The sequence below is a fragment of the Autumnicola tepida genome, assembly GCF_031846485.1.
Classification (GTDB): domain Bacteria; phylum Bacteroidota; class Bacteroidia; order Flavobacteriales; family Flavobacteriaceae; genus Autumnicola; species Autumnicola tepida.
In genome coordinates, this window is the sequence record NZ_JAVRHQ010000007.1 from 1 (window position 1) to 115,343 (window position 115,343).

A 115,343-nucleotide genomic window follows, 5' to 3' on the forward strand; every position below is an offset into this window, starting at 1 on the left:
TTTTGTTTTTAATTTATTTTGGCGGATTGTAAAATCGCATCCAACTCGAACATATTGTCTCTTTTTGACATGGAAGGATAAAACAGAAACCCTTCCAGGATTACATACCTGTTGTTTTCTTCATCCCTTACCGCGTAATTAACAAAAGGACCGGCCATAAAAGCATTTTTTACATCCCAGGTTCCGCGGGTTTCGTAGGCAAAGTGCCCGTCAATTTCTGTCTCAAACAGGTATGGCGCATAAGCCTCTTCTGTTTGCATATAGCTGCCTTCCACAGGGCCGGGAATATATTTTTCTCCTATGGAATCACGCATTTTAATAATATTGCCAATCACATTGGTATCTTTTTCTATGGCCGAAAGCGGAACTTCATACACAAGAATTTCCATCAGGCCTTTAGGGATTTCTTTTCTTATCCAGATAAAATCGTCCTCATCCATAGCATAACGATAAGCCGAAGGAAATTTAAGCGAAACATCCAATTTCTCTTCCAGTTTTTCGTCGTTTTTCAGCGATTTGCCAATTCTTCTCTGTTTTTCCCTAAGTTCAGTTATCTTCAGGATTTTTATAATACTATCTGAATGCTCCCTAACTACTTCCTTTATTTCTTCATTATCCTCCCCACGCACCACAACACCGGTTTGCGGTTTGGCATATTCCTCCCTAATTACCTGGAAATCCTTTTGCTTTCCTTTTTCAACCAGAAGAAATAAGCGGTTTTTACGAACAAATCCTGAAAACGTCTGCGGAGGAATCTGGCTTAAGGAAAATAAAGGCTCCTCCTGCGGAAGGCCGTCTACAGGAGCAGCAAGCTCGTCCCTTACCACTTCTCCAACTTCACCTTCCCAAAGGCTGTTCTCCATTACTACGGTGACCTGATTAATATTCCCGGAAGAATCTGCTAATACCCGTACATTTTCTTCAGAATCATTTTTGCAGGAAATAAAAAAGATGAGGCTAAAAAGAAGAATTAAATTACTTTTCATTTTTTTGGTTTTGGTTTAGAAGCTATCCCTTGGAAACCTTTAGTTTCATCCCAGGGCGAAGGTTGTTACCACTCACTTCATTCCAAACCCTCAAATTCTGTACCGTAACTCCCGGAAACTTTTTTGAAATGCTCCAAAGGGAATCTCCATTCTTAACTGTATAGGTTTTAGGATTGTTACCTCCAGAGCTTTTCTCCCTCTCATTATTGACCACTGCGGGCTTTCTGGGATAAACCGTAAGATACTGCCCAATGCGTAAATTGTTGCTTCTTAAATTATTCCACCTTTTAATTTCACTCACGCCCACGCCATATCTTTCGGCAATTCTACCCAAATAATCCCCGCTACGAACCCTGTACCTTACCTTATCTTCTGCTTCAACATAGCGCGGGAGTTCCTCTTTTTTTTCTGCCAGTTCCTTTTCCACGTATTGATAAATAGCGGCTTCATTAGCCACAAACACACCAGTGGCAGGCCTTGGAAGCCTTAGCGTATAATTTTCTCCCTTTACAAACGGAATAATGTCTAGTTTATAGCTGGGGTTCAGGAACTGCAGCATTTCTTTATCTGTGCCCGTTATTTTGGAAATATGGTCAAAATCGAGCATTTTCTTAACCCTTATCGTATCTGTTTCAAAATAGGCAACATCAGGGCGATTGGGTTGAAAATTGTGCTCATCGGCATATTCAAAAATGTAAAGCGTGGCAAGAAAAGCCGGCACATACCCCGCAGTCTCCCTTGGCAAATATCTTCTTAGATCCCAGTAATCCACAGATCCGCCGCTTCTTCTAATTGCTTTGGAAACATTTCCGGGACCGGAATTATAAGAGGCCAGGACAAGGTCCCAGTCACCAAATGTCTTATAAAGTGCGGCAAGATATTTTGCCGCCGCTTCTGTAGACTTTACAGGATCCATACGCTCGTCTACATAGGAACTTACATTAAGATCATGCATTTTTCCGGTAGCGAACATAAACTGCCATAAGCCGGTTGCGCCTACACGGGAGCGGGCTCTTGGGTTTAAGGCCGATTCTACTATCGCCAGGTATTTTATTTCCAGTGGAATGTCGTACTTATCCAGTTCCTGTTCAAAAAGCGGAAAATAATAATCGCTTAAAGCCATTAATCGCTCCATGGCTTTTTTATTCCGCTTAAGATAAGATTTGATTACACTTTCCAGGATTGGATTGTATTCAATATTGAAAGGGGTGCGGGAATTAAGGTCTTTAAGCCTCGCCTTAAGAGTATCTGTAGGTAAATCTTTATACACCACTTCTGAATAATCCTGCTCCAGGATTCCCTGATGAATGGTTTCAAAAAGATCGGAATTCAGCAATTCTGATTTCCATACAGAATCTATAGCTTTGGCCCGCGGCAAATCTTCTAAAGCTACAACTGAAGAATCCCGAACTACGGCCGAGATCGGGATTCTGTTTTTATATTCGGGGTCAGGTTCAGCAAGTTCTATTTCAGTATCGCTAGATTTTTGAAATATCTGCACCCTGAAATTGGCCTTCTCTACCTGTTTTTTGGATTTCTTCTCCTGCGAATATCCGGAGAATGCCAAAAGAGAAAAAACCACTAAAATTCCCCTTCTTATCATAATTTTGTATTCAATGTTGACCTTAATCAACGCAAAATTCATTCCTTTATTTTCCTATTGCTTCAATCCCGGGAAGAGATTTTCCTTCCAGCATCTCCAGCATGGCACCACCTCCGGTAGAAACGTAGCTCACCTTATCTTCAAGGCCAAACTTTTTAACAGCAGCAACAGAATCACCACCGCCTACAAGGGAAAACGCGCCTTTAGCTGTTGCATCTGCAATAGCTTCCCCAAGTTGAATGGTACCTTTTGCAAAAGTATCCATTTCAAAAACACCAAGAGGGCCGTTCCACAGGATAATTTTTGATTCTGAAATCACTTTTGAGAAGTTGCGCAAGGTCTCTGGCCCAACGTCTAATCCCATCCATCCGGCAGGAATACTGTCTACTTTTTCTATTTGCGTGCTGGCCTGTTCAGAAAAACTATCCGCAATAACCGAATCTACCGGTAAGTGCACCTGAACACCTTTTTGTTTTGCCTTTTCAAGAATTTCCAAAGCTAATTTCTGCTTATCATCTTCAACAAGGGAAGCCCCAATGTTGCCACCCTGCGCTTTAATGAAGGTGTACGTCATTCCGCCACCAATTATCAAATTATCGATCTTATCCAGAATATTTTCGATAACGGTAATTTTTGAAGACACTTTAGCCCCTCCAAGTACTGCGGTTACAGGTTTCTCTTTACTATGAAGCACCTTATCCAGGCTTTTTATTTCTTTAGCAAGAAGATAACCAAAACATTTTTCTTTGAAATATTTAGCAACGATTGTTGTAGATGCATGTGCACGGTGCGCTGTTCCAAATGCATCATTTACATAAATATCCCCAAGTTGAGAAAGCTTTTTAGCAAAATCCTTATCTCCCTCCTGCTCTTCTTCATGATAACGCAGGTTTTCCAATAAGAGAATTTCACCAGGTTTTAGATCATCAGCGGCTTTTTGAACTTCAGGCCCCACACAATCTTCAACAAATTTTGGCTCCACACCAACTATTTCAGTAACCTTGTCAACAATATTGCGAAGGGAAAATTTTTCCTCTTTCCCTTTAGGCCTTCCCAGGTGAGACATTAAAACGACACTCCCGCCATCATCAAGAATTTTCTGAATAGTGGGTTTTGCAGCTTCAATCCTGGTGGCATCGGTAACTTCAAGATCTTCATTAAGAGGAACATTAAAATCTACCCTGATTAATGCCTGCTTATCTTTAAAATTGTAATCGTCTAATGTTTTCATCAAAAATATTTTTTTCGGCCTTAAACTATAGAAAAGGCTTTAAAAGGCCTGTTAGTTAATGGTCCCTAAGGGACTGGTTCATTACAAATATAATTTTTTCCTAAGATATAAAAGTGCATATAAATTATATATTTGCTTATGCTTTTTTCAGATATCATAGGATTACCGCACCTTAAAAACCACCTTACCACCACTGCCGACAGGAACAGGATTCCGCATGCCCAACTTTTTGTAGGAAAAAGCGGCAGCGGCACTTTACCCATGGCTATTGCATACGCCCAATATATTCTTTGTAAAAATGCAAATGCTGAAAATGATAGTGGCAATACTTCCTGCAATCTTAAATTCAGAAATCTTTCTCATCCCGATTTACATTTTGCCTTTCCTGTGGCAACCAATGATAAAATTAAAAGCCACCCGGTCTCTTCTAATTTTCTTACAGAATGGAGAAAATTTGTTTCAACAAATCCCTACGGAGATCTAATGGACTGGTACCAGGAAATAGGTATTGAAAAGAAACAGGGCCAGATAGGTGTAGATGAAGCCCAGGATATTGTAAAATCCCTTTCTTTAAAATCTTATGAAGGCGGGTTTAAAGTGATGTTGATATGGATGGCGGAAAAGATAAATACTACGGCGGCAAACAAGCTGCTGAAGCTTATTGAAGAACCGCCAAATAAGACTCTTTTTATTTTAATAACTGAAGACGAGGAACAAATTATCCAGACTATTCGTTCCAGGTGCCAAACCTTACATTTTCCGCCTCTTGCAGAAACTGACATTGCTGAAGCATTGGTAAAAGATGAAAACTGCGACAGGAACGAAGCCATGCAACTCGCTCACCAGGCTAATGGCAGTTACACCCAAGCGCTGCATCTTTTACAAAAAAGTTCTGGCGATGAGCAGTTTGAACAATGGTTCATACAATGGGTAAGAACGGCCTTTAAAGCGAAAGGAAATAAAGCCACTGTTTTAGAATTGATTGCATGGAGTGAGGAAGTTGCCGGAATGGGAAGGGAAGTGCAAAAAAGTTTCCTTCAGTATTGCATAGATTTTTTCCGCCAGGCTTTAATGATGAATTACAGGGCTAATAAACTGGTTTATCTTTCTCCCGGTACGCCAGGATTTAAACTGGAAAAATTTGCTCCCTTTATACATGGCGGCAATATTGTTCAAATTACCAATGCGCTTGAAGAAGCTATCTATCATATTGAAAGGAACGGGAATGCTAAAATAATTTTTACCGACCTTTCTATTAGATTAACCAGGTTTTTACACAAAAAAGCAGCCTAAGCATGGAAAATTTTCTCGTTTATCCTACTGAAATCCTGATTCTGATATTTATTCTGATAACATTCCTCCAGTCCGGATTGGATAAAGCCACAGACTGGAATGGGAACAATGCCTGGTTAAATGAACATTTTTCCAAAACCTTTCTTGCAGGGCTGGTTCCTGTAATGCTTGGAATTATTCTTATTCTGGAAGTAATTACAGGACTTTTAGCTATAGGAGGTATTATTGGCCTGCTTGTAAATGACAATAAAATATTTGCGCTCTATACCTGCATTCTGGCAGCCATAGTATTGCTTATGTTACTTTTTGGACAAAGAATAGCTAAAGATTATGCCGGTGCATTTACACTTACAGGCTATTTTATTGTAGTTATTTTTGGCGTATATCTCCTGTCATAATTCGCCATGTATAATTCCTTAATGGGTCTTGTAAATAACTATCTGGTAATAAAGATTAGCGAAACAAGGAAGATAAAGAATAATGCAACCATTAAATTATCATACTTCCTATCCTTTTCATTACGTTTTAATTTTGGTTTCTTTCTTTCTAACAGGTGGTTCTTATAAGTACTCATCTCCAGTAAGTCTTTAAATTAGTAATTAAATTATTCTAATTTTTCACCAGCAATTTTTATCAAATTAATAAATTTAATTGTTTAACACAAATTTAGGAACAAAAAGGGCCGCCAATTTTGGCAGCCCTTTAAATAGATACAAATTATAATTTATTCTCCGCTATACTCAGCGTTTAATTTCTCAAGAATTTCTTCTGTAAGATCTTTGCCATCTTTGGCGTACATAATGTTTGCAGATTCATTAGAACCGAAGATATAGGTGTAATTATTTTCTTCACCATAGTCCTTCACGTAATTCTTAACTTTGGTAACTATAGAATCAATAACAGCATCACTCTGCTCACGTAACTGCCCTCCCTGCATTTGCTGTTGTTGCTGAAGCATTTGCTGCTTTCTCATAAGCTCCTGCTCTTTTTCCTGGCGCTGGCTCTGGCTTAAAGAATTCATTTCAGACTGATAAGCCTGTACTTCCTGCTGAAACGCCCTTGCTGCAGAATCTAATTGCGCTCTTACAGAATCTGATTTAGAAGTAAAATCTGCCTGAACTTCCTCCATTTCCTTATACTCCTTAATCAATTTAGTAGTATCAACATACGCTGTTTTTTCTTCGTTACAGGAAGTAAACAATACCCCAAGAACTAAAACCGCTAATAATCTTTTCATGATATTAAAATTAAATTTTGAGCAAATGTAATAAAGTTAAATTAGAAAAGGTCTTTTGGTTATTAATTATGAAAAGCCTTTCGTATAGCAATATTTTATAGATAAAATTTTTCCAATAAGCCATTTCTATAAAAAACCAGTTCAAATAAGCCAATCTGCGGGCTTTTTTCGGAAGATTCATACAAGAACCTGTCTTTATTAAAGAGGAGCTGCTATTAGAGCTAAAACTGGCTTGTTTACCTTTTTTGAAAGAAATAGGTAATAGAGGAATATTCCGTAGAAGATTTTGCCTTTAGATTAGATTTTAAGCCATTTATAATAGCTTTGAAATAATTTGAAGATCCTGTACTGTTTTTTTCAGATAGCAGGCTTACATAAAACGAATCGAAGACTAAAGGCTTTTTCGTTATTAATTTAAAACCCTGTTTCGAAAAAAGGGACTGTATTCCATTTTGAGAAAAATGAAATAAATGCCTTGGTACATCATAAGCCGCCCAATGTTCTTTGTAATGCTCCGCATCAAAACTTTTAAAATTTGGAACCGCAACCACAAGCAAGCCATCTTTTTCCAATAAGCCTGCCAGTTTATCTAATTCTGCTTTAGGATCCTTAACATGTTCCAAAACATGCCAAAGGCAGATAACATCAAATTTTTTAATATTTAGCTCCTCGTATTTTTTTGCAAGCGAAATGTTCTTTCTCATAGCCATTCCCCGTGCAGAGTCACTTGGTTCCACCCCATGGATTTCAAAATGATTTTTACGGGCACAATTCAAAAAATCACCTGTTCCTGCTCCTACATCCAAAAGCTTTCCGGAGGTTTTGTAGTGTCTTATCCAGGAAATTTTTTTACCCAACATATATTCTTTAACCTTCTGATAGATTTTTTCAGTTATCGTTTCTTTGGAATCTGTATGGGAAATATATTGGTCACTGGAATAATAAAAATCAAGAGCCGGAGGAACGGGTTTGGTTTCCAAAATTTCAAATTCAGGATGCCAAAAAAGATCAAATTCTTCTCCGGAAACAAGATAATCTTTACAGGAAATAAAATGTTTTTGATCAGCCATTAAAAAAATTATGATCTGGACTTTCTTCTGAAAATGCTTCAAATTCCTTTTCCATTTCCAGAAGATACTGATATACCTTTTCTTTAAAAATAGAATTGTTACTCAAGTGATCTTCACCCAAAGCGTCGGTTACCCATATAGAAACAAAAAATTTAATTGGGCCCTCATGCGTTTCCGCCTCCTGGTCTGCATCAAAAACCTCATGGAGATAAATGCTCTTTTCCCGATCGTGGGACAGATTTACACTAATCCAAAATGTATAATCTATGTCTGGAAAAAGTTTAACTTCTGAAAGCACAAGATCGTCTTTAGCCGGTAAGCCTAAATAATTCCTGAGCCATTGTCTTGTTTTTTCCTTCCTTAATTTACTTTGAAATTTAAACTCGCTCTGGCCATTTTCAGATTCAGGAAGCACTAATTTTGAATGCTCCATATCCTCCACTCTATGAGTAACAATACAGCTCCACTGAAGTAGAATCACAAGAATTAATAAAAGTCTTTTTATCATTTAAAAGCTTTTGTTCCACGTGGAACAACATAAACCTATCTTCCCATATAAACCAAAAGCACCGAAATATCATTTGGGCTTACCCCGCTAATCCGGGAGGCCTGGGATACAGTTGTAGGCTGAATTTTATTAAGTTTTTCACGCGCTTCAAAGGACATGGATTTAATACCGGAATAGTCAAAATTCTTAGGAATTCTGACTTCTTCAAGCCGGTTTAGCTTATCAGCATTATTCTTTTCCTTTTCAATATAACCGGAATATTTTACCTGAATTTCCGTTTGCTCCAGCATTTCTTCATCAAGACCATTTTCCTGAATATAATCATCTACTCCAGGAAATTGTCGAATGTCATTCATAGTAATATTAGGCCGTGAAAATATTTTAAAAATTTTATCGCTTTGCTTCACCAATGCCGAATTGTTATCTTCCAAAACCGGGTTAGAATACTCCGGGACCACACTTGTGTTTTTCAGAAAATCCACGAAATTAAGAGATTTTTCCCTCTTCTCTTCCATTTTACGCATTCGGCTTTCTGAAGCCAATCCAAGTTTAAAAGATTTTTCAGTCAACCTAAAATCGGCATTATCCTGTCGCAACAAGGTCCGGTACTCTGCCCGTGAAGTGAACATGCGGTATGGCTCTTCAGTTCCTTTAGTTATAAGATCATCAATCAAAACTCCTATATAAGCTTCGTTCCTTTTCAGAATAAACTCTTCCTTCTCCTTAACTTTAAGCGCGGCATTAATACCAGCCATTAACCCCTGACAGGCCGCCTCTTCATATCCGGTTGTACCATTAATCTGCCCCGCAAAATAAAGACCTTCCACGAGTTTTGTTTCGAGGGTATGCTTTAGCTGCGTTGGCGGGAAGTAATCATACTCTATAGCGTATCCGGGGCGGAAAAATTTCACATTTTCAAATCCGGCCACAGATCGCAAGGCTTTAAACTGCACATCTTCGGGCAGGGAAGTTGAAAAACCATTCACATAAACCTCTACAGTATTCCATCCTTCTGGCTCCACAAAAAGCTGATGCCTGTCCTTATCAGCAAATCTATTAATTTTATCTTCTATAGAGGGGCAGTACCTTGGCCCGATACTCTTAATCCTTCCATTAAACATCGGAGATCTGTCAAAGCCTTCCTTTAAAATCTCGTGCACCTCATTAGAAGTATATGTCATGTAGCAGGATCTTTGCTTTTTCAACGGACGTGTTTCATCCGAATAAGAAAATTTTCCAGGGATTTCGTCCCCGGGTTGTTCTGTCATTTTAGAATAGTCCAAAGATCTTCCATCCACCCGAGGAGGCGTTCCTGTTTTCATTCTACCGGCTTCAAAACCGGTATCTATAAGATCTTTTGTAATTCCGGTAGCGGCTCGTTCTCCTGCCCTACCCCCGCCAAAATTTTTATCGCCAATATGGATAAGCCCGTTAAGAAAAGTGCCATTAGTGCAAACAACACTTTCCGCTTTTATTTTCAAGCCAAGGGAGGTTTTAACTCCGGTAATCCTGCCGCCTTCAATAATTAATCCGGCCACCATCTCCTGATAGAAATCCAGATTAGGAGTCTGCTCCAATCTTAATCTCCAATCTTCAGAAAAACGCATCCTGTCGCTTTGCACCCTGGGACTCCACATTGCAGGTCCTTTAGATTTGTTAAGCATTTTAAACTGAATAGCACTGGTATCACTAACCAGCCCGCTATATCCTCCCATAGCATCAATCTCCCTAAGAATTTGCCCTTTTGCAATACCTCCCATAGCAGGATTACAACTCATTTGAGCAATATTTTGCAAATTCATGGTTACCAAAAGTGTTTTGCAGCCCATATTGGCAGCTGCAGCTGCAGCTTCGCTACCGGCATGCCCGGCTCCAACTACTATAACATCATACACCTTTTCAAACATCCAAAAAATCTTTTTTTTGTTATTGTTCCACGTGGAACAATTTTATTTTCTCGTTTTCCTTCTGTCGCATTAAAGCGCTTTGGCTTTCAGTTTTATCCTTATATCCACAAAAGTGCAAAATCCCATGGGCCATCACCCTCTTCAGCTCTTCTTCAAAAGTTACATTGTATTCCCTGGCATTCTCTTCCACGCGTTCTGTACTTATAAAAATATCACCCTGAAGCATGTTTCCCATGGAGTCATCGAAACTTATAATATCGGTATAAGTATCATGCTTTAAATATTCAAGATTTATTTTGTGCAGGTATTCGTCATCACAGAAGATATAACTAACCTCACCCAGCTTTTTTTCTTCGGAAAAAATTATTTCCCTGATCCACGCTTCATAGGAATCCTCTCCTTTAAGTGTGAAATCATTTTCAGCATAAAAATTAATCTTCTGCTCCATTAAAATATTCCTTTACTTTTGCTTTATAAATTTGGCGCAAAGGTAATGTTTGTCTATTTAAAATTTCGGTAGCATTAAAATATTCTTTAGCACGCAAAATATCATCAATTCTATCCTTTTGAAACGCTGCTTCATTTGTTTCTGAAGACCTTTTATTATCATCCCCCTGCTGAAGTTTAGCATCCTGAAATTTCATTAATTCATGCCGCAGGTTAATCATTTTTTCAACATTTTTGGGATCAAATTTTTTGTCCAGTAACTGCTCCTCCAACTCTTCCATTTTTTCCTTTATGGCTTCTCCATTTTTCCCTGCACCTTCCTGTTCCAGGAGGCTTTCCAGCTGTTGTCGCAATTTCTGCTGCTCCTTATAGATTTCATACAGCTCCCCGTTGAGCCCTTCTTCAGATCCCTTTTCTTTTCCTTCCCCTCTACCCTCACTCTTTCGCATTCCTTGCTGCATTTGCTCTCCCAGCTCGCCCTGCTTTTTAATAATATCCATAAGCTGCATTTCTTCCCCAGAAGAACCCTTCCCCATGTGTGGATTAGCCATTTGCTGCATAGCTTCCAAAATCCTGTTTAAAAGATAGGCCAGATTATTGGATCGCGTCACCACATACTGCTGGCTGGCGATACCTTGCGGTATTTCACTTTCAGATAATCTTTCCAGAGCCTTATCAATATCAAATTCTATATTGGTAAGATTTTGGGTAATTTCTTCATTTATCATCTCGTTCTTTAAAGCTAAAGTATAGAGACTGTCATCTATATGCTCAAAATGTTCCTTTAATAAGTTCTGCTTTTTTAATTTAGCTGCATAAACAGGATTTCCCTCTTCTATTTCCCTGAATTCCTTTAAAAGGTCCTCCTGTTCATAGGAGAAATTCATTAAATTATCCAGAATTTGTCTCAGGGTTTCAATATCTGCGTCTAATTGTTCCCCTTCCTGCTGCGCACTTTGTGCCTGCATACGCCGACTCATTTCTTCCATTTTTTCTGAAGCATCCTTCTGTTTCTCTCCTGCTTTCTTCTTATTGTTATTCTCAAGGTTCTCTTCAGCATCCTTCAGGTCTTTTTTTATAGCCTCTTCATCCACCTCTTCTCTTCCCAAATCTTTAGGCGCCTTTAAACCCTGATTATCTTTTTCTAGTTCGTTCATTTTTTCACGAAACCTCTCAAATTCCGCAGTTAGTTCTTTTTGCTTTTCCAGGTCATTATTTTCCTGCTCCATTAACTCCTCCTGGTCCCGGGAAAGTTTTTCTAAATCCCGCGCAAGCTTTTGTTTTTTTTCCTCCACATAATAACGCTTTGTAAGTTCCAGCATTTGCTCAAGGCTTCGTTTGTTTATCTTATTGTTTTTGGACATTTGCTCCAGCTTTTCCCCAAGCTCTTCCCTGCTAATTTTTTCAGCAAGTTTTTGCAATTCTTCAAGCATAGCCTCACTCTCTTTCAGGCGCTCCTCGTTCGATTCAATCCTTCTCTGTAACTCTTCAGAAGAACTTTCCTCCTCACTTTCAATATCTTCAAAACTGTTTTTTAATTTCTCAGAATAATTCTGCATCAGCTGATTTTGCCTTTTCTGACGCTCTATAAAATCCCGGAGCTTTTTACGCTGATTGTAATCGAGCGTTTTATTTTCCTTCTGAATTCTTTCAATCTCCTCCAATTCCTGCTCATCCTCTTCCATCTCCTCGAGGCTATTGTTTATACCGTTAATGGATTCATTCTGCCTTTCAAGATTTTCATCTTCAATTTCCTCTAAAGATTTCTTTCTGTAAGAAAATACTTCAGATTTTGACGATTTAGACCCATTAATTCTATCATTATCAAAAACCTGAAAGAAATATTTATAATTTGTATCCCTTTCAAGTTCAATATTTCCGGGAAAAATGAAAAGAAATTGGTCAACAGCTCCAGTAAAATTTTCTACCTCAACTTCTTTAAGATTGTCTTCATTACCTTCAGCATAATATACCATTTCCACCCTACTAACTCCGTAATCATCACTTATACGCCCTTTAATGTACCTGGTGGTTTCATCCAGACTATCTATTCTTTGCTCCACCTCTATTATGGGATATTCATCTTTTTTAACCTGAAGCCTGTATGATAGTTGTTCATAATTGGAAACCTCACTATTGGATGTGGAAACCTGATAATCCATGCTGGAATATACAGGCATATCATAAAGGAAATCAGTACCGGAAGGATTTAATTTTACAACGGTATCCTCACTCTTAAAATTGATGCTTTCTGTTTGCCTTGCTGAAAATTTCCAGCTAACAATCGTGCCTTCAGGTATCTGCGCATTGCCTGTGCCTGTAAGTATTTCATCCTTTTTGCTGGTATATTCCGGGTAATCCAAAGACATTTCAAAATTCACCAATTTGGGTACTTTAGCAACCTTTAAATGATAAGATCCGGAGTTAACCTCATTACTACTTAAATGAAAAGCCACATCCCGTTTAAGCTTACGGAATTGGTATTGAAATTTGCCAGGCTCAATATTCCTCATTAAATAAGTGTTTCCATCAAAAGAAACAGAGACTTCGGCAGGAGTAACCTGCCCAATAGTTGAAACCGATAATGTGAAATCTTCATTCTCATTAAGCTCAAGGGAATCATTCAGGATATTAAAAGAAAAAGGAGCCGGTGGCTCATAAGCCCGGTTATAATGGCTTACACGCTCATAACTATCAGAAAAAAATGAGGAATTTCCGGTAAAAAGTAAAGCGGCAATAATTACAACAGGAAAAGCGGCGAATTTTAAATACTTAACATTTCCGCGGAAATTAACCGCAGCAGAAAATGGAACAGGCTGCAACTCTTTGGCCTTTTGATCGATGCTCGCCAAAAGCAAATCAGACTGATTTTTATTTTCTTTTAGCTGAAGTACATTCAACAGCTTATCATTTACTTCAGGGAATTGCCTACCTATTAACTTAGAAGCCTCCACCCCGTCCAATCCCTTGGAGAGCTTAAACAGTTTTACCAGTGGAATTGCGATGAGCCTTACAAGAAGCATTACTTCCACGGCAACAAACATCCAAAATAAAAGTGTTCTTCCGCTAGTGCTTAGCCAAAAGAAATATTCAATCGCCAGCGTAAGCAGAAAATATAAAAGCCCAACTGCCAGGAACAAAATGATCCCGCGTAACAACTGGTTTATATAATATTTTTGGATAAACCTTTCCAGTTTATCCTGTATCTTTCTAAAGCTATTCATCTCCTCCCTCATATTGGCCTTAAAAATACAATAATTTTAGATCAATATCTTCTGCGTGAATAATGTAAGAGGCAGCATTAAATGCTGATACAATAGATTTAGGATTGCTTCAATAAGGTTGTATCTTTGCCTTAAAACTCAAAATTTATGTCAGCTAAAGTGCGCGTACGTTTTGCCCCCAGCCCAACAGGGCCTTTACATATTGGTGGCGTAAGAACGGCTTTGTTCAACTATCTTTTTGCAAAAAAACATGATGGCGATTTTATCCTTAGAATTGAGGACACAGATCAGAATCGTTATGTAGATGGTGCTGAGGCTTATATTGTGGAATCTTTGAACTGGTGCGGAATTCCTTTTGATGAAGGTCCCGGGAAAGAAGGAAATTTTGGCCCATACCGCCAAAGCGAAAGAAAAGAAATCTATAAAGAATATGCTGAAAAACTGATTTCTTCAGGGCAGGCCTATTATGCATTTGACAGTGCTGAAGATTTGGACCGTCACCGGAAAGATCATGAAGCAAAAGGAAAAACTTTTATCTACAACTGGCATAACAGGGAAAAATTAAGTAATTCCCTTTCACTTTCAGAAGAAGAAGTAAAAAATAAAATAGACGCTGGCGAGCCTTACGTGGTTCGGTTTAAATCTCCCGAAAAGGAAATTCTTCATATTAAAGATGAGATTCGTGGAGAGATGGAAATCGATACCAGCATTCTGGATGATAAGGTATTGTACAAAAGTGACGGAATGCCCACCTATCATCTGGCCAATATCGTAGATGACCACTTAATGCAGATAACCCACGTTATTAGAGGGGAAGAATGGCTGCCCTCCCTTGCCCTGCACGTAATGTTATACAGAGCTTTTGATTGGAAGGCTCCGGAATTTGCGCATTTACCACTAATTTTAAAACCACAGGGAAAAGGAAAATTAAGCAAACGCGATGGAGATAAAATGGGATTTCCTGTTTTTCCGCTGGAATGGAAAGATCCAAAAACAGGAGAAATTTCCAGTGGTTACCGCGAAGAGGGATATTTTCCCGAAGCCGTTACCAACATGCTTGCATTTTTAGGATGGAATCCCGGAACGGAGCAGGAATTCTTTAGGTTAGAAGAACTAATTGAAGCATTTGAGCTTTCCCGTGTGCATAAAGGCGGAGCTAAATTTGATCCTGAAAAAACAAAATGGTTTCAACAACATTATTTCCAGAAAGCCGATAATGCTATCCTTACTTCAGAATTTGAAAAATTACTTCAAGACAAAGGCTTCACTCCGCAAAAAGAATATGTAAGCGAGATTGTGGGCCTTGTAAAGGAGCGTGCTGTTTTTGTAGAAGATTTGTGGGAGCAGGCTTATTTCTTTTTCATGTCCCCTACCTCATACGATCCAAAAAATGCCAAAAAAGCATGGAAGAATGATACTTCAGCTTTAATGGATGAATTAAAAACAGAGCTTGGGAAAGTGGAAAACTGGACTGCTGATAATCTTCAAACCGAGGTTAAAACGTGGATAGGAAAAAAAGAGGTCGGTTTTGGAAAAGTGATGCAACCTCTCCGACTTGCCCTGGTGGGTGCGCTGCAGGGACCAGATTTGTATAAAATAGCTGAACTTATTGGAAAAGAAGAAACGTTGTCAAGAGTTGAAAAAGCTATAGAAACCTTATAAGGAATTATGGCCTGAAGTCACGGAGGCTTCAGGCCATAATTTATTTCTACTTAATCCGGTGGGATTTTAATTTTAAGCACTTCTGCCGCCTTATCTTTTCTAAAAAGAAATAACATACCTCTTTTCTGAAATATCCCTGCAGCAGTTTTTATTTCAAGCTGATTTTTATAAGATAAAATTATGCATTGATATGTTATAATAAAAAAAGCCTTTGAAGATTCAAAGGCCAGTAATTTAATGATAAACTGAGATAATTTATTTGGAAGAGACGAGCTTTTTAAGACCAAATATTTTTGAAGCTGCCTTCATAACCAAAGCGCGTTGCACCACACTTCCAAAGAGGCTACTTACTAAAGATGCAGGTGACATATTAGCTTTAACCTGGTCTATACTTAGCTTTACTTCTTCCTTATCTATTTCCGTTTGCAATTTCAGTATTTTTAAATCGCGATCAATTTCCTGAAAGTCCGTATATCTCTTTTTCATATCTGTTTTTAATTAAAGAAAGCCTCCGAAGCCTTGGTCAGAATTAATTTTCCTAATTTCTTCCTAAACAGCAATATGAGAATCAAGATTAAAACATAAAAACCTGCCACTATCCAGTAACCCGCGCTGGGACTATCCAGTGCAGCACTAATGGCGACAGCAGCCGCAAAGGAAATAAACAGCAACGCAAAAACCCCGAAGAAAAATAGGAGTAAAGCGTTCACCAATCCAATGGCACCTTTGATACCCTGCTTGAAGAATTTTAATTTAAAATATTCAGCATTGCTTTTAGAAAGCGTCTGGATATTTTCATTTAATTCCCTAATGCTGTTGCTCAGTTTCTCAAATGCCATATATTCTATTATACTACCGCCTTATTAGCCTTGGCTTTTACTTCTTCAGTTTTGCTGTCTTTTTGCAATTTCGCGTTTTGCTTTCTTAGCTCTTCCAGCTTTGCTTCCATTGCTGATAAAATATCATCGGCCTTATAGCTGGCTGAAGAAAGTGTTTCCTCAAGACGGGTTTCAAAATCATGACGGGCCTTTTTTGCCTTTTCAGATAAATTTGAAGAGGTTTCCTTATATTTCTTATTGAAGTTTTTCTGGGCTTTATCTGATTCTTCCCTAATTTTTTTTCGGGTTTCTTCTCCACTTTCAGGCGCATATAACATACCAATGCCTGCTCCAATTGCAGCACCGGTTATTAATGCAAGTAAAGTACTTCCTGTATTTGCCATAATAGTTTAAAGTTTAAGATTACACTTCCAACAAAGATAACCGAAGAGTGCTTCTATGGCTGTTAATAACCGGTTAATATGTTAAAATCCTATGCTAAAATATTCTTAAAAAGGAAGTTAGCAAAATTGCTCTAATTTTTTCCCTTTTTTGCCCAGGAATCCCGCAGCGTTACGGTGCGGTTGAATACCTTTTTTTCTTCTTTTGAATCTTTGTCTACACAAAAATAGCCTATCCTCTGGAACTGGAAATGTTCATTAATGCCTGCCTCCTTCAGGCTTGGTTCCAGAAAGCCCGTAATAAGTTTTAAAGAATCCGGGTTAATAACATCTACAAAGTCCCTCTCCTTATCAGCATCAGGCACTTCTTCAGTAAAAAGCCGGTCATAAAGCCTCACTTCAGCTTCAAAAGCATGTTTAACCGAAACCCAGTGCAGCGTGCCCTTCACCTTCCGCAGTGATTCGGGTGAGCCGCTGCCGCTTTTGCTTTTTGGATCGTATGTACAATGAATTTCCACAATATTACCTTCTTCATCTTTAACAACATCTTCTCCTTTGATGATATAGGCATTCTTAAGCCTTACTTCCTTGCCCAGGGTAAGGCGGAAGAATTTGCGATTAGCGCTTTCTTTAAAATCTTCCCTCTCAATATAAATTTCACGCGAAAAAGGGACCTGCCTGTAACCGGCACTTTCATCTTCCGGATTATTTTCGGCTTCCAGCCATTCCTCTTTTCCTTCCTCATAATTAGTGATAACCACTTTTACCGGGTCCAGAACGCCCATAACCCGCGGTGCGGTTTTATTAAGATCTTCCCGCACGCAAAATTCCAGGTGGGCAACATCAATAATATTCTCGCGCTTCCCTACCCCAATAGATTCCGCAAAATTCTTAATGGAAGCCGGTGTATAGCCCCTCCTGCGGAGTCCCGAAATGGTAGGCATCCTGGGATCGTCCCAGGAGGTCACGATTCCTCTTTCTACCAGTTGCAGCAATTTTCTCTTGCTTACCACGGTATGGCTTAAATTTCTCCTGGCAAATTCCCTTTGTTTAGGTTTAAAGTCGCCGGGTTTACTAACTTTTTCAACAAACCAGTTGTACAGCTCCCTGTGCGGAAGGAATTCCAGTGTACAGAAAGAATGAGAAATCCCTTCAATAAAATCGCTTTCCCCGTGCGCCCAGTCGTACATTGGGTAAATTTTCCACTCGTCCCCGGTCCGGTGATGATTTTTATGCAGGCAACGGTACATTACCGGGTCCCGCATAAGCATATTGGGAGAAGCCATATCAATTTTGGCCCTAAGTACGTGTGCACCTTCAGCGGTTTCCCCGTTCTTCATATTTTCAAAAAGCTCCAGGTTTTCTTCTGCGGAACGGTTTCTGTACGGGCTTTCCTTACCGGGCTCGGTAGGTGTTCCCTTCTGCTCTGCTATTTGTTCTGAAGCCTGGCTGTCTACATAAGCATTGCCATTTTTAATCATATCCACCGCCCAATCGTACAATTGTTGGAAATAATCTGAAGCATAGCATTCATTTGCCCATTTAAAGCCCAGCCATTCCACATCCCGCTTAATGGCATCTACATAAGCACTTTCCTCTTTTATAGGGTTGGTGTCATCAAAACGCAAATTTACAGGGGCATTATACTTCTCCCCTAACCCAAAATTCAGGCATATGGAAGAGGCATGGCCAATATGCAGGTACCCGTTTGGCTCGGGAGGAAACCTGAATTTCAATTTCTCTTTGCTGTAATCAGATTTCAGGTCTTCTTCTATAATTTGCTCAATAAAATTGAGTGATCTCTTTACTTCAGACATAACAGTGATTAAATAAAGCGCAAAGTTATCAAAAATAAGGTCTCTGTAAATATTCCCTGCTTATAAGAATCGTTAATTTTAAGCACATGACTTTGATTCTCTTGGCTGCAGAAGCTATCTTTGCCAAAAACATTACTTTGGGAACAATAAAGCTTAAGAACATAAGGGTTTTTGCTTATCACGGCTGCCTGGACGAAGAAGGAAAAATTGGCAGCGATTACCGGGTAGATCTAAGCGTAAAGGGAGATTTATCTCACTCGTCTAAAACCGATGCCCTCGCAGACACTATAGATTACGTGCACCTAAATAAAATTGTTAAGGAAGAAATGGCCATTCGTTCCAAACTACTTGAAAACGTGGCTGAACGGATTATTAACAGGACACTTGAGGAAATCCTGCTGGTACAGAAAGTAAAGGTGGAAGTTTCGAAGATAAATCCTCCCATAGGGGGCAATGTAGCCATGGTAACCGTTAGCAGGAGCAAATCCCGTTAGATTTTTGATTGCAGAAAATAAAATTTTATTACATTTGCCAACCGTAACGGCATCGTGGCCGAGTGGCTAGGCAGAGCTCTGCAAAAGCTTGTACAGCGGTTCGAATCCGCTCGATGCCTCAAAGAAGCTTCCTTAAAAAGGGAGCTTTTTTTGTACCTGCCAATCTGAAAATCTACAAGAATTAAAAATCTTTTTTATTTCCTCTCGTTTTCTTTGCGGGTAAGTACAAAATATATCACATAAAACCAGCTGAAAAAAGCATGGATAACTGCCAGCAGTACGGATTTGTTCCTTTCCCAGGAGGTCACCCCGGCAATTACGCTTCCCAGGCCAATGCCATTGTTGATAACTGTCTGTTTGGTACTTTCATCTACATTTACCTGACTGTAACATTCATAAGCCACCAAAGGAATAAAAGGAACAGAATAAAAGGTTTTTGCATAATATAATTTATTACTCCAGATAGTTTTCTATCCGGCCCACGCTGTCATTGGGTGTAATAGTTTCTATCTGATCTTTGATTTCACTCGCCTGATTAGGAAAGGCTCCCTGAAAAATAAGTATGCAACCAAAAAAAATAAGAAGGATACTTATGCCTTTTTTCATCCTGTAAATACGATTGGGAGTCAGTTTTCGGTTAAGCTTTTTTGCAAGTAGGATTTTGGCAACATCCACAATAAGATAAGTAACAATAACCGAAGCAAAGAAAATCAGGATCCTGTTTGTCTGCATTCCCATTTTTGGGGTAAAAACGATTACCAGTCCAAGCCAGAAACCCAGGACCCCAACATTTATAAAATTCAGCAGAAATCCTTTTGCAGAAAGGCCAAAGTAATCACTTTTGCTTAATTTTCTTATTTCAGGAGTTTCCTCTTCTTCCCTTTTAAATACTTTTTTGGTCTGGATAAAGCTCATAAGGCCGTAAGTAGTGAGAATCGCACCACCAAAGATAAAAAGCGCGGGATCATCTTTAATGGAATCCAGGAGTTTGTTGGTACTGAAATAAGCGATCAACAAGAATATAATATCTGCCAGAATAACCCCAATATCCAGGGCAAAAGCTGCCCTAAAACCTTTTATGGCAGCGGTTTCCAGCAATACAAAAAAGACAGGTCCAAACAAAAAGGCAAGAAAAAAGCCCAGAGGTACACCCGCTAAAATATCCTGTAACATAGATCAAGTATGTACTGCAAAGGTAAAACTTTAGTTTTTGCTGATCACTTTGCCGCCAAAAAGTGTTTGTTTGTCTATTACTTCGGGATTTCCGTAAACGTTCACTACTCCCCCGGCACGCACTTTAGCAACAACTTGCTTAGAGGCATTTATATCTGCCACCCCGCCCGCACTAATGTCTACATTGGTATTACGGCTGCGAAGGTTGCCACCATAAAATTTTCCGCCTGCCCTGATACTTATCTCCTGATGACCAGCAGTTCCTTCCACATCTATTTCCCCACCTGTTACCGCTTTGGCTGTTAATTGATTTACTTCAATATTAGCATGAATTTCAGCTCCTTCCTGGGATTCCAGTTCCAGGTTTCCCTGTTTAACAGGATTTTGAATCCTGATGGTGGCATTTTGAACAGCACTTAGCTTATGTATTTCCGTATAAAAAACTTTTATATGAACATCTTCATCTTTCCAGATGTTATCAATGCTTTTTTTAATCTTCAGTACACCGTTTCTGACTTCAAACTCCACATCTTCCCTGTTTTCCCCGGTAACCACAGCTTTATTTACATTGGATTTGCTAAGGGTAATCTGCAGTCCATTGGAAACTTTTAGTTCTTCAAAATTATCAAGATTATGAACTACTTCCTGTGCCAGCCCTATGGAACCACAGAGAAGGGTTAAAACAACTAGTAAATTTTTCATTAAAAAATCATTTATTTTCATATTCCTCACGAGATCCCAACAAAGTAAGGTCCAATTGCCGCTTAAGTAAATCGGCGTTTTTTACGCGCACGTAAACTTCATCTCCAAGCTGATATGTTTTTTTGGATTTTCTTCCCACAACTGCATAATGCTCAGCATCAAATTCATAATGATCATCCTTTAGATCCCTAAGCCTTACCATTCCTTCGCACTTGTTTTCTTCAATTTCAACAAATATCCCCCATTCTGTCACTCCTGAAAGCACGCCAAGAAAATCCTCATTTTGATGATCCTGCATAAACTTCACCTGCATGTACTTTATAGAATCCCTTTCCGCATTTGTGGCGAGGTTTTCCATTTCACTGCTGTGGTGGCATTTTTCATCGTACTCTTCTTCATTTGCTGAAGGCTGATCCTCCAGGTACCGCTGCAGCAACCTATGAACCATAACATCTGGATAACGCCTTATAGGAGAAGTAAAGTGTGTATAATAATCGAAGGCCAGGCCGTAATGCCCAATATTCCCGGTGCCATAATAGGCCTTGCTCATGGTTCTTATGGTAAGCGTATCTACCAGGTTTTGCTCTTTTTTCCCCTGAACATCTTCCAGTAAGGAATTTAGCGAAGAAGACACCGTTTTCCTGTCTTTCAAATTTAATTTATGACCAAATTTAGCCACCAAAGTTTGAAGGGAGGCGAGTTTTGTATCGTCCGGTTCATCATGGCATCGGTAAACAAAAGTTTTCTTAGGCTGCATCTTTCCTATGAATTCCGCTACTTTTCTATTGGCCAGCAACATAAATTCCTCAATTAACTTGTTGGCTTCTTTAGCAGTTTTGAAGAAAACCCCAACCGGTTCGTTTTCCTCATCAAGCTTAAATTTAACTTCAACTTTATCAAAAGAAATCGCTCCTTCCCGCATTCGCCTGGACCGCATAATTTTTGCCAGATCGTTTAGCTGAAGAATAGCTTCCACGATGTTATCATCTGTTTTATAAGCCTTATCCTGAATGGAAATATCTTCAGGAATATCTCCCGATTTGGTTTCTATAATATGCTGGGCTTCTTCATAGGCAAAGCGGGCATCAGAATAGGTTACTGTTCTTCCAAACCACTGATTTTTTACGTTAGCATTTTTATCAATTTCAAAAACGGCTGAAAAAGTATACTTTTCTTCATGAGGGCGTAAAGAACAGGCGTTGTTGGAAAGAATTTCCGGTAACATTGGCACTACACGATCTACAAGATAGACAGAAGTTGCCCTTTCATAAGCTTCTTCATCCAGGATGGTATTCCTCTGCAGGTAGTGGGAAACATCTGCTATATGGATCCCAACCTCAAAATTGCCATTTTCAAGCCTCTTAAAACTTAGGGCATCATCAAAATCTTTAGCGTCTTTTGGATCTATGGTAAAAGTAAGATCCTTTCGCATGTCCCTTCTTTTGCTAATTTCGGATTCCTGGATAGAGGTATCCAATTTATTTGCAAATTCTTCCACTTCTTTCGGGAATTCATGCGGAAGTCCGTACTGGGCAAGAATGCCATGAATTTCGGTATGATGTTCTCCCGGGGTACCAAGGACTTTGGTTATTTTTCCAAAAGGAGAGTCTGCTTTTGCCGGCCATTCTTCAAATTCGACGACCACTTTATCTCCATTTTTGGCGTCAGCAATTTTGTTACGCTGTACAAAAATGTCTGTATACATTTTGGTATCATCTATTTTAACAAAACCAAAATCCTTTTTCAGGTCCAGGATTCCAACAAATTCCGTTCTTTTTCTTTTTAAAATTTTAGTTACTTCCCCTTCAGATTTTTTTCTTCTGCGCTTGTTATAAATATAAATTTCAACTTCATCTCCATGAAAAGCGGTATTAAGGCAGTTTTGAGGAATAAAAACGTCATCTTCCAGCTCATCAACAAGTACATAACCATATCCCTTGCTGGTCATATCCAGTTTACCCTTATAATAACTGGCGCTGGCTTCAATTTGGTATTTCCCTCGTTCAACCTGCGCGATTTCTTTTTTAGCGGTAAGCTGAGCGAGCTGCTTAGTGATCTGATTGCGGCTGCTGGGGTCGTCTACGCCAAGTATGGAAGCAATTTGTTTGTAATTGTATGTTTTACCTGAATTTTTTCTGAGAATATCTAATATTTTCTTGGATAAGTTTCCAATCTTCTGTGAGGGATTCTTTTTCTTCTTTTTCTTCATTTGTATGTATAATTGATAAAATTACAGCTTAAAAGTTACATTTTACATCTTTGAATGTAAAGTTTTAAAGGTGTAAAGTCTTTTAATGATATCATATTAATATCTGAGTCTTATTTTCGAAAGAATGAATAATTACGCTTTAGGATAAAATAAATTTCTAAAACGTTATTAAAAACTTAAAATTTTCATAAATTTGTTCTCTAACGTACTCCCCCAGGACGTTTATTAAAAACTAACTTATGGGCTTGAGTAAACCAAATAGGATTTCAATCTTATTCTTCTTTATCTTTTTTATTGGGGTAGTCGGTTTTACCGCATACATCAATTTTTCCCTCAATAAAAAACAATGTGCCAGTTCACTTCTTTCATCTGAAGATGTGCGCACTACCTCTTTAACAATTCAGCATTAAATCTTATCTTTAACGGGCTTGCTTACATGCCTTTATGAAGAATTTTATCTGCCTGGCCACCTTTACCTATGCCCACGAATACCTGGTTATCCAGCCATTGTTAAACCAGGAAAATATACGCTACTTATTTGAAAACGAAACCCTTATCGGGTTATTTCCTTATTATTCCAACGCCTTTGGAGGTATTCGGCTTATGGTACATCCCGAAGATATTACCGAAGCAAAAAGAATACTTGATTCTTTCACTAAAGGTTCTTCCCATCTCAGGATCGTTTAGTTGTTAACAGCTATATTATATTTATTTGTTTCTTCTTTTTTTAAAAATTAAAAATGGATGTTATTATAGGCTGTTAATTTGTGGAATAAAATTCTGGAGGAATATTTGTTTTTTCAGTTATAATCATTTGGTAACATCTTATCAACAGGTAAAGGAATTCCTAACTGCCTGACAGGCTTAAACTTTTAAGGTTTACTTAACAATTGTCCAATTTAAAATGTTAAGATTAATTTTAATTCTTTTCTTTATTCCAGCTGTTCACAATTAAAATTTCGATGCTGATAACTCCCTAAAAAATCCCTGAGTTATTTTTTGATTATTTCATTCTGATTTTAGTATTGAAATTATTCCTCACTCCTGCAAATAAGATTGTAATTTTATCATCATGTGTTATTCACATGCTATTGTTATTTACAAATGCCTGGAATTAAAGGCTTTTTAAAAAGTAATTAACAATTGAAAAATGCGTGGTTAATAAGCCCTTTTTTTACCTTTGTTTCTATAAAATAGATAAGATGAAAATAGCGATAGGAAACGATCATGCCGGTACCACTTACAAACAAAAAGTAGTGGAATACCTTGAAAACAAAGGGATTAAAGTTATTAACCATGGTACCAATTCTGAAGATAGCGTAGATTATCCCGATTTTGTTCATCCGGTGGCAAAAGATGTGGCGGATAAAAACGTGGATTTAGGCATTATAATTTGTGGGAGTGGAAACGGCGCTAATATGACGGCCAATAAACACGCTGAAATAAGATCTGCCCTTTGCTGGACTTCAGAGATTGCTGAACTTGCCCGCAGCCATAACAACGCGAATATTTTAAGCATTCCCGCACGTTTTGTCTCGGTGCATCAGGCTGTTGATATGGTGGATACCTTTTTAAATACAGAATTTGAAGGAGGAAGACATCAGAAAAGAATTGATAAAATTCCGGTTAATAAATCCTGTTAAGGCAGCATTTAAGTTAAACAACGGAATCAAGAATAATTAATGGAAATAGAAATAAAGGAATTCCCAGATCTTAATCTAGAAGAATTATACGAGATCCTGCAGTTGCGATCTGAAATTTTTGTGGTAGAACAGGATTGTGTTTATCAGGATATAGATGGAAAAGATCAAAAAGCTCTACATATTTTAGGTAAAAAAGAGGGAAAAATCGTTGCCTATACCCGCTGTTTTGATAACGGTTTTTATTTTGAAGAAGCTGCTATAGGGCGTGTTCTTGTAAAGATGGAAGAGCGAAAGTATGGTTATGGACATAAAATAATGCAGGCTTCCATAGCAGCGATTAAAGAGCGGTTTAAAACCGAAAATATTAAATTATCTGCCCAGCAGTACCTTATTAAATTCTATGAAAGCCATGGCTTTTCAACAACCGGGGAAGGTTATCTGGAAGATGGTATTCCGCATATAGCCATGGTGAAAACAAGCTGATTACCTGAGGATTTCGCTATATTTGGAAGGATCATTTAATATCTCTTTTGCCTTGGTAATTTCAGGGTTATGAACAACGTAATAATCATAAAGCCCTTCCTTATAAAAATAGCGTTTAATAATCTCGTCTGTAATTAAGCTCGCTATTTCAGCTTTTTTCTCCTCCAGTTCTTTCTTTTTATGCTGTTCAATTTCTGAAGATATATCTTTGTAATCCTGAAGGATTTTTTCTTCAAATCCTTCCTTTTCTGCAGTTATTAACACTTCTTCCAGCTCTTTTTCAGTAGTGGTCTTGTATTGAAAATCAGAGCTTTTCAGAAAATTTTTAAAATCTTGATATTCCCCATCACTTAAACTGAAATCCTGTAATTCAGGTTTTTCATGGGAGTAATAATATTCTGTCGCAAAATCAAAAATAGCATCTTCCATTAGTAAAGCCTGGGTAATACCGCTATATTCCGAAGTTTGTAATCTTACATCTGGTAAAATTCCGCCGCCGTCATAAACCTTTCTCCCATTACGGGTTGTGAATTCATTATAATCTTCAGTCCTTGTTCTTACGGCATTTCCCTCTTCATCCCTGGTACGGTAATCCAGCGCCTGTATACACCTGCCGCTGGGGGTATAATACCGGGAAATGGTAATTTTAAGCTGAGTGCCGTACGCCAGTTCTTTTGGACGCTGTACAAGGCCTTTTCCAAAACTCCTGGCACCTACCACCACTCCCCTGTCCAGGTCCTGGATTGCCCCGGCCACAATCTCGCTGGCAGAAGCGCTTCTGCCATCTACAAGCACAACCAAAGGTATTTTAGTATCTATGGGTTCTTTTTGTGTAAAATACTCCCTGTTGTATTTTTCAATAACCGATTGTGTGGTTACGATCAACTCATCTTTTGGTACAAAAATATTGCTCACGTTAATAGCTTCTGCAAGTAAACCCCCTGGATTTCCCCTAAGGTCAAGAATGATCTTTTTAGCGCCCTGGTTTTTTAGATCTTTTAATGCCCTGGCAGTTTCTGAAGAAGCTTTGGCATTAAACCTGGAAAGCACAATATAACCGCTACCATCATCCAGCAAAGTGTGATATGGAACCGCTTTTAAAGTAACAGATTCCCTGGTGAGCGTGGTGGTTTTAATTTCTCCATGTCTTCTAAAGGTAAATTCTACACTGGAATTATCGGCTCCATTAAGCAGTTCTCCCGCATCCTCCTGAAAATTTGCCACCCTAATGTCTCCAATCTTTATTATCTCGTCTCCTGCCTTTAATCCGGCTTTATCTGCCGGGTAGCCTTTGTATGGTTCCAGGATGGTAATGGCGTCTTTCTCCATTTTTACAGTGGCGCCAATTCCTGTATATTCGCCGGAATTATTGATCCTGGCAGCTTCCACATCCTGCTCGTTCCAGTAGTTGGTATAAGGGTCCAGGTCCTGCAGCATTGCTTTAATAGCGGTATCCATGAGCTCGGCAGGATTAGTTTCATCAACATAATTCATGTTGATTTCCTTAAAAAGCGTGGTAAATATTTCAATTTGCTTGGCAATCGCGAAAAAATCTGATTTAAAGGAAACGCTACCAAAGAATATTCCCGCGCCAACTATTAGAACTGCTATTTTTTTTGCTGAATTTCCCATTTTTCTTTTTCTTTAAATTTTTCCAACAGCTTCTCCATCTTTACGAAAAGCTCATCATAACGCAATTCTTTTGGAGAGGTGTAGATAAACATGAACGCGTATGGAGAAGAAATAGTGCTGCTCACAAGATACTTATTTTTTCTATAAACCTCACGCATCAAACGTTTTATCCTGTTTCGCTGTACCGCAGTTTTTATTATTCTCTTCGGAACTGAAACTCCGGTTTGAAACTGTACTTTCCGGCCTTCAGGAAGTTTTATATAGATAAGGCGAAGAGGAAAATTTTTAACCGATTTCCCCTCCTGAAAAAGCTGCTCAATAAGCTTTTTGCTTTTTAGTTTTTCTTTTTTTCCGAAGGTTTCTTCCATGCACCAAAAGTAAGAATTGAAATGGATTTGAATTATTGAGATTAGTTTTGTTTCTATTTTACTTAACCAGGTGATCATTTTTATAAACTAAAAAACCCTCTTCCGTAGAAAAGGGTTTTAAAAATTTCTTTCGGAAGGGATTTTATCTTCCCTGCCCGCTTTCTTCTGCGGAATTTATTCCTGAATCAGCGGGAAAAGTATTGTTGCTTCGGTCTACATCTGCCATTAGCTGTGATTCATCTATAACCACAGACTGAATTTCAGATTTTGGAGCATCAATCATTAAATTATAAGTTGGATTAGCCCAGGGCCAATCTTCTTTTACAATCCTTTCCACGTCTCCTGAAGCTGGCTTTTCCCAGTGCATCATTCGCAACGGCATGTAAAACAATTCTTTTTGCCCGTCATTAAAAGTAACCGTTACTTCCACAGGCATTGGCATGTTCCCAATCCTCTGAAGGTTTATCTGTGTGGAATCTCCTTCAGCTTCAACAGATTCTATGGCGTAATCTATGGTATTGGTAGTCCTGGTCCAGTCTGTTAAATACCAGTCCAGCTCTGCTCCTGAAACTTTTTCAGCAACTCTTATAAAATCATTTGGGGTGGGATGTTTAAATTTCCACTCATCGTAATAACGATTCAAGGTTTTCTGAAGATTATCTTCCCCAATAATATAGCCAAGCTGTGACAGGAAAATTGCCCCTTTTGAATATGCGGCCACGCTGTAAGCGAAATTATAATCATAACGATCTGCGTGCGTACTTTGTGGCTGTTCCACACCACTTCTTACTAGTTGATTATAGCCTCTGTACGAACCTGCATGCGGATTTTCTTTTTCTGAATTCATTACCTCATTCATCGCTTCGTCTGAAATATATGAAGTAAAACCTTCGTCCATCCATTCGTTCTTAGACTCATTAGTGGCAAGTAAATGCTGAAACCAGGCATGAGCAAATTCATGCGCGGTAACACCAACAAGGCTTTCGTAACTTCTTTCGCCGGTAATAAGCGTAAGCATGGCATATTCCATACCGCCGTCTCCTCCTTGTACCACAGAATACTTATCCCATGGATAAGGCCCGATATGCTCGTTGTAAAACAGCAGGAGTTCTTCGGTTTTTGGCTGAAGTTTCTTCCAGTTTTCTACAATTTCAGGATTGTTTTTGTAAAGAAAATGAAGAACTGTTCCATCCTTGGCAGTCAGTTTATCGTGAATATATTCAGGATCTGCCGCCCAGGTAAAGTCGTGTACTTTTGGAGCAACAAAATGCCAGGTTAGTTTATCGCCTTTTTTGCGTTTAACTTTAGTGCCTTCTTCCTCATAACCATAGCCAATTTCCTGCGGATTTTGAAGATATCCTGTACTTCCTAAAATATAATCTTTATCAATAGTTATTTTCACGTCAAAATCTCCCCACACGCCATGAAATTCCCGGGCGATATAAGGATCTGCATGCCAGCCTTCAAAATCATATTCGGCCAGCTTTGGATACCACTGGCTCATGGAAAGTGCAACTCCTTCAGCACTGTTCCTTCCTGAACGGCGGATTTGCAAAGGCACCTGCCCCTTAAATTCCATCTCAAAAGTGGTTTCGCCACCAGGAAGAACAGGTTCTGCCAACTGTACTTCCAGGATGGTCCCCTCTTCGTTATAATCCAGCGCCTGCCCGTCCTGGCGTAAAGAATTAACCCTTAAATAGCCAATTTCGTCAGGCTGCAGTTTGGCTATTCGGCTTTCATATTCAGGATTTTCACGGGTGCCAAGATTGTTCACCATTCTGCCATCAGGATCGGCAATGCTTTGAAGCCTCATATCCATTTCGCTTCCCGGCTGGAATGCATTAAAATAAAGATGATAAAACACCTTGTGCAGAGTGTCGGGTGAGTTGTTGGTATAAACCAACTCCTGTGTTCCCGTGTATTGATAGTTTTCCACATTCATGTCCACATCCATATCGTAATTAACATGTTGCTGCCAGTAGGTGGAATTGTTCTGGGAATAACCCAGGGCTACGGCAAAAATGGAAAGGCTTAAAAGTATTTTTTTCATTTAGATGATTTTTATAAAATAATTAGTTTTAGAAAGTATACAAACAAATTTTACAATTCTATGTCTCCATGTGCAACTTTATCGGCAAGGATAAGGGCGTTGTATAAATTCACCATTTTTCCCGAAGTGGAAAGCTCACTGAAATTTTTGGTGCTTTGCCCCTGCTCTCCCACCATCACCATAGTTCCGGTAGAAAGTCCGCTGTTCATGATAATGTGCTTAACCTGCGCGGCGCTTAATTTTGGATAATATGAACGAATCATGGCTGCAACCCCTGCTACGGCAGGAGAAGCCATAGAAGTTCCCTGAAGGAACTCATATTCGTTATTTGGAGTGGTAGACCAGATCTTGCTTCCGGGCGCGAAAACATCTACATTTTTCTTTCCGTAGTTTGAAAATCCTGACACAAGGCCAGAGCCATATTCATAATTTAACGCGCCAACGGTTAAAAAGCTATCGCTAATTTCTTCAGGAGCTTCAGGATACTGATCGTTTGGATAAACTCGGTTTTGGTCCAGATCCAGACTTTCATTTCCTGCCGCGTTCACGATTAGCACATCGTTTTCCGCAGCATATTTAAGGGCATCTATCACCCATTCAGGATTTGGAGAGAAATATTTACCAAAGCTGGTATTAATCACCTTTGCGCCATTGTCTACGGCATAGCGAATGCCAAGCGCAATATCTTTATCATATTCATCTCCATCGGGAACCGCGCGAACAGGCATAATTTTTACATTATTGGCTATTCCGTTAATCCCGATATTGTTATTTCTTTCCGCAGCAATAATTCCAGCCACGTGGGTACCATGTTTTACATCCTCCTTATCTTCAGTAGGGCCGTCCACATCGTTATTTCCATAATCTGTATCTGTGATGTCGTAAGGATCATCCCCAACAATGGCCCTTCCGTTTAAATCAAGGTTGAAGTGGGAGTCCAGGCGGTTTTTAAAATAATCTATGGTTTCTGCCAATTGCTGAAGGGCAGCAGGAATATTTTCGTCTACATTATTCTGTATTTGAGTCAGCATTCCCTTATACTGCGCCATTTGCTGGGAAGATGCTTCCATTGCGGAAAGTTCTTCCCTGGTATAATCTTCTTTTCCAAGCCTGTTCGAAACGGCAGCGTGGGCAGCAACCAACTGTTCCTGGATTTGCTGGTATTGCTGAAGGTTTTGCTGAACCTCGCTTACTTCCTTCTGGTATTCGTCTTTTGCGCGCTGGTACATGATAAATTCCTGCCGGTCTGCAGTGCTGATGGAGCTGGCGGTTTTACCTTCATATTTTGGCTTCAGGCGCTTGTAAATACGCACATATTCAAGGTTTTCCTTTACGGCATCACCCAGGAAATTCCAGCCATGGATATCATCTACGTAACCATTATTGTCATCATCTTTATTGTTGCCTGGAATTTCGTCGGAATTTGTCCAGATAACGCCATCAAGGTCTTCATGTTCAATATCTACTCCACTGTCTACAACCCCAACAATTACGGTTTCCCCTTTCCTATTCTGAATAATTTCATCATAAGCTTTACGAACAGACATTCCCGGAATAGTATCGGTCTGAAGATCGGCACCACTCCAGTCTTTTAGCTGGACCTCGGTTAGAGGCTGAACTTTAAGCGGAATGGAATCTATTTTTTCTATTGGAGTGGAAACAAGCCTTGGAGCTGTACTACCACAGGCGGTAAGCATTGCTGCCGCTGTTATGGTAAGCAGCGGCTTAAAAACTGGTATTTTCATAGTATATTTCTAATTAAAAACTTCGTTGAATGTGAATTTTTCATCTAATCGCACACCTTTTTCCGTGTGTTTTACAGTGATAATTTCATTATGGGCGTCGTGTTCCATGAACAAATAAAAATTTTCATCTGCTGCCTTATCCAGAAATATCTTTTTCTCCGGAAGTGTTAGCAATGGCCTGGTATCAAAACCCATTACATACGGTAAAGGAATATGGCCCGCGGTTGGCAGCAAATCTGCCATAAAGACAAGGGTTTTATCTTTATACCTAATGTGCGGGATCATTTGTTTATCGGTGTGTCCATCAACAAATAGCACGCCAAAGCCAAAATATTCGGAATCTGTATAATTCTGCATGTCGCCGTTACGCTCCAGAAAATGCAGTTTTCCGCTTTCTTCCATAGGGAGGATATTTTCCTTCAAAAATGAAGCTTTTTCCCTGGCATTGGGTTGGGTGGCCCATAACCAATGGTCTTCATTGCTCCAAAAACGTGCGTTTTTAAAAGCGGGTTCATAGCCCGTGTGGTCTTTATTCCACTTAATGCTGCCGCCACAATGGTCAAAATGCAGGTGTGTCAAAAAGACATCTGTAATATCATCCCGGTGAAAACCATGATTTTTAAGGGATTTATCAATAGAATGTTCTCCCCAGGGATAATAAAAGCCAAAAAATTTATCATCCTGCTTATCGCCCATCCCGGTATCAATAAGAATTAATTTATCCCCGTCTTCTATAAGTAAGCAGCGGGCAGCGATATCTATCATATTATTGGAATCTGCAGGATTTGTGCGGGACCATAAGGTTTTTGGAACCACCCCAAACATAGCCCCTCCATCCAGTTTAAAATTGCCGGCTTCGATAGGATATAATTTCATGTTGATTTTTTTTCTTATTCTTGAATATTCTATATGCAAAATAGAAAAACTAAACAGCACTAAAATAGATTTAGAATCTTTTAACAGCAAGCATGGTAACTGGACAGGACTGGAAAGCATAATTCCCATTTTTTAGTACTTTTAGCTTTTAAATAAATAAAGAACATGTTAGAACTGGCAGGAATAATAATACTCGGTATACTGGCGCAATGGGTGGCCTGGAAATTTAAAATTCCGGCTATCCTGCCTCTTATCCTTATAGGACTGGCAGTAGGGCCCGTGGCCACACTTTTTACTGAAGACGGCAGGAAGATAATTGAGCCTATCTGGAACGGCCAGTCGGGACTTTTTCCCGGGGAAAGTTTGTTTTATTTCGTTTCCCTGGCCATTGGAATTATACTTTTTGAAGGAGGTTTAACCCTGCGAAAAGGCGAAATCCTTAACGTGGGGCCGGTGATTGTTAAGTTAATAACCATTGCCGTAATAGTTACTTTTATAGGTGCAGGAATAGCAGCTTATTTAATCTTTGACCTGTCCTGGCAGATTTCCTTTCTATTTGCAGCCTTAATCATTGTTACCGGTCCTACCGTGATAACCCCCATCCTGCGAAATATCCCGCTGAAAAAAGATGTTTCAGCCATTCTTAAATGGGAAGGGATATTAATAGATCCCATAGGTGCCCTTGTTGCCGTTCTGGTTTTTGAATTTATCTCTGCAGGCGAAGGCAGGGAATATACGGCCACAGCAATGGTGGATTTTGGAAAAATTGTGCTTTTTGGCTTTACCTTCGGTTTTACTTTTGCCCATGCCCTGGCATTCAGTATCCGAAAAAATATTATTCCACATTATCTTATGAATGTCTTTACACTGGCGGCTGTGCTGGGGGTTTTTGTACTTTCAGACCAGTTTGCCCACGAAAGCGGGCTACTTGCCGTGGTGGTAATGGGAATGGTAATGGGTAATATGAACCTGCCAAACCTCAAGGAACTGCTTTACTTCAAAGAATCTTTAAGCGTACTGCTAATTTCCATTTTATTTATCCTTCTGGCGGCAAACATGAATATTGATGATCTGTATTTAATGTTTAATATTAATGCGCTTATACTCTTTGCTGTGGTGGTTTTTGTGATCCGCCCCCTGGGAGTTTTTGTGAGCAGTATTAATTCTTCCCTTAAATTCAATGAAAAATTATTTATAAGCTGGGTTGGACCCCGCGGGATTGTTGCTGCGGGTATTGCTTCCCTCTTCGGAATAAAACTCGCCAGCCAGGGAGTTGAGGGTGCCGAATATATTACTCCGCTTGTCTTTATGATTGTGCTTGGAACCGTGTTGCTAAATGCCACCACCGCCCGGCTTTTCGCTCAGCTTGTTGGGGTTTTTCTGAAGAATTCCTCCGGAATATTGATTATTGGGGCTTCTTCCATGCCAAGGCTTATTGCAGCTTATCTGAAGAAGAATAACCGGCACGTCGTGTTGGTGGATAACAATGGAAGCAATGTGCAAAAAGCAAAAGACCTGGGAATTGATGCCATCCAGGACAATGTTTATTCTGATGACCTTATCAATAACATTGAGCTGAACGATATTGGCTATTTAATGGCCATGACGAGCAACAGTGAAGTAAATGATAACGCGATTAGAAAATTCAGAAAGCACTTTGGCGAAAATGGTTCTTTTCGGGTAGTCTCTCCTGATGAGATGCAGGACCCGGAAAAGAATCCGCGGGAAGGATTATTTTCCCAAACAGATGACTATATAAAACTTACCAACCTGGCCCGCAAATATCCTTCAATCCAGGAAATAGAACTTAATTCCAAAGAACATTATGAAGGGCTCATAGAAATCACTAAAACCGATAATGATATAATTCCCCTCTTTGTAAAAAATAATGATGGAGATCTAAGCATAATCCCTTCTAACAGCACTTCTGTAGATATTGAAGAAGGATATAAAATGGTTTACCTGGGAAAAGAGTTGGAAGTAGCCGAAAATAAAGATAAAGTTGAATCCAGGGAAAGCGTGGAAGACGAAGATTAACCTTCCTCTTCCATTGCGGCTATAAGTTCATCGTTTATTTCGAGATTGTGGTAAACATTCTGAACGTCGTCATCTTCCTCAAACTTATCTATAAGCGCAAGAATTTTTTTCGCATCTTCCACCGGAAGTTCTACGGTATTTAAGGGAATGCGCTGTACTTCGGAATTTTTTGGCTCAATTTCCAGTTCTTCCAGTTTGGAAGACATTAACCCAAAATCGGTAAATTCAGTATAAACAGTTAGGTAATCTTCTTCTTTTTCAATAGTGGAAGCACCGCCTTCGATCAACTCCAGCTCCAGCTCTTCCATATCCATTTCAATCTTTTCTTTTTCAATTACAAAAACCCCTTTTTTATCAAATAAAAACTCCAGGGAACCATTAGTACCAAGGCTGCCGCCATTTTTTGAAAATATAGACCTTACCGAGGCAACGGTTCTATTGGTATTATCTGTGGTACATTCCACAAAAATTGCGATCCCGTTTGGGCCGTAGCCTTCAAAAGTCACTAACTCATAATTATCGGCATCGGCGCCACTGGCCTTTTTTACGGCACGTTCAATGGTGTCTTTGGGCATATTTACCCCTTTCGCATTCTGGATAGCGTTTCTAAGTCCCGGGTTTGCTTCAGGATCGGGCCCTCCTCCTTCTTTTACGGCAACCGTTATTTCTTTAATTGCCCTGGTAAACTGCTTCGCCCTTCGCTTATCCTGCGCTCCCTTACGGTGCTTTATATTCGCCCATTTACTGTGTCCGGCCATTGTGTAGTCTGTAGTTTTTAGTTCGTAGTCTTTAGTCGGTAGTTTTTCCACCGAACTAATATGACATGAATACAAATTTAAAAAATGATTTTAGAGTTAAGAAATTCCCGAATTGGCTAACTGGATTAATATTACCTGGTACAAGAAGAGAGAAATGGAAAAATTTAATTTTGAAGAACTTAAGGTTTATCAAAAAACTCTTGTTTTTATTGATGAGATTTATGCAGATACTAAAGCCTTTCCCAAAGAGGAAGTATACGGATTAACTTCTCAATTTCGAAGAGCGGCCATTTCTATCGCCTTAAATATTACTGAAGGAGCAGGAAGTTCAAATCCGGAGTTTCGCCGTTATCTTCAGATTGCTTTAAATTCCGTTAAAGAATGAGTGGTATGTACAGAAATTGCAAAGCGTCAAAATTATTTTCAATTAATCAATATAAAAATTATAGATAAGATCTTGCAGAATTATCTAAAATGATCACTTCTTTAATGAAATATCTTTACAACACCCAAAAGAAAAACTAACGACTAAAGACTCGATTATATTTAGCAAAGATTTCTCTTTCTAAAATTGAAACTCTTAAACTTTGTTAGTTATGCATGAAGATGCTATTCCCGTCTATCGTCTAACGACTAAAGACTATTTTTAGTCATTTAGCTTTAAAACTGCCATAAATGCTTCCTGAGGAATTTCCACATTTCCTACCTGGCGCATACGTTTTTTACCTTTTTTCTGCTTTTCCAGAAGTTTACGTTTACGGGAAATATCCCCCCCGTAACATTTAGCGGTTACATCTTTACGCAATGCTTTCACAGTTTCACGGGCAATGATCTTCGCACCGATAGCTGCCTGGATCGGGATGTCGAATTGTTGCCTTGGGATAAGTTCCTTCAGCTTTTCACACATTTTCTTTCCAATATCGTAGGCATTGTCAATATGCAGCAAGGCAGAAAGTGCATCTACTGTATTTCCGTTTAAAAGCACATCTACTTTTACCAGCTTGGACTGGCGCATTCCAATGGGGGAATAATCAAAAGAAGCATATCCGCGGGAAACCGTTTTTAAGCGATCGTAAAAATCGAATACAATTTCTGCCAGCGGCATATCAAAACTCAGCTCCACCCTTTCTGTGGTAAGGTAAGTTTGGTTCGTGATTTCCCCTCTTTTTTCAATACAAAGGGACATTACGTTCCCTACATAATCTGCTTTGGTAATAATGGTGGCTTTGATAAACGGTTCCTCTACACGGTTTAAAGTGGAAGGTTCCGGCAAATCTGAAGGGTTATTCACCAGGATCACTTCATCTGGTTCTTTGTTGGTATAGGCATGGTAGGAAACGTTGGGAACAGTGGTAATCACCGTCATATCAAATTCCCGTTCCAGTCTTTCCTGGATGATCTCCAGGTGAAGCATTCCCAGGAAGCCACAACGGAAACCAAAGCCAAGAGCGGCAGAACTTTCCGGAGTAAATACCAGCGAAGCATCGTTAAGCTGAAGTTTTTCCATAGAAGCTCTCAACTCTTCATAATCCTCGGTATCCACAGGATAAATTCCCGCGAAAACCATTGGCTTAACGTCTTCAAATCCCGGTACGGCTTCGGTTGTTGGATTTTTAGCATCGGTAATGGTATCACCAACTTTTACCTCTTTGGCTTCTTTGATCCCGGTGATGAGGTATCCCACATCGCCGGTTTTTATTTCATTTTTTGGCTGCTGTTTAAGCCGCAGGGTACCCACCTCATCAGCCGAATAATTTTTATCTGTAGCGACAAATTTTATATTCTGTCCTTTTTTAATGGTCCCGTTAATCACACGGAAAAAAGTTTCCACTCCGCGAAAAGGATTATAAACCGAATCAAAGATCAATGCCCTAAGCGGGGCGTCCACTTTTCCCGATGGCGCCGGAATACGCGTAATAATGGCATCCAGGATTTCCTGTATTCCAAGCCCGGTTTTTGCACTTGCCGGGATAATATCTGATGGATCGCAGCCCAGTAAATCCACAATATCATCGGTCACTTCTTCAGGATTTGCACTGGGAAGATCTACTTTATTCAGCACCGGGATAATTTCAAGATCGTTTTCCAGCGCCAGGTAAAGGTTGGAGATAGTCTGTGCCTGAATACTTTGCGCGGCATCAACAACAAGCAAAGCGCCTTCGCAGGCAGCGATAGACCTGGAAACTTCGTAAGAAAAATCCACATGGCCGGGTGTATCAATCAAATTCAGCACATAGCTTTCGCCTTCATGGAGATAATCCATCTGGATGGCGTGGCTTTTTATAGTAATCCCGCGCTCCCGTTCAAGGTCCATGTTGTCCAAAAGCTGTTCCTGTTTTTCACGATCGGTAACAGAACCGGTAAAATCCAGCAGGCGGTCGGCCAGGGTGCTTTTTCCGTGGTCAATATGGGCGATAATACAAAAGTTACGTATGTGCTTCATGGGTCTTTTTCATAGCTGATTATGATAAAATAATCAACATCATTTAAGTTGACAAATATAGTTTATTTAGAAGTTTTTAAAGAATATTTCTAAGTAGCGCAAAACTTAGATAATTTTTCTTCAGTTTTAAAGATCATCCATTTTCCTACTTTAGGTATTTTTTTATAAAAGTGTTTGGTTATTATTAAAAAATAAACATACTTTGTAATGTTTGCTTCTTAATTTTAATAAAGATTTCAAATTTTCATCAGTTGAAAAGATGTCTTTTACAGAAAAATTATGGGCAGGTATCAGGGCAAAATAGAGGAGCAACAAAAATTAGTGGGAGTTGTTCAGCTTAGCGGCAAAGAAAGTCTTTGAAATAACAGAATGAGGATATTAATGCCTGGGAGATTTAAAGATTTATAAAACATGCTAATATGTGGTAAAAATCAATCTCTAACCAGATGTTATTATTCTGATGGGCCCGGAAATCAGGTTTTTAAATATTTGGAAGAGGAACTTCAAAATCTATTAGTACTTTTCCGTTTAAATAGGTTTTGGAAAAGTTAGTGAATCGGCCTTCAGAAATGTCAAATGTGGCAATTTTGGATGCTGCAGCTTTGATGGATTCTAATGTAATTTCATCAGAACATAGAAAATTAAAAAGAAGAGAATATAAATTATATCCTTAAAATTATCCTCAAAAAATGGCAAATTCAGTTGCAACAGAAAATGGCAGGTCCACACAATACACAGAAAGTACCAGTCGCTCCATCATCATAATTGGGGCATTATTCTTTATTTTTGGTTTCGTAACCTGGCTGAATTCGCTATTAATCCCTTACCTGGAAATTGCCTGCGAACTAACCAAATTCCAGTCCTTTTTCGTCACCTTTGCCTTCTACATTGCTTACGTGGTCATGGCGCCCATTTCCACGCGCACGCTAAACAAACTTGGCTTTAAAAAAGGAATGTCTGTAGCCTTAATAATTATGGCTTTTGGGGCACTGCTCTTTATTCCCGCGGCCATTTCCCGCACTTATCTCCTGTTTCTTTCAGGATTGTTTATTATGGGCAGCGGATTGGCAATTTTACAAACCGCCTCTAATCCTTATGTGACTATTGTGGGTCCTGCGGAAAGTGCCGCCAAAAGGATTAGTATTATGGGGATTTGCAATAAACTTGCCGGTGCCATTGCGCCTATTTTGATCGGTTTCTTTTTACAACTTGAAAAAGCCGACGAATTGCGATCTGATGTCGCTAATTTATCTGCTTCAGAAAGAATTTCCGAATTAGACGCCATGGCAATGCGCGTGATCCCTCCGTATATAGGCATTATAATCGTTTTACTGATTTTAGCCTTTTGGGTCTATAAATCCAGTTTACCTGAAGTTGATACAGACGAAGAAGACGAATCCCTTAGTTCCACAAATGCCGGAAAGAAAAGCGTTTTTGATTTTCCGCATGTAATCCTGGGTGTGATCACCCTTTTTATTTACGTGGGAGTAGAAGTAATAGCTGCAGACAGTATTATTAGTTACGGCGCTTCACAGGGAATCGCGCTAACCACGGCCAAATATTTTGCCACCGGCACAATGGTGGCAATGGTTATTGGATATATTATAGGAATTATAAGTATCCCCAAATTTATAACACAGGAAAATGCCCTACGGGTATCTGCGGTGTTGGGAGTAATTTTTGCCTTATTGGCCATTTTTACCAGTGGTTATATTTCCCTGGCCTTTATTGCCTTACTCGGTTTGGCAAACTCACTCATGTGGCCGGCCATTTGGCCAATGGCCCTGGCAGATGTTGGAAGATTTACAAAGGCCGCCTCTTCTTTATTGGTAATGGGAATTGCCGGAGGAGCAATTGTTCCACTGGCGTACGGAGCGCTGGCTGAAAACTGGAATCCGCAGGAAGCGTACTGGATCTTAATTCCATGTTATTTGTTTATTCTTTATTTCGCGGTATCTGGATATAAAATCAGGAAAGCATGAGACCATATTTGTTATCAGAAAATAGCTGGAAAGCTATTAAAGACGAAGAAATTGAAGTAGCTGTTTTGCCATGGGGAGCAACCGAAGCTCATAATTATCACCTGCCTTACGGCACCGATAATTACCAGATTGAAGCCATAGCCGCAGAAGCAGGAAAGTTGGCCTGGGAAAAAGGTGCAAAACTAAAGATCCTGCCCAATATTCCCTTGGGCGTAAATACCGGCCAGGCAGATATTAAGCTTGATTTAAACTTAAATCCAAGTACACAACTGGCGATATTAGCTGATATTATTGAAGTTTTAAACCGCCAGGGAATTTATAAGCTAATCCTGCTTAATGGCCACGGCGGAAATAATTTCAAACCACTTCTAAGGGAGTTAGGACTGAAATATCCAAAAATGCTGCTGCTTGCTACCAATTTTTTTCAGGTTGTAGATAAATATGAATTTTTTGAAGAAAAAGGAGACCATGCAGATGAAATGGAAACAAGTTTGATGCTTCATTTGAAACCGGAACTGGTTTCAGATTTAAAAGAAGCGGGGAGTGGCACAGAACGAAAATCTAAAATTACAGGAATAAGAGAGGGCTGGGCGTGGGCAGAGAGGCAATGGTCTATGGTTAGTGAAGATACCGGAATAGGAAATCCAAAGAAGGCTACTAAGGAAAAGGGAGAGCAATTTTTTAATGCGGTTTGTCGAAAATTAGCAGGATTGTTCGTGGAGGTTTCTGAAGTTGAAATAGATAAAAGATATGATACACCCCAGAAGTAACCGCTTTTAATATTTAACTATGAAAACAAAATTCCCAACTCGCTTTTTCTATTACCTCTTGACCTCAGTGCTTACGATTTCCTGCTCAGGCTTAAAAAACACTCCTGAAGTCATTTCAGCTGAAACAGAAACACCAGCTCTAATTCCTTCTCCTCAATTGGTGAAATGGGGTACAAATTCGTATAGAATTCCGCAGAAAAATATTATTTGCTATAATTGGGGCAGTGAAAAATCTGTACAATGGCTGCAACAGCTTTTAAGCGTATCAAATATTGATTCAGAAGTTACCGAAGGCGAAAATTGTGGAAACTGGAAACTGGCTTTAAACACCTCGCTGCAGGGAGAATTGGGAGAAGAAGGTTATAAACTTACCATTAACTCTGATGGAATACATATTCAGGCAGCGGCAGAAGCTGGATTGTTCTACGGCATTCAAAGCCTTAGACAGTTTTTCCCGGCTGGAATAGAAAAGGCGGTTTCTAATCAAGATATTGCTTTGCGTTATGCTGAAATTACAGATAAACCCAGGTTTTCCTGGCGTGGCTCTATGGTGGATATTGCCCGAAGCTTTTTTGGATTGGAATATCTTAAAAACCATGTAGACCGTATGGCTTTGTACAAACTCAACCGACTTCACCTTCATCTTACCGATGACCAGGGCTGGCGCATAGAAATAAAGTCGAAGCCCGCCTTAACTGAAATTGGTTCCAAAAGTTCTACAGATGGAGGAAATTCAGGGTTTTTAACCCAGAAAGAATACAAGGAACTGCAGGATTACGCCCTGGCCCGTAATATTATTATTGTACCTGAAGTGGATATGCCCGGCCACATTTATGCCGCATTGCGTTCTATACCTGAAATAAATTGCGACGATTATTCCAATCTTTCTCCTGCAAGGGCCACGCCACCCGAAGCATACACCGGTCCGCAGGTAGGCTGGAGTAAATTCTGCCTTGAAAAACCGGAGGTGGTTTATAATTTTGTTTCCGAAGTGATAGGCGAACTTGCAGGCATTACTAAAGGCCCGTGGATACATATTGGAGGAGACGAGATTGACGATCCGCTTTACGAAGAATTTGTGGTAAAGGCAGACTCTATTGTTCAGCAGTACGGAAAAACATCTATAGGTTGGGAAGAAGTCACTAAAGGAAAAGTTAGCAATTCTTTAATTAGTCAGGAATGGCACGGCGAGGTGGAAAGCGTGGTAAAAAATCTGCGAACCATAGAATCTATTTGTTCCAGCTTTTACCTTGACCACGCGAATGTTCCCGGCCAGGAAAACACCAATAACTGGTGTAAAGAAGATGGAGTTTCTATACAGGATGTGTATAATTACAGATCCAGGAATCCAAATGCAATAGGAGTGGAGGCCGCGGTCTGGACAGAATATGTTTTGAACGATGAAATGCTGGATAACAGGTTCTGGCCAAGATTAATAGCGGTTGCTGAAGTTGCGTGGAGTCCGGAAGATGATCTTGATTTTAATGATTTTAAGGAACGCTTGTCAAAACAAAGTGAACGGATTAAAAACATGGGAATTCACCATTTTGCCACTCCTGGTATTAACTGGTCTGGAAATACAATATCGCCAACTGCAACTTCTGTTTTTTTAGATTTTGTACCAAATTCTAATTATTAAACTATTTTAGATAATTTTGCCGGCTGCATTGATCCTCAAATAAATAGTTGAGGGAGCGATATATTGATTAAAATGGAAAAAAAATTTACTGATACTGAAAAAACGTCCAGGTATGACGATTTGGAAAAAATGAGCACTGGGACTCTTTTAAGTAATATAAACAGGGAAGATAAAACAGTTGCTGAAAGCGTCGCCAGGCAAATTCCCGCAATAGAAAATTTGGTAGATGAGATCACCTCAAAAATGAAAATCGGGGGAAGGCTTTTTTATATTGGTGCGGGAACAAGCGGAAGATTGGGTGTACTTGATGCATCAGAATGCCCGCCAACTTTTGGCGTATCAGATCAAATGGTCATAGGGCTAATAGCAGGAGGGGATACCGCACTTAGAAATGCGGTGGAAAATGCCGAGGATGATATGGATCAGGCCTGGAAAGATCTTCAGAAATATGAAATATCAGAAAAAGATATTTTGGTGGGAATTGCCGCTTCTGGTACAACTCCGTATGTAATAGGCGGAATAAAAGAAGCTAGGAAACAGGGAATCTCTACCGGTTGCATTACCTGTAGCTCCGGAAGCCCGCTGGCAGAAGCCTCAGAATTTCCGATTGAAGTAATCACCGGCCCCGAATTTGTAACAGGAAGTACCAGGATGAAGGCCGGCACAGCTCAAAAAATGGTTTTGAATATGATTTCTACGAGTGTAATGATAAAATTGGGAAGAGTAAAGGGCAATAAAATGGTGGATATGCGGCTTTCCAACAAAAAACTGGTTGACCGCGGTACACGAATGATTATGGATGAGTTAAATGTTGATGAAAATGAAGCGGCAAGGTTACTTAAGCAATTCGGCAGTGTGAGGGAGGTAATTGCCAACAGTCAAATTTAATCCCTTTCTCGCTAAGAGTAATTTCCTGGATTGAATTGATTTATAAAGTAGTTTTCCGATTCATGCTGGTGGCATTGCCTTATGGTTATAGATTCAATTCATTATTTTAAATACAACCTCTGGTAAATATTGAATTTATAATATTTTTATGCCAGACTCGGAATATTTTTCCAAAAAGGGATCAACAGGTTTTAATTCGGTTACTAAAGTATCAACTGCATTTATTTCACAAATTTTAAACCGGTTTGATGTATTTAGCTTCTGTGATATGGTAAGTGATACCAATTTTTTAGATGCTTTAACCATGGCTTTCTTCATTTGTGCGATCTCCCAGTCTATCTCTGTAATACCTTTTTCAATATCTACATATCCAGTACCTAAGAAGCAAATATCTGCTGTGATTTCAGATAAACTATTTATTGAACTTCCACCTGTGGCGAGTTGGGATCCCGATGATAATTTTCCTCCAATAAGATGAACATCAATATATTTTGATGAATGGTTCAGTAATTCAACAGCCATAGGGAGGCTAGGAGTAAAGAATGTAAGTTCCATTTTTTTTGGAAGCAATTTGGCTAGTTCTAAATTGGTTGAGCCCCCGCTAATTAAAATTACGTCCCCGTGCTCTAAAAGTGAGATTCCTTTTTTCGCAATTATAAATTTATTCTCATATTCATAAATTTCCCTTGTATGGTCTGATTCTATATTAAAGCCATTGGATACTGCTCCACCATGAACCTTTTTTAAAAGCTTTTCTTTATCCAATTCTATAAGATCTCTGCGCACCGTATCCATAGAAACATTCAGGATGTGTGCCAGGTCACTCAAAAGAACCCTGTTATGTAAATGTACTTCTTGTAATATAATTTGATGGCGTTCCGCTTTTTTCATCTATTTTTTGATAATCAGTCAACTTGTAAAGTGTTAACTATTGTTTAATAATATTGTCATTTAAATATCTTCACTTTCCTTATTAAAAAATAAAAATGCAATAAAAAACAGCATTTTTGAATAATGACTACATCAATAATCGCAAAAATGAAGATAACCTGCAAGTTTAAATTGCTTTTAATGAATTATTATAATAAGTTTGTTTAAATGCTAATTGTTAACGGAATATTATGAAAAAAGAATTACGAAAATTAATTTTATTCCTTCTCTGTCTTCTTTCCTTTCAGGTTTGGGCACAGGAAAGAGTAATTTCAGGAACTGTTGTGGATGAAGATCAAATGCCACTTCCGGGAGTAAATGTTGCGGTTCAAAATTCAACTATTGGTACTGTAACAGATTTTGATGGTAATTTTAGTTTATCCATTCCAGATGACGATGACAATATTCTGGTATTTTCCTCTATTGGATTTGCTACACAAGAAGTCATGGTGGGCGATAAAACTACTTTTAATATTATAATGGATACGGATACCGAAAGCCTGAATGAGGTGGTGGTAACCGCATTTGGTATTGAAAGGCAGCAAAAAGCATTAGGATATGCAGTGCAGGAAGTGGAATCGGAGGAACTTCTGGAAGGAAACAGGACCAATGTGGTAAGTGGGCTACAGGGGAAAGTTTCTGGTGTAACAATTGCTAATTCTGGTGGTGCACCAGGTTCCTCAACCGCTATCCTTATACGGGGAGGAACTTCTATTACAGGAGATAACCAGCCGTTATTTGTTGTAGATGGTATCCCCATAGATAATTCTACAAATTCCAGTTTGGAAGTAGCAAATATTAACAGAGCTGCAGATATAAATCCAGAGGATATAGAAAGCATATCTGTACTAAAAGGACCCGCCGCTGCTGCTCTTTATGGGATACAGGCAGCTGAGGGGGCAGTTATTATAACAACTAAAAAAGGAAAGGCAGGTGTAAGTACTATTTCATATTCGGGCACTTTTTCGGTAGATAATGTATTGGGAACTCCAGATGTTCAACAGGTATACGGGCAGGGTACACAAATTCTTAGTACCGAAGGTTTTGAGTATGAACCAGAGTCTTCTTTTAGCTGGGGCCCGGAGGTTGCTGCAGGTACACCAACATATGACCATATTGATGATTTTTATGACACAGCCATTACTCAAAATCATAATGTAAGCTATTCAGGTGGGTCAGAAATAGGAACAATGTATCTTTCTATAGGGGATGTCTCGCAGGAAGGTGTTATAGAAGGCACCAGCTACGATAAAACTTCTTTTAAAATCAATTCATCTTCTCAGTTGGGAGATGATTTAACAGTAGGGGCTTCTGCAAATTATATTGTTTCTGAAATTGGTAGTACAAAACAAGGTAATGCTACAGGTAGTAGTTACAGCAGTTTACTGGCGTATCCAATAAATGTGGATATTCAGGATTATTATAATGAAGATGGGTCCCAGAATATGTTTTATCAGGACCAGACATTTGATAATCCATATTGGAGTTTAGATAACAGTCCGAATAATAATAAAGTTAACCGCTTAATAGGAATTGTGAATGTTAATTACAATTTTCTAGAAGATTTTAATATTTCTTACAAGCTTGGAACCGATTACTTTAGGGAATTTAGCAAAAGAATCACTGGCACAGGATCTTTAATTGAAAACCGCCAGGATGGATATATCAGTCAATTCGAAAGGGAAAATCGCAGGACTACTTCTAACCTAATAATTAGCTACAGTAAAGAAATCACTGAAGATTTTCAAATTGACGCGTTGATTGGAAACATGGTTGAAGATTTAAAAGTACAAACCACTTATACAACAGGTGATGGATTTCTGGCTCCGGGAATATATAGCATTGGAAATGTCTCTCAGGAAGCTCAGTCCATCTCAGAAATTATAAGGAGAAGACGTGCAGTTGGAGTATTTGGTGAACTTAAATTTGGGTGGAGAGATGCATTATTCCTCAATTTTACTGGTAGGAATGACTGGTCCTCTACTTTACCCGAAGATAAGCGTTCATTCTTTTATCCTTCTATTGGCTCTTCAGCAGTATTGAGCGAATTATTATATGACATCAGATGATGGATTGTCATATTTAAAATTGCGTGCAACATGGGCAAAAGTAGGTAAGGATGCGCCAATCGGAGCTTTGGAAAGTTTCCTTGGAACAAATATAAATGCACTGGCAAGTTCTGCATATACTTACAATGGGGTGGATATTGGAAATCCCGAACTGGAGCCGGAATTTACCAATAGTTATGAATTTGGTTTTGACACCAGGTTTTTTAAGAACCGGCTAGGCTTAGATATGAGTTTTTATTATAGCAAGTCTGAAAATCAGATTTTAGAAGATATAAGGGTTCCACCTTCCGCAGGTACATTCTATGCGACTTTAAATGGAGGATCTATTGTGAATAAAGGTATAGAAGCATTACTTAATGCAAAAATTTTTCCAAGGAACAGGGAATTTCAATGGGATATGACGTTTAACTTCGGAATGAACCAGAGTGATGTAAAAGAATTACCAGGCCAGCTGAATGAGGTTTATCTATCAGATTCCTGGACTTTTCAAAATAGTGCCGCCGGAGCAGCAATTCTTGGTGGCTCATTATTTGGACTTCGCGGATATAAGGCTGTGCGTAATGACGACGGGCAACTAATAATTGGGGCAGATGGTCTTCCAGAACTGGAAACCGTGGTTTTTGAGGATGTAAATCGTTTACCAGATTGGACTTTGGGAATTACAAACAACCTGGCTTATAAAAACTTTAACCTCTCGTTCCTAATAGACCTTGTGCAGGGACAGGAAGCTTATAATGCTACAAAATCTGCTTTAGCTTATTATGGTTTAGCGGAGGAAACATTAGACAGATCACCTGATGGAACTATGATCGTAGACGGAGTAGATGCGGCTGGAAATCCAAATACAACTGAAGTTACCGATCAGCAATATTATCAGGGATATTATTCACAGGATGCAGAAAATTTTATTGAAGATGCTTCATTTGCAAGACTCCGGTATGCAACTATAAGTTACAATTTCTCATCAGATTTTCTAGACAGACTTAATATTGCTTCAGCACAACTTTCAGTTACCGGAAGAAACTTGTTTACCATTACCGACTATTCAGGTGTTGATCCGGAAGTAAATACTTATGGAGCCGGAATTCAGGGTGCTGGTTCTATGGGAATTGATAACTTGGGTACTCCAAACACCAGAGGGTTTGATTTAGGATTAAGGTTTAAATTTTAGAAATTATGAAAAAGATTTATATATACATATTTACAATAGTTAGTATTTTATCTACAACAGCCTGTAGCGATGATTATTTCGATGTAAACAGCTCAGAGACACAGCCAACAAACACAGGTCTTCCACCACAATATCGTATTGAGGGAGCAATAGAAAATACCGTGGCTACTGCTCAATATCGTGGTGTAAGAGAAGTTCTCGGAGTGGTTCAATACGGCTCCCAAAACACTGCGGCCTACTATTCAGAATCCTGGAATACTTTTTTAACTACAGGTAGCTATTTTTTATGGCAAAACGCCTATGTATATGCCCTGCCTAACACAGCTGATCTTATTTATTTGGGGAATGAATATAATTCGCCTCACTTTTCTGCAGTAGGTAAAATTTTAAGAGCATACATTCTGGGAATGACTACAGATCAATATGGATCTATTGTTTTAGATGACAGTTATGATCCCACTGAAACCATAGAACTTGAGCCAGACTTTGTTTCTCAGGAAGTAGTGTATGAGCGCATTTTTCAACTACTGGATGAAGCGGTTAACGAATTGGACGAAGAAAGTGAAATTGGGTTAAATGATGAAGATGGAGATATTCTTTACAATGGAGACCTGGACCAATGGAAACGTTTTGCGTATTCTATTAAAGCAAGATATTTAAATCACCTGACTAAAAAATCTTCAGGAGAACATGCTTACGACGCACAGGCTGTGATTGAAGCTGCGGAAAAAGGTTTTACCTCTAATCAGGATAATGCATTGATTGAATATGGAGGGGGCGAAGCTTCTAACGATAATCAGCCTTTTAGTGTTAGCGGTTATGGATCCACCCGGTTTGACTATTTTTCTGAATTTTTTGTGGAACTTCTAAAGGATCCGTTAAATACAAATAGCGAGTTTGTTGATCCCAGATTACCTGTTATAGTACCCGAAGCTGTTAATGGCGGTTACCAGGGTGTAAGAACAGGTGCTGGTGTAGATGCTGATGAAGCCGATAATTATTCAATTGGGAATGGAGGCTTTTATACCTCACCAGATTCCCCTACCTACATGATGACGTATAGCGAAGTGAAATTTATCGAAGCTGAAGCAAGATTTAGAAGTGGCGACGTAGCCGGCGCTTATACAGCATATAAAACAGGGGTAGAGGCAGATTTAGAAAAACTGAATATTCCAGCTGAAGAGATTACGAACTATTTAGGTAGAATAGATGAGGTGGTAGGTGAATCAGAACTAGAACTTTCTCAGATTTTTGTACAGAAATATATTGCCAATATGCTTAATCCTGAAACCTGGGTGGATTTTAGAAGAGTAGACTATAGCGATGAAATTTACCCTGGCTTACAACGTCCGGAAAATGTGAATGTAAGCATTTTTCCAAACGATGATGACTGGCTTCGGGCCATGATGTATGAATATAATGAAGAAGACAGGAATTATGAGAATATGCCAAATAACGATCCATATGAGAGATTGACCACGCGTGTGTGGTGGGACATTGAAGAATAGATCTGGAGATTATAAGAAGTCTGGAAAACCTGATATTCAATATCGGGTTTTCCAGATTTTATTTTAAATAATTTAGCACACTTTTCGTTCTCAAGGTTCTCTCATTTAAAAATTATATGACTGGAAAACGTATTTATTATTTATTGTTACTACTCCTTTATTGTATAGGTTTTCATAGCTGCAAAACCTCGCAACCTGCAGTTTCAGAAGAAACAGCGTCTCCTGCCGTAGAGGAAGAGAATAAAAATCCTTCGGAAGAAGAAAATCCTTCCCAGGAAATCCCTTCAGTAGAAAAAGAAGAAATCCAGGCCGTTCCTGTTGTAAACAAAGAAAAGAGAGATTTTCCGCAGGCCGACAGGGAATTCAGGGCTGCCTGGGTGGCTACTGTAGCCAATATCAACTGGCCAAGCCGTCCCGGACTTAGCTCAAAAGAACAGCAACAGGAAGCAATCCAGCTTCTGGATTTTCTAAAAACGCATCATTTTAACGCGGTGATCCTGCAGGTGAGGCCACAGGCAGATGCTTTATATGCTAGTGAAATAGAACCCTGGTCATATTTTTTAACCGGAACACAGGGCAAAGCTCCGGAGCCTTACTACGATCCGCTGCAATTCTGGATAGAAGCGGCGCACGATCGCGGGCTGGAATTGCACGCCTGGTTAAACCCTTACAGGGCCCATCATACCACCGGAAAGGAAATTAGTGAAAAGTCGGTAATTAAAACTAATCCGGAGCTTGTGGTGAAGCTGGAAAACGGCATGTGGTGGATGGATCCTTCCAAAGAAGAAACAAAAAGCCGTACTACAAACGTGGTATTGGACCTTTTAAACCGCTACGATCTGGATGGAATTCATTTCGATGATTATTTCTATCCTTACGATTCTTACAATAATGGCAAAGATTTCCCCGATGGTGAGAGCTGGAATACTTACCTGAAGCAGGGTGGAAAACTTTCCAGAGCCGATTGGCGGCGGGAGCATGTAAATTCTTTTATAGAAAACCTCTATAAAAAAATCAAAACAGAAAAACCTCAGGTAAAATTCGGGTTAAGTCCGTTTGGAATCTGGCGGCCGGGATATCCCGAATCTATAGCGGGTTACGACCAGTACAACGAATTATACGCCGATGCCCGTTTGTGGCTCAACAAAGGCTGGGTAGATTATTATTCGCCACAGCTTTACTGGAAGATCAATCAGCTTCCCCAAAGTTTCCCGGTGCTGTTGGGTTGGTGGTCTAAAGAGAATACCAAAAATAGACATTTGTGGCCGGGCATAAATGTTGGTTTGAGCACAGAGGATAATAATCCTGACGAAACCATTAACCAGATCATGATTACCCGCGGGATGTTGCCGGAAAGCCCGGGTGTGCTGCATTGGAGCATTGGACCACTCATTAAAAGTCCTTCTGTCGCCACCGCGATTTTAGATGGTCCTTATCAAAAGGAAGCTTTGGTTCCTGCATCACCATGGCTTGATGATGAAGCTCCTGAAATACCTGTGGTCGTTCCTGAAATAGTAGGAGAGAAACTCAAAATCACCTGGGTGCCTGCTAATCCTGAAGATGTATTTCGCTACGTGGTGTACTACAGGTACAAGGATACCTGGAATTATAAGATTTTGAACAGGAAGGATAATATTTTGGAGCTTCCGGCCTTTATAAAAAGCAAAAACTCAGAAAAAATAACTATTAAAGCAATTGCCGTTACAGCTGTTGACCGGTTAGGGAATGAAAGCGATTTTAAGGAAATTCTGATGCAATAAATTTTATTAAATGATCCTCAAAACCCACACATATAATCTGCAGTTAAAAGATCCCTTTAGGATTAGCCATAGCTCGCGTAATGTGCAGCCCACCCTTATTGTGGAATTAACAAATGGTGACTTTACAGGCTACGGAGAAGCTGCGGCAACTTCCTATTATGGAGTTTCAGTAGATAAAATGGGCCAATTGGTAGAAGAAGTCTGCCCGGTAGTTGCTGAAAATATTAATAAATCCCCTGAAGAAATATGGCAAATTACGGCACCATATTTTAAAGAAAATTCCTTTGCCCAGAGTGGTTTAGATATCGCGGTGCATGATTTCTACGGAAAAAGCAAAAACCTGCCGCTCTATAAACTATGGGGGTTGGAGCTGGAAAATCTGCCGTTATCCAATTATACAATTGGCATTGGTTCCATAGAAGAAATGGTACAGAAAATGAAGAATTTTCCCTGGCCGCTTTACAAGATCAAGCTGGGCACCGATGAAGATGTGCAAATTGTAAGGGAGCTGCGGAAGCATACCAGTGCTGTGTTCCGGGTAGATGCAAACTGTGCCTGGACCGCTGAAGAAACCATAAAAAATGCCGTTTTGCTGAAGGAGCTAAACGTGGAATTCCTGGAACAGCCTTTGCCGAAAGAAGACTGGCAGGGGATGAGAAAAGTTTATAATGAATCGGTTTTGCCGGTAATCGCCGATGAAAGCTGTATCACCGAAGCCGATGTAAAAAAATGTGCAGGTTATTTTCACGGCATTAATATTAAACTCACTAAATGCGGCGGTTTAACTCCCGCCAAAAGAATGATTGCTGAAGCGAAAACCCTTGGATTAAAAGTAATGGTAGGATGTATGACAGAGTCTACTGTAGGAATTTCGGCCATTGCACATTTATTGCCATTATTGGATTACGTAGATATGGACGGCGCTTTACTGCTTAAAAACGATATAGCCGAAGGAGTAAAGTTAAGGGACGGGAAAGTACATTTTCCTGAAAGAAATGGCACCGGCGCAAAATTGATTAAATTTACATGAAATACTTTTGAAGATGAAAAAGATACTTAATTCAGCATTTCTGGCCTTCACGTTACTAATGCTGGCCAGTTGTAATAACGAAAACACTGCAGATACTGAAGCTCCAAATGAAGCTGAAAACCTTATTGCTGAGGTTCGGCAGGAGTATGCACCAGATAAACGCGTGGCCTTATTTGATATTGAGGCAGAAGAAAATGAGGATGCGTATGTTTTAAAAGGAGAGTCAAATCTTCCTGAAGCTGTGGAAAATCTAAAGCAAAAACTAAAGTCTGAAAACATCAATTTTAAGGACAGCATTCAAATGCTGCCGGAGGAGGAATTGGCCAATAGCAAAGGAGTGATTAAAATTTCCGTAGCCAATTTACGGGGAGATTCCGGTCATTCTTCTGAACTCGTGACGCAGGCAACCTTGGGAATGCCTGTAAATGTGTATAAGAAAAAAAGAAACTGGTACCTAATCCAGACGCCAGATGATTACCTGGCCTGGGTAGATGGCGGCGGAGTGCAGATTTATTCCGAAGAAGAATTCAACGACTGGAAATCTTCAGAAAAACTGATTTACCTTCAGCCCTTTGGAAATTCTTATGCTGAAGCTAATCCTGCTTCAGATGTAGTTTCAGATTTGGTTGCCGGGGATATCTTTGAGTTAACAGGAATTGAAAATGGCTTCTTTAAAGTGGAATATCCCGATGGCAGAACGGCTTTTATTCAGCAAAATGAAGCCAAAGAATATAAAGAATGGGTCGATAATTTGAATCCTGAAGGGGAAGACCTTATCGCTACTTCCAAAAAACTTATGGGGCTTCCGTATTTATGGGGTGGTACTTCCTCCAAAGGAGTGGATTGCAGCGGGTACACCAAAACCATTTATTTCCTAAACGGAATGGTAATTCCGCGTGATGCTTCCCAACAGGTACACACGGGGAAATTGATAGATTCCACCAGGAATTTTGAAAAACTTATCCCGGGAGACCTGCTTTTCTTTGGCAGGCCGGCTACAGATTCTACTTCAGAGCGGGTGGTGCATGTGGGCATGTGGATTGGAAATAACGAATTCATCCATTCCTCAGGCCGCGTACATATTAGCAGCATGGATAAAAATGCTCAAAACTTTGACCAGGGCAATTACGACCGCTATTTAAGGACCAAACGTTTGCTGAACCAGGAAGGGGAGGGCCTTACTTATCTCAGGAAAAAGGATATTTTTACCACAGATGCTGCTTCTGCAGAAGCTTCAGAATAAATAAAAATAAAGTACTTGTCAGTTCGAGCGCAGTCGAGAACTTTTTTTGAATTGATATTCAAAGTACCTTCCGACTGCGCCTGTCTGCCAAGCAGGTTTGTACCGACAAAATATATTTTAAAGATTTAAACTATTGAGTCCACTTCGAAAAGATGTTTTAATCTTCAACTTAAAAATTCAAATTTTTTTTAAATGCTGATTAACAAGTATTTGAATGTCATTATTTATTCTTAAAATCAGGAACCTGCATCAAGCACCAGACCTCACAGGTTTCAAAAAACCTGTGAGGCCTCTCGTGTCGGGAACTTTGTACTAAGAATTTTGAATGGGAGAAAGCTTTAAACATCATATTACTGTTTCCGGATATTCACAAGTATATTGAAAACGCAACAATCCAAAACTTTTAACTTTTTAACTCTTTTTCTTTTTAACTTGAGTTTTCGGAGTAAACTCTAATATTAAAGTGATTTTTTATAAAGGTCATAAAGTACCTTCAGGTCATGTTCGCTTAGAATTCCATTTACATCTTCCTGGATAAAATGCAGTTCAAAAGCCTGAATGGCTGAAGACAAATCTGAGGTGTCGTAACCAATAATCTTCAGCGCGTCCACATAATTAAAATCTGAAGGAATGATTGTTGGGAAAAGAAGACGGTCCAGGAATGGCAGTTTTTGATTTAGAGGGTTCAGTTGAGCAATTAGCAGCTGATTTTGTGTTTCAAAAAATTCTGTTTCCATTTTCAGGTTTTCCACCACTTCTTCATTATACCACATCCCGTAACCTTCTTCCGCTAATTTTTTCCATGGAAAAAGGGCGCTTGGATCTACCTTTCTTGTTGGAGCGATATCAGAATGGCCTATAAAATTTTGGGCGGGAATTTTATATTTTCTTTTCAGCATTTCCAGCACGTCCAGGAGGCTGTTGATTTGCGCTTCAGGGAATTCTTCAAAACCATTGTTATCAAGCTCAATCCCAATGGAAGCAGAATTCAGGTCGTTTGTGGTTCCCCATGAGCCCACGCCACCGTGCCAGGCACGGTAATAGTCATTCAGCATATGATAAACCTCTCCGTCCCGTCCTATCACATAATGGGCGCTTACCTGCGTGCGGGGCAGCGTAAATGTTTTTAAAGTTTGTGCTGCGGAATCCTGTGCTGTATGATGAATTACCACATAATTAGGTTTTCTCAGGTTAAAATTAGTGGTGCCAACCCAATTAGGGCCATACTTAATTTTTGAGGTATCCGAAAGTTCCTCTTCAGGAGAAATCCGCAGTTCTTTGGCGTAAGCTTTCGTCTGCTTCTTATAAACCCTGTTGGTTTTGGAATAGGGATTGGAACTGCATGAAAGCAGGAGACAAATGGAAGCCAGCAGACAGGCGGGAAATATCTTTTTCATATAGTTCTTGGCATTTGGTTTCTTCAAAAATATCCATAAAACTAAATTATTTTAATCAATTTTAGAATATTCCTTCACCCATTTTGAGCAGTGTTGGGAACTATAGCTTTCTATGCGAAAAACGATCGAAACTTCAGAAGAAAATTAAAAGATTTATTCGGATTTCGTATTTTTGATAGAAAGCGGAATCAAATGGATTTACAATCAAGAAAAATAGAATTTGTTCAGGATTTCTTAGAACTCCAAAGTGAGGAAGCGATTTCCCGACTTGAAAAGCTACTTAAAAAAGAGAAAGAGAATGTAGTTGAAAAAGAAATTAACCCAATGACTAGAAAAGAGTTGAACGAAAGAATTGACAAATCCGAAGCAGACTTTAAAAACAATCGATACAAGAAGACCTCGGAATTGTTATCTAAATACAAAAAATGAATTTTGAAGTAATTTGGTCGAAATTTGCAGAAAAACAACTCGATGAAATTTTTGAATATTATGAGAAAAATGCAAGTGAGAGAGTTGCAATAGAAATGGTTGAAGGTTTATTAAATGAACCGGACAGATTAATAAAGGATCCATTTATTGGACAAAAAGAAGTACTTCTCAAAGAAAGAAAAATATTATATAGATATCTCGTTTTTAAAAATTATAAAATCATCTATTCTGTTGACGAAAAGAATAATTTAATAAAAATCGCGGATATTTTTGCTACTAAACAAAAACCGAATAAACTGGAAAGATTGGATTGACAGACACTTGCCAGCAATGTCTCTTCACAATTAAGACCATTCTATATCAATGAATATTTTCGGACACTAGATTACTAACTATCCACGTGGCGATTATATGAGTCCGCTTAAATAAATTTTAACTGCGTTTAACCTGGCATGCCCAGGCTTTTAAAGTCTGTTCTTAAAAAAGCTAAATTTATTCCTGAAATTCCGGGGAGGGAAATTTCCACTTCACAAAAGCTTCCATAGCTTCATAATTTGCCAACCCGAGTTTATGGTAGTCGGCTGCTGTTTCCCTGTTCCTTTCCTGTGCTCTCATCCAGAATTCCCGCTCATCATCGCCAGGGAAGACAGGACGATCTTTTTGGGACTGATGCTGAAAAATGGCATTTTTCTTCCTTTCCACCTCTTGTGGCGAAAGTGGTACTGCCATTTCAATCTCGTGGGTTTCAAACTCATGCCAGGCTCCCCTGTACATCCACAACCAGGTTTCACGCGCCCATTCTTCTGTTTTGCGAAGTTTTTCCATTGCCGCCACTACAATTTTAAAACAAACCAGGTGCGTGCCGTGAGGGTCTGCAAAGTCGCCAGCTGCAAAAATCTGGTGGGGCTTGATTTTCTGAAGTAATTCTATTGTAAGCTCCACGTCTTCATCAGTCACCGGATTTTTTACGGTCTTACCGGTTTCATAAAAAGGCAGTGCCATAAAATGAATATTTTTATCCTGAAGACCGGCATAGCGGGCTCCGGCAATGGCTTCAGATTTTCGAATAAAACCTTTTACGTTGCGCACTTCGGGCAGGTCTATCTCGTTTGGTTGTTTCTGCCTGATAAAAGTCCGCATGTCCTCATAGGTTTTTTCCAGCTTTGTTGTGTCTTCTCCAACACTTTTGTTGAAATCTATGGCAAATTCCACATATCTCAGCACATCGGTATCCCAAACCGCTGTATTTCCAGAAGTTTGATAAGCCACATGCACATCATGCCCCTGGTCTACCAACCTAATAAAGGTACCTCCCATAGAAATCACATCATCATCGGGATGGGGAGAAAAGATCACCGCTCTTTTTCTGGCGGGTTCTGCACGCTCAGGTCGCTGCGAATCATCAGCGTTGGGTTTTCCACCGGGCCAGCCGGTAATACTATGTTGCAGCTGGTTAAAAACATGGATATTTATATTATAAGCAGGCCCTTTTTCAGTAGCCAGCTGGGCCATGCCATTATTATTGTAGTCTTCATCAGTCAATTTTAAAATAGGTTTATTGACTTTACGGGATAGCCATATAACTGCCTTTTTTATAAGGTGCCTGTCCCAAAGGCAATCCTTCACCAGCCAGGGTGTGTTGAAACGGGTCAATTCTGAAGCCGCATCTTTGTCTAAAACAAATTCTGTATTCTCTGAAAGCTGCAAATAAGTGGCCGGAACTTCTCCTGAAGTTTCCCCCTCCACCGCTTTTTTAATGATAGAAGCTTTTTTGGTATTCCAGGCCATCAGGATAATTTCCTTTGCTTTGAAAATTGTTCCAATTCCCATGGTAATGGCTTTGGTAGGAACATTTTCCTTACCGCCAAAGTCCCTGGAGGCATCACGCCGGGTAAGGTCATCTAAAGTTACGAGCCTGGTTCCCGAGTTTGGGGCAGAACCCGGTTCGTTAAAACCAATGTGGCCGGTTCTACCAATCCCCAGGATTTGAAGGTCAAGGCCGCCCAGTTCCCCTATTCTATTTTCATAGCCAATGCAGTATTCAGCAATATCTTCTTTATCAAGTGTTCCATCGGGAATATGAATATTTTCCTTTTTTATGTCTATATGATCAAAAAGATTTTCATACATAAAAGTAACATAGCTCTGCTTCGAGGTAGGCGCCATGGGATAATATTCGTCCAGGTTGAAAGTCACCACGTTTTTAAAGCTTAAACCCTCCTCCCGGTGTAACCTCACCAGTTCAGCATAAACTTCTACAGGAGTGGCACCGGTTGCAAGCCCCAATACCGCGGTTTCTCCATTTTCCTGTTTTATTTTAATGAGATTAGCAATGCGTTGCGCTACTTTTTTTGAAGCGATATGCTGATCCTGATATACACTTACCGGGACTTTTTCAAAACGTGTTTCCTCAAGAAGGTTTAATCTTGCCATTGGTTAGAGATAATTTAAGGTGGGTTTATAGTACTTGTTTTTATACTGAATTGGCTGTTTTGATCTGATTTTCAAAAATATTTTCCATCACTGTGGCAACCGCTCCCAACAATACCGAATCATTGCCCAATGTTGAAAGGGAGATGGTGGTTTTTTCCCTTAGTTGTGCCATACAGTAGGTGTTGATAGATTGCTGAATAGGCGTGGTGATAAACTGCTGCGCTTCAGCAAACTTTCCTTCCAGGATAATGAGTTCGGGGTTAAAGAGCTGGATCAAAATGGCAATTCCTTTCCCCAGGTTTATACCAACTTCAGATAAAATATTAATAGCAAACTGGTCTCCTTTATTGGCAGCATCAATAATGGTTTGCGGCTGTATCCTTTCAATTTCGTTTTCAGATAGGCGGTTTAGAATAGAGCTTTCTCCTGCTTTTATGCCTTCTTTTGCCATTCGCGATAATGCCAGGCCAGAGGCTACTGTTTCCAGGCAACCGCGTTTTCCGCAGTGGCACAAAAGGCCATCATCTATAAGCGGGATGTGCCCGAATTCCCCGGAAAAACCGGTGGAGCCCTGGTGTACTTTTCCTTCTATTATTATCCCAAGGCCAATTCCCCAATCCATTGAGATTACCAGTACATTCTTCTTATCACTGGCAAGGCCAAAATTGAATTCGGCTAAACAGGCACTTTTCGCATCATTTAAAATGAAAACCGGCTTATTAAATCTTCTTTTCAGCGCCTGGTCCAAAGATTCCGTCTGTTCTTCATCAAGAAAATAGGTGAAATTTTTTCCTTCCCGGGAAGAAACCAGGCCGGGCATGCTAATGCCAATTCCAAGTAAATATTCAGCATCTATTCCTAATTCTTTAATAAGATTGCTGGTGGTTTCAAAAAGATGGTCTACAATGCTTTTTTCTTCTTCAATTTTAAAAGGGATTTTCTCATATTCCTTTAGTTTATTGTTGAGGTTGTCAAAAATGGCCATTTTAATTTTGAACCTTTCCAGTTGTACGCCCACAATGTAGAATTTTTGTTCCCGCAGGGCATAGAGTTCTGGTTTGCGCCCGCCAACAGACTTGCCGCGGCCATCTTTTTTAATCCAGTCTTCTTCAATAAGCTGGTTAAGCAGCCGGATGGAAGTAGGGGAGCTTATGTTAAAATTTTCGCAGATATCCGTATTGGTTTGCGGACCCTGAAAATAAATGTTTTGAAGGATTTTTATTTTTTGAAGATGCTTTTTGCGCTCTACATTACTGGAATTAACCAGATGTTCTTTTTTAGTTAATAATTCCAGATTTTTCATAGTTTTTCAACCAAAATGAGTATTTAGATTAGGAGCTAATAAAATAGCTTTTTGCTGAATTAAAAATAGATTAAAATTATAATTCAGCAAAAAACTTTCATAAAATTTTTATTAAAGATTATTTATTTACAGCAAATTTATATTTTTATAGCCATAAGGTAATATGATTATTTGTGTAATGAAGTTTTAATGCTTTTTTGCGTTTCCTTCAGCAAATAAATTCTGCTGAGCATTGAGTATGCTTTGGACCGGATGGATTTTTTAGTACACTCCTGTAATTACCTGAATTATTAAAATCATCAATTTATTCAGAAATGAAAATTAAACCAGCAGTTGTAGTCATTTTGGCTGCAGTTTTTTTTAACCTTCAGCTAAACGCCCAGGATACTACTTTGGTGCAACCTGAATTCCTTCAGTATCAAAACAGCAAATGGGTAGATTCTGTTATGGAGGCTTTAACTCCCAAGGAGCGTATCGCCCAGCTTATTATGGTGGCGGCATATTCCAACAGGGGAGAGAAACATAAAAAAGAAATCCTGGAACTTATAAAAGAGCAAAAAATTGGCGGTCTTATTTTTTTTCAGGGAGACCCAAAATCCCAGGTAGAGTTGATGAACGATTATCAGCAGGCTGCAGAAGTTCCTTTACTGGGAGCCATTGATGCCGAATGGGGCCTGGGAATGCGCCTGGACAACACGCTTAGTTTTCCTTATCAAATGGCCCTGGGCGCCATCCGGGATGACTCCCTTATTTATAAAATGGGGCAGGAGGTAGCAAGGCAGGTTAAAAGAACAGGCCTTCATATGAATTTTGCCCCGGTGGTAGATGTGAATAATAATCCCAATAATCCCGTGATCAATTACCGCTCTTTTGGAGAGGACAAAAATAATGTTGCTGAAAAAGGGATTGCTTACATGAAGGGCATGCAGGAAGCAGGAATTCTTACCACCGCAAAGCATTTTCCCGGCCATGGGGATACCGATACCGATTCCCATCTTGCCCTGCCGCAAATAAACCATCCTTTTGAACGGCTGGATTCTTTGGAAATGTACCCGTTCAAAAAACTTATAGAAGCAGGAATTGGAGGGGTAATGGTAGCGCATTTAAATATTCCGGCGCTTGATTCCACCGGGGTGCCTTCAACCTTATCTAAAGCGATAATTACAGGAATTTTAAAGGAACGGCTTGGTTTTAAAGGACTTATTGTTACCGATGCCATGAATATGAAAGGCGTAACCAAAGGCAACGAAGCTGGCGTGGTGGATAAGATGGCGGTTTTAGCCGGGAATGACCTCCTGGAATTTACTGAAGATGTGCCTAAAGCGATTGCTGAAGTGCGCAAAGCCATTTCGCAGGGAGTGATAAGCCAGGCTGAAATTGATAAAAGATGCCGAAAAATTCTCGCTGTAAAACAATGGGTTGGTTTAAACAATTACAAGCCGGTCCCAGCCAGGAATATTCTGAAGCAGCTCAATACGCCTGAAGCAATTACACTGCAAAGAAAACTGGTGGAAGCTTCTTTAACGGTGCTGAAAAATGAGAGCTCTTTGCTGCCATTAAAGAAGCTCGACACTTTAAAGATAGCTTCAGTTTCCATAGGTGCTGAAAAGAGAACCAAATTTCAGAAATCCCTGGGACTTTATACCGATGTGAAGCATTTTCAATTGAAGGCAGATGCGAAAGCTTCAGAAATAAATGAAATTAAAGAAGCGCTTAAAAAATACAATTTGACTATCCTGGGGATTCATGATGACAGTAAATATCCGAGGAATACGATGAAATTTTCAGAAGCCGTACAGGATTTTATCAGCGAACTTTCCGTAGAAAATAACACGGTTATCAGCTTTTTTAAGAATCCGTACGCGCTCAATAAAATTAAAAATATCGAGCAGGCTCCGGCACTCATCGAAACCTACCAGGATTCTGAAATTACAGAAGACCTGGCCGCGCAGCTTATTTTTGGCGGGATAGACGCTAATGGAAGACTTTCTGTGAGTGTTGGAAAAAAATTTAAAGCCGGCGAGGGACTAGATGTAAAAGGCGGCATCAGGTTTAAATATTCCACGCCAGAGGATGCCGGGATGGATTCTAAAATCCTGTATGGGCAGGTGGATTCTTTAATGAACCAGGCCATAAACGCAAAGGCTATTCCCGGAGGGCAGATTTTTGTGGCTCGCGATGGGAAAGTGGTGCTGTATAAAGCTTATGGCCTGCATCGTTACAGCGATACGGTAAAAGTTGAACGTACCGATTTGTACGACCTGGCTTCAGTCACCAAAATTTCTTCAGCTTTGCCTGCTTTAATGAAATTGTATGATGAAGGGAAGTTCAGCCTTGAGGCGGGAATAGACGATTACCTGCCAGATTTTAAAAATTCCAATAAAGCGGATATTCCATTTCGGCAAATTTTAACTCATCAGGCGAGATTTAAGCCGTGGATCCCGTACTGGAAAAACACCCTTAGAAAAAACGGAAGCTATAAATGGAATACCTTTAAAAAGGATTCTTCAGCCAGGTTTCCGGTTAAAGTGGCCGATGATATGTGGCTGCACCGCAATTATAAAAAGAAGATATTCAAGGCGATTAAAAAATCCCCGCTGGAAGAGGAGGCAAAATATAAATATTCGGGCCTTGCTTTTTACCTGCTGCCATCTATAGTTGAAGAGATTACAGGTAAAGATTTTAGAAAATATATCTATGAGAATTTTTATGACAAGCTTGGCGCAACTACTTTAACGTATCGTCCTTCAGAAAAATTTCCGGATGAAAGAATTGTGCCTACCGAGAGTGATTTTTTATTCAGGCACCGGCCAATCCAGGGAAATGTACATGATGAGGGCGCGATAATGATGGGCGGGATTTCTGCCAATGCCGGTCTTTTTGCCAATGCCAACGATCTTGCTAAACTAATGCAGATGTACCTCAACCGCGGTGTTTATGGCGGGGAACGTTTTATTGAAGCCTCTACTTTAAATGAATTCTCCAGGACACAGTTTCCTGAAAACGGCAATCACCGTGCTATAGGATTTGATAAACCGTATTTAGAATATAAAGGTGAAGACAGTAATACCGCCAAAGATGTCAGTAAGGATAGTTTTGGGCATACCGGTTTCACAGGTATTTACGCCTGGGTAGATCCACAGGAAAATTTGCTTTACCTTTTTCTTTCCAACCGCGTGCTGCCAACCAGGGAAAATACCCGCTTGTATAAATTAAATACCCGTACTAAAATTCAACAGGTGCTTTATGACGCTATTGTAGAATAAGTTCTTCCTTCACAATTATTTTGAAAAGCAGACTTTTGTTTTTGCAGATTGATAAATTTTCTCCTCTGATCCTATGCAATTTTTACAACATACTATTAAATGCCTTAGATTTTGGTATTTAATTAATTTTTTACTGAAAAACCCAATAGAGGGAACAAAAATCTTAACAGTTATTTAGGAAATATTATATTTGTTTGGAATTTCAAGAAACCACGAAGCCAGCCAATATATGTTGAAAGCCTATGTAGCCCCCCTTTTTACCCTACTATTCCTTTGCTTTAATTACACCTATTCTCAGAGTGACCTTAGCGGAAAACTGCTAAGCAATAATGAGCCGGTCGCCTTTGCGAATGTTATTTTACTCAATGCTGAAGATTCCACCAGTGTATATAAAGGCGCGGTTTCTAATGAAGATGGCATGTTCCTTTTGCAGGATGTGGAGGATAATGATTATTTACTGAAGGTAAGTTTTATTGGATACCAGGAATTTTCCAGAAGAATCACCGTAAATGGAAATACACGTTTAGAACCCATTCAGCTGAAAGAAAATTTAGATAATCTTGATGAGGTAACGGTAAGGGCCCGGAGGCCTAAAGTAACCAGAAGTGTAGATCGCATTACTTTTAACGTAGAAAATTCCACGCTCTCTACCGGGAATACTTTTGATATCTTAAAAAGAACACCTGGTGTTATTGTTAGCCAGGGGCAGCTTATGGTAAAGAACCGTCCTGCCACGGTTTATATAAATGACCGTAAGGTTTACCTCTCCAGCCAGGAACTGCAACAATTGCTTGAAGGTTTTTCCGGCGGGAATATAAAATCTATCGAGGTAATCACTAATCCGCCTGCAAGATATGATGCTGAAGGTGGCGCTATTCTTAACATACAAACCAGCAAAAATATATCAATTGGCTATAAAGGAAGTGTAAATGCCTCCAATACCATAGCTATTGTTCCAAAATACAATGTGGGAACCAGCCAGTATTACAAAAATGACTGGCTAAATGCGTTTGCCAGCTACAATTTCAATTCCAGGTTTGATTATAAAAATGACGATAGCCGCATAGAATTTTACGAGCCTGATGGCGCGGTTGATTCCCGTTGGTACACCGATTTTGAAAGAAATACCAGAAGGATTTCACATAGTTTAAATACTATCCTCGATTTTACTTTAAGCGATATTAGTTCATTAAATTTTAGCGCCAATATCCAGGTTACTCCAAGAAGTGATTCCGATATAGACGGGCTTACAGAAATTTACAATCAACAGCAGCAGCTGGATTCTCTCTTTACTACAGATAGCAGGCTGGAAAACGATCAGGATAATATCCTGCTAAGCAGCACCTACAACACCTCTATTGGTGAAAAAGGCGCCACACTTTCGGCTGTGGTCAATTATATATATTATAATGACGATCAAACACAGGATTTGATGACCCGTTACCTTTCACCTCAAGGCAATTTACTGAACAACAATTCTTTTTATACGATTTCGGGGCAAAATAGCAATATTTATACGGGAAGGATTGATCTAAGCACTCCCTGGGGCAGCACCAGTTTTGAAACCGGTTTGAAATATTCAGGATTAAAATCTGATAGCGGTTTGGACTTTTTTGATACGAATTCAGGAGCAGCCAACTTTGTACAGGGCCTTTCTGATGAATTTAATTATGATGAAAATATTTATGCTGCTTATGCCAGTATCTCCAAAGATTGGGAAAAATGGAGTATTAAGGGAGGTTTGCGCGGTGAGTATACAGACATTGAAGGAATTTCCAACAGCCTTGGTGCCGTAAATACACAGGAATATTTTCAATTGTTTCCCACATTTTATTTAATGTACAATCAAAGTGAGAACAATTCCTTCAGTGTAGATTATAGCCGGCGGATTGTACGGCCAAGGTTTCAAAGCCTTAATCCATACCTGTATTTCTTAAATGAGAATATAGTTAATGAAGGTAATCCTAATCTAAGACCATCAATTTCAAACAAAATCAACTTTAACTACACCTATAAAAACCAGTTGTCTTTTGACCTGTATTGGGACAGGATAGATAATGCCACTGCGGTGCTGCCATTTCAGGATAATGAAGAACATGTACTGAGGTCGGTAAACGCAAATATGAACTATGAGCAGCAGTATAGCCTTGATGTGATGTACTACGGCTATCCTAAAGACTGGTGGTATATGTATCTTTATAGTTCCTTATATTATATGGAAAATGAATTTATTGCTTACGAAAGCGGAAATCAGGAGGTGAATAACGATGTGTTTAGTACTTATATACAGATGTTCAACCAGTTTACCCTATCTAAAGATGGTACCTTTATTGGAGATCTTACGGCAACTTACAACCCCGATTTTATTGCAGGATCTTATACTTATGACGAACCACAATATGGATTGGATATAGGACTGAGAAAAACCTTTTTTGACAGTCGGCTAACAGTAACAATAAATGCTGAAGACATCTTCAACACGATGAATATTCCGTTAACTTCAGATTATTTAAATCAGAATTATACTTTTTTCGCCAAACCGGAATCCAGGCAAGTAAGGTTTGGGCTAATCTATAAATTCGGAAATTTTAAACTAAGGGATAACAAACGAGCTATAGACGCTGAAGAAAGTATACGCCTGGAAGAAGAAAGCGCTTTATAATTTTTTCATCATCTCTTTCAGTTTCGTTTTTTCTGAAAAGCTTTCCCAAAAGATATTATTCTCCCTTTTAGCGGGTTAGTTTGCTTTTTCTTAATTTTGCAGTCCCAAACAAAAATATTGTGGCAAAAATAGGAGACATAAATGTTGGAGAATTTCCATTGCTTTTAGCGCCAATGGAAGATGTGAGCGACCCGCCTTTTCGTGCACTTTGCAAAGAGCAGGGCGCAGATGTGGTGTACACCGAATTTATTTCTTCAGAAGGCCTTATTCGTGATGCTGCTAAAAGCGTGATGAAGCTGGATATTTACGAAAAGGAACGCCCTGTGGGAATACAGATTTTTGGTGCTAACCTGGAATCTATGCTGCAATCTGTTGAAATTGTTGAAAAATCGGGTCCGGATATTATTGATATCAACTTTGGTTGCCCGGTTAAAAAAGTAGTATCAAAAGGTGCAGGAGCCGGGATACTTAAAGATATAGACCTGATGGTTTCCCTTACCGAAGCCATGGTAAAGCATACCAAACTACCCGTTACCGTAAAAACAAGGCTGGGCTGGGACCATGATTCCATAAAGATAGTAGAGGTGGCAGAAAGGCTGCAGGATGTGGGCTGCCAGGCGATTGCAATTCACGGCCGTACCAGGGCGCAAATGTATAAAGGCGAAGCCGACTGGAGACCTATTGCAGAGGTTAAAAACAATCCACGCATGCATATTCCTGTTTTTGGAAACGGCGATGTGGATTCCCCGGAAAGGGCGATGGAAATGCGGGACAAATTTGGCCTTGACGGCGCCATGATTGGCCGTGCCAGTATTGGCTATCCCTGGTTCTTCAGGGAAGTGAAGCATTACTTTAAAACCGGCGAACATCTTGCCCCACCTTCTTTACAGGAACGAGTAGATGCCGCCAGGAGGCATTTACAAATGGCAATTGACTGGAAAGGCGAAAAGCTGGGGGTTTTTGAAACCCGCCGCCATTATACCAATTATTTTAAGGGAATTCCGCACTTTAAGGAGTATCGCATGAAAATGGTGACCAGTGATGATGCTGCCGATGTTTTTGCTGCTTTTGATGAGGTGGAAAAAGAATTTTCCGGTTACGAATTTGCCTAATGCGCCAGCGCCTTTTTGCTTCGGCCTGCCGCTATGTAAGATGCTATAAGCCCTAATATTCCAATAGTTAAAATTACAATCAGGACATTTTCCGCAGTAATACTAACGGGATAAGGCAGGGTAGGAGTAATCATTACCAGGTCATACTGCAGTTGCAGGTATATAAGAATTAAGGAACATCCGAGGCCAATTATTCCGCCTATAAAACACATAAGCATTCCCTGTAAAAAGAAGATGTTTTTGATCTGGTTTGGGGTTGCCCCCAGGCTAAAAAGCGTTTTTACATTTTCCCGCTTATCAAGAATAACCATGATAATGGAACCCACCACATTAAATAAGGCGATGATAAGTACAAGGGTGAAAATCAGGTAAACCGCAAGATTTTCGGTATTCAGCATTTTATAAAGCACCTCGTTTAACTCCGCACGGTTTTTAATTATAATATCTTCAGAAAAAATCGCCTTTATTTCTTTGGATACTGCCTCTGTGTCTGCGCCGGGAGCCAGTTTTAATTCCACAGCGGTAAAGGTATCCTTATCTAAATTCAGCAGATTTTGGGCAAAGTTGATGTTTGAAAAAACATATTTACTGTCCAGTTCTTCATTTACACTGTAAATCCCGCTAACAATCACCTGCTTACGGTTAAAGGCGTCGGTTGGGTTAGTAATCTGGCCTTTCCCCGGTTTAGGGACAAGAATGCTCAGGAGGTCATTATAATTAAATACGCTAAGACCCAGCAAACGGCTTATTCCTGCGCCCACCACGACCTGCGGTTCATTTTTATTGAGCCAGGCCCCGTCATAGATGGCATTTTCAATATTGTTTACCTGTGGGTAATTTTCATCAACCCCTTTAATAAACGCGGTATGGTTCTTTGACCGGTAATCCAGGAAAACTCTTTCTTCGATAACTTTTGAAAAATGGGTCACGCCTTTAATCTGGCCAATTTCACCGGCCCGTTCTTCAGAAATTCGAATCGTTTTTCCACTCGCGGGAAGCACTTTCAGGTCAGGATCGAAGGCATTGGTAAAAGAAAGGCTAAAATCCCTGAGTCCGGAAAACCCGGAAAGAACAATAAAAAGTGAAAAAGCCCCTGCAAACACTCCAATCGCCGCAATAATTGTGATAATATTAATCGCGTTATTGCTGCTTTTGGTAAAAAGATACCGCCTGGCGATGTAGAGTGAAAATTTCAAATCAAGACTTTTTCCTTCTGTCCAGCAAATCGGGATTGGAAATTGGGTCTTCAGTCCCTTTTATAGATTTTTCTATTCCTTCTATATACTCCAGGGAATCATCTATATAAAAGTTAAGATCTGGCATTTTTCGCAACTGATTTTTAGTGCGTTGCGCCATTTCATGCTTAATTTTAGGCTTTACCGCTTCAATTTCCTTTAAGATCTCGCTGGCATTTTTCGACGGAAAAATACTCAGGTAAGCTTTTGCTATGGAAAGATCTGTAGTGACCTTTACTTTGGAAACAGAAATCAGAATTCCCGTTCTGCCCGCGTCCCTTAAATTCTTCTGAAGGATATCGGCCAGATCTTTCTGCAGTACACCTCCTATTTTCTTCTGTCTGTTAGTTTCTTCCATGATACAAAAATAGCATATTTATATTTTAATATTCTTAATTTAGTGAATTCGGTAAAGCCGGTTAAAAGCAAATATTTCAGAAAAAAGAAAAAAGACGGCTTTGCTGTAAGAATAAAGAAAAAAGAATGATTGTACTAAATATTGATTTTTAGAAATTTCCAGGTACCTGTTTTATTCTTCTGAAGATGATTCATTAAAAAACGAAAGATATACAAGAGATTGAAATGAAGAAAATCGAACATATAGGCATAGCCGTTAAAGACCTTGAAGCCGCAAATAAAACTTACGGTGCATTGCTGGGAGCTGAAAATTACAAAACCGAAACAGTGGAAAGTGAAGGAGTCTCCACCTCTTTCTTTAAAATCGGGGAAAGTAAGATCGAATTACTGGCGGCTACTAATGAAGACAGCCCGGTGGCAAAATTTATCGCAAAGCGGGGAGAAGGCATACATCATATGGCTTTCGCGGTAGAGAATATAAAAGTAGAAATTGAACGACTTGAAGCCGAAGGATTTCAACTCATTAGTAAAGCACCAAAGCGGGGCGCAGACAATAAAATTGTGGCTTTTTTACATCCAAAATCTTCCAATGGAGTTTTAGTGGAATTGTGCCAGGAAATAATCCCCTCCCCGGCACTCCACGAAGGGGAGGGAGAACACATTTGAGAAAATTGCTTTTTCGTCCTTGCAAAGATTGAAAAATTGTACTAATATTGCACACCTAAAATTCGGGTACTGTAGAAGTATTCGAATGGGTCCTATAGCTCAGCTGGTTAGAGCACTTGACTCATAATCAAGGGGTCCCTGGTTCGAGCCCAGGTGGGACCACCAGTAAAATCAAGCCTTACAGAGATGTAGGGCTTTTTTGTTTCTACTCGGGTACAACATATGTATAACAAATTCGATGCAAATTTTTGAATGTTTTCGAATGATTAATCTTTAAATAAGTTATTGCCTTTTTAAATAAGAACTTGACATGTACCCTACTGTACCCTCCACATAGACTTTATAAAAAATACCATCTGTTTTTTCAATAACAAAAATGGGTTTATTAACTGGGCACTTTTTTATTTTAATAGCATCAAGAGAAGGGGCTGTCCTCAAAGGAGGTCCGGATGAATATTTTAAAGAAGTTTGGTACAAATAGTTTCCTGTATATTTATCATTAGATAATTGTTTTTTTAAATAGGCGCTAGACATATATCCAATATTGCCATCAACATAAACCTTATAAAAAATATTATCTGTTTTTTCAATAACAAAAATGGGAGGGTGTAAAATAAACTCTGTCTGAATAGGAATATTTATTAATTTCATTCAGATTGGAATTACTACATTAGACTGGACACCAAGTTGAGTGAATCTTTTTGCTAGTTATTAATTTAGCAATTATGAGAAGTAAACCCAAACATTACACTTTAGAGTTTAAGCAAAAAGCGGTAGAATTAAGCTATGCCAAAGGCAATGTAGCTCAGGTTTGTGAAGATCTGAATATTCTTCCTGCTGTTCTTTACCGCTGGCGTAAAGAGCAAAAGAATTACGGCAAGAACAGTTTTCCCGGACGTGGTAATCCCAAGATGACCGATGAGCAAAAGGAGATAGCCCGTTTAAAGAAACAGCTAAAAGAAGCCGAGTTAGAGCGTGATATCTTAAAAAAGGCGATTGGCATCTTCTCCGCGAGCGACAAGAAAAATACAGGTTCATAAAACAGCACCTTATGAAGTTTCCTGTTGAGAAGATGTGCAACGTGTTAGAGGTAAGTAAAAGTGGTTATTACCATTGGTTGAAATCTGGCCCCAGTAAACTTTGGCAAGAAAACCAGCAGCTCTCCTCACTTATCAGGGACATATTTGAAGATAGTTTCCATAGTTATGGATCTCCAAGAATAAAAGCTGAACTGGAAGCCATTGGCTTTAAGATTTCCAAGCCACGGGTGGCACGTATAATGAAGGCAAATTATTTATATGCTAAGAGGAAACGCAAGTTTAAGGCAACTACCGATAGTAACCATAAATACCCTACAGCTCCAAACTTGTTGAATCAGTGCTTTAAAGTAGCCAGGACTAATCAAGTATGGGTAAGCGACATCACTTATATCCAAACCAAACAAGGTTGGAGTTATCTAACGGTAATTATTGATTTATTTAATAGAAAAGTTGTGGGATGGGCTTTAAGTGATAACCTAACCACTGAGGATACTATTGTAAAAGCCTGGCAGATGGCTGTTAAAAGCACAACACTCAACCAACCTTTAATACTACATTCAGACCGGGGTATTCAATACGCCAGTCATAGATTTACTAAACTCCTTAAAAAATATAAAGGCCTAGTAAGACAATCTATGAGCCGAAAAGGAAATTGCTGGGACAATGCTGTAGCGGAGTCTTTTTTTAAATCCCTGAAAGTAGAATGGGTGTATTGGCATAAATACAAGCTTAGATCTCAAGCAGAGTTATCTATCTTTCAATGGATAGAAACCTGGTACAATACCAGAAGAAGACATTCTTATTTAGGAAACAGAACCATTAAAGAATTTGAAATAGATATGTATAACCAAAAGCTAGCAGCATAATCACTCAACTAATCGTCTAATTTTTTGTTGCAAGTCCATTGTCAGGAAATAATATTTTATCCTCTGGAGATGAGGAAATATGAATATTCAACAAGTTCAGATTTCCAAAGTTTGTACTGAGACTTTTTAATTGATTGATTTGGTCCTTGAGCGGGGTAAATCTACTTCCGGCATCTGTTGCTTCACCGTCGGAGATATTTATAACTATTGGAGGATGACAATCCGCATGATTCCCCCAGTTAATCCAATCTGCACAAAGTCTGGTTGCATTTTCAAATGCTTTGGTCATGGGAGTATTGCTGTTTGAGTAAGGTTTGATCCAGATGGGCTTTCCATCTTTTTCTCCTAAGGGATATTCAAAAATATTTTTTATTGAAACTACCCATTTACCAGATAATGAGCCTTCCCATCCAGATTCTACAGTATTGGCTTCTTTTCCATATCCAATTATTGCAATTTCAAATCGGTTTTTGATGTCACCATTACTGCCTATACATCTTAGACCCACTTCATATATGATATCATTTATGGCATCTGCAACTTCATATGCTTTATTGTGAGGTGCGTTACCAAATTTTTCATTCATTGAATAGCTTTGATCAACTAGGTAGACAATTAGACAAGGATTTGTACTGCTGATTTTTAAATTTTCGATATTATGCATATTAGTTTAATTATAAAGATCTCCGCTTTTGTATTCAGAATTTTCTTGAGAGTTAGTGGTTCTTGAGTTACTGTGGTAATCTGGAGAATTGCTATAGTTACCTGAAGGATTATTGTGACCGCCACTATATCCGCCACTGTACCCTCCCAAAGAATTATTATTTTTCCCAGCGGAATAGGCAGAGGAATTAGCATTTGCTGTGGCGTGCTGATTTGAAATATTGCTTATTCCCTTAGGATTTTCGCCATAGTTATTGACTCTTCTTTCACCATCTTGAAATAACATCCACAAGCCATAAAAGGGAATAATTTGATACCAGCCACTATTTCCTAAATCGTGACACCTCTTGGCTCCTTGTGCCCAGGTTAGCCATAATATCGGGACTAATAAGAATAAATAAATTATAGCTCCAGCTTCTTTACCTGTAGCTGTAAACGACTGGAAAATAACATTTAAAAATGTGGAAATAATAATAGTGAGGCCGTATTCAGTTCTTCTAATACGACCTTCAAAGGAAAAGGTTTTTTAAACATGATTTAGTAGTTGATTTGGGTTCAAATTTAAAAGTCATGACTCACTGCTTGTTACGGTTTTCCGTAAGCTATTGGATCATCCTTGAAGTGGCTCAGATTCTGTAGGGAGAAGTTTAACCAACCCGAAGATATGAATTTTTAAGATAGTTTTAAATCAATTGTTAAGGTTTTGCAAAAAGGAGGGAAAATAAAGTTATTGGTGCTTTCTCTTGACATTAGGTGAACTGGCAATTATTTTCTTTTAGCTATATTTAATAGGTTGAACCTGTTGCCATGGAAAAGTTTATTCTTAATGCCGGAAAGGTTCTGGCCAGATGGCGGTCAGGAATAAATTATTTCCTGGAGGAGAAAGTGCAGCGCAGTTCCACCAATCTTATTCTATTCCTCCTTTCTACTTTCGTTGTTTTTATTTTAAGTTTCAGCCTTTTCTTCGGCGTCCGTTCTATTATCGATAACTACGTTATTTTCCTGATCCTCTTTAGCATAATGCTTTTGATCCTTATTTGGGTAGCCATCTTCTATGAATCGGAAAAACATTTGGAAACCGGGCGCCATGATTTCCAGATGGTTTCTCTTAAGAAATTACAGGTAAGGTTTGAATTACTCCATCTTGATAAGGAGTCGAAAAAACAATTTATCCGGCTCATAAAAGGATTGCGCGTCAGGAAAAAGATCAACTTCACCATAGGCAACAAAAGCGGTGATTCCGCCAATCATCGTATCCTTTTCGTTCTATTCGATGAACTGGTGGTTGGAGGGATCCAGTATCTTACCGCGGAACGCAAACGCAACTTTTTCAATTTGCTGATGAATTCCTTTTTAATGAACAACGAGCCCCTAAAAGAAAACACCTTAAAGACCAGTTTTTCCACCTGGAAAAATGACCAGGAAAAAATTAATTCACGCAATCAGCGAAAATTCATCCGGCAGCTGCTCGGCAAAGAATAATTATAGCATAATTTCCTTCTTATTTCAATTATGCTATTGTTTTATAGGTATGTGCTTTCCTAAGTTTGTCCTGTACAAAATGTAAAAGGCCTTTTACTCATTCTCTAATTTTAATCCTAATCCTAATGGTTATGAATGAGCAAAAAGAAGTGGTGGGTTTACTGGAAGACATTAAACACTTACTCTCCCACACTAAAAAAGTAATGAACGTGGAAGATCTGGCACAATACACCGGTCTTTCCAAAAGCAAGATCTATAAGCTAACTCATTTAAAGCTTATCCCCACCGGCAACAATCCAAATATCCGTCAGAAGTTTTTTGATAAGGATAAGATAGATGCCTGGCTCCTGGGGGAACCGGACCTATCTGATGCATTCCTGGAACAGCAGTTCAACCAAAAGCTGCTAAAGAACCGGAAGTAGGGCTTACCATTTACTAATCCTAAACATTTTGAAGATGAAAAAGTTATCCTATATCCGGGTGGGTACCTGATATTATAAAATCGTACAGCTGCCCACCCTTACCGGGAGTTTTAATGAAACCCTGGTTCCATGGAATATCGAGACGTTACGCAATGATCATGGTAAAGCTTTTATAGGTACCATTAAAAAATATGATGGCTTTACCTGCCTTCCTAATCATAAGGACTTTAAACAGGAATGCCACGGATTTTATAATACCTATTCTCCCTTACCATTTACCCCCCAGGAAGGTAAAATCGAGATTTCCCTGCGCTTTATGAAGCATATTTTCGGAAGCCAGTTCGAATTGGGAATTGATTATTTGCAACTATTATATTTAAAACCACTCCAGATGTTACCCATTCTGTGTTTGGTCTCTAAAGAAAGGGTTACGGGTAAGACCACTTTCCTTAAATGGTTAAAAGCCATTTTTGATAATAACTTGACTTACCTTACCAATGATAACTTCAGCAGCCAGTTTAATGCCGATTGGGCTAACAAACTTCTTATTTGTATTGATGAAGTATTATTCAATAAGGAAGAGCTTACCGAACGGATCAAATACCTAAGCACCACCGATTTTAATAAACTCGAAGCCAAAGGTAAGGATAAGCGCGAGGTGGAATTTTTCGGAAAGTTTATCCTTTGCAGTAACAACGAGGAAAATTTTATTAAGATCGACAGCGAAGAAACCCGCTTCTGGGTATTAAAGGTCCCTACTTTAAAAAAGGAAGAAACACAATTTTTAAAAAACCTTAAAGCAGAGATCCCTGCATTTCTATATTACCTGGAGCATCGGCAATTATCTACTTCTCTAAAGACGCGGATGTGGTTTACCCCGGAACAGATAAGCACAGGTGCTTTGAAAAACCTGATGCAGAACAACCGCAACCGTGTGGAAAAAGAACTGGCCAGTGTAATCCTGAATGTGATGGATACTTTTGAGCTGGAGGAAGTGGATGTCTGCCCTTTGGATGCTCTGCAGGTTTTAAACCGTACCCGTATTAAAACAGACCTGACCCAATTGCGGCAGATTCTGAAAAAGGAATGGAAGCTTAATAACCAGGATAATTCACTGAAATACCAGAAGATGATCATTTGGCAGGAAGGCGGGTTAGGAATGACTGAGGCCAAGGGCCGTTATTATACGGTTCACAAATCATTCTTATTGGAGCACTTCAGCGAAGATCTAAAATGATGAGATGATGACGGGTTGATGATCGTGGTAAAGCTAGTGAGTAAAAGGTTTTGCAATTTGTTGGTTTCCCTCATCGGAAACCTGGGACATACACAAAGGGAATTTACCTTTTACTATTTCTTTATTTTTTGATGAATGATGACAGGTGTTAAATAAGCCTAGTATTTTCAGGAGTTTACAGCGTCATCGTTTTGTCATCATTTTGTCATCAAAATCAAACGATGAGCAGGAATCAGGGATTTAGTTGCATTTAATGATACATACTTGTAAAATGAGAACAGGAAATACAATAGCAATAAGCTGTGAAAGCGCCCGTAATGTTTGCATCGTAAAAACGCTGGCAAAATTAGGGCACTTTCCCAGCAGAACAACGGAAAAAGAAGCTTGGTTTCTGAGTCCCCTTCGGTCAGAAACGCAAGCCTCTTTTAGCGTCTCTTTAGTTAAGAATTTATGGTATGATTTCGGAATAGGAAAAGGAGGTTCCACCATAGACCTGATCATGGCAATGAACTGCTGTTCTGTAAAGGAAGCATTAGATTATTTACAAGCTGATACTTTTATTTCTCGTTTTAGTGTACCTAAACAACAGTTTGGATCTAAGAACAAAATTGAGTTAATAGCTGTAGGGAATTTAAAGCATCTGGCTTTAAAAAGCTATTTACGCTCCAGGAACATTCCTCTTAAAGTTGCCCGGAGGTACTGTAAACAAATTTGGTACCGGTTGAACAACAGGGAATATTTTGCCGTAGGATTGGAAAACATTCTTGGAGGATGGGAACTTCGGAATAAATATTATAAGAATTCCTCTTCCCCGAAATCATTCAGTTTTATCGACCATTCTTCAGATCGACTGGTGGTAACAGAAGGAATCTTTGATTTTCTGTCCCTGGCAGTTATGGATGAGGATTTGGTAAATACCTCGGATGCTATTGTGTTCAATTCCCTTTCCTTTCTCAAAGACATCAAAAATATAATTCCGGAATATCAGGAAGTATTGCTTTTCCTGGATAATGATCCTGCAGGAGATAAAGCTACTACAGCAATTTTAAACCTTTCTGAAAATGTTACTGATCATAGTAATTCTTATAAAACATATAAAGACCTAAACGAAAAACTGATTTCCGTACAAAGAAAAATCAAAGTGGAATGAGGAGGATTTGTACCGGTAAAATTCCACAAGGGGGATTTCCATTTGGAGCAGTAAAGCAAGATGTGTCATTGTCATGACAATCTTGCTTTACTCCCGGAGGTCGCAAAGATTTTAAAAGAAAAAATGAAAAGGGAATACATCCAGATCCGCTGCTCGATTTACGAGAAGAAACTGCTCCAAAGAAGAGCGGCCAGGGCAGGAATTTCCCTTTCCGAATATCTTCGCTCCACTGCTTTTGAACGGAATATTGTAGAACGCATTACTGCGGAACAACTGGAATCTTACCAGATGCTGGTACAATACAAGAACAACTTTGCGCGCATCAGCAATATGTTTAAAAAAAGGGATCCCAAGTTAGCTGCAACTGTGAATAAGCTTGCGCAAGAGATCAGGACGCATCTAAAAAACTTTAAAAAATGATCGGGAAAGGACATGCTATCTCCAGTACAAAGGCATCTATCTCCTATGGCTGGAACCAGGAAAAAGAAGCGGAAGTGGTGCTGAAAGATCATTTGGCGGGAGATACTCCCACGGAGATCACAGAAGAGTTCCAGATCATCCAGTCCCAAAATGAGCGCTGCATCAATAACACCCTTAGTTTTGTGGTCAGTCCTACCATTGAAGATGGAAAAAGTTTAAGCCCCGAAGAACTGGGAGAACTCGCTAAAAAGTTTTTAAAGGAGATGCACCTGCAAAACCATCAGGCTATTGGCTTTGTGCATCGGGATAAAGCGCATACCCACGTGCATATCTATGCCAATAGGATCAGTCTTAGCGGAGAAGTCTATAAAGACAATTTTATAGGGAAAAGAAGCCAGCTGGCTGCAGATCATGTCGCCAAAGAATTAGGCCTTACCAGGGTCCGGGAAGTACAGTATGAAAAACTACAGGAGTTAAAAGAAATTCGACAGGAAATCAAAACGATACATGACCGGGTTCTTCAAACAAGGCCAAAGTCCCTGGATGAGTATATAAGCAAAATGAAAGCTCATAAGGTGGAAGTGATTCCTACAATTAATAAGTCTAATCAACTGCAGGGCTTTCGTGTAGCATATAAAGGGTCCAACCTTAAAGCCAGTGAAGTCGACCGGTCAATGAGCGGGAATAGGTTAATTCCCCAGATCTCACAAAACAGAAGCTTTACAAGACTGAAGGAAGTTCCAAAAAATGTCTTGGTATTAAATAAGGCTGTGCAGCTAAGTAATAACCTGGCAACCAAAATAGCCAAAGAACTTCTAACAGGAGCTATAAAAATAGTAAGGGATACCGGAATAGGTATGGGATATTAAATTTTGAGCGATGAAAAAACTAGATGAGATCATGGAACTGATGGCTGATGAGATGGCTGATTTTAAAACCGCTATTCTTAAGCTTCAACTGCTTTCCAGGCAACTACCGGAGCTGAGCATTCCCATCAGCACTGAAGCACTGGAAAAGAACCTGAACGTATTTCTACAAAAGCAGGAATCGCAAAGCCAGGAAAGGGATGAAATTTTAAGGGGGATTGATGAAAAACTAAAGCATGCCAGGCTTATACCCAATTATTTGCTTATCCTTTTCGGAGTATTTGGAATCCTTAGCTTAGGACTGATAGGATACTTTAGTTATTCCGCCAAGGCAAAACAGGAAGAAAATTTTGAAGTGTACCGAATAGTTATGGAAACAGAACATCAGCTGCACCAATATTATTTTGCAGCATATCCTGAAATCAAAGAGAATTATTGCCAGTGGCTGGAAGACAAAAAGTAGGATTTGTCATGACAAATGGCCTTGTTGCAAAATACCTTCAATTTGCGGCAAATGGCCTCAAACCCCCAGTAAAACCGTTAGAATTTGCGGCAAAACTTCAAATAGAATTGTGAGATTTTTTTTAAATTGATTGGTAGAATTTTGTGAGATTTCCAGTAAATGAGTTGGGAAGCCTTTAAAACAGGCAAATATTTACTGGAAAAATGAAAAATTAGGTTGCGCGCCCTATGCTGTTTTTACTTTACGCTTAACTTCCCGTACACTATAAAAACAGCATAGGATCCTGCGCTAGTTATGGTAGATATGGGGCTTTGACGGAATTTATACATGATTAATCTCCAGCAATAAGTATGAATTTCTTTCAATTCTTTTATTTCCTAATACTAAACTATGCCAGGAATTAATGCTTTTAAACTACCAAAGAGGAAACTTAAAATTTAAAAAATTTTTTCACTGTTATAACTGGATCTGTCGCCAAGTTAATAAAATACTGAGTTATTCCACCATTTGACTCTAGAACTTCTAGTCATAAATTATTTTGAAGTAATGCTTTTTAATCGCGGGCTATTTAGAGAAACCTGATTCTTCTTGAGGTTTGTTCTGCGATTTGTCTTTCCTCCCTTAAATTCAAGTGAACTCTTCCTCCACCTCCCTCAAACTTGCAAAAACTCTAATCTTACTCCAATATTGGCTTTATCTTGGATAGGTTTAAAAATAGGAATTCTTATTTCATAAAAAGTGTTCGAACACATTTATGTTAAAAAAAAATATTATTTTGAATTTATTTATATATATTAGCTGAAGTTATCTTCTTACGATGAATCATAGCGGATTATTTGTAAATTTTCATATTATATCTAGAAAGTTTCAAAATTAGGCTGCTGTTACTTTTTATAAAAAGAAAAAGCATCGCTGCAAATTAAGTAATCTAGTAAGAAAGTTGTTAGAATCAAAGATATTAGTATTAATATGAATAAAAATGTGTACGTGCACGATAATTTCCTTTTGCAGAACACGTATGCTCAGGAACTTTATCATAACTATTCGGCAGACCAGCCCATAATCGATTATCATAATCATTTGCCTCCCAAAGAGATTGCCGAGGACCGCAAATTTGACAATATCACCCAGGTTTGGCTGGCGGGAGACCATTATAAATGGCGCGCCATGCGTACGTTAGGGGTGGATGAAAAATATATCACCGGCGATGCTTCAGATAAGGAGAAGTTTATGGCCTGGGCCAAAACGGTGCCGCATACGTTGCGTAATCCGCTGTACCACTGGACCCATTTAGAGTTAAAACGTTACTTCGGAATAGATGAATTATTAAATGAAGAATCCGGGGAGCGGATTTATGAAGAAGTCAACAGGCAGTTGCAGCAGCCGGAGAATTCCTGCCGCGGACTACTGAAAAAGATGAACGTGGAGACGGTATGCACCACCGAAGATCCTACCGATACCCTGCAATACCACCAGCAAATTGCCAAAGAAGATATTGGCATTAAGGTGAGTACTGCTTTCAGGCCCGATAAAGCGGTGCTGATTGATGCGGAAGGCTTTAATGAGTATCTGGATAAGCTGGCAAAAGTTGCAGAAATGGAGATCGATTCTTACGAAGATCTTCAGAATGCCCTTCGTAAAAGAATTGACTATTTTGATGCCAATGGCTGCAAACTTTGTGACCACGGGCTTAATTATGTTTCTTTTGAAAAGTATACCGAAGAAGAAATTGCCGGTATTTTCAGAAAGAAGAGAGAAGGAGAAGATATTTCCAATCTGGAAGCTGAAAAATTCAAAACGGCTATTTTATTATTCTTAGGGGAAAATTATCATGGAAAAGGTTGGGTGCAACAATTTCATCTTGGTGCCCTTCGCAACAATAACAAAAGAATGCTAAGGCAACTTGGCCCCGACACTGGCTGGGACTCCATCGCAGATTACAGCCAGGCGGAGAACCTTTCCGGGTTCCTGGATACCTTAGACGGAAAAGACAAGCTTCCCAAAACTATACTTTACAATTTAAACCCTTCCGATAATGAGATTTTTGCGACCATGATCGGGAATTTTAACGACGGGAGTGTAAAAGGAAAAGTGCAGCTTGGTTCCGGATGGTGGTTTTTAGACCAGAAGGACGGGATGGAAAGGCAGATGAATGCCTTGTCCAATATGGGCCTAATTAGCTGTTTTATTGGGATGCTTACCGACTCCAGGAGCTTTTTGTCCTTTCCAAGACATGAATATTTCAGAAGAGTGCTTTGCAACCTTTTCGGAAAAGAAATGGAAAGCGGCGAATTGCCAAATGACATGGAATTAGTAGGAAAGACCATAGCCGATATCAGCTATCATAATGCTAAAGAATACTTCAGTTTCTAATGCAGCAACAGGAAAAAGCTAAAGGAAAAGTAATTACTTTCGGGGAAGTGCTTATGCGATTGTCCCCTTCGGAAAACCGAAAATTACAGCAATCCAATACCATGGATTTCTTTTTTGGGGGCACAGAAATGAACGTGGCGGCCTCGCTTGCGTATTTCGGTATAGAAACGCAGCAGGTTACTAATGTGTCTAATGATCTGGTTGGTGATGCGGCCATAGCAGCGATGCGGCAGTTTGGAATAGATGTTTCCGCGGTAAATAAAGTGGAGCATCCGCTGGGATTGTATTTTTTGGAAGTTGGATCTTCGATGCGTTCCGGCAAAATTGCCTATAACCGTTTACATGGCGCTTTTGCAAATATCACCCCGAAGCAGGTAGACTGGGAAAGCGTACTGGAAAATGGCAATTATCTGCATTGGACGGGAATTTCCCCGGCCATTTCAGAAGGTGCCTATCAAACCTTAAAAGAGGGCCTGGAGTTAGCGAATAAGAAAGGAATGACCATCACGGCAGACCCGGCATATCGTAGCAATTTATGGAAATATGGAAAAAATGGCCATGAAGTTTTAAAAGAACTCACCGGGCTTTCCACCATTTTTATAGGAGGCGTAAACGAGATCAATGAAATTTTAGGTACCGATTTTTCTTTTGAAAAAGAAGGCTTTATTGCCGCAGCCAAAAGACTGATGGAAGAATGTCCGAATATCGAAAGAGTATTTGATAAAGTGAGAACGGGTGTCAGTGCTTCCTGGCAGAAAATTTACGGCAGGGCCTGGACCGGAACACAATACCTTACTACTGAAGAACTGGAAATCACTACTGTGGTGGACCGGATAGGAACCGGTGATGCTTATGCGGCTGGCCTTATTTATGGATTGCAAAATTTTGACGATCAAAAAGCCCTGAGCTTTGCCAATGCGGCCTGCGGATTAAAACACACTATTTTGGGTGATGCCAATCTGGTAAGTGTGGAAGAAGTGCTGGAAGTAATGGAAGGCAGCACCGGGGGTAGAATTAAAAGATAATAACAAATGGCAACATTTTCAAGAATAGCAGTAGCCCAGGCTACAAAAGAAACCGGAGTTGTACCGGTGTTTTACCACAAGGACCTGAAAACCTGCAAAAAAGTGGTCAAAGCCTGTTATGATGGCGGAGCACGGGTATTTGAGTTCACCAACCGGGGCGATTATGCCCATGAGGTTTTTGGGGAGCTCAATAAATATGTTACACAGCACCTGGAGGGGATGATCCTGGGGGTAGGTTCTATTTTGGATGCCGGGACCACAGCATTATACCTGCAATTAGGCGCAAACTTTATAGTTTCCCCAATAGTGAATGCGGAAATGGCCAAAACCTGTAACCGCAGGAAAGTATCCTGGATGCCGGGTTGTGGTTCGGTGACGGAAATATCCTATGCAGAAGAACTTGGCGCGGAAGTGGTAAAGATCTTTCCGGGAAGCCAGGTGGGAGGACCGGCTTTTGTAAAGGCGGTAAAAGGCCCGCTTCCCTGGGCGAGCATCATGCCAACGGGCGGGATAAGCCCCACGGAAGAAAACTTAAAAGAATGGTTTGATGCCGAGGTGCACTGCGTGGGGATCGGTTCTAAACTTTTTCATAAAAAGGAAGATGGCAGCTTTAATTATGAAGGAATAAAGGAGACAATAAAGAATACAATAGAAATCGTAGAATCGTTGAGAATATGAAATTTTATAAAATCACATTCCTGATTTTAGTCTTTTTGCCTGTATTGTTTTCAGGATGTGATTCCGAAGACGAAACAAAAGTCATTCGGTTAGGTCATGGTTTAGATACCTCACATTCTGTACATAAAGCTATGGTTTTTATGTCAGAGCGGTTGGAGGAAAAATCAGGTGGCACAATGACTATCAAAGTTTATCCCAACCAACAGTTAGGTTCAGAGCGGGAATGTGTAGAGTTACTGCAAATAGGTAGCCTGGGAATGACAAAAGTTTCTGCCGCTACAATGGAAAATTTTGCTGAAGAGTTTAAAGTATTAAATCTACCGTATCTCTTCAGAAACAGTGAGCATCGTTTTAAAGTTCTTGAAGGTGAAATTGGACGCAATTTACTTGAAAGTGGTAGAGATAAAAATCTTATAGGCCTCATTTTTTATGATTCCGGTACCCGAAATTTTTATGCAGATAAGCCCATAGAGTCACCTTCAGATTTGAAAGGATTAAAACTAAGGGTGATGCCTAGCCAGACAGCAATAAACACAGTTAAACATTTAGGTGGTTCTCCTACCCCAATTAGTTGGGGAGAATTGTACACGGCCCTGCAACAGGGGATCGTGGATGGTGCTGAAAATAACCTGCCAAGCTATTATCTGAATAATCATTTCGAAGTATGCTCCTACTATACTATGGACGAACATACAGCTGTTCCAGATGAATTATTAATAAGTAGCATCATCTGGGATAAACTAACTGTTCAGCAACAGGAATGGCTAAAGGAAGCAGCTGAAGAATCTTCGGTTTATCAGAAGAAACTATGGCAACAATCTGAGGAGGAAGCATTAAATGGGATGAAAAAAGCTGGTGTAACTATAATTCATCCAGATAAAGAGGAATTCCGGGAGATGGTGCAGCCGATGTATGAAGAATTCAGCCAAAACCCTGAGATGAAACAAATAATTGAGGCCATACAAGCTGTAGAATAAAAAAAACAGGAGGCCCGTAAATGGCAATTATGAACCTTATGGTTGTAGAATTTTTATAGATGAAAAAAAGTTTAGATAAAATATTAGGAGGCTTTCTGGTCTTTTTGATGACAATTATTGTCCTGGCGGTATTGTGGCAGGTATTTTCAAGATATGTGATGCAGTCCCCAAGTTCGGTCACTGAAGAACTGGCCAGGTACCTGCTGATCTGGATTGGGATATTGGGAGCTGCTTATGCTGCGGGACAGCAGGCACATTTATCCATCAATTTACTGGAAGAGAAATTAAACCCGCAAAACCGAAAACGATTGAAGATCGCAATAAATTTGCTGATCATCTTTTTCTGTATCACGGTGTTGATTATAGGTGGTGGCAATCTGGTATATGTAAGTTATGATCTGGGGCAGCGTTCCGCAGCACTGGAAGTCCCGTTGTACATCGTGTATTTGGTGATTCCGCTTAGTGGCTTGCTTATTATTATTTATAAAATCAATGAGATTTTAAATCCCCAAAAGTATTTAGTATGATTTCAGAAATATTAATATTGGTGCTTTCTTTTGTGGTCCTGTTGGCTATAGGTGTGCCGGTGGCCTGGTCCATAGGCCTGTCCTGTCTTTTTACCATGCTGGCTTCTATAGATTCCCTGGCGGCCTTTACTACGGTGGCCCAGAGGATGGCCACAGGTTTGGACAGCTTCTCCTTGCTGGCGATTCCGTTTTTTATATTAGCAGGTCAAATAATGAACCAGGGGGGGATTGCCAACCGGCTTATTAATTTCGCCAAGGCGCTTATTGGTTCGTTACCGGGAGGACTGGTATATGTAAATGTTATTGCAGCGATGCTTTTTGGGGCCATTTCAGGTTCCGCTGTTGCAGCTGCTTCGGCTATAGGAGGAATTTTAGGACCGCCCATGGAAAAGGAAAATTATTCCAGAGAATTTGGTGCGGCTATTAATGTTACTTCTTCCACAACAGGACTGGTGATCCCGCCTTCCAATGTGCTTATAGTATATTCCCTTGCCAGTGGCGGGGTATCTATAGCTTCCCTTTTTCTTGCAGGCTATTTGCCGGGGATATTGATGGGGATGGCCCTGATGCTGGTAGCGGCGGTATGGATCAAGAAGAAGAAATATCCTGCGGGCAATGCCACCAGTTTTGGAAAAATTGCTTCTACTTTTTTAAGCGCACTGCCGAGTTTACTTTTGTTGATCGTGGTGATTGGCGGAATTGTATCGGGGATCTTTACCGCTACGGAAGCTTCGGGGATAGCTGTTTTATACTGTTTTGTACTCTCGCTGATTTACAGGGAACTCAATAGAAAGATTCTTTATAAAGTGTTTCTAAGTTCAGTGGGGACTACGGCCATTGTGATGCTGCTTATCGCCACGTCTATGAGTATGTCCTGGGTGATGTCCTATGAAAATATTCCGCAGTCGGTGAGTGCGGCGCTGCTGGGCCTTAGTGAAAACAAGTACGTGATTTTGCTCATTATCAACCTGCTGTTGCTGTTTGTGGGGACCTTTATGGATATGACCCCCGCGGTACTCATTTTTACCCCGATATTTTTACCCGTAATGGAAAACCTGGGGGTAGACCCGGTGCATTTCGGGATCATTATGGTTATGAATTTATGTGTGGGATTGTGTACCCCACCGGTGGGCGCAGTATTATTTATAGGAGTGGGTGTGGCCAAAACCACCATTCAAAAGGTGATGAAACCGCTGTTGCCACTCTATCTGGTCATGGCTATCGTGCTGCTGCTGGTCACCTTTATCCCCGCCATCAGCCTTTGGCTGCCAAGTATTTTTGAATAAAAAATTAAAAAATGAATAATAAAATGAAAATAATAGTAATAACAGGAGCTGGAGGAATCTTATGTAGTACTCTAGCAGAAGCTCTGGCTAAAGAAGGGCATCAAATAGCTTTACTTGATCTCAATATTGAAGCAGCTCAGGATATAGCTGATTCCATAAATAAAAAAGGAGGGAAGGCCATTGCTTTGAAGGTGAATGTTCTGGATAAGGAATCACTGATTTTGGCTAAAAATAAGGTTAATGAAAAATTTGGCGCTTGTCAGGTATTAATAAATGGAGCAGGGGGGAATCACCCTGCTGCCACTACCGATGATTTGTTCTATGACACATCATCTAACCAGAAGGAAGAACTAAAAACCTTCTTTAATCTGGATATGAGCGGGATCAAATTTGTTTTTGACCTCAACTTTATGGGAACTTTGTTGCCTACTCAAGTTTTTGCAGAAGATATGGTTGATGCAAAGGATGGGAATATTATCAATATTTCTTCCATGAATTCATTCCAGCCTCTCACCAAAATACCCGCATATAGTGGTGCAAAAGCAGCAATTTCTAATTTCACACAATGGTTGGCGGTATATTTTTCAAAAGTTGGTATACGAGTGAATGCTCTTGCACCAGGTTTTTTCTTAACCGAACAAAACAGAAGATTGTTGACAAAGGAAGATGGCAGTTTAACAGATCGTGGGGAGACAATAATAAAAAGAACACCATTGGGAAAATTTGGAAATCCGGACGATCTTATCTCTACCACACGGTGGTTATGTGAAGACGGTTCAGAATTTATAACAGGTATAGTGGTTCCAATCGATGGAGGGTTTAGTGCATTTAGTGGAGTTTAAAAAAAAATAAAAATGAAATTAGGATTAGAGCAAACATGGCGATGGTATGGGCCAAAAGATAATGTTTCGCTGGCTGATGTTAAACAGGCAGGAGCAACCGGTGTGGTGACAGCGTTACATCATATTCCAAATGGAGAGGTTTGGACAAAAGAAGAAATTCTAAAAAGGAAGAACCAAATTGATGGTAGTGGCCTTAGTTGGTCTGTGGTGGAAAGTGTTCCCATTCATGAGGATATAAAAACTCGCAGCGGTAATTATAAAATATATATTCAGAATTACTGCGAAACAATAAAAAATCTTGGTGAATGTGGTATAGATACCATTTGCTATAATTTTATGCCTGTCCTGGACTGGACAAGAACTGATCTTGACTATGAAATGAGAGATGGTTCTACGGGATTGCGTTTTGAAAAAATAGCTTTTGCGGCTTTTGAATTATTTTTATTAAAAAGACCTGGAGCTGAAAAGCGATATTCAGAAAAAGAGATTAAAGAAGCTGAAGAATATTTAACTTCAATATCAGAAGATTCAAAGGAAAAATTAGTTAATAATATTATAGCTGGTTTACCGGGCGCCGAGGAGAATTATAGTCTAAGTGATTTCAATAAAATTTTAGATCGGTATAATGATATTAATGAAAAAAAACTAAAGGAACATCTATTTTACTTTCTTCAGCAGATAATTCCTGTAGCCCAAGAGGCAAATGTTAATATGTGTATTCATCCTGATGATCCACCATTTTCATTATTAGCGTTACCGAGAGTTGTCAGTACGTCTAAGGATATTCAGGAACTTTTCGATGCAGTTCCGTATCGAAGAAATGGGCTTACCTTCTGTACCGGATCCTTCGGGGTAAGAAAGGATAATAATCTAGCCGAAATGGTAAAAAGGTTCGCAGACAGAATTCATTTTATTCATTTGCGAAGCACTTTAAGAGATGTAAGGGGGAATTTCCATGAGGCAGATCACTTGGATGGTGATGTAGATATGTACAGTGTGATAAAAGCTTTATTAGAAGAGCAAAAAAGGAGATTTGCTGAAGGTCGAAAAGATGCTAAAATCCCTATGCGACCAGATCATGGGCATAAAATGCTGGATGATCTTCAAAAAACAACCAATCCTGGATATTCAGCCATAGGGAGATTGAGAGGGCTGGCAGAACTTCGGGGACTAGAACATGGAATTATCAGAGCGCTATAAATAATCATTTTGTTGTAATTTCGTATCAAGATAAGAATTCAAAAAATTACCAAAAGCAGAATTTATCTTTCAACTTTACAATTTTTAAGGAATAGATAAGAAGGATGACAATAAAAGAAATAGCACAAAGAGCAAATGTATCGTTAGGAACTGTTGATAGAGTACTTCACAAAAGAGGAAAAGTCTCCAGGAAAACAAAAGAAAGAATTTTAGCAATTCTGGAAGAAGTGGATTATAAACCAAATGTATATGCCAGGGGATTAGCATTAAATAAATCTTTTGTAGTTGCAGCATTAGTCCCCGATTCTGAGGAGGGCGAATACTGGGAGGTTCCTAGCTTAGGAATAAAAAGAGCTGTAAAAAATTTGGGGCAATTCGGTATAAAGGTAAACTTCTTCTATTTTGATCAAAATAATGTAGAGTCATTTATAGAAAGGACCGCCGAGGTGTTGGAATTAGAGCCAGATGGAGTTATTTTAGCACCTGTAATTAATTTTGAAGCTACAAAATTCTGTTTTAAACTAAAAGCTAAGGAAATCCCTTTTACTATAATCGATTCGAAAATTCATGGAGACAATTATCTCAGCTTTATTGGTCAGGATTCATTTCAAAGTGGGCGTTTAGCAGCAAAATTGTTAGTATCTTCTGTTCCGAAGCAAGGGAAAATTTTCATTATTTCTATTAAAAATAATGAGAACCATAACCGTACATTACAACAACGAATAGAGGGTTTTAAAGATTTCATGCTCAGTGCTTCAAATCAAGATCTTCTATTGGAGGAGATTAATGTTGATCAACGGAATTCTGATTGGAAAATTAACTTAGAGAAGATTTGTTCTAGGAAAAATATTGATGGAATTTACGTGCCAAGTTCTAAAGTTCATTTTGTGGCTGAAATTATCTTCAATAAAAAATTATCTATTAAACTGGTTGGGAATGATTTAATTAATAATAATTTTAAATACCTTGAATCGGGGATAATTGATTATGTCATAGGACAGAGACCTGAGAATCAAGGCTATATGGCTTTAGAGAATTTCTACAAATTTCTGGTTGCTAAACAGGAGATATCAAAAAATGTTTTTCTACCTCTTGATATAATAACCAAGGAAAACCTTATGTATTATAAACCTCAAATAGAACTGTCATAACCAGTTTTTTGTTAAAAAAAGTGTACGAACACACTTTTGTTAATTTTTTTTTGATTTATCTGTTTTATTCATCTATATTGCTCCCAATACTAGGTTATAGAAAACGTTATAGTGAGTTTTAATTCAAAAAACTGCTAATCATGAATCTTAAATATTAATAAATTTTTACAAATGAATACTTCAATTACAAAAATAGCAGCTCTGGTTTCCTGTTCTTTCCTCTTGAGTTGTGGCAATGGTAATAAGGGAAATCGAGAACAATCTGCAGAAGATAAATCTCTGGAGTCTTTAAATACTAAAAACGGCCTAACTGATGAAGAGAAGAGTAGTGGTTGGGAAATGCTTTGGGATGGAGAAACCACAGATGGGTGGCGTGGTGCCCGTCTAGATGAATTTCCGGAAGAAGGATGGGTTATAGAGAATGGAGAACTTGTTGTGCTTGCCAGTGGTGGTGCCGAATCTGCTGCAGGTGGCGATATTGTTACTAAAGAACTTTATGATGATTTTGAATTAAAGGTGGATTTTAAAATAACAGAAGGAGCTAATAGTGGGATTAAGTACTATGTCAATACCGACCTTAACAAAGGTTCTGGTTCTTCTATTGGTCTGGAGTATCAAATTTTAGATGATGAGAACCATCCAGATGCAAAAAAAGGTAACCATGAGGGCAGTAGGACAGTGGCCTCTCTTTATGATTTAATTAAAGCTGATTCAGATAAGCCGATCAATCCTGTGGGAGAATGGAATACTGCACATATTATTTCTAAAGACAATCATGTAGAACATTGGTTGAATGGGGAAAAGGTGCTGGAATATGAAAGAAAAAGTGAGGATTATCGCCAGCTGGTTTCCGAGAGTAAGTATAAAAAATGGGAAAAGTTTGGAGAATTAGATAGTGGCCAAATTCTGTTGCAAGATCACGGAAATCGCGTGGCTTTTAAAAATATAAAAATTAAAGAACTTTAAATCATAGTTTCAATGACAACAAGAAGAAATTTTATTAGGAAAGCAGCTCTTGGAAGTGCAGGGGTGACTTTTGGGAATTTAATATTTCCTGAAATGGGGTACGCGAATATTTTAGGTTCCAACGATAATATAAACGTTGCTATCATAGGTGTAAGGAGTAGGGCAAAGGCTCTAATTGAAGGGATTCATGAATATCCAGATGCTAAAATTTTATATAGCTGTGATGTAGATGGAAAAATTCTGGAGTATCACAATGAATGGTGTCAAAAGAATATTGGTTATATACCCAAAAATGAAAAAGATTTCAGAAAAGTTCTTGAAGATAAAGATGTTGACGCTGTTTTTATAGCTACACCAGATCACTGGCATGCTCCAATTGCTATAGCGGCTCTTCAGGCAGGGAAGCATGTTTATGTAGAAAAACCATGTAGTCATAACCCTTATGAGAATGAGCTACTGGTGCAGGCGCAGAAGCAATATGGTAAAAAGGTTCAAATGGGTAACCACCAACGTTCTGCCAGTACCTCACAATTGGGTGTAAAAGAAATTCAAGAAGGTATTATCGGAGATGTATATAAAGGAGAGGCATACTACTCTAACAACAGGGATTCCATAGGTAAGGGAAATATAATTGAAGTTCCTAAAACATTTGATTGGGAAATGTGGCAGGGTCCGGCACCCAGAGAAGCTTATAAAGACAATATTCATCCTTACAACTGGCATTGGTTTCGTAAATGGGGTACCGGGGAAGTACATAACAACGGAACTCACGAAATTGACATTTGCCGTTGGGCATTGGGAGTAGATTTGCCAAAAAATGTTTCCTCTTATGGAGGTAAATATACTTATGAAGATGACTGGGAATTTGCCGACAATCAAGAAGTCACTTATGGATTTGAAGATGACAAATATATTACATGGACTGGACATAGTCGGGGAAAAATTGTGCCGGAACAACCTGGAAGAGGAGCAACTATTTATGGTAGCAAGGGCATCATAACTTTAAGCAGGAATGACTATAAACTTTATGATCTTGATGGGAATCTAATAAAGGAAAAAAAGGAGGAAAGTCAGGAAGCTACTATTGATACTCAAGGAGGAGGTAGTCTCACTGCAACTCATGTGGCCAATTTTTTTAATTCTATTAGGAAAGATGAAAAATTGAATTCACCTATTAATGATGCGGCTATCACTACTATGCTGTGTCATTTAGGAAATATTGCCCAAGATGCAGGACCATATATTAAAATAGATTCATCCTCAGGTAAAATTGTGGATAATGCTGAGGCTATGTCTTACTGGAAAAGAGAGTATGCAGAAGGATGGGAACCAAAATTATAAAGGATAAATAATGAAGAGAAGAGAGTTTGTACTAAAAGGAAGTTTAGCAACAATGGCGGTGGCAACCTCCACTTCCATGCTAGGTAACTTTAACTCCTTTCGGGGTGCCAATGATAATGTTAATATCGGCGTTATTGGTACGGGAAGCAGAGGAAGTGGATTAATTCCTTTTATTAATGAAATTGAAAATTTTAATGTGGTAGCCTGCTGCGATATTCTTCCTTTTCGTTTAGAGAGAGGTCTTTCTGCAACCGATGGAAAAGCTAAAGGATATGCAAATTATCAGGAATTATTGAACAATAAGGATATTGATGCTGTATTAGTTGCAACTCCTTTTAGTACACATGCAGAAATTGAGGTGGATGCTTTAAATGCAGGAAAACATGTTTATGGAGAAAAAACCTTAGCCAAAGGCTATGATGATATTAAAATGTTATTGAATAAATATAAACATTCAAAGAATATCTTTCAAACCGGGCATCAGTATCATAGTTCTCGCTTATATCGGCATGTGGTAGATTTGATAAAAAATGGGAAGGTTGGGAATATTACTGCATTTGAATGTCAGTGGAACAGGCATGGAGATTGGAGAAGAAAGGTGAGAGATCCAGAATTGGAGAGATTGATAAACTGGAGGTTGTATCGAGAATATTCTGGTGGACTTTTGGCTGAACTTTGTTCACATCAAATAGATTTTGTGAATTGGGTTTTAGATGCTACTCCAAAACAAGTTATGGGTGTGGGTGGAATAGATTACTGGAAGGATGGAAGGGAAACTTTTGATAACATTCACGTTATCTACAGCTATCCTAATGGGGTGGAAGCCAAATTTACCTGTCTTACCACAAATTCCAAGGATGATTATCAAATCAAAGTTCAGGGAGATAGAGGTACAATTATCTTAGATTATACCAAAGCATGGTTTTATCCGGAAGGGGATTATAAAAAAGTAATTGGAAATGTAGATGGTGTTTCCGGGGCTACTATAAAGTGGGATGAGGGAAAAGGAATTCCAATAGAAGTAGGCCATGAGGATCCAAGTAAACAAGCACTTTTAGATTTTAAGAATAATATAATAAATAATAAAAAACCAGAATCAGATATTATTACTGGTGCTAAAGCAGCAATCTGTGTGCAAATGGGGTTGGATGCCATGTGCAATAACCGGATTGTGAAATGGAAAGATGAATTTGAGATGTAATCCAGCTATTTAAAATTTTACGAAAACGATTAAGATTTAGAGATGAGTTTTAAAATTTAATATAAAATTTTAAAATAGCGTTAACGCAACTGATTTTTTAGATGTGGCTATTAAACTCTCTGAAAACCCTTGGTACTAATGATTTCTTTTTGAGATCAAAATTAACCATAAGTGAAAAAAAGAACATAAGCTGCAGGATACTAACACTATAGCGACTTAATGAACTAAAGATTTCAAAATGAGAAAAGAATTTTTCAAAAGCTTAGCAGTAAACTTGAAATTTAGCATGTCTGTTTGCATTTTTATTGTTTTTCTTCCATTTATTTCTTGCGATAATAATGCCAAGAACTTATCTACAAATGCGGAAATTGGCGTTGTTAATGATGCTCCTAATATATTATTTGTCATTTCTGATGATCAATCTTATCCCCATGCTTCCGCATATGGGGAAAATTGGATAAAAACTCCGGCTTTCGATAAAGTAGCAAGAGAAGGAGTCCTATTTACAAATGCTTTTTCTGCTTCTCCTGGATGTAGTCCAAGTAGGGCCGCAATTTTAACAGGAATGAATGACTGGCAGATAGAACAAGCGGGTACTCACGACAGCGAATTTCCTATAGACTATACTGTCTTTCCTGATATTCTTGAAAAAATGGGGTATAAAGTTGGCTTTACAGGGAAAGGTTGGGCTCCGGGAAATTGGGAGGTAAGTGGGAGAAAGCGAAATCCCGCTGGAGAATCTTATAATAATAAAGAACTCAAACCTTCAATTACAGGTGTAAGTACTACTGATTATGTGGGGAATTTTGTAGAATTTTTGGAGGAGAGAAAAGAAGATGAACCATTTTATTTCTGGTTCGGGTCTCACGAGCCCCATAGGAAATTTGAAAAGGGATCAGGATTAGAAGCGGGTAAAAATCCAGATGAAGTTACCGTACCATCTTTTCTTCCAGATACTCCTGAAGTTCGAAGTGACCTGTTGGATTATGCTCTTGAAATAGAATATTTCGACGAGCAGCTTGCCTCAATGATAAAGAAATTGGAAGAAATTGGGGAATTGGAAAACACGATTATTGTGGTTACTTCAGATAATGGGATGTCTTTTCCCTATGCTAAGGCTAATGCAAATGAATATGGTATACATGTACCTTTAGCTATAAGATGGGGGAATGGTATAGAAGGAGGGAAAACGGTGGATGATCTCGTTAGTCTTATAGATATAGCCCCTACTTTCTTGGAGGTAGTAACAGGTGAAGGTTCCACGGATCTTTTAAAAAAATATCAGATGGAAGGTAGGAGCTTAATACATCTTCTTACAGGTGAAAGAGAGAAGCAGGTGGATTCCAGAGAGGCTGTTTTTGCATCAAGAGAGAGACATTCTAGTTCCCGTTGGAAAAATTTGGGTTATCCGCAGAGAAGTATTCGAACAAAAAACTTTTTGTATGTCAGAAACTTTAAACCGGAAAGATGGCCTGCCGGTGCTCCGCAGAAATATAATGCTAATGGAACTTTAGGGGCTAAGTATGGTGGCTATCATGATATTGACGCTTGCCCAACTTTTGACTTTATGTTAGATAATCGGAATGATCCCCACATCGGCCCTTTCTTTGAATTAGCAGTAAATAAGAGACCCTCGGAAGAACTTTTCGACATTGCAAATGATCCTTATTGTTTGGTGAATTTAGCTAATGATCCAAATTTCACGGAAATATTAATGAAGAAGAGAAAGGCTTTAGGAGGATATCTCATGCAAACTAATGACCCCAGAGTAACGGGTAATGGAGACATTTTTGAAACCTATGTTAGATATTCTTCAATTAGAGAATTTCCTAAGCCAGATTGGCTAGAGACACAACCTGTAAATATTCTAACTGTAATAAATGACAAAAGTACTGGAAAACTAGATTAGGTATTCACATCACAAGTTTTCTCATTCTAGGTAGTGTATGAAATAACTAAATAATAAAACTAATGTAAATTTTTATGTATGCCAACTAAAAGTAACATTCAAGATCACACTGATATACTTCCAGTGTTTGGAGAATCAATTATTCGCAAAACTAAAATTATGAAAACAAAAACGAGAAAATTCTACCTGGTATTGTTGGGCATACTTTTATTTCTGCCCATGTACGGCCAGGAATCTATAAGTATAACAGGAACTGTTGTATCTGCTGAAGATGGACTTCCCTTACCAGGTGTTAATATTTTAGAAAAAGGTACATCTAATGGTGTTATGACCGATTTTGACGGGAAGTTTGGTATTGAGGTTTCCGAAGGTGCCGTGCTTCAGATTAGCTATCTTAGCTTTACTACAAGAGAAGTTCGGATTAGAGAGCAAAAGGAATTGAAAATTGCTTTGGAGCCTTCCGCCTCTGAATTGAGTGAGGTTGTAGTGGTGGGTTACGGTACCATGGAAAAAAGTGATCTGACCGGGGCAGTTTCACAAGTTGACCAGGAAACCGTTCAGCAACGGGCAACGATCTCCCTTACAGATGCGCTTCAGGGTGCAGCTCCAGGATTAAATGTAGGGCAAGTAAATTCCGCTGGAGGAACTCCTTCCATCAGAATTAGGGAAAGAACGTCAATATCTGGAGAACAATCTCCATTGCTTGTATTAGATGGAGTTATATTTAGAGGTAGAATAAATGATATAAATCCCAACGACATTCAATCTATTGATGTATTAAAAGATGCAAGTTCGACCGCTATTTACGGTTCCCAAGCGGCTAATGGGGTGATTATTATTACTACAAAGACAGGTAGGGTAAATGAGAAACCAACAATTAATTATTCTTCATCTTATTCTTTCCAGGAGCCAACGAAAAGTTTTCAAACGGAAAGTCCGGAAGAATTCATCGAGCGTGTAAAAGCTGGATATTTTTTTGATAGCAGAACAGAGGAATCAGGATATTTAGAGCCAAATCCAGACTTCGATATCACTACTATATTTTCTACTCCGGAGCAAAGAGAAGCTTTTGAAAATAATAACCCTACAGATTGGTATAATATTCTTACAAACGATAGAATGTACACACAAACTCATAATTTATCAATGACTCAGCGAGGAGAAAGTAGTGGGTATTTTGTGTCCCTTGGTCTTGTAGATCAACAGGGTTTTCTAGTAAATGAAAATTATGATAGATGGAATGCTAGGATAAATCTGGACAATTCAATCACAGACTGGTTGGATGTTGGTGTACAGACATTTTTTACATCCAGTGATTATTCAGGAGCAAATGCGGGTATCGATGCAATCTGGAATCAGAGTCCATATGCTCCAGCTTATAATGAAGATGGGTCTCTTGTCCAATCTCCAAACAGTACCACCATCAATCCTTTATACGTATTGGACAGAGATAACTTCGATAAAAGACTTAACTTATTTGGAAATATATATGCAAATGTTGAGCTCCCTTTTATAGAAGGATTGTCTTTTAGAACTAATTTTAGTGCCAACTATTACACAAACCATACATACAATTTTCAGATATACGGGAGAAGCTTTACTGGAAGTGGAGATAAAACAGAAGGAAGAAGAACTGATTGGATTAACGACAATATTTTAACTTATAAAAGAGCTTTTAATGATATTCATGAAGTAAATATCATGCTTGGTTATGGTAGGGAAAAGCGTGAATTTACCCGTACAACAGCAGGTGCTGCCGAATTTAACTCGCCGGTATTGGGTTATAATAATCTTCAAGCAGGAAATGCGGAATTACAGAGAGCTGAATCTGATGCCTGGATGGAGTCTTCGCTCTACCAAATGGGCCGTTTACACTATAGTTATGACGAAAGATACTTTATAACAGGTACAGTTCGTAGAGATGGGTTTTCAGGTTTTAGCGAAGAAAATAAATATGGAGTTTTTCCTTCACTTGCTGTAGCCTGGGATGCGTCCAAGGAGTCATTTCTGAAGGACAATTTGCTTCAAAAATTTAATCAATTAAAATTAAGAGCCTCCTATGGATCTAATGGGAACCGTACAATTGGCAGGTATCAAACCTTAGCCACAGTAGGAGATGCCTATGGATATGTTGATGCAGATGGTACTCCGTTATATATAAAGAGTATTTCTGGGCTCGCAAGTCCTAATTTGAAATGGGAAACGACCACCGGTTTTAACCTGGGGCTGGATTACGCTTTGTTTAGGCATAGATTAAGTGGTTCTATAGAATATTACAATAACAATACTAAGGATTTACTCTATAATGTGGATGTTCCTGCAATCTCGCGCTTTACCAAGTTCCCCGATAATTTGGGAAAATTACATAATTCGGGACTTGAAATTTCAATTTCCACTGATAATATCAGAGGGGAAAACTTTAATTGGTCATCCCAGTTCTATTTTTCCCGAAGTAGGAATGAACTGAAAGAGCTGCTTGGATTTGATAATGATGGTGATGGGGTGGAAGATGATTTAGTTTCGGAAGGTTTATTCATAGGAGAATCTCTGGGAACTATATTCGACTATTATACAACAGGTGAACTTTACCAATTCGGGGATGAGATTCCGGCTACAGCAGATGTTGGAAGTTATATTATTGAAGATGTAAATGGTGATGGGGTTATTGATCCTGATGATCGAAAAATTATCGGACAGGCTGAACCTGATTTTAGATTTAGTTTAGGAAATGAATTTTCCTATAAGAATTGGGAACTTTCAATTTTTATTAATTCCGTTCAGGGAAATGATAATTATTATTTAGGGCAAGATGTCAATCAATTTATTTATCCCAATTCTACTGCCTGGGAAAGAGATGCTTTCCCCCGAAACCTGGATGTTTGGACACCCGAAAACCCGGACGCCAGATATCAGAGATTAGGAGTGCAATTTTCAGGGGGATTAGGAGCTCAGCGTTATATGCCAAGAAGTTTTGTTCGACTCCAGGATGTAAATTTGGCTTATAATTTTGATTCCAATTTTTTAGAACAATACGGTATTCGTAACCTTAGGTTGTACTTTCATGGGAAAAATCTTAAAACCTGGACTAAATGGCCTGGTTGGGATCCTGAAACAGGAGAAGCTATAACAAGAAATGGTAGACCTGTAGTAAGGAATTTCACTTTCGGTCTTAATGTTGAATTTTAAAAAAAATATTATGAAAAGTTTAAAGTATGTATTGTCACGAAATTACTTGAAAAGATATGCGCTTATCATATGTGTTATATTCTTTTATTCATGTGATGATGATGGATTTTTAGAAGAGGAACCCCTTAGTTTATATACTCCGGATAACTCTTTTATTACTTCCTCAGATTTTGAGGCTGCAATTAATAATCTTTATTCAGGCTTTAGGGGAGGGTTTTATACCGATACGAACGATTGGGGATTGTCCCCAAGAAATAAGGTTGAGGGCACAGATTTAACGACGTGGTCTCAAAACGCAGATAACTATCCTAACGAATTAATTCCTACAAGTGGTTTAGTTTATAGCGCTTATTGGCGACCAGCTTATAATATTATTTATGATGCGAATGTTATTATTGCTTATTCGGAAGCTGAAACTTCTGAACTTTCTGAAGAAGAAAAATTAAGGGTACAGGCGGAAGCAAGATTCTTTAGGGGGTATATGTACAAGTTATTGGCTAATTTCTACGGAGGAGTCCCGATCGTTTTAGAAGAAACTACAGAGCCAAAAAGAGATTATGTCAGGGCAACTCGCAATGAGACCTATGAGCAAAGTGTAAATGACTTAAAATTTGCGGCAGAAAATCTATCCGGCATATCCGAAGTTGACAGTTACAGGATAAGTAATTTGACGGCTTACCACGCTTTGGCTGAGGCTTATATTTCTTTAGGTCAATGGGATAATGCCATTGCCGCTGCAAGTGTGACTATTGATGATCCAAATACTGCTTTAATGACCGAAAGATTTGGTGAACGCGTTGACGATGAGTTTAATCCTGCTATTCCCTGGGCCTCAGGAGGGGATGTATATTGGGATCTTTTTAGAAATGGAAATCAAAACCGTTCAGCTGGAAACACGGAAGCATTATGGGTAATTGAATTTGAATTTGGTACTCCAGGCGGAATGGGTGGAGGCACAAGGTGGGAAACTTTTGCCGTTCCACAATTATATAATCTTCAGGTTATTAACAGTGACGGAAGCAGGGCAGATTTAATCCCTGAAGTAAATACTTATTATGGAGGAAGAGGAAACGGACATTTAAATCCAAGTGATTATTTTCTTACTCAAATCTGGAATGAAAGTGGTTTTGAAGAGGATATCAGGAATGCGGACCACAACATCATTCGCGATTTCAAAGTAAATAATCCCGCTTCTGAATATGACGGAAAATGGATTTATGCAGATAATCTCGAGCTTAGAATCAGTAATCCTAACCGGGTTCTTTTTCCTTTAATTGCAAAGGTAACAAGTATGGGAGACCATCCCAAAGAGCTATGGCTGGAAGACCAGACCGTTTTAGGATCCATTATCTCAAGAGGGCCAGATGCTAATACCACCTATCATGACGACTATGAAATGCGACTTGCGGAAACCTATCTTGTAAGAGCAGAAGCATACCTTGGTAAGGGAGATTTAGAAAATGCGGCTGAAAATATAAATGCGGTTCGTGCTCGCGCTCAGGCTCCGGATGTTCAACCCTCCGAAGTAGATATTGAGTACATATTGGATGAAAGGGCCAGAGAATTATATGGTGAGGAAAATAGAATGGAAACATTATTAAGACTAGGATTGCTTGTGGAAAGGAATAATAGATATAATGAACAGTTCGATTTCTATGATTATCAAAACCTTTGGCCAATTCCTTTCAGTGAAATTGAAAAAAATACTGGGGCTGAATTGGAACAAAATCCAGGGTATTAATTGGTCTTCGACTTATCGATAAATTGTTCTTCAGTAAAAGGTCTAAGAGAAGAACGAATAGTACTAAATGAAAATTAAAAGGTGATGAGTAATTCAGATAATAAATCAACATTTACAGGAAACAATAGACGGGATTTTTTAAAAAAAACAGGTTTGTTAGCTGCAGGTGGGGGGTTAGGAGGCATAATGACTAGTCCTCTTTATGCTAAGGAAAATGCTTCAGTAATCAGCAGTGAACAACCGATATTTTATTGTGATACGGTTGGGGAGGAAGCCAATGCGGTTCTTTCGTATTGGGAGTCACTGTTTTTTCGATGCTACCAGGGGATTGTCAATAGAGATTCGGCAAAGGTTTATTTCAATAAATATGAAAAGAGAACCTTTCTGAACTGGTATAAAAACTATGATCATTTGAATTTTAAGGAATTTAGTGATCCATATGCATTGGTGACCGAATTGGGTTTTGATAAAGTAAAGGGATATGTATTAATAGATACTAATGCTCCTGATACTGTAAATATTGCCGCAAATTATGCAAGTTTAGAGGATCTCATTCCAATTACAGAAGAATTACTGGCAGATGAACGTCTTCCAGACCTGAAAGTTATCTATGATTTGCGTAAACCCATACAAGGAGTAAATTTTCAAAAAATGAGCAGGCTGGAAGCAAACCAGTGGATTTTTGAGAATCAATGGCCGAATGCCACCCGTGATCTTGTATCTATTACAAGTGCTCCTTCCTACAACAATAATAAAGCTGAAACTACTTTTTATTCCTCGAATAGTTCCCGGGATTATCCTGTAGCAGAAAAAGCTCTGTTTTTTGATCTTTCCAGTAATCCGTCACATCCGGAGGAATACGACCTGAAGGATAAAATTTTAGCTGAAATGAGCCCTCATACAATTGTATGGGGGTGGCATGTAGATCGTGATTCGGAACACCAGCATATCGGGCAACTCTCAAAACACGGTAAAATAGCCGTTGGAGGAGCTAATATAGCCCCAAACTTCTCCTTCCACAGCCGTGTAAAGATTCCAAAGGGTGTAGAAAACTTTAAGAATTTTAATAGAAAAAAGAAAATTGTAAAGGATGTGGAAGATAAGATCTATCTAACCTTTGCCATGTCAGACGGAGATTCTCTTAATCATATTATGAGGAATGCACATGGAAATCAATGGCTTGCAGAGGACCGGGGTGCAATCCCATTTAACTGGGAAATGCAGATGAAACTTGCTGATATTGGACCCGCAATCCTTGATTATTTTCAAGCCACGGCGACTGAAAATGACTACTTTATAGCGTCGGCTTCTGGCATTGGATATACTTTTCCCAGCTACATGCCGATAGATAAATTAAGGTCCCATCTTTATGCCACTAAACCATATTTGCGAAAGACCGGTATGAACTCCATGGTAGTGCTTAATAGTTATGGAGCAGTATCCACTGAGAAGAGAGAGGCATATAATGAAGCTTTAGGAGAAGATATTACCGGTGTAATGCAAGGATACACCCGTGCGCCGGGAACTCAGCATCTTTATGGCCAGGATTCTGGAGAAGATTCAGTTGATGATTATATGGTATGGATGTCCACAGCATTGCCTATAGCACATACAGATACTGTAGATGAAATTGAGGAGTATTTGAACCTTTTAGCCAAAAGACGTACTGAACGTCCTCTATTTGTACCTATTCACCTGCCAAGAAGTTATTTTTACTATTCTGAACTGGTAGATTTAATGAAGCGTCTAGACAGCGACACTTTTGAAGCTGTGGATGGAAGTTCCTTCAATGCCAAATTTGCAAATTCACATTCCAAAAAGGTGGGACTAAATCTTCCTGAATTTTTTATTCCGGATCCTGTGGAACTCAAAAACGGCCGTCTTAATAAAATGTTTGCCAAATTTAAAAATTTCAGTGGAGAAGAAGCTGAAGTTAAATTACAAGCCAGATTAACATGTGATGCCTGGGATGATCCTGTCACTTCCACACAAAACCTTACACTGGATAAAAAGGAGGAAACAGAAATAGGATTCTCTTTAAGTCTTCGTAGAAGGGACGGTGAGGGAAAAGGTCAGTTAGAATATCTAATGAATGATGAATCTATAGCTAAAGTACCTGTGACTTTTATCAATCCTAAGGTTAAGAGATAAGGTTGAGAAATTTTAAGCTACGGGCTGGGTTAATGGAAATTCAAAATCGAAAAATAAATTCAACCACAAGTTCCTTGCCCTAAGTTTGCTTTTTTAGTTAAACTAAGCATTTCCTGAATGTCTGTGGCGGGAATTAAAGTTGATGCCAAGCACATTTTAAATTAAAAAAAATGAAACATACTATCAATGTAATTCAGTATACATGGAAAATTAATTACTCTTCCCTTATGATTCTATTCATAGGTTCTTTTTTAATTTCTTGTGGTGAAAAAAAAGTAGAATCTACAGATGAAGAGAATGCAGAAGATTCTACACGCTTAGATAAATTACAAATTCTTCAAAGCGATCAGGTGCCGGCAGCTTACTTTTTTCGTGATGCCGAGCAGATTGGTCGCCAGCCATCCACAAGCTGGGAAGAATGGTATCCTGCCTTTAGCAGTTTGATGGGCATTGAAGGAAAGGCTCTTAAAGAAGAAGTTACAGTGGGTGATTTCGAGCAGTTACGGGATTATTTCGATAGATTAAAAGAATTACATCCTAACCAGGCAGAACTTATCCATCTTTGTGGTAGAGGAAGGGATCCCCATTTGGAGAGAGAACCTTTTTTTGCAGGACACTGGGCCTATTATGTAGGGGCAACGATTAAAGAAGATGTGCCTGCTGAAAATGGTGTTATGGAAATCGAAGTTTCCGATGTGGACCTGTTCAAACTAAATGTTGGTCCCAAAGGAAGGGAAGCGAACGAAGATATAGGTCTATGCAGATTAGATGCTAACGGAGAACCCGATTGGAGTTATAGTGAACAGGTCAAACTACTGGATATCGATTATGATAAAGGAACAATTAAAGTGGAACGGGGTAGCTATGGAACGGAACCTTTGTCGTTCGATGCTGGCAAAGCATATGCCGCGGCTCACGTTTACGAGGGTCCGGGTGGTGCAATATCTAATAATCTCAGATGGTATTATAATTATTCCACTTTAGGTCCACGTGATGAAAAGGGTAAACAGGCCGGTGAGGTTTTTGCCCAGCAAATTGCTGACTGGTTTGCTAAGGGAGGACTTCTGGAACATTTTGATGGTGTAGAATTTGACGTGCTTCATCATGTGCCGGTAGCAAAATCTGAAGGCCGTGGAATGGATCTAAATGCCGATGGTAAACCCGATGGTGGAGTGTTTAATGGTAAGCAGACTTATGGTATAGGAGCTATCAATTTTCTGATAGAACTTCGTAGATTATTAGGTGAAGATCGGCTTATTATGGCAGATAATGATAAGTGGTTTCACCAAAGATCGGTTGGAATCCTCAATGGAACAGAACATGAAAAATTCCCTACTGGTGGGGACGAAGATGATTTTAATGATTGGGGTGGAGGAATTAATCGCCTGCTATTCTGGAAAGAAAATTCAAGAGAACCAGTTTTTAACTATATAAAATCAAAACCCAGTGATAAGCGTATGGCTGATATCAGGTTGGCTTTTGCAGCCGCGGTCATATGTGATGCAGGCATCTCCATGACCATTCCTGGAGGAAGAACAGAACTCGGAGAAGATGTTTTTGTTTGGGATGAGCTTCGTAAAGGGCAGGAGAAAGAGTTGGGCTGGTTAGGGAAAGCTATAGGTCCTATTAAACGGCTTGCAACCGAGAAACCTAATCTTCTGTCTGGATCGGAGCTGGGTCAAAAAATTACCTCACCAAATAGCTCGATCAAGTTGGAGGACGGTGTAATTACCCTGAGCAAGAAAAAAGATGGACAGGGATATTTAAAATTTGAGATAAAGGATGTTGATATTGAAGGGCAAGATCTTTATTTAACCGCTACCGTTAGTGGTGAGACTATGGCTGGATACCCTAAGGAAACTGCCCGGCTTATGCATGTGGAAGTTTCGGGAGAAATACAGGCTTCAGATGAGGATAACTTTATGAAAAACATTACGCTTATTCAGGATATGCAGTTTGAAAGAATATTAGAGAATATGGCTTTAATTCATGAAAAGCCATTTGACGCGGGATTTTATTATCGGGAATTCGATAATTCTGCCAGTATAACATTCAATTTTGAGGGAGATGAACCGGTCACCGTTTCAAATCTGGCAGTATATGCCGCCCCAGATGTGATGGTGCGCAAATTTGAAGGCGGAATGGTTATCGCAAATCCTTCTGCACATGAAGTCGAAGTAGATGTAAATAAAGTATGGCCTGGGGAAAATTTTAGAAAATTGAAAGGAACTTTAGATCAGGCACCGGATGTTAATAATGGTGAAGAAGTGGATGGAAAGGTAAAGATTGGAAAACTGGATGCAATTTTTCTGGTGCGTATTTAGGTCTAAATTGTCTCATACGGCAGCAGAAATACTAGTGCTACAATGACATAATTTTCCATATCTAATAAAAACAATAAAAAGTAAAATTTTTCTGATTGAAAAGTTGTGTTAAAATGAATAAGAATATGAGAAATAGAATGTTTTGGGTCCTTATATTTTTACCGTTGGGTTTAATAGCTCAATCTGCCGATAAATCAAAGGATGAAACTTCTAAAGGTTACGATATAACAGAAGATAAAGTTTTATATACCATAGGATATTCTCATTTGGATACCGAATGGCGCTGGACCTATAAAAACTCGATCAATGAATTTATAAAAAATACAATGGACGAGAATTTTTATCTTTTTGAAAAATACCCGGAGTACACATTTAATTTCACCGGCTCAAGGCGGTATAAAATGATGAAGGAGTATTATCCGGAAAGGTTTGAAAAGGTAAAAAAATATGTAGATGAAGGGCGATGGTTTATATCCGGTTCTTCTGTGGATGAATCGGAAGTAACTGTTTCTTCTTCTGAATCTGTTATTCGCCACGTATTATATGGTAATAATTTTTTTCAAAAAGAGTTTGGAAAAACCAGTAAGGATTACATGTTGCCAGACTGCTTTGGCTTTGTTGCGAGTCTTCCTTCAGCTATCAATCATACAGGTTTAATTGGATTTTCTACTCAAAAGCTTACGTGGGGGTCTGCTGTAGGTATTCCTTTTAATATTGGCGTATGGAAAGGGCCGGATGGAAAAGGAATTGTTTCTGTCCTCAATGCAACGAAATATACAGGAGGTGTTGAAAATCGGCTTGATAACAGTAAGGAATTTTATGATCGTCTTGAGGAAAATTACAACCGCTCAGGCTATGGTTTTGACTTTCGGTATTATGGTATTGGAGATCAGGGAGGTGCTCCCAGGGAAAACGATGTGCGTAATGCTATTGAAAGTTTAGATAACCCAGACGGTAAGATGAAGGTAGTTTTAGCTTCTTCAGACCAGATGTTCAAAGATATAACTCCTGAAATTAGAGAAAAGCTTCCTACTTATCAGGGTGATTTGTTACTCACAGAGCATAGTGCGGGAACACTTACTTCGCAGGCTTTTATGAAGCGAATGAACAGAAAGAACGAAAACCTGGCTCAATCTGCGGAACAAATGTCGTCTTTGGCAACCCTGCTTACAGGAGCAGAATATCCTCAGGACAAAATTAATAATTCCTGGGAGCTGGTTTTAGGTAGCCAAATGCACGATATACTGCCTGGAACTGCTATTCCTGAAGCTTATGAACTTGCCTGGAATGATGAATTCATAGCTAATAAAGGATTTGAAGAACCATTAAAAAATGCTTTAAGTATTATTTCCTCCCAGTTAAATACTAATGTACAGGGGAGGTCTGTTTCGGTTTATAACCCCGTAGCATTTGATAGGGAAGATGTGGTGACTGCGGAATTGGAATTCGAGAAAATGCCACAAAACATTCAAGTATTCGATAAAAATCAAAATGAATTGCCTTCCCAGGTTATTTCTAAAGAAGGAAAAAAGCTAAAAATTATTTTTCTAGCTCAGGTTCCTTCTGTTGGGGTTTCCGTTTTTGATGTGCGAAGTTCAGATAAAAGTTATCGCCGTGCCAGCCAGGAGTTACAGGTAACTGAAAATTCCCTGGAAAACAGAAATTATAAAGTTGTTTTTGACAAAAACGGTGATATTACTAGTATATATGATAAAAATCTCCAGAAGGAACTTTTGTTAAAGCCGGCAAGGCTAGAATTTTTGTTTGAGAAACCTTCCCGTTGGCCTGCCTGGAATATGGACTGGGAAGATCGTCAAAATTCTCCTATCGATTTTTTGGATAGCGATGCGGAAATCAAAATTGTTGAACAAGGTCCAGTACGGGTTGCGTTGGAAATAATCAGGCAAAAGCGAAATTCAAAAATTACTCAGGTAATCAGCCTTTCTGCCGGAAATCCCGGTAATAGAATTGAATTTGATAATAAGCTCAACTGGCAATCTAAAGAGGTAAGCTTAAAGGCATCTTTTCCTTTTTCAGCTGAAAATGAAAAAGCGACATACAATCTTGGTGTGGGTGCCGTGGAAAGGGAAAATAATGATCCTAAAAAATACGAAGTGCCTTCTAAAGGATGGTTTGATCTCACAGATAAATCCGGAGAATATGGAATTTCAATTCTACAGGATTCTAAATTTGGTTCTGATAAACCTGATGATAATACCCTAAGATTAACTTTATTGTATACTCCCGGAATTGATGATGGAAGGTTCTGGCATCAGGCCACTCAGGATTGGGGTATCCATGATATAAGATTTGCCCTTCATCCTCATCGTAATGTTGTGCAAAAAAGCGAAACGGCTAAACAAGCTGAGTTTTTTGAAAAGCCACTTATTGCTTATGAAACTCCCCAGCATAAAGGAGTTATGGGAAAAGAACTGTCTTTAATAAGTTTTGATTCGGAAGCATTGGGTTTAATGGCTTTCAAAAAGGCAGAAAATAGTGATTATTTTATCGTTCGGGTGAATGAGTTAAAGGGAGAAGATCAAAAGGATGTAACGATGAGATTTGCCGCTCCTATCGAAGCTGCTTATGAAGTGAATGGTCAAGAACAAAAGATAGGTGATCTTAATTTTTCAGGAAAAACTGCCAGTTTCGATATGGGTTATTTTGGGATAAAAAGTTTTGCAGTAAAATTTAAATCAGCTTCCTTTTCTAAAATGTATCAGAAGCCGGTGGAACTTCCCTTTAATGAGGATATTGTAACCTTTGATGATCATCGTTTAGATGCTAATAGCATTGATAATAACACGAAGGATATGTTTATGTATTCCATGAGAAGTTATCCGGCTGAACTTTTTCCTGAAACTATCACCAGTGAGGGAATTATGTTTGAAATGGGAGATAAACAAGACCGTAAGATGAATGTGGTAGGTTGTAAAGGTCAAAAGATACAGCTTCCAAAAGGCAATTATGATAAACTTTATCTATTAGCTGCAGCTACCGAAGATGTTACGGATTCATTTTACCTTGATGAGAAGAAAGAAGAATTGTCTATCCAGAAATGGACAGGTTTTATAGGTCAGTTTTATGACAGGGAATTCAATGAAGACGAAACAGAGGTTCTAAAAATGAATGATCCTTATTTTAAGAAGAGCAACATAGCCTGGTTCTCTTCGCATCATCATGACGATTATCCCTCAAGAAATGTAGCCTACGAATATGCCTATATTTTTAAATATGCCATCGATATTCCTAAGGGAGCTACTTCTATACAGTTGCCTGATAATGATAAAATTAAAGTTTTTGCTATTACGGCAGCACCAAAGGAGGGAGACGATGTTGAGTTTCTTCAGCCTCTCACTGAAGATTTTTCCGATAATGAAGAATATCGATTAATAGAGGGATCACATTAAGAACAGAACGAATATTTTATTGAAAAATATGATTATTGAAAATATCAAAATTGAACTAATAGATTTTCCAGCAGAGCAGAAAAATGATTTATGAAAAACAACGGTACTTCTAATAATAAAATTTTCTTATGGTCTATTGCCGCTGCCCTGGCAGGTTTTCTTTTTGGTTTTGATACGGTAGTTATTTCCGGTGCCGATCAGCAATTACAGGAATTATGGAATACCTCAGATGCTTTTCATGGTTCGGTGGTGATGGCAATGGCCTTATGGGGTACTGTTTTAGGAGCGGTAACGGGAAGTATTCCTACTAATAAACTGGGAAGAAAGAAGAGTTTGGTTTTAATAGGCATTCTTTATTTCTGTTCGGCATTAGGATCGGCTTTGGCTAATGATCCCTGGACCTTTGCAATCTTTAGATTTATTGGTGGCATAGGAGTAGGAGTTTCTACTATAGCAGCACCAGCATATGTTTCTGAGATTGCCCCGGCAAAAGACAGGGGTCGCCTGGTTTCATTGTATCAGTTTAATATTGTTCTAGGAATTCTTATTGCTTTTCTGTCCAATTACCTGCTGAGAGATACCGGAAATGAACCCTGGAGATGGATGTTAGGAGTAGAAGCCATCCCTGCTTTTATTTATGCCTTGTTGGTGTTTACCATTCCTGAAAGTCCACGCTGGCTCATTTCAAAAGGTCAAATCCAAAAAGCAAAAGCGACATTAAAAATTATCAATGCAGATGCTGATATACAGGAAAAAATTGGGGAGATAGAAAAACAGTCTGAAACCCAGAGGAGCGGTGAAAATATATTCATGAAAAAATACCGTTTTCCCCTTTTACTGGCATTTCTTATTGCCTTTTTTAATCAGCTCTCGGGAATCAATGCTTTTCTGTATTATGCTCCCAGAATTTTTGAAGAAGCCGGTCTGGGTGAAAGTACCGCTTTGCTAAGCAGTATTGGAATTGGCTTGGTCAATCTTGTTTTTACGTTATTTGGGGTATTCCTTATTGACAGGATAGGAAGGAAAAAATTGATGTATATAGGCTCTATTGGTTATATAATCTCCTTATCCCTGGTGGCAGCAGCTTTTTTCCTGGATTGGGGAGGCTATTTTGTTCCGATATTTTTATTCATATTCATTGCATCTCATGCCATAGGCCAGGGCGCAGTAATCTGGGTATTTATTTCAGAAATATTTCCAAATCATATAAGGGCATCCGGCCAGGCTTTCGGTTCTTCTACACACTGGCTTCTTGCGGCAATCATACCTTCTTTGGTACCTTATCTCTTTTCGACAATAGGTGCGGGAACCGTTTTCGCCATTTTCGCGTTTATGATGGTTCTGCAATTAATGTTCGTCATATTTATGATGCCTGAAACCAAGGGAATCCCTCTGGAAAAATTAAGTGAAAAGATATATAATCGTTTATGATTTTTCAATTCATTTTAAATGTTCAAGAACTTAAGCGTATGTATACTAAGAAAAAAAATCTTCATATTTTCACGTTAGCGGTCGTATTGTCATTTTTATGTTTTTCCTGCGCGAAAAAAAGAAGTGAGCAGGAAAAGCAAAAATATCCCAATATTGTTGTTTTTCTTGCTGATGATTGGTCCTGGCCTCATGCGAGTATTTATGCTGAAAGCGATTCTGTTATAAAAACCCCTACTTTTGATAGTATTGCCAGAAATGGAGTGCTTTTTACTCAGGCCTTTACGGCAGCGCCTTCATGTGCACCATCAAGAGCGGCTTTGCTCACGGGACAGTATCCTCATCGTTTGCAGGACGCAGCAAATTTATGGAGCAATTTTCCGAAGAAATTTCCGGTGTACACTAGCATTCTTGAAAAGGCAGGCTATCAGTTAGGGCTTTCAGGAAAAGGATGGAAACCAGGTAATTATGAAACTACAGGTTGGAAGCACAATCCTGCCGGCAAACGCTACAAAAATTTCGAAAATTTTTATAAGCAAAAAGGAGAAAACAAGCCTTTTTGTTTTTGGTTTGGAAGTGGCGACCCCCACCGTCCTTATGTTAAAGATTCAGGTATTCGATCAGGAATGGATTCATCAAAGGTAAAAGTGCCTCCTTATTTGCCGGATAATGAAATAGTAAGAAAGGACATTTTAGATTATTACTATGAAGTTGAAAGGTTCGATAGGGAAGTGGGGGAAATTCTTGATTTTCTTAAGGAAAAAGGAGAGCTTGAGAATACACTTGTAATTATGACTAGTGATAATGGTTGGCCTTTTCCTCGTGCTAAGGCCAATTTATATGACGAAGGCACCCATATGCCTTTGGCTATTATGTGGGCTAACCAAATAGAAGGAGGTCAGGTATACGATAAATTTATAAACTCAATAGATATCGCCCCCACTGTTTTGGATGCAGCCCATCAGCCTATCCTTTCAGATATGAATGGCCGTAGCATTTTAAGACAGCTTAAAGGAGAAAATCAGCGAGATCATGTATTTACAGAGAGAGAGCGACATGCGTATGTACGAATGAACAACCTGGGATATCCCTCCCGGGCTTTGCGTACTGATGATTATCTGTATATCCGTAACATAAAACCAGATCGTTGGCCGTCGGGGGATCCCGAGGAAATTTTCGCAGTAGGGCCTTTTGGAGATGTAGATGGTTCTCCAACTAAAGATTATATTCTTAGTGAGCAAAGAAATTTTCCCGCTTCGAAAAAAGAGGGTATGGAGGTCTACTCTTACTTCGATTTGGCATTTAAAAAACGTCCTGCGGAGGAACTTTACGATTTGGAAAAAGATCCCTACCAAATAAAGAATGTAGCTGCTGACCCTATGTATAAAGAAGTGATAAGAAATTATAGAAAATCTTTGGATGAATGGATGGTAAATACTGGAGATCCTAGAGCAACAGGTGACGCTAAATTTGATCAATACCCGTATTATGGGGGGAATGGAGGAAAAGGTAATGGTCATGGTAATGTTACCGGACCTCCCACTAAAATAAATAAATAGCCATATTATGATAAAATTTAATACAACAAAAATGAAAAAAGTTATAAATTTTCTGATGTTTATTTCTGTATTTATGTTCCTTCAAATGGTGCAGGCTCAGGAAGAATATCTTCATGAAAGAATTATCAATATAAAAGATTTTAAGGCCGTTGACGATGGCTCTACCCTAAACACAGGAGCCATACAAAATGCTATTGATTATGCTTCCCGGCAGAAGAGCGGAGCGACTGTACTTTTTGAAAAAGGACAATACCTTTCAGGTACTATAGAGCTTAAAAGCAATGTAGAGCTATATTTTCAGGAGGGAGCGGTGCTGCTAGGTAGTACTAACCCTGAGAATTATAGAAAAGTAGAGGTAGAGAATGTTTCTACTCCAGAAAAAACCAATGACAATTCACGATTAGCTTTTCTAATTGCAGAAAATGCCAAAAATATCGCCCTTAGTGGAAAAGGTACCATAGACGGTCAGGGAAGAAAAGTAGCTCTAACTATAGATAGCCTACATCACTCAGGGATAAAAATAGATCCTAATTATGATTATGGACATATGCGTCCTAATGAAACTGTACGCCCAAAGATCATCGATTTTATGTTATGCGATAATGTGAAAGTAAGTGGATTGCGTATCAAGAATTCAGCCGGCTGGGTACAGAGCTACGAAATATGTAATAATGTCCAAATTAAAGATATTGCCGTAGAAAGTAGGGCTTACTGGAACAATGATGGCATAGGAATAACCGATTGTACCAATGTTCGTATTACCGGATGTGATGTGAATTCAGCTGACGACGGAATTGTAATCAAATCATATTATCGAGACTACATCAATGATAGTATTTACATTGGCAATTGTACCATTCGTTCTAGTGCAAGTGCAGTGAAATTTGGTACAGCTTCTTATAGTGGGTTTAAAAATATAACTATCGAAAATATTGAAGTTTATGATACCTTCAGATCTGCAGTAGCCCTTGAATCTGTAGATGGAGGAATTATTGAAAACATTCAAGTTTCTAATATTACTGCTAAAAACACCTGGAATCCCATCTTTGTTCGTCTAGGCCATCGTGGGGGCGAAAAACCAGGTATTATTAGAAATGTGCATTTCAAGAACATAGATGTAGAAGTACCATTTGGAAGGCCTGATGTCGATTATGATATGCGGGGACCGGAAGTAAAATACTCCCATAATCAATTTCCTGCGCCAATTACTGGAATTCCTGGTCATCCCATAGAGAATATCACTTTCGAAAATATAAAAATCTCTTATCCCGGCCGGGCTTCAAAAGGAATGGCTTATGTTCCCATTTATCGTTTAGATCAGGTGAAGGAAAAAATTAAAAAGTATCCTGAATATACAATGTTTGGGGAACTGCCTTCCTGGGGGTTTTATGTAAGGCACACAGAAAATGTAAGTATGAAGAATATTAAACTATCATTAAGAGATTCTGATTTTAGGCCTGCTTTTGTTTTCGATGATATAAGAAATTTAAAGCTTGAAGATGTAGTTGTTCCCTCCTCTGAAAAAGGGCAAGTTGTATTCAAGAATGTTGAAGAGTACGAGGTAGATCCTAAATTAAAAGAAGAGTTAAAGGTTGTAAAAGACTAATCCGAAACAATTATTTGCAGGAGATGTGAGTAAGTGTCTGCTAAGGATGAGCAATGCTGTTCTCTCCCACCATGGTAGAGGCATAGAACCAGATATTTCGGAAGGCCTGAATAATAAATATAATTTCATGAATTTCATTTATAGATTAAAAGAAAATACTAAGCTCGTAGGAATCCTTTTGTTTTTCTGTGGTTGTTTTTGCTTTTCTCAGGAGGATATAAAAGAAGGTTTACCAAATAACAACAACATTATTCCTGCGCTATCAATAGAAAATGAGAGGGAAGTAAAAAAAGAATTTGCTTTTCATATGGCAATGGGGGATGTATATACCAATATTCGTTTACATAAATCCGGTTTACTGCAGAATCAGGAACTGTGTTTTATGGCAGGTTTGAATTATAACAAACCATGGACGAGGGATGCGGCTATTAATACCTGGAATGCAGGAGGTCTCTTGTTCCCCTCTGTAGCTAAAAATACGTTGCTTTCAGCACTAACAAAAAATTCAGAAGGCGAAGTGATCATAGATGGTCAGTATTGGGACAAAGTAATCTGGACTGTTGGAGCCTGGAATTATTATCTATATACTGGTGATAAGGAGATGCTGAAACTTGCTTATGAAATCACTAAAAGAACTCTAAGGCTGATGGAGGACCAGGAGTTCGATGCTAAGAATGGTTTATTTAGAGGAGCAGCGGTCTATGGAGACGGAGTAGCCGCTTATCCAGAGATTTATACCCGCTCCAAAAAGGGAAATACATATAGTGCCATTATGATGTGGCCTGAGGAGAACCCAGATTTGAAAGCATCCACCGGTTATGGTCTCCCCATGCAGGTTCTTTCCACGAACTGTTTGTATTACCAAGTCTATAAAACCCTTGATAAGATGGCCGCAGAACTGGGTGAAAATCCAGATTCTGATTGGAACTTGAAAGCCGAAAAATTAAAAACCGCAATCAACAATAACCTTTGGAATTCCGAAAAGCAAACCTATGATTATTTTATTGATCCATTTAATGGAAGTGGGGCACAGGAAGGAATGGGACTTTCCTTTGCCATTATGTTTGATGTAGCCGATTCGGCACAAATTAAGGCTATTTTCGAAAACACCTACGTTGAACCAGCGGGTATTCCGGTAGTATGGCCATCCTTTCCACGTTATATTAATGAAGAAAAAACTAGTTACGGCAGGCATAGCGGTACTGTGTGGCCACACGTTCAGGGGTTTTGGGCCTATGCGGCAGCATTGAATAACCGAAAAGAAATCTTCTTACATGAATTCAATATCCTAACAGACAATGCCTGGAGAGATAAACAATTTGTAGAGATCTACCATCCCAAGACCGGAGAAAAATATGGAGGTATCCAAGAAAATCCCAGAGGAAAATGGAATCTTACTAGTTCTCAAAATAGACAAACCTGGAGTGCAACCGCTTACTTGCGAATGGTTCTAATGGGGGTTATGGGAATGCGCTTTGATACAGATGGAATTGACTTTAAACCTATGGTGCCGGAAGAGATGGGTAGTATTTATCTGGAAAACATTCGATATCGCGATGCAATTCTGAATTTAACTATTAAGGGTTCCGGAAATCATATTTCCTCGTTCATGATTAATGGAAATAAAACGAATGCTTTTATTCCGTCAGATATTAAGGGAATACAAAACATACAAATAATAATGGAATAGACCTCTCCAACGGTAAAATAATAAAACCATGTATTCTAAACGATATTATAACTGTTCTGTTAAGTTTTCCTTGATCAATTTCCTTTCCCTATTGTTCATTTTTGGTTTTATTGGGTGTAATGAATCCACTTCTAATCTTGCCCGGGTAAATTATTCAGGTGTGGTTAATACCCAAATCGGGAATAAAGGTAAGCCGGGAAATACTGAGAAAAGATACCATGAAGCAGGTTTTACTTTTCCCGGTGCAACTTATCCATTCGGCATGGTTCAGTTTACTCCAACTTTTTTCAATCCCCAAAAAGGTTTTGTGATTAACCAACTTAGCGGGGCGGGGTGTGAACATATGGGGAATTTACCTCTCTTACCTCTAAAGGGGGAAATTTCCGAGTCACCCGATGATATGATGAAATATGATCCAGGCTATAATATCCTGGAAAGTAAAGCAGGTTTTTATAAAGCTACCTTATTTGACGATGTTATCACTGAATTAACTGTTACCAAAAGAACAGGAATAGCAAAAATTACTTACCCAGATAATTTACGGAAAGGAACCCTAATCATTGGAACAGGAATAAATGCTACAAAGGTGAAAGAGGCTTCAGTAAAGATTATTTCGCCAAATAGTTTTGAAGGTTACGCCGATGGCGGCTCTTTTTGTGGGGCAGATAGTAACTATAAAATTTATTTTGTAGGGAAATTTAATAAAGAAGCTCAGGATTTTGGTGCCTGGGAGAATGACGATTTAAATAAGCAAACTCGTGATGCCCAAGGTGCCAATTCAGGAGTCTTCTTTACGTTCGATGTTTCAGAAATTAAAGAATTACAATATGAAATTGGCGTTTCATATGTTTCTGTAGAAAACGCGCGGAAAAATTTAGAAGCAGAAAAGTCCAATTTTGAAGAAGTGAAAGAGAATACACTCCAAAAATGGAATGAATATTTAAAGAAGATAGAAATCAACGATACCACTTCTGAGCATGCTGTGCAGTTTTATAGCCATCTTTACCATGCTTTGATTCATCCAAGTTTATTCAGTGATATAAATGGGGAATATATAGGAGCTGACGATAAAATACATCATGCCGATAATTTTGATTTCTATACGGCTTTTAGCAATTGGGATACTTATAGAACCCAGATACAGCTTGTAAGTATTTTATTTCCAGAAAAAGCATCAGACATTGTTACTTCTCATTTAAAATTTGCTGAGCAGTCCGGAGGTGGATTCCCCCGGTGGGTCCTTGCCAACCGGGAAACAGGAATCATGCAGGGCGATCCCACCTCTATTTTAATAACAAATGCTTATGCCTTTGGGGCTACTGATTTTGATAAAAAGAAGGCTCTTGAAATAATGCGTAGAGGAGCAGAGGAACCAGGTACTAAATCTCAGGAAAAGCTTACCCGGCCTCAATTGGCATCCTATCTTGAGAAAGGTTATATCGGGAATGCTTCCGTAACCCTGGAATATACTTCTTCTGATTTTGCAATTGCACAGTTTGCAAAACGGGCATTACAGGATGAGGTTGTTCAGGAGAAATATCTGAAGAGAGCTCAAAACTGGAAAAAACTTTATAATCCTGAAACGCAATGGTTTCATTCAAGAAATGAGGATGGTTCCTGGAAAGATCAAAAAATAGGATTCCGTGAAGCTACCTATAAAGATTATTTCTGGATGGTACCATACAATTTATCCGGTTTGATCGATACGTTAGGAGGGAAACAGGTTGCCATAGAACGGCTGGATAGTTATTTCCAGCAGTTAGATGCAGATTATAATCAAACCTGGTTTGCCGCGGGCAATGAGCCTTCTTTCCAGGTACCCTGGACTTATAACTGGACAGGAGCTCCCCATAAAACGCAGGCCCTTGTGAGACGGATTGTTCAGGAGCAGTATTCAATGAAGGACAATGGTTTGCCGGGAAATGATGATTTAGGAACCATGGGGGCCTGGTATGTTTTTGCAAACATAGGCTTATATCCCATGATCCCAGGCATAGGAGGTTTTAGTATTAGTACTCCTTTATTTAAAAGAATTATGATTGATTTGCCTGATGGAGAACTTGTGATCACCTCCGGATCAAAACAGCATTCCTATGTCGAAGCACTGGAATTCAATGGAAAAGAATATAATTCTACCTGGATTCAATGGGATGAACTAAAGAATGGCGGGACTTTGGAATTTCAAACTTCGGAACAGGTTATTAAAGACTGGGGTAATGAAAATCCCCCGCCAAGTTTTCGTTAGGAGTTCTGGTAGCCTTTTCGGGATTGTTTAAGGTGTTCATTTTTAATAGAAAATTTATGAAGCATTCAAAGTATTGGCTATTCATCTTAATAATTTTGATAGATGGATCTTTATCGGAGGTAAAGTCACAAGCTTCTCGTGAGGTGGTGGCGGAAAAAGAGCTGGTTGATTATGTGAATCCTTACATTGGCAATATACATAGTTTACTTAAGCCCACTTACCCTACTGTTCATTTACCAAATAGTTTTATGCGGGTTAACCCGGCACGTGTTGATTATACCGATGTCACTTTAAAAGGATTACCTCTGCTTCGCCCGGGGAAAGATTATTCTGCATTTAACCTTAGTCCCTTTCAGGGAGAAGAAAGTGAAATCACACCTGTCATTTCATTTACTTATGATAATGAAGAAGTTACTCCGTATTCCTATTCCGTAATTCTTGATGAGAACGAGACGGAAGTCAATTTTGGGGTATCTCATCAATCTGCTGTTTATCAAATCAAATTCACTGAAAAAAAGGACGCATTTGTTATTCTGAATGCTGAAAAGGGAGAAATGAGATGGGACGGAAAGGGACTTTCCGGATATCAACTCCTAGAGAACGGTGTTCGGGTATATGTTTACCTGTTACCGAACCAGGTTCCTGTTAACAATTATGTGTTGGAGAATGAAGAATTGATCGATAGAAAGTATGCTGAAGGTGAAAATGCCAGTATGGTTTTGAAATATTCCAAAGATACACAGGAAATAAATCTTTACTATGGAATTTCTTTCATTAGCGCTGAACAGGCCAGAAAGAACATGGAAAAAGAAGTTCTTTCTGCTGATATTGAAGAATTGCAACTGGAAGGGCGAAAAATATGGAATGATGCTTTGAACAGAATAAAAGCAGAAGGTTCAGAAGATGATAAAATAGTATTTTATACAGCCTTATATCGTTCTTATTACCGTCCCGTTTCCTTGTCGGAAGATGGACGTTATTTTAGTGCTTCCGACGGAAAAGTACATGAGGATAATGGTATTCCTTTTTATACCGATGATTCTGCATGGGGTACTTACCGTGCGCTGCATCCGCTAAATGCATTATTAGATGCCGAAAAGGAAGAGGCCTTACTAACTTCTTATTTACGCGCGGCTGAACAACTGGACAAATTTAGAATGCCAAAAACCATGAATGTCACCGGGAACCAGCTAGGGATGCATTCAAACGATATACTTATATCCTTTCTGGATGCTTATAATAAAGGAATTAGAGACTTCGATCTGGGAAAAGCTTTTAAGGCCGGTAAAAATGTGGTCATGAAAAGAACCCTGGCTCCTGGATCTGATGAGCCTGCTGGAAGATTAAATAAATTTTACCGTGAGAACGGCTATGTTCCGGCAATATGGGGGACTGATAAAGAATTGACGCCTCAGGTTAAACCTAAAATAAAACGTATGGCCGTTTCAGTCACTTTGGGAACAGCTTATAACGACTGGGCTTTAGCCCAAATGGCAAAAGAATTGAATCTTCAGGATGATTTTCAGTATTTCTGCAACCGCTCTATTAATTATCGCAATTTATTTAATTCAAGGACTAAGTTTTTTCATCCCAAAGATACCGAAGGAAAATTTTTGTCATCCTTTGACTATGAATTATCGGGAGGACAGGATGGCAAACTCTTTTTTACTGAAGGGAACGCATGGAATTATCGTTTCGGGCTACAGTATAACCTGGAAGATCATATTAACATGATGGGCGGCAGGAATGCCTTTGCTGAAAGATTAGATTCGTTATTTACAAAATCTCTTGGATTACCCAAGTACCGTCATTACCTCCAATTTCCAACTCAAACAGGTGTTGTAGGAGGTTTTGCTATGGGAAATGAACCTTCTTTTCATATACCTTACCTATTTAATTATGCCGGAAAGCCATGGAAGACGCAGGAACGTATTCGGATTTTACTAAGACAATGGTTTCGTAATGATCTAATGGGAATGCCGGGAGATGAGGGTGCCGGGGCAATGTCTGCCTTTGCTGTTTTTTCTTTTGTGGGCCTTTACCCCGTGACCCCGGGGATTCCTGTTTATAATATTGGGAGTCCGGTATTTGAGCAGGTGAATTTTGAACTGCCGAATAATCGAAATTTTGAAATTACAGCTAAGAATAATTCTGAAGAGAACAAATATATTCAATCTGCTATCCTCAACGGCCAAGCTTTGAATAAACCCTGGCTAAGTCATGCAGATATTATAAATGGTGGGAAACTCATCTTGGAAATGGGTCCCAGGCCAAACAAGGAGTGGGGAGCCTCCGCTTCATCTGCTCCGCCATCCATGCCGATCAAGTGTAAGTAATAAGGCATATTGCACCGAATTATTCTAAATATCAATAAATGAAATATTTACAAATTCATATTGCTGTATTTCTAGTTATGTGCTTTATAAATGCAGCTGGCCTAAAGGCACAGGAAAGCGATGAGAAAGATTTCGTGGATTATGTGAATCCTTATATAGGAAATATCAGCCACTTATTGAAGCCGACTCATCCCGCAGTGCACTTACCGAATAGCTATTTATGTCTGACTCCAGATAGGGATGATAATACTGATATTACCTTAAGGGGATTACCATTAGTAAGATCGGAGGATTATTATTCTGCTTTTCATCTTAGTCCTTTCCAGGGAGATATAAGCGAAATGAAACCTGTTATTTTGTATGGCTATGACAATGAGAAGGTTACGCCTTATTCTTATTCCGTAATTCTTGATAAAAAAGAGACTGAAATTAATTTCGGGGTATCCCATCAATCTGCCATCTATCAGATAAAATTTGAAGAAAAAGAGGACGGCTATTTAATTTTTAATTCCGCGAGAGGAGAAATGAAATGGGACGGAAAGGCGCTTTCCGGCCATCAGGTTCTTAAGGAAGGGGTGCGGGCATATGTTTACCTGTTACCAGACCAGGCACCAATGGCCAATTATGTACTGGAAAACAGAGTATTAAAAGATAAAAGTCAGGCTGAAGGTAAAAATGCCAATATCGTTTTGAAATATTCTAAGGATTCTGGCGAAATAAATCTTCGGTATGGGATTTCTTTTATCAGCGTTGAACAGGCAAAAAAGAACATGGAAGGAGAAGTTTTGGAGAATGACATTGCTGGTTTACAGTTGGAAGGCCGGAAAATATGGGATAATACTTTAAAAAAGATCAAGGTCGAGGGAGGTTCTGAAGATGATAAAACGGTATTTTATACGGCCTTATATAGAAACT

The 115,343-nt window shown here is 39.0% G+C and carries 89 protein-coding genes, 2 tRNA genes and 2 pseudogenes (1 of these 93 running past the window's edge); 60 read left to right on the plus strand and 33 right to left on the minus strand.

Annotation, left to right across the window (positions count from 1 at the left end; all coding sequences use genetic code 11):
- Positions 1-8: 8 nt before the first annotated feature.
- From RM553_RS07530 to RM553_RS07540, 3 genes are read right to left on the minus strand one after another with little or no spacing between them, the layout of a single operon-like run.
- On the minus strand, positions 9-986 hold the full coding sequence (locus tag RM553_RS07530; protein ID WP_311534314.1) for a DUF4837 family protein: 978 nt from the start codon (positions 984-986) through the stop codon (positions 9-11).
- Positions 987-1,008: 22 nt separating this feature from the next.
- Positions 1,009-2,589, minus strand: a complete 1,581-nt coding sequence (locus RM553_RS07535; RefSeq protein ID WP_311534315.1) for a LysM peptidoglycan-binding domain-containing protein — start codon at positions 2,587-2,589, stop codon at positions 1,009-1,011.
- Positions 2,590-2,635: 46 nt separating this feature from the next.
- Positions 2,636-3,820, minus strand: a complete 1,185-nt coding sequence (locus tag RM553_RS07540; protein ID WP_311534316.1) for a phosphoglycerate kinase — start codon at positions 3,818-3,820, stop codon at positions 2,636-2,638.
- Positions 3,821-3,958: 138 nt separating this feature from the next.
- Here RM553_RS07540 and RM553_RS07545 point away from each other — a divergent pair, with 138 nt between their 5' ends.
- Positions 3,959-5,113 (plus strand): DNA polymerase III subunit, encoded by a 1,155-nt coding sequence (locus tag RM553_RS07545; RefSeq protein WP_311534317.1) that lies wholly within the window; start codon positions 3,959-3,961, stop codon positions 5,111-5,113.
- Positions 5,114-5,115: 2 nt separating this feature from the next.
- The gene (locus RM553_RS07550; RefSeq protein WP_311534318.1) at positions 5,116-5,511 is read left to right on the plus strand and encodes a DoxX family protein; all 396 of its coding nucleotides are present in this window, start codon (positions 5,116-5,118) and stop codon (positions 5,509-5,511) included.
- Positions 5,512-5,837: 326 nt separating this feature from the next.
- On the opposite strand, the gene RM553_RS07555 is transcribed toward RM553_RS07550, so the two are convergent.
- The 6 genes from RM553_RS07555 to RM553_RS07580 form a co-directional block, all read right to left on the minus strand.
- Complete coding sequence (locus RM553_RS07555) at positions 5,838-6,350, minus strand: OmpH/Skp family outer membrane protein (RefSeq protein ID WP_311534319.1); 513 nt, start codon at positions 6,348-6,350, stop codon at positions 5,838-5,840.
- 236 nt (positions 6,351-6,586) lie between these two features.
- Positions 6,587-7,420: a class I SAM-dependent methyltransferase gene (locus tag RM553_RS07560; protein ID WP_311534320.1), complete on the minus strand. Its 834-nt coding sequence runs from the start codon at positions 7,418-7,420 to the stop codon at positions 6,587-6,589.
- Positions 7,413-7,928: a hypothetical protein gene (locus RM553_RS07565; RefSeq protein ID WP_311534321.1), complete on the minus strand. Its 516-nt coding sequence runs from the start codon at positions 7,926-7,928 to the stop codon at positions 7,413-7,415. The genes RM553_RS07560 and RM553_RS07565 overlap by 8 nt, the downstream gene beginning before the upstream one ends.
- Before the next feature lie 35 nt (positions 7,929-7,963).
- Positions 7,964-9,835, minus strand: coding sequence for a tRNA uridine-5-carboxymethylaminomethyl(34) synthesis enzyme MnmG (gene mnmG / locus RM553_RS07570; RefSeq protein ID WP_311534322.1), 1,872 nt, complete (start codon positions 9,833-9,835; stop codon positions 7,964-7,966).
- 19 nt (positions 9,836-9,854) lie between these two features.
- Positions 9,855-10,283: an rRNA maturation RNase YbeY gene (gene ybeY, locus RM553_RS07575; protein WP_311534323.1), complete on the minus strand. Its 429-nt coding sequence runs from the start codon at positions 10,281-10,283 to the stop codon at positions 9,855-9,857.
- Entirely contained in the window at positions 10,267-13,506 is a 3,240-nt protein-coding gene (locus tag RM553_RS07580) for a DUF4175 family protein (protein ID WP_311534324.1), read from the minus strand. The genes ybeY and RM553_RS07580 overlap by 17 nt, the downstream gene beginning before the upstream one ends.
- 147 nt (positions 13,507-13,653) lie before the next feature.
- On the opposite strand from RM553_RS07580, the gene gltX reads away from it, so the two are divergent.
- A complete protein-coding gene (gene gltX, locus RM553_RS07585) occupies positions 13,654-15,168 on the plus strand; it encodes a glutamate--tRNA ligase (RefSeq protein ID WP_311534325.1) in 1,515 nt (504 codons plus the stop codon).
- A gap of 255 nt (positions 15,169-15,423) precedes the next feature.
- On the opposite strand, the gene RM553_RS07590 is transcribed toward gltX, so the two are convergent.
- The 4 genes from RM553_RS07590 to RM553_RS07605 all read right to left on the minus strand — a co-directional run bounded on the left by RM553_RS07590 (position 15,424) and on the right by RM553_RS07605 (position 18,204).
- The gene (locus RM553_RS07590) at positions 15,424-15,654 is read right to left on the minus strand and encodes a DUF6327 family protein (RefSeq protein ID WP_311534326.1); all 231 of its coding nucleotides are present in this window, start codon (positions 15,652-15,654) and stop codon (positions 15,424-15,426) included.
- 8 nt (positions 15,655-15,662) lie between these two features.
- On the minus strand, positions 15,663-16,007 hold the full coding sequence (locus RM553_RS07595; RefSeq protein ID WP_311534327.1) for a phage holin family protein: 345 nt from the start codon (positions 16,005-16,007) through the stop codon (positions 15,663-15,665).
- An 8-nt stretch (positions 16,008-16,015) separates the two neighbouring features.
- The gene (locus RM553_RS07600; protein WP_311534328.1) at positions 16,016-16,390 is read right to left on the minus strand and encodes a YtxH domain-containing protein; all 375 of its coding nucleotides are present in this window, start codon (positions 16,388-16,390) and stop codon (positions 16,016-16,018) included.
- A gap of 131 nt (positions 16,391-16,521) precedes the next feature.
- On the minus strand, positions 16,522-18,204 hold the full coding sequence (locus RM553_RS07605; protein ID WP_311534329.1) for a glutamine--tRNA ligase/YqeY domain fusion protein: 1,683 nt from the start codon (positions 18,202-18,204) through the stop codon (positions 16,522-16,524).
- 137 nt (positions 18,205-18,341) lie between these two features.
- Between RM553_RS07605 and folB the strand changes: the two genes are divergently transcribed.
- Together folB and RM553_RS07615 are read left to right on the plus strand one after the other, a co-directional pair.
- Entirely contained in the window at positions 18,342-18,698 is a 357-nt protein-coding gene (gene folB / locus RM553_RS07610; RefSeq protein ID WP_311534424.1) for a dihydroneopterin aldolase, read from the plus strand.
- Positions 18,699-18,746: 48 nt separating this feature from the next.
- A tRNA-Cys gene (locus tag RM553_RS07615) sits at positions 18,747-18,817 on the plus strand.
- 75 nt (positions 18,818-18,892) lie between these two features.
- On the opposite strand, the gene RM553_RS07620 is transcribed toward RM553_RS07615, so the two are convergent.
- Genes RM553_RS07620 through rnr form a run of 4 tightly spaced genes read right to left on the minus strand, consistent with a single transcriptional unit; the run spans position 18,893 to position 22,782 of the window.
- Entirely contained in the window at positions 18,893-19,102 is a 210-nt protein-coding gene (locus RM553_RS07620; protein WP_311534330.1) for a hypothetical protein, read from the minus strand.
- 49 nt (positions 19,103-19,151) lie between these two features.
- Positions 19,152-19,871: a LysE family translocator gene (locus RM553_RS07625; RefSeq protein WP_311534331.1), complete on the minus strand. Its 720-nt coding sequence runs from the start codon at positions 19,869-19,871 to the stop codon at positions 19,152-19,154.
- Positions 19,872-19,901: 30 nt separating this feature from the next.
- Positions 19,902-20,573 (minus strand): head GIN domain-containing protein, encoded by a 672-nt coding sequence (locus RM553_RS07630; protein WP_311534332.1) that lies wholly within the window; start codon positions 20,571-20,573, stop codon positions 19,902-19,904.
- Positions 20,574-20,580: 7 nt separating this feature from the next.
- Positions 20,581-22,782 carry a ribonuclease R gene (gene rnr / locus RM553_RS07635; protein ID WP_311534333.1) on the minus strand — a complete coding sequence of 734 codons (2,202 nt, stop codon included), beginning with the start codon at positions 22,780-22,782 and terminating at the stop codon, positions 20,581-20,583.
- Positions 22,783-23,226: 444 nt separating this feature from the next.
- Here rnr and RM553_RS07640 point away from each other — a divergent pair, with 444 nt between their 5' ends.
- From RM553_RS07640 to RM553_RS07650, 3 genes are all read left to right on the plus strand, one after another.
- Positions 23,227-23,469, plus strand: coding sequence for a putative signal transducing protein (locus tag RM553_RS07640; protein ID WP_311534334.1), 243 nt, complete (start codon positions 23,227-23,229; stop codon positions 23,467-23,469).
- A gap of 515 nt (positions 23,470-23,984) precedes the next feature.
- Positions 23,985-24,425, plus strand: coding sequence for a ribose 5-phosphate isomerase B (gene rpiB, locus RM553_RS07645; protein WP_311534335.1), 441 nt, complete (start codon positions 23,985-23,987; stop codon positions 24,423-24,425).
- 39 nt (positions 24,426-24,464) lie between these two features.
- A complete protein-coding gene (locus RM553_RS07650) occupies positions 24,465-24,908 on the plus strand; it encodes a GNAT family N-acetyltransferase (protein WP_311534336.1) in 444 nt (147 codons plus the stop codon).
- On the opposite strand, the gene RM553_RS07655 is transcribed toward RM553_RS07650, so the two are convergent.
- From RM553_RS07655 to RM553_RS07675, 5 genes are all read right to left on the minus strand, one after another.
- The gene (locus RM553_RS07655) at positions 24,909-26,540 is read right to left on the minus strand and encodes a S41 family peptidase (RefSeq protein ID WP_311534337.1); all 1,632 of its coding nucleotides are present in this window, start codon (positions 26,538-26,540) and stop codon (positions 24,909-24,911) included.
- Positions 26,516-26,908, minus strand: coding sequence for a ribonuclease P protein component (gene rnpA / locus RM553_RS07660; protein ID WP_311534338.1), 393 nt, complete (start codon positions 26,906-26,908; stop codon positions 26,516-26,518). The genes RM553_RS07655 and rnpA overlap by 25 nt, the downstream gene beginning before the upstream one ends.
- Positions 26,909-27,050: 142 nt before the next feature.
- The gene (locus tag RM553_RS07665) at positions 27,051-28,958 is read right to left on the minus strand and encodes a M1 family metallopeptidase (protein WP_311534339.1); all 1,908 of its coding nucleotides are present in this window, start codon (positions 28,956-28,958) and stop codon (positions 27,051-27,053) included.
- A gap of 50 nt (positions 28,959-29,008) precedes the next feature.
- A complete protein-coding gene (locus RM553_RS07670; RefSeq protein WP_311534340.1) occupies positions 29,009-30,703 on the minus strand; it encodes a S8 family peptidase in 1,695 nt (564 codons plus the stop codon).
- A gap of 9 nt (positions 30,704-30,712) precedes the next feature.
- Complete coding sequence (locus RM553_RS07675) at positions 30,713-31,579, minus strand: MBL fold metallo-hydrolase (RefSeq protein WP_311534341.1); 867 nt, start codon at positions 31,577-31,579, stop codon at positions 30,713-30,715.
- Positions 31,580-31,744: 165 nt separating this feature from the next.
- Between RM553_RS07675 and RM553_RS07680 the strand changes: the two genes are divergently transcribed.
- Positions 31,745-33,616 (plus strand): cation:proton antiporter, encoded by a 1,872-nt coding sequence (locus tag RM553_RS07680; protein WP_311534342.1) that lies wholly within the window; start codon positions 31,745-31,747, stop codon positions 33,614-33,616.
- Here RM553_RS07680 and RM553_RS07685 read toward each other — a convergent pair.
- Positions 33,613-34,374, minus strand: coding sequence for a YebC/PmpR family DNA-binding transcriptional regulator (locus tag RM553_RS07685; RefSeq protein ID WP_311534425.1), 762 nt, complete (start codon positions 34,372-34,374; stop codon positions 33,613-33,615). The two genes, RM553_RS07680 and RM553_RS07685, sit on opposite strands and share 4 nt — an antisense overlap.
- A gap of 112 nt (positions 34,375-34,486) precedes the next feature.
- Here RM553_RS07685 and RM553_RS07690 point away from each other — a divergent pair, with 112 nt between their 5' ends.
- Positions 34,487-34,759: a four helix bundle protein gene (locus RM553_RS07690; protein ID WP_311534343.1), complete on the plus strand. Its 273-nt coding sequence runs from the start codon at positions 34,487-34,489 to the stop codon at positions 34,757-34,759.
- A gap of 261 nt (positions 34,760-35,020) precedes the next feature.
- On the opposite strand, the gene lepA is transcribed toward RM553_RS07690, so the two are convergent.
- Complete coding sequence (lepA, locus tag RM553_RS07695; RefSeq protein WP_311534344.1) at positions 35,021-36,817, minus strand: translation elongation factor 4; 1,797 nt, start codon at positions 36,815-36,817, stop codon at positions 35,021-35,023.
- Between the two features lie 689 nt (positions 36,818-37,506).
- Here lepA and RM553_RS07700 point away from each other — a divergent pair.
- The 4 genes from RM553_RS07700 (at position 37,507) to murQ (ending at position 42,096) form a co-directional block, all read left to right on the plus strand.
- Complete coding sequence (locus RM553_RS07700; RefSeq protein WP_311534345.1) at positions 37,507-38,799, plus strand: sugar MFS transporter; 1,293 nt, start codon at positions 37,507-37,509, stop codon at positions 38,797-38,799.
- Positions 38,796-39,569: a creatininase family protein gene (locus RM553_RS07705; protein ID WP_311534346.1), complete on the plus strand. Its 774-nt coding sequence runs from the start codon at positions 38,796-38,798 to the stop codon at positions 39,567-39,569. Before RM553_RS07700 ends, RM553_RS07705 begins: the two co-directional genes overlap by 4 nt.
- A gap of 19 nt (positions 39,570-39,588) precedes the next feature.
- Positions 39,589-41,208: a beta-N-acetylhexosaminidase gene (locus RM553_RS07710; protein ID WP_311534347.1), complete on the plus strand. Its 1,620-nt coding sequence runs from the start codon at positions 39,589-39,591 to the stop codon at positions 41,206-41,208.
- A gap of 72 nt (positions 41,209-41,280) precedes the next feature.
- Positions 41,281-42,096, plus strand: a complete 816-nt coding sequence (gene murQ / locus RM553_RS07715) for an N-acetylmuramic acid 6-phosphate etherase (protein WP_311534348.1) — start codon at positions 41,281-41,283, stop codon at positions 42,094-42,096.
- Between the two features lie 135 nt (positions 42,097-42,231).
- Here the strand turns inward: murQ and RM553_RS07720 are convergent, their stop codons facing one another.
- Complete coding sequence (locus RM553_RS07720; RefSeq protein WP_311534349.1) at positions 42,232-42,987, minus strand: DeoR/GlpR family DNA-binding transcription regulator; 756 nt, start codon at positions 42,985-42,987, stop codon at positions 42,232-42,234.
- Between the two features lie 230 nt (positions 42,988-43,217).
- Between RM553_RS07720 and RM553_RS07725 the strand changes: the two genes are divergently transcribed.
- The 6 genes from RM553_RS07725 to RM553_RS07750 all read left to right on the plus strand — a co-directional run bounded on the left by RM553_RS07725 (position 43,218) and on the right by RM553_RS07750 (position 51,807).
- The gene (locus tag RM553_RS07725; RefSeq protein ID WP_311534350.1) at positions 43,218-45,095 is read left to right on the plus strand and encodes a SusC/RagA family TonB-linked outer membrane protein; all 1,878 of its coding nucleotides are present in this window, start codon (positions 43,218-43,220) and stop codon (positions 45,093-45,095) included.
- On the plus strand, positions 45,082-46,266 hold the full coding sequence (locus tag RM553_RS07730; protein WP_311534351.1) for a TonB-dependent receptor domain-containing protein: 1,185 nt from the start codon (positions 45,082-45,084) through the stop codon (positions 46,264-46,266). The genes RM553_RS07725 and RM553_RS07730 overlap by 14 nt, the downstream gene beginning before the upstream one ends.
- A 5-nt stretch (positions 46,267-46,271) precedes the next feature.
- Positions 46,272-47,774: a SusD/RagB family nutrient-binding outer membrane lipoprotein gene (locus tag RM553_RS07735; RefSeq protein ID WP_311534352.1), complete on the plus strand. Its 1,503-nt coding sequence runs from the start codon at positions 46,272-46,274 to the stop codon at positions 47,772-47,774.
- 116 nt (positions 47,775-47,890) lie between these two features.
- Positions 47,891-49,534, plus strand: a complete 1,644-nt coding sequence (locus RM553_RS07740; RefSeq protein ID WP_311534353.1) for a glycoside hydrolase family 10-like protein — start codon at positions 47,891-47,893, stop codon at positions 49,532-49,534.
- A gap of 10 nt (positions 49,535-49,544) precedes the next feature.
- On the plus strand, positions 49,545-50,564 hold the full coding sequence (locus tag RM553_RS07745; protein ID WP_311534354.1) for a dipeptide epimerase: 1,020 nt from the start codon (positions 49,545-49,547) through the stop codon (positions 50,562-50,564).
- 13 nt (positions 50,565-50,577) lie between these two features.
- On the plus strand, positions 50,578-51,807 hold the full coding sequence (locus RM553_RS07750; RefSeq protein WP_311534355.1) for an SH3 domain-containing C40 family peptidase: 1,230 nt from the start codon (positions 50,578-50,580) through the stop codon (positions 51,805-51,807).
- Between the two features lie 458 nt (positions 51,808-52,265).
- Here RM553_RS07750 and RM553_RS07755 read toward each other — a convergent pair whose 3' ends face one another.
- Positions 52,266-53,204: an N-acetylmuramoyl-L-alanine amidase gene (locus RM553_RS07755; RefSeq protein WP_311534356.1), complete on the minus strand. Its 939-nt coding sequence runs from the start codon at positions 53,202-53,204 to the stop codon at positions 52,266-52,268.
- 192 nt (positions 53,205-53,396) lie between these two features.
- On the opposite strand from RM553_RS07755, the gene RM553_RS07760 reads away from it, so the two are divergent.
- Together RM553_RS07760 and RM553_RS07765 are read left to right on the plus strand one after the other, a co-directional pair.
- Entirely contained in the window at positions 53,397-53,633 is a 237-nt protein-coding gene (locus tag RM553_RS07760; protein WP_311534357.1) for a hypothetical protein, read from the plus strand.
- Positions 53,630-53,947: a type II toxin-antitoxin system RelE/ParE family toxin gene (locus RM553_RS07765; protein ID WP_311534358.1), complete on the plus strand. Its 318-nt coding sequence runs from the start codon at positions 53,630-53,632 to the stop codon at positions 53,945-53,947. Before RM553_RS07760 ends, RM553_RS07765 begins: the two co-directional genes overlap by 4 nt.
- Positions 53,948-54,125: 178 nt before the next feature.
- Here RM553_RS07765 and nagB read toward each other — a convergent pair whose 3' ends face one another.
- Positions 54,126-56,066, minus strand: a complete 1,941-nt coding sequence (gene nagB, locus RM553_RS07770) for a glucosamine-6-phosphate deaminase (protein WP_311534359.1) — start codon at positions 56,064-56,066, stop codon at positions 54,126-54,128.
- 40 nt (positions 56,067-56,106) lie between these two features.
- The gene (locus tag RM553_RS07775) at positions 56,107-57,369 is read right to left on the minus strand and encodes an ROK family transcriptional regulator (protein ID WP_311534360.1); all 1,263 of its coding nucleotides are present in this window, start codon (positions 57,367-57,369) and stop codon (positions 56,107-56,109) included.
- A gap of 314 nt (positions 57,370-57,683) precedes the next feature.
- On the opposite strand from RM553_RS07775, the gene RM553_RS07780 reads away from it, so the two are divergent.
- From RM553_RS07780 to dusB, 3 genes are all read left to right on the plus strand, one after another.
- The gene (locus tag RM553_RS07780) at positions 57,684-60,635 is read left to right on the plus strand and encodes a serine hydrolase domain-containing protein (RefSeq protein WP_311534361.1); all 2,952 of its coding nucleotides are present in this window, start codon (positions 57,684-57,686) and stop codon (positions 60,633-60,635) included.
- A gap of 229 nt (positions 60,636-60,864) precedes the next feature.
- Positions 60,865-63,297, plus strand: coding sequence for an outer membrane beta-barrel protein (locus RM553_RS07785; protein WP_311534362.1), 2,433 nt, complete (start codon positions 60,865-60,867; stop codon positions 63,295-63,297).
- Positions 63,298-63,416: 119 nt separating this feature from the next.
- Entirely contained in the window at positions 63,417-64,409 is a 993-nt protein-coding gene (gene dusB, locus RM553_RS07790) for a tRNA dihydrouridine synthase DusB (protein WP_311534363.1), read from the plus strand.
- Here the strand turns inward: dusB and RM553_RS07795 are convergent.
- Both RM553_RS07795 and rbfA read right to left on the minus strand, forming a co-directional pair.
- Positions 64,406-65,605, minus strand: a complete 1,200-nt coding sequence (locus RM553_RS07795) for an ABC transporter permease (RefSeq protein ID WP_311534364.1) — start codon at positions 65,603-65,605, stop codon at positions 64,406-64,408. The two genes, dusB and RM553_RS07795, sit on opposite strands and share 4 nt — an antisense overlap.
- Before the next feature lies 1 nt (position 65,606).
- On the minus strand, positions 65,607-66,002 hold the full coding sequence (gene rbfA / locus RM553_RS07800) for a 30S ribosome-binding factor RbfA (protein WP_311534365.1): 396 nt from the start codon (positions 66,000-66,002) through the stop codon (positions 65,607-65,609).
- Between the two features lie 224 nt (positions 66,003-66,226).
- Here rbfA and mce point away from each other — a divergent pair, with 224 nt between their 5' ends.
- Together mce and RM553_RS07810 are read left to right on the plus strand one after the other, a co-directional pair.
- Positions 66,227-66,667, plus strand: coding sequence for a methylmalonyl-CoA epimerase (gene mce, locus RM553_RS07805; protein WP_311534366.1), 441 nt, complete (start codon positions 66,227-66,229; stop codon positions 66,665-66,667).
- 88 nt (positions 66,668-66,755) lie between these two features.
- Positions 66,756-66,832, plus strand: a tRNA-Ile gene (locus tag RM553_RS07810).
- 117 nt (positions 66,833-66,949) lie between these two features.
- Here RM553_RS07810 and RM553_RS07815 read toward each other — a convergent pair.
- Positions 66,950-67,318 (minus strand): SH3 domain-containing protein, encoded by a 369-nt coding sequence (locus tag RM553_RS07815; protein WP_311534367.1) that lies wholly within the window; start codon positions 67,316-67,318, stop codon positions 66,950-66,952.
- Positions 67,319-67,368: 50 nt separating this feature from the next.
- On the opposite strand from RM553_RS07815, the gene RM553_RS07820 reads away from it, so the two are divergent.
- A protein-coding gene (locus tag RM553_RS07820) for an IS3 family transposase (RefSeq protein ID WP_311534368.1) occupies positions 67,369-68,573 on the plus strand; the annotation gives its coding sequence in 2 pieces (ribosomal slippage) (positions 67,369-67,648 and positions 67,648-68,573; 1,206 coding nt in all).
- Between the two features lie 16 nt (positions 68,574-68,589).
- On the opposite strand, the gene RM553_RS07825 is transcribed toward RM553_RS07820, so the two are convergent.
- Both RM553_RS07825 and RM553_RS07830 read right to left on the minus strand, forming a co-directional pair.
- A complete protein-coding gene (locus RM553_RS07825) occupies positions 68,590-69,159 on the minus strand; it encodes a hypothetical protein (RefSeq protein ID WP_311534369.1) in 570 nt (189 codons plus the stop codon).
- A gap of 84 nt (positions 69,160-69,243) precedes the next feature.
- Positions 69,244-69,744, minus strand: a pseudogene (locus RM553_RS07830) (DUF805 domain-containing protein); the annotation flags it as partial.
- 299 nt (positions 69,745-70,043) lie between these two features.
- Here RM553_RS07830 and RM553_RS07835 point away from each other — a divergent pair.
- The 32 genes and pseudogenes from RM553_RS07835 to RM553_RS07990 form a co-directional block, all read left to right on the plus strand.
- Positions 70,044-70,718 carry a hypothetical protein gene (locus tag RM553_RS07835; protein WP_311534370.1) on the plus strand — a complete coding sequence of 225 codons (675 nt, stop codon included), beginning with the start codon at positions 70,044-70,046 and terminating at the stop codon, positions 70,716-70,718.
- A gap of 131 nt (positions 70,719-70,849) precedes the next feature.
- Complete coding sequence (locus RM553_RS07840) at positions 70,850-71,140, plus strand: helix-turn-helix transcriptional regulator (protein WP_311534371.1); 291 nt, start codon at positions 70,850-70,852, stop codon at positions 71,138-71,140.
- Positions 71,141-71,531: 391 nt separating this feature from the next.
- Complete coding sequence (locus RM553_RS07845; protein ID WP_311534372.1) at positions 71,532-72,377, plus strand: primase-helicase family protein; 846 nt, start codon at positions 71,532-71,534, stop codon at positions 72,375-72,377.
- A gap of 271 nt (positions 72,378-72,648) precedes the next feature.
- Positions 72,649-73,527, plus strand: a complete 879-nt coding sequence (locus tag RM553_RS07850) for a DUF8464 domain-containing protein (RefSeq protein WP_311534373.1) — start codon at positions 72,649-72,651, stop codon at positions 73,525-73,527.
- Between the two features lie 123 nt (positions 73,528-73,650).
- Positions 73,651-73,947 carry a mobilization protein MbpA gene (mbpA, locus tag RM553_RS07855; RefSeq protein WP_311534374.1) on the plus strand — a complete coding sequence of 99 codons (297 nt, stop codon included), beginning with the start codon at positions 73,651-73,653 and terminating at the stop codon, positions 73,945-73,947.
- A complete protein-coding gene (locus tag RM553_RS07860) occupies positions 73,944-74,816 on the plus strand; it encodes a relaxase/mobilization nuclease domain-containing protein (RefSeq protein ID WP_311534375.1) in 873 nt (290 codons plus the stop codon). The genes mbpA and RM553_RS07860 overlap by 4 nt, the downstream gene beginning before the upstream one ends.
- Positions 74,817-74,826: 10 nt before the next feature.
- The gene (locus RM553_RS07865) at positions 74,827-75,276 is read left to right on the plus strand and encodes a DUF6730 family protein (RefSeq protein WP_311534376.1); all 450 of its coding nucleotides are present in this window, start codon (positions 74,827-74,829) and stop codon (positions 75,274-75,276) included.
- A 969-nt stretch (positions 75,277-76,245) separates the two neighbouring features.
- The gene (gene uxaC, locus RM553_RS07870) at positions 76,246-77,649 is read left to right on the plus strand and encodes a glucuronate isomerase (RefSeq protein WP_311534377.1); all 1,404 of its coding nucleotides are present in this window, start codon (positions 76,246-76,248) and stop codon (positions 77,647-77,649) included.
- Positions 77,649-78,674 carry a sugar kinase gene (locus RM553_RS07875; protein WP_311534378.1) on the plus strand — a complete coding sequence of 342 codons (1,026 nt, stop codon included), beginning with the start codon at positions 77,649-77,651 and terminating at the stop codon, positions 78,672-78,674. Before uxaC ends, RM553_RS07875 begins: the two co-directional genes overlap by 1 nt.
- 6 nt (positions 78,675-78,680) lie before the next feature.
- Complete coding sequence (locus RM553_RS07880) at positions 78,681-79,352, plus strand: bifunctional 4-hydroxy-2-oxoglutarate aldolase/2-dehydro-3-deoxy-phosphogluconate aldolase (RefSeq protein ID WP_311534379.1); 672 nt, start codon at positions 78,681-78,683, stop codon at positions 79,350-79,352.
- A complete protein-coding gene (locus tag RM553_RS07885) occupies positions 79,349-80,329 on the plus strand; it encodes a TRAP transporter substrate-binding protein (protein ID WP_311534380.1) in 981 nt (326 codons plus the stop codon). The genes RM553_RS07880 and RM553_RS07885 overlap by 4 nt, the downstream gene beginning before the upstream one ends.
- A 59-nt stretch (positions 80,330-80,388) precedes the next feature.
- The gene (locus tag RM553_RS07890) at positions 80,389-80,856 is read left to right on the plus strand and encodes a TRAP transporter small permease (RefSeq protein WP_311534381.1); all 468 of its coding nucleotides are present in this window, start codon (positions 80,389-80,391) and stop codon (positions 80,854-80,856) included.
- A complete protein-coding gene (locus RM553_RS07895; RefSeq protein ID WP_311534382.1) occupies positions 80,853-82,142 on the plus strand; it encodes a TRAP transporter large permease in 1,290 nt (429 codons plus the stop codon). The genes RM553_RS07890 and RM553_RS07895 overlap by 4 nt, the downstream gene beginning before the upstream one ends.
- Before the next feature lie 11 nt (positions 82,143-82,153).
- Positions 82,154-82,984, plus strand: a complete 831-nt coding sequence (locus RM553_RS07900; RefSeq protein ID WP_311534383.1) for an SDR family oxidoreductase — start codon at positions 82,154-82,156, stop codon at positions 82,982-82,984.
- A gap of 12 nt (positions 82,985-82,996) precedes the next feature.
- Positions 82,997-84,184 carry a mannonate dehydratase gene (gene uxuA, locus RM553_RS07905; RefSeq protein WP_311534384.1) on the plus strand — a complete coding sequence of 396 codons (1,188 nt, stop codon included), beginning with the start codon at positions 82,997-82,999 and terminating at the stop codon, positions 84,182-84,184.
- A 104-nt stretch (positions 84,185-84,288) separates the two neighbouring features.
- On the plus strand, positions 84,289-85,335 hold the full coding sequence (locus tag RM553_RS07910) for a substrate-binding domain-containing protein (protein ID WP_311534385.1): 1,047 nt from the start codon (positions 84,289-84,291) through the stop codon (positions 85,333-85,335).
- A gap of 288 nt (positions 85,336-85,623) precedes the next feature.
- Positions 85,624-86,301, plus strand: a pseudogene (locus RM553_RS07915) (3-keto-disaccharide hydrolase); the annotation flags it as partial.
- Between the two features lie 12 nt (positions 86,302-86,313).
- On the plus strand, positions 86,314-87,642 hold the full coding sequence (locus RM553_RS07920; RefSeq protein ID WP_311534386.1) for a Gfo/Idh/MocA family protein: 1,329 nt from the start codon (positions 86,314-86,316) through the stop codon (positions 87,640-87,642).
- Between the two features lie 10 nt (positions 87,643-87,652).
- Positions 87,653-88,843, plus strand: a complete 1,191-nt coding sequence (locus tag RM553_RS07925; RefSeq protein ID WP_311534387.1) for a Gfo/Idh/MocA family protein — start codon at positions 87,653-87,655, stop codon at positions 88,841-88,843.
- Positions 88,844-89,081: 238 nt separating this feature from the next.
- Positions 89,082-90,752, plus strand: coding sequence for a sulfatase family protein (locus RM553_RS07930; RefSeq protein ID WP_311534388.1), 1,671 nt, complete (start codon positions 89,082-89,084; stop codon positions 90,750-90,752).
- 78 nt (positions 90,753-90,830) lie between these two features.
- Positions 90,831-93,938, plus strand: coding sequence for a SusC/RagA family TonB-linked outer membrane protein (locus RM553_RS07935; protein WP_311534389.1), 3,108 nt, complete (start codon positions 90,831-90,833; stop codon positions 93,936-93,938).
- A gap of 10 nt (positions 93,939-93,948) precedes the next feature.
- Positions 93,949-95,679 carry a RagB/SusD family nutrient uptake outer membrane protein gene (locus tag RM553_RS07940; RefSeq protein WP_311534390.1) on the plus strand — a complete coding sequence of 577 codons (1,731 nt, stop codon included), beginning with the start codon at positions 93,949-93,951 and terminating at the stop codon, positions 95,677-95,679.
- Between the two features lie 84 nt (positions 95,680-95,763).
- Positions 95,764-97,830: a twin-arginine translocation signal domain-containing protein gene (locus tag RM553_RS07945; RefSeq protein WP_311534391.1), complete on the plus strand. Its 2,067-nt coding sequence runs from the start codon at positions 95,764-95,766 to the stop codon at positions 97,828-97,830.
- A gap of 170 nt (positions 97,831-98,000) precedes the next feature.
- A complete protein-coding gene (locus RM553_RS07950) occupies positions 98,001-100,154 on the plus strand; it encodes a hypothetical protein (RefSeq protein WP_311534392.1) in 2,154 nt (717 codons plus the stop codon).
- A 125-nt stretch (positions 100,155-100,279) separates the two neighbouring features.
- Positions 100,280-103,564, plus strand: coding sequence for an alpha-mannosidase (locus tag RM553_RS07955; protein ID WP_311534393.1), 3,285 nt, complete (start codon positions 100,280-100,282; stop codon positions 103,562-103,564).
- A 90-nt stretch (positions 103,565-103,654) separates the two neighbouring features.
- Positions 103,655-104,995: a sugar porter family MFS transporter gene (locus tag RM553_RS07960; protein ID WP_311534394.1), complete on the plus strand. Its 1,341-nt coding sequence runs from the start codon at positions 103,655-103,657 to the stop codon at positions 104,993-104,995.
- Positions 104,996-105,033: 38 nt separating this feature from the next.
- Entirely contained in the window at positions 105,034-106,551 is a 1,518-nt protein-coding gene (locus tag RM553_RS07965) for a sulfatase family protein (RefSeq protein WP_311534395.1), read from the plus strand.
- 31 nt (positions 106,552-106,582) lie between these two features.
- Positions 106,583-108,157 (plus strand): glycoside hydrolase family 28 protein, encoded by a 1,575-nt coding sequence (locus RM553_RS07970; RefSeq protein ID WP_311534396.1) that lies wholly within the window; start codon positions 106,583-106,585, stop codon positions 108,155-108,157.
- Positions 108,158-108,182: 25 nt separating this feature from the next.
- A complete protein-coding gene (locus RM553_RS07975) occupies positions 108,183-109,847 on the plus strand; it encodes an MGH1-like glycoside hydrolase domain-containing protein (protein WP_311534397.1) in 1,665 nt (554 codons plus the stop codon).
- A gap of 28 nt (positions 109,848-109,875) precedes the next feature.
- Positions 109,876-112,092: a GH92 family glycosyl hydrolase gene (locus RM553_RS07980; protein WP_311534398.1), complete on the plus strand. Its 2,217-nt coding sequence runs from the start codon at positions 109,876-109,878 to the stop codon at positions 112,090-112,092.
- A gap of 56 nt (positions 112,093-112,148) precedes the next feature.
- Positions 112,149-114,428: a GH92 family glycosyl hydrolase gene (locus tag RM553_RS07985; RefSeq protein WP_311534399.1), complete on the plus strand. Its 2,280-nt coding sequence runs from the start codon at positions 112,149-112,151 to the stop codon at positions 114,426-114,428.
- A gap of 38 nt (positions 114,429-114,466) precedes the next feature.
- Positions 114,467-115,343, plus strand: partial view of a GH92 family glycosyl hydrolase gene (locus tag RM553_RS07990; protein ID WP_311534400.1) — the 5' portion only. Its footprint extends 1,418 nt past the window's final position; 877 of the gene's 2,295 nt are visible here — the first part of the coding sequence; the start codon lies at positions 114,467-114,469; its stop codon lies beyond the right edge, outside the window.

Excerpts from the sequence above, each read along its gene's own strand:
- RM553_RS07845 (WP_311534372.1), top strand. The coding sequence starts at position 71,532 with ATGTTACCCATTCTGTGTTTGGTCTCTAAAGAAAGGGTTACGGGTAAG.
- RM553_RS07595 (WP_311534327.1), bottom strand. The coding sequence starts at position 16,007 with ATGGCATTTGAGAAACTGAGCAACAGCATTAGGGAATTAAATGAAAAT.
- RM553_RS07775 (WP_311534360.1), bottom strand. The coding sequence starts at position 57,369 with ATGAAAAATCTGGAATTATTAACTAAAAAAGAACATCTGGTTAATTCC.
- RM553_RS07840 (WP_311534371.1), top strand. The coding sequence starts at position 70,850 with ATGAATGAGCAAAAAGAAGTGGTGGGTTTACTGGAAGACATTAAACAC.
- rnr (WP_311534333.1), bottom strand. The coding sequence starts at position 22,782 with ATGAAGAAAAAGAAGAAAAAGAATCCCTCACAGAAGATTGGAAACTTA.
- RM553_RS07780 (WP_311534361.1), top strand. The coding sequence starts at position 57,684 with ATGAAAATTAAACCAGCAGTTGTAGTCATTTTGGCTGCAGTTTTTTTT.
- RM553_RS07835 (WP_311534370.1), top strand. The coding sequence starts at position 70,044 with ATGGAAAAGTTTATTCTTAATGCCGGAAAGGTTCTGGCCAGATGGCGG.
- uxaC (WP_311534377.1), top strand. The coding sequence starts at position 76,246 with ATGAATAAAAATGTGTACGTGCACGATAATTTCCTTTTGCAGAACACG.
- RM553_RS07710 (WP_311534347.1), top strand. The coding sequence starts at position 39,589 with ATGAAAACAAAATTCCCAACTCGCTTTTTCTATTACCTCTTGACCTCA.
- RM553_RS07895 (WP_311534382.1), top strand. The coding sequence starts at position 80,853 with ATGATTTCAGAAATATTAATATTGGTGCTTTCTTTTGTGGTCCTGTTG.
- gltX (WP_311534325.1), top strand. The coding sequence starts at position 13,654 with ATGTCAGCTAAAGTGCGCGTACGTTTTGCCCCCAGCCCAACAGGGCCT.
- RM553_RS07720 (WP_311534349.1), bottom strand. The coding sequence starts at position 42,987 with ATGAAAAAAGCGGAACGCCATCAAATTATATTACAAGAAGTACATTTA.
- RM553_RS07985 (WP_311534399.1), top strand. The coding sequence starts at position 112,149 with ATGAAGCATTCAAAGTATTGGCTATTCATCTTAATAATTTTGATAGAT.
- RM553_RS07850 (WP_311534373.1), top strand. The coding sequence starts at position 72,649 with ATGAGAACAGGAAATACAATAGCAATAAGCTGTGAAAGCGCCCGTAAT.
- RM553_RS07600 (WP_311534328.1), bottom strand. The coding sequence starts at position 16,390 with ATGGCAAATACAGGAAGTACTTTACTTGCATTAATAACCGGTGCTGCA.
- RM553_RS07925 (WP_311534387.1), top strand. The coding sequence starts at position 87,653 with ATGAAGAGAAGAGAGTTTGTACTAAAAGGAAGTTTAGCAACAATGGCG.
- RM553_RS07785 (WP_311534362.1), top strand. The coding sequence starts at position 60,865 with ATGTTGAAAGCCTATGTAGCCCCCCTTTTTACCCTACTATTCCTTTGC.
- uxuA (WP_311534384.1), top strand. The coding sequence starts at position 82,997 with ATGAAATTAGGATTAGAGCAAACATGGCGATGGTATGGGCCAAAAGAT.
- RM553_RS07910 (WP_311534385.1), top strand. The coding sequence starts at position 84,289 with ATGACAATAAAAGAAATAGCACAAAGAGCAAATGTATCGTTAGGAACT.
- RM553_RS07540 (WP_311534316.1), bottom strand. The coding sequence starts at position 3,820 with ATGAAAACATTAGACGATTACAATTTTAAAGATAAGCAGGCATTAATC.
- RM553_RS07940 (WP_311534390.1), top strand. The coding sequence starts at position 93,949 with ATGAAAAGTTTAAAGTATGTATTGTCACGAAATTACTTGAAAAGATAT.
- RM553_RS07555 (WP_311534319.1), bottom strand. The coding sequence starts at position 6,350 with ATGAAAAGATTATTAGCGGTTTTAGTTCTTGGGGTATTGTTTACTTCC.
- murQ (WP_311534348.1), top strand. The coding sequence starts at position 41,281 with ATGGAAAAAAAATTTACTGATACTGAAAAAACGTCCAGGTATGACGAT.
- RM553_RS07815 (WP_311534367.1), bottom strand. The coding sequence starts at position 67,318 with ATGAAATTAATAAATATTCCTATTCAGACAGAGTTTATTTTACACCCT.
- RM553_RS07665 (WP_311534339.1), bottom strand. The coding sequence starts at position 28,958 with ATGAAAAAAATACTTTTAAGCCTTTCCATTTTTGCCGTAGCCCTGGGT.
- RM553_RS07735 (WP_311534352.1), top strand. The coding sequence starts at position 46,272 with ATGAAAAAGATTTATATATACATATTTACAATAGTTAGTATTTTATCT.
- RM553_RS07825 (WP_311534369.1), bottom strand. The coding sequence starts at position 69,159 with ATGAATGAAAAATTTGGTAACGCACCTCACAATAAAGCATATGAAGTT.
- RM553_RS07755 (WP_311534356.1), bottom strand. The coding sequence starts at position 53,204 with ATGAAAAAGATATTTCCCGCCTGTCTGCTGGCTTCCATTTGTCTCCTG.
- RM553_RS07960 (WP_311534394.1), top strand. The coding sequence starts at position 103,655 with ATGAAAAACAACGGTACTTCTAATAATAAAATTTTCTTATGGTCTATT.
- RM553_RS07565 (WP_311534321.1), bottom strand. The coding sequence starts at position 7,928 with ATGATAAAAAGACTTTTATTAATTCTTGTGATTCTACTTCAGTGGAGC.
- RM553_RS07650 (WP_311534336.1), top strand. The coding sequence starts at position 24,465 with ATGGAAATAGAAATAAAGGAATTCCCAGATCTTAATCTAGAAGAATTA.
- ybeY (WP_311534323.1), bottom strand. The coding sequence starts at position 10,283 with ATGGAGCAGAAGATTAATTTTTATGCTGAAAATGATTTCACACTTAAA.
- RM553_RS07955 (WP_311534393.1), top strand. The coding sequence starts at position 100,280 with ATGAGAAATAGAATGTTTTGGGTCCTTATATTTTTACCGTTGGGTTTA.
- rbfA (WP_311534365.1), bottom strand. The coding sequence starts at position 66,002 with ATGGAAGAAACTAACAGACAGAAGAAAATAGGAGGTGTACTGCAGAAA.
- RM553_RS07875 (WP_311534378.1), top strand. The coding sequence starts at position 77,649 with ATGCAGCAACAGGAAAAAGCTAAAGGAAAAGTAATTACTTTCGGGGAA.
- RM553_RS07670 (WP_311534340.1), bottom strand. The coding sequence starts at position 30,703 with ATGAAAATACCAGTTTTTAAGCCGCTGCTTACCATAACAGCGGCAGCA.
- RM553_RS07550 (WP_311534318.1), top strand. The coding sequence starts at position 5,116 with ATGGAAAATTTTCTCGTTTATCCTACTGAAATCCTGATTCTGATATTT.
- RM553_RS07680 (WP_311534342.1), top strand. The coding sequence starts at position 31,745 with ATGTTAGAACTGGCAGGAATAATAATACTCGGTATACTGGCGCAATGG.
- RM553_RS07625 (WP_311534331.1), bottom strand. The coding sequence starts at position 19,871 with ATGTTACAGGATATTTTAGCGGGTGTACCTCTGGGCTTTTTTCTTGCC.
- RM553_RS07880 (WP_311534379.1), top strand. The coding sequence starts at position 78,681 with ATGGCAACATTTTCAAGAATAGCAGTAGCCCAGGCTACAAAAGAAACC.
- RM553_RS07725 (WP_311534350.1), top strand. The coding sequence starts at position 43,218 with ATGAAAAAAGAATTACGAAAATTAATTTTATTCCTTCTCTGTCTTCTT.
- RM553_RS07530 (WP_311534314.1), bottom strand. The coding sequence starts at position 986 with ATGAAAAGTAATTTAATTCTTCTTTTTAGCCTCATCTTTTTTATTTCC.
- RM553_RS07765 (WP_311534358.1), top strand. The coding sequence starts at position 53,630 with ATGAATTTTGAAGTAATTTGGTCGAAATTTGCAGAAAAACAACTCGAT.
- rnpA (WP_311534338.1), bottom strand. The coding sequence starts at position 26,908 with ATGGAAGAAACCTTCGGAAAAAAAGAAAAACTAAAAAGCAAAAAGCTT.
- RM553_RS07965 (WP_311534395.1), top strand. The coding sequence starts at position 105,034 with ATGTATACTAAGAAAAAAAATCTTCATATTTTCACGTTAGCGGTCGTA.
- RM553_RS07980 (WP_311534398.1), top strand. The coding sequence starts at position 109,876 with ATGTATTCTAAACGATATTATAACTGTTCTGTTAAGTTTTCCTTGATC.
- RM553_RS07560 (WP_311534320.1), bottom strand. The coding sequence starts at position 7,420 with ATGGCTGATCAAAAACATTTTATTTCCTGTAAAGATTATCTTGTTTCC.
- RM553_RS07535 (WP_311534315.1), bottom strand. The coding sequence starts at position 2,589 with ATGATAAGAAGGGGAATTTTAGTGGTTTTTTCTCTTTTGGCATTCTCC.
- RM553_RS07970 (WP_311534396.1), top strand. The coding sequence starts at position 106,583 with ATGAAAAAAGTTATAAATTTTCTGATGTTTATTTCTGTATTTATGTTC.
- RM553_RS07590 (WP_311534326.1), bottom strand. The coding sequence starts at position 15,654 with ATGAAAAAGAGATATACGGACTTTCAGGAAATTGATCGCGATTTAAAA.
- RM553_RS07705 (WP_311534346.1), top strand. The coding sequence starts at position 38,796 with ATGAGACCATATTTGTTATCAGAAAATAGCTGGAAAGCTATTAAAGAC.
- RM553_RS07900 (WP_311534383.1), top strand. The coding sequence starts at position 82,154 with ATGAATAATAAAATGAAAATAATAGTAATAACAGGAGCTGGAGGAATC.
- RM553_RS07920 (WP_311534386.1), top strand. The coding sequence starts at position 86,314 with ATGACAACAAGAAGAAATTTTATTAGGAAAGCAGCTCTTGGAAGTGCA.
- RM553_RS07935 (WP_311534389.1), top strand. The coding sequence starts at position 90,831 with ATGCCAACTAAAAGTAACATTCAAGATCACACTGATATACTTCCAGTG.
- mce (WP_311534366.1), top strand. The coding sequence starts at position 66,227 with ATGAAGAAAATCGAACATATAGGCATAGCCGTTAAAGACCTTGAAGCC.
- RM553_RS07885 (WP_311534380.1), top strand. The coding sequence starts at position 79,349 with ATGAAATTTTATAAAATCACATTCCTGATTTTAGTCTTTTTGCCTGTA.
- RM553_RS07730 (WP_311534351.1), top strand. The coding sequence starts at position 45,082 with ATGACATCAGATGATGGATTGTCATATTTAAAATTGCGTGCAACATGG.
- RM553_RS07740 (WP_311534353.1), top strand. The coding sequence starts at position 47,891 with ATGACTGGAAAACGTATTTATTATTTATTGTTACTACTCCTTTATTGT.
- RM553_RS07580 (WP_311534324.1), bottom strand. The coding sequence starts at position 13,506 with ATGAATAGCTTTAGAAAGATACAGGATAAACTGGAAAGGTTTATCCAA.
- RM553_RS07605 (WP_311534329.1), bottom strand. The coding sequence starts at position 18,204 with ATGTCTGAAGTAAAGAGATCACTCAATTTTATTGAGCAAATTATAGAA.
- RM553_RS07860 (WP_311534375.1), top strand. The coding sequence starts at position 73,944 with ATGATCGGGAAAGGACATGCTATCTCCAGTACAAAGGCATCTATCTCC.
- RM553_RS07865 (WP_311534376.1), top strand. The coding sequence starts at position 74,827 with ATGAAAAAACTAGATGAGATCATGGAACTGATGGCTGATGAGATGGCT.
- RM553_RS07745 (WP_311534354.1), top strand. The coding sequence starts at position 49,545 with ATGATCCTCAAAACCCACACATATAATCTGCAGTTAAAAGATCCCTTT.
- RM553_RS07545 (WP_311534317.1), top strand. The coding sequence starts at position 3,959 with ATGCTTTTTTCAGATATCATAGGATTACCGCACCTTAAAAACCACCTT.
- RM553_RS07640 (WP_311534334.1), top strand. The coding sequence starts at position 23,227 with ATGAAGAATTTTATCTGCCTGGCCACCTTTACCTATGCCCACGAATAC.
- mbpA (WP_311534374.1), top strand. The coding sequence starts at position 73,651 with ATGAAAAGGGAATACATCCAGATCCGCTGCTCGATTTACGAGAAGAAA.
- rpiB (WP_311534335.1), top strand. The coding sequence starts at position 23,985 with ATGAAAATAGCGATAGGAAACGATCATGCCGGTACCACTTACAAACAA.
- RM553_RS07685 (WP_311534425.1), bottom strand. The coding sequence starts at position 34,374 with ATGGCCGGACACAGTAAATGGGCGAATATAAAGCACCGTAAGGGAGCG.
- nagB (WP_311534359.1), bottom strand. The coding sequence starts at position 56,066 with ATGGCAAGATTAAACCTTCTTGAGGAAACACGTTTTGAAAAAGTCCCG.
- RM553_RS07945 (WP_311534391.1), top strand. The coding sequence starts at position 95,764 with ATGAGTAATTCAGATAATAAATCAACATTTACAGGAAACAATAGACGG.
- RM553_RS07630 (WP_311534332.1), bottom strand. The coding sequence starts at position 20,573 with ATGAAAAATTTACTAGTTGTTTTAACCCTTCTCTGTGGTTCCATAGGG.
- RM553_RS07930 (WP_311534388.1), top strand. The coding sequence starts at position 89,082 with ATGAGAAAAGAATTTTTCAAAAGCTTAGCAGTAAACTTGAAATTTAGC.
- RM553_RS07950 (WP_311534392.1), top strand. The coding sequence starts at position 98,001 with ATGAAACATACTATCAATGTAATTCAGTATACATGGAAAATTAATTAC.
- RM553_RS07655 (WP_311534337.1), bottom strand. The coding sequence starts at position 26,540 with ATGGGAAATTCAGCAAAAAAAATAGCAGTTCTAATAGTTGGCGCGGGA.
- RM553_RS07750 (WP_311534355.1), top strand. The coding sequence starts at position 50,578 with ATGAAAAAGATACTTAATTCAGCATTTCTGGCCTTCACGTTACTAATG.
- RM553_RS07700 (WP_311534345.1), top strand. The coding sequence starts at position 37,507 with ATGGCAAATTCAGTTGCAACAGAAAATGGCAGGTCCACACAATACACA.
- RM553_RS07890 (WP_311534381.1), top strand. The coding sequence starts at position 80,389 with ATGAAAAAAAGTTTAGATAAAATATTAGGAGGCTTTCTGGTCTTTTTG.
- RM553_RS07675 (WP_311534341.1), bottom strand. The coding sequence starts at position 31,579 with ATGAAATTATATCCTATCGAAGCCGGCAATTTTAAACTGGATGGAGGG.
- lepA (WP_311534344.1), bottom strand. The coding sequence starts at position 36,817 with ATGAAGCACATACGTAACTTTTGTATTATCGCCCATATTGACCACGGA.
- mnmG (WP_311534322.1), bottom strand. The coding sequence starts at position 9,835 with ATGTTTGAAAAGGTGTATGATGTTATAGTAGTTGGAGCCGGGCATGCC.
- RM553_RS07760 (WP_311534357.1), top strand. The coding sequence starts at position 53,397 with ATGGATTTACAATCAAGAAAAATAGAATTTGTTCAGGATTTCTTAGAA.